Genomic DNA, 82,914 nt, shown 5'->3' on the forward strand with positions numbered 1-82,914 from the left:
CGGACGCGAAAGCCAGCCCCATCCAGTCACCCATTCCGGCGATCGATCCGAACATCGGACCCAGCGACTTGTTGATGTAGTAGTAGCCGCCACCGGCCTTCGGCATCGCCGTGCCGAGTTCGGAGACCGAGAGCGCGTTCACCATCGCGATCACTCCGCCGACGACGAAGGAGACGACGACGATGGGCCCCGCCGCGTTCGCCGCGACGCCCGGCAGAACGAAGATACCGGCCCCGATCATCGTCCCGATGCCGATCGTCATCGCCGAGACGAGACCGAGGTCCTTGGCGAGTTCGTCCTCGCTCATTCGTCGGAATCCTCGCGCGGGAGCGCGATGACGGGGCACTCCGCATCCGAGACCAATTTGATAGAGAGATCGCCCGAGAGGAACCTCGTGAGTCGGTTCCCGCCCCGAGCGCGGTACGCGATAGCGGTTGCACCCACGTCGTCGGCCACGTCGAAGATCGCGCCGACGACGTCCCGGGCGTACGCGGTGTGGTCCTCGGCGTCGGGGAAGACCGTCCGAACCGCGGCATACGATTCCCTGGCCACCTCCTCGGACTGTTCGACGGGCGTCTTGTCGGGTGCTCCATCCGCCTTCTCGACGACGTGAAGCGCCGTCACCCGATCCGGACCGTACGGTTCGAGCGCGGCCGCAGTCGCCAGCGCGTCCTCCTCGTGCGCCACCGGCAGGAGCACGTGGGCGAGCAACTCGCGTTGTTCGTCCGCTGGAGTACTATTCATAACGGCCATTACCCAGGCCTCGGTTAAAACCAGTTTGATGTCCAATACCGACGGCTTCCGGACAGCCCGGTCACCGGGACGTCCGGCGCGATCAGATCGCCGCCACCCACGCCCGGTAGTCGTCCTCGCGACCGTACACGTCGCGGAACATCCGATCGGCGAACGCCGCCAGTCGGTTGGCGTCCGAGCGCGCCGTGATCCGGACGTTCGTCGCCTCGGCCTCCTCGGGAGATTCTAACTGGTCGATCCGAAACGCGGGGAAGTCGTCGACGACGTCGTTCAGCCGATCCAGTTCGTCGTCAGTGACGTCGACGTTGAACGTGCTCTCGGCGAACTGCACCCACGGTGCGGGCGAGTCCTCGCCGTCGATTTCGGGGTCGTGTTCGGCTTCGAGGGTCAGGAAGGCGCTCGCGCGCGTCCGGTGGGCGGCGATGGCGTCCGCGAACAGCTTCTGCCGCTCACGAGGGTCGTCGGCGTCGAATCTGGTCATACCGCCCGTTTCAGCCCGCACGGGTGAAAAGTCGCCGATTGCGAGGCAGAGACCGACCCGGACACGACGAGTACGGGGAAGAGACTGACGCGGAGACGAGCGGCCGCGCGCGAACCGCGGATCCGGCGCGCGTAGACACATTTCTTCAACGTTATACGGGCGGACGCAGACTGGTGCGATATGGGCAAGCACATCCTGCTTCTGGGCCCGCCGGGCGCCGGGAAGGGAACGCAGTCGAAGCGACTCGCCGACGAGTTCGACCTCGAACACGTGACGACCGGCGACGCGCTCCGCGCCAACAAGGAGATGGACATCAGCGAGATGGACACCGAATACGACACGCCGGGCGCGTACATGGACGCCGGCGAGCTCGTCCCCGACGAGGTCGTCAACGCCATCGTCGAGGAGGCGCTCTCCAGCGCCGACGGCTACGTCCTCGACGGCTACCCGCGCAACCTCGAACAGGCCGAGGAGCTCTCCGGCATGACCGACCTCGACGCCGTCGTCTACCTCTCGGTCGACAACGACGAACTCGTCGACCGGCTGACGGGCCGCCGCGTCTGTCCCGACTGCGGCGCGAGCTACCACGTCGAGTTCGAACCGCCGGAGGAGTCCGGCGTCTGCGACGAGTGCGGGGCCGAACTCGTCCAGCGCGACGACGACACCGAGGAGACCGTCCGCGAGCGCCTCCGCGTCTACGAGGAGAACACCGCGCCGGTCGTCGAACACTACCGCGAGGAGGGGATCCTCGTCGAGGTCGACGGCGAGGGCACGCCGGACGAGGTCTTCGAGGCCATCGCCGACGTCGTCGATCAATAGCGAACCACGGAGTAGACAGCCATCGAAACGCTGGGACCGCGCTGCAAACGGCCGAATCAGGTTTTTGGCTACTGCGCCGCGTAGCCCGTGCTGCCGCGGGGAGAGTAAAAGGTTCATTACCGATGGGGGGCTACCTCGGGGTAGATGCCACGAATCGAATCGAAGGTTCGCACCCTCGTCGACGACGACGGGATGCGTGAGGCCGTCGAGACGGTCCTCGACCGGACCGACGACGGCGAGGACGAGGTCAGGTGGCTCGACGTGAAGGGCGACATCACGTCCGGCCAGTGGGGTCGCCTCATCGAGAAAGAAGTGCTCGTCGAGGGCGAGGAAGGGTTCCGCGTCGCCGACGCCGAGGCGACGCGGGCGGGCCTCGAACCCGCATCGAGCGGGGGCACCGGCGCGACGGCGACGTCGGGGAGCGTCACCGAGGTTCCCGACGACGACGAGTCCTCGTGGTCGAAGTACGACAAGGGGGCGGCGCTCGTCACCGTCGGCCTCTTCGTGGGCTACTCGTGGAAGCCGCTCCGGGACCTCATCGGGACCGTGATGGACGTCGCGCTCGGGCCGCTCGGAGAGATGCTTCCCTTCTACGCCGTCGTGATGATCCTCGCGCTCGCGACGGGGCTGTACTCGACGTTGTTGCAGGCGAACCTGATGAATATGGACAAGATGTCCGCCTACCAGGAGCGAATGAAGGACATCCAGGAGCGCCGCAAGGAGGCCAAGGAGGCCGGCGACGACGACGCCCTCGACGCGATCCAGGAAGAGCAGATGGACGCGATGGGCGACCAGCTCGGGATGTTCAAAGAGCAGTTCCGCCCGATGGTGTGGATTATGTTCCTCACCATTCCGGTGTTCCTGTGGATGTACTGGGCGATCGGAGTCGGTCAGAACGCGACCGCGCACGTCCCGCTCGACCCGCTGGTGCTCCCGCTCCGCGGCCAGGTCGGGTGGACCGATTCGGTCATCGGTCCGATCCAGGCGTGGATCGTCTGGTACTTCCTCTGCTCGATGGGGTTCACCCAGATCATCCGCAAGAGCCTGAACATCGACATCTCGCCGACGACGAGCTGATCGGCGAACCGTCCTCCAACCAGACTCCGATCCGGTCGGCGGATCGCTCTCGCCGACGGGGCGCAAAGACAACCTCTTTTACCCGCCTTCCCGCAGGGAGAGTATGTTGTTGACCGTCTCTGGCCCGCCGGGGGCCGGCAAGAGTACCACCGTGAGTGCGCTCGCGGACGCCTTCGACCTCGAACACGTCAGCGGCGGCGACATCTTCCGCGAACTCGCCGAGGAACGCGGGATGTCGGCCGTCGAGTTCAACAGGCTCGCCGAGGAGGACGACCAGATCGACCGGGACCTGGATCGACGGCTCCGGTCGGTCGCCCTCGAACGCGACGACGTTCTCTTGGAGTCCCGACTCGCCGGGTGGCTCGCGGGCGACGCCGCCGACCTCCGACTGTGGCTGGACGCGCCGATCGAGGTGCGGGCCGCACGCATCGCAGAGCGGGAGGACAAGTCCGCCGAGACCGCGCTCGAAGAGACCCGCGCCCGCGAGGAGAGCGAAGCGCTCCGGTATCGGGAGTACTACAACATCGACATCGCCGACCTCTCGATCTACGACGTCGCGCTGAATACGGCCCGCTGGAGCGAGACGGACGTCCCGGACATCCTGACAGCCGCGGTCCGCGCGTACGATCCGATCGCAGACGAGGGGAAGTACCCCGTCGAGGGCGTCAGCTACGATTTCTAACGATGACCGGACCCCCGCCGACACGGAACGGCCCGCGGACGCCGGCAGTACTCGGAGGTGCCTGACGATGCCGACGCTCCGTGCCCCGCCCGGGGAACGATCGATCGACGACCTGCTGTCGTTCGGTGTCGTCAACCTCGACAAGCCGCCGGGGCCGTCGGCCCACCAAGTGTCGGCGTGGGCCAGGGACAGAACGGGCGTCGACCGCGCCGCCCACGCGGGGACGCTCGATCCGAAGGTGACGGGCTGTCTCCCGATCCTGCTCGGCGAGGCGACCCGACTCGCCCAGGTGTTCCTCGAAGGCACGAAGGAGTACGTCGCGGTTCTCGAACTGCACGGCCCCGCTCCGGCCGATCTCGACGGCGTGCTCGCCGAGTTCGAGGGCGAGATCTATCAGAAACCGCCTCGGAAGAGTGCCGTCGCGCGTCGCCTCCGCACGCGAGAGATCCACGAACTCGACCTCCTGGAAGTCCGCGAGCGACAGGCCCTCTTGCGGATTCGCTGTGAGAGCGGGACGTATATCCGAAAGCTCTGTCACGACCTCGGACTCGCGGCGGGAACCGGTGCGCATATGGGCGACCTCCGTCGGACCGCGACCGACCCGTTCGACGACACGGATCTGGCCTCGACTGCGGATCTGACGGACGCGCTGGTTTTCGCCGAAGACGGCGACGAACGCGCGCTCCGGGAGGTCGTCTCTCCCGCCGAACGGACGCTGCGACACCTCCCGCGACTCACCGTCGCGTTCTCCGCGGCCGAACAGATCGCCGAGGGCGCACCGGTGTACGCGCCTGGCGTCGTCGACGTCGGGAACGCCGTCGAGACGGCAGACGAGAACGCGCTCGTCGCCTGTTTCACCCCCGACGGCGCGGCCGTCTGTCTCGGTCGGTTGGTCGGTGATCCGACGGCGTCGTCCGGTGAGACCGTCTCGCTCGAACGCGTCCTCGTTTGAGGAGTGCGAGCGTCCCCCGGACCAACGAACGTGTCGCGACCGATCCCTCCGGCGACAGACTGTGAGACACTATCACCCGCCGCGTAGGGAAACGAAGGACTTAACGGTCCAACTCGCATCGTCTCGAATGCACAACGGGACCGTGGGGTAGTGGTATCCTCTGCCGATGGGGTCGGTAGGACCTGAGTTCGACTCTCAGCGGTCCCACTGTAGTCTTCTCCAACAACTCTCGAGAACAGCCGGTTTAGCCGTTAGTATCGGGGGTGCGTCGACGTTGATGATCGGCGGTACACGCAGTTCCGCGGTTGCCGCGTGAAACGCATCGAGCGGCGTCATCCCGCCTTCGTAGCTGACGATCGCGAGGGAGAAATCGGTCTGACGAACGCGGTCATTCGGTCGTATCCTCGGTGTCTCGGCTGTCGGGGTCGAGATCCGCTTCGGCCTCCCGTTTCGCTTTTCGAGGGCCGACTCGCGTCGTTCCGCTATAGCTTATTTCTGACGACGAGGAGGCAACACTGCGGGGAGCCACCGCTGAGTGTGTAGGCAGCATCGAGAGTACAGTCTGTCAAAGGGAGATTTGGGATGGAAGGTTCACCCCCCTTGTGCTGTCCGAGGCACATTCCCCCGAGTAAACGCTCGTCCCCACCACGCATTAATTCCCAAATTCACCCGGAAACAGAATGTGATAAATCAAGTTAATCACTGGCCGGGACCAAATTCAGACGGAGGGGGAGTCTGAACCGCACAGGCTGGTTACTGACGCCGTGTCAAACTCGCCTGTAGTCTTCGATGTCGATGTGGCCGGTGACCGGGGTGCTGGCGACGGTCGAGCAAGGCGACGTAGCGATCGTCGTCGAGAGGCCGGTCGGAAGAGCATCGCTGGGCACGAACCTTTTACCACTGGTACCCAAGCGTCGGATATGGACATCGATCTCGGACTGGAGGGCAACGTAGTGCTGGTCACCGGGAGTGCGACCGGACTCGGCCACTCCTGTGCGGAAGCGTTCTCGCGCCAGGGGGCGAACGTCGCCCTCGCTGCGCCGAACCTGGACGACCTCGCGCACGCCAGCGACAGGCTCCACGCCCTCGGCGAGGGGGAGATTTTCGGTCTCGAGGTCGACGTGCGCAACCGTGACCACCTGGCGGCACTCGTCGAGGAGACCGTCGACCAGTACGGCGGCATCGACCATCTCGTCACGGGACCCCGACCGCTCGAACCGGCGCGGTTTCTCGACGTCTCCGACGAGGACTGGTTCCGAGGATTCGATCGGCTGTTTATGAGCGTCGTCTGGGCCATCCGCGAGTCCTACCCCCACCTCGAAGACTCCGATCAGGGGTCGGTCGTCACCGTGGCCGACCCCGTCATCCCTGCGCTCGCCGACGAACTGCCGATGGCGACCGCGTACGGGCGGGCGGTCCAGGGTCTCACCGAGAGCCAGGCCACGACGTTCGCGCCCGATGTCCGCGTGAACGCGGTCGTACCGGGCCCTCACGAGACCGAAGACCTGGAGAAGTTCCTCGCCCGACGGGTCGAAGCCGGCGAGTTCACCGACATCGCGTTGGCCTGGGAGACCCTGCTCGCGGACTGTCCCTACGAGTCGCCGGGGGATCCGCTCGACCTGGGGAAAGTGGTCACCTTCCTGTCCAGCCAGCACGCGAGTTTCGTCAACGGCGCGACCGTCCCGGTCGACGGCGGGTCCGGGCTCTGAGGGTCGGGCTCGGAATCGGATCGCGTCTGCTCACGACTCGGGCAGTTCGACCGTTGCGATCGTCGCGGTGCGTCTCTGTGACTCTCGGCGACCTCGGCGGCGTGAACCGCGGCCGCGTCGAGACTCTGAACGTGGTCGCTGACCCGCCAGTACATCCCCTCTCGCCGCGAAACGCAACGGCGACGCGCGACGGATGGCGTCGATTACGTCGATCAGGAGCGCTGCAATCAGCAGTGCGACGAGTCAAAGCCCGCGCGCATCCCTGCACGACCTCGAAGGCACTCGTCGTAAGCGATGGGGCCGTCAACGGGACGGCGATCGAAGCCTTCGACCGCGACAAGCACATTCTGTTGCGGAATGCTCGCGAGCGTCTCACCCTCGTGCAGGCGTGGTCAGAGATTTCGTGCAGAGATGGAACGCACTGTCGTGGGAGCATCCCTGACAGCTATTGTGACGGCGGCCGACATTCGGGGTATGAACGTACGAAGACAGCTTTATTTGGCGGCGATGATCGGTGGCTCGATCTCGTACATCTTCAACGTGTTAGCCTTCACTGGCGAATTCAACGTGATTCGATGGAGTGTGTTTATGATACTGTTTCTCCTCGTTTTCGTCGGGTTCGAGAAACTCATCGCGTGGACAGAACAATCAGCGTCCGAGTGAAGTCTCCGGGCTCGGTTCAGCAACTCGTTTCGGGTAGATGCGGGGAGTCCGTTCGTCTACAAGTGCAGCGGTCGCGCCGACGCGCCCATTGGCAGAGCTACCGTACGTCTGATCGTCGTGTGGGTACCTGATGAGTCCAATATACGCAACCGAGGAAAGTCGCTTTCAGGCGAACTCTGCGCGTCGTGAGGGCGTCCTCGAATCGGATTACGGGCTCTTCCGGGGCGAGGAGCCGAGATTTATGGCGTCATCTCGACGTCTTGGTCGTCTTCGTCGGTGGCTTCCTCATCCTCATCCTCATCCTCTTCCTCATCCTCGTCCCCCTCGTCAGTACCCGCCTCACCGTCTGAACCGTCGGTATTTTCCCCATCGTCGGCGTCGTCGCCATTCGCAGCGTCGTCACCGTTGTCTGCTTCGTCGCCATTCGCAGCGTCGTCGCTGTCATCGGGGGTTTCGAGCACGATCAGCGCGTTCTCACCGAAATCGGTGGAAAAGACGCTGTGGATGTACGTTCCGGGAGCTAGCGAACCGGTATCGATCTCAAATTCGACGGTAGCCGAATCTTCGCCGCTGAGATCGAGGTCTCGGGTATCCACGAGCATCCCGTCGAACCGGTATTCGATCGACTGCTCCATACCGAACGAGTTCGGGTTCGTCACGGTGGCGGTCACCGCGACCGACTCTCCGAGAGTCGCATTCGCCGGTGCGGTCAGGTTCGAAACCTCGAACGACTGGATTTCATCGACCACGAGCAACTGTGCGGCCGCGCCCTGTTCGCGAGTGTACACGCCATAGAAGGACGTCCCGGTGTCTACGCCAGTCGTGTCGACGGTCGTGTTGAATTCGGTCGACGCACCCGGGTCGAGAGAGACGTCTTCACGGACCAACACCTCGCCGTCGAACCGGAACGTCACTTCTTGGGTGTCGGCGACATCGTTGGGGTTCGTGATCGTCGCGGCGACCTCGACGGTCTCGTTGCGCTCAGCGACTTCAGGGCCCGTCAGGTTCGTCACGGTGAACGAGGCGTCGGTGGTGGGCTCCGGAACCGTGGTCGAGACGGTCACGTTCGCGCTGTCGACTACGGCACTGCCGTTCGCGAGGTAGGGCCCGTCTTCGGTGCCGTTCGTCGAGACGAAGTCGTACGTTTGGCTCTGATTCGTGTCTAGGTGCGGCATCGCGATGAGCGTCTCGTTCTCGGTCAGTTCCGACTGGTCGAACGTCGCTCCGGGCACGTCGTACAGCGTGACAGTCACGTTCTCGTGCGGTCCGGGTTCGAGGTACTCGGACACGCCGATAACACTCTCGATCACAGTCCCGTCGAGAAGGCGACTGTCGTGGATCACCACGAAGCCACCCTCCGGGACGTTCACCGCTTCCACGGTGACCGTCGTCCCGTCGGTCTGCTGATCAGCGAACGAGACTGTCGCCGTCGTTTGGTTATCCGGCGTCGTTGGCGTCTGGTTGTCCGGTGTCGTTGGTGTCGTCGGCGTCTGGTTGTCCGGTGTCGTTGGTGTCGCCGGCGTCTGGTTGTCCGGTGTCGTTGGTGTCGCCGGCGTCTGGTTGTCCGGCGTCGTCGGTGTCTCGTTGTCCGGCGTCGTTGGCGTCGTCGGCGTCTGGTTATCCGGTGTCGTTGGTGTCGTCGGTGTCTCGTTATCCGGCGTCGTCGGTGTCTCGGTTTCGCCCTCTTGGGCGCCAGCGATCCCGACCATACCCACGGCCGATACGATGAGTATCGCGGTCATCAACGTCGCAAACGACCGTTTGACTGAATTGTCCATATGGCGACACACCTTGCGTGATCACAAAAGTATGGCTTGAATGTCATTACTGTTTGATAGTCACACGTACCGATATGTGGGGTTTTCAGACGTCGTACGCGTGATATTCGAGCGTCTCCAGTTCCACCGATTCCAACACGGCCGCGTTCGTCGCCTCGAGAACGACGGGCGGGACGGTCGTCTCCGGACGGCGTTCGGTCCGCGTGACTTCGAGCGCTTCGAGCCACCGGCCGAGACAGACGCACCAGCGATCGCCCGGGTCGAGCCCGGGGAACTGGAACTCGGGTCGCGGCGTCACGAGGTCGTTGCCCCGTTCGCTGCTGAACGCCAGGAAGTCCTCGGTCATCACCGCACAGAGTTCGTGTCTCCCCCGATCGTCCGGGTGCGTCCGACAGCAACCGTCCCGCGCGAACCCGGTCTCCGGATCGGCACTACAGGTGGCGAGTTCCCCGCCGAGAACGTTCCGTTCGGACATACCGACTGATCGTGGTGTATCGACAAAAGCCCCCGTGTCAGGGATCCACGAGAGACGTTGTGGCGTTTCGTCCCAGCGTCGGTCGAGCAGGCCGGTTTGGGGTGGAAATCCGAATCCCCTGCCCGAGGACGCGATCCAGGTTACACTCCCTCGAATCCGTCTTTGAACGAGTTGTATCCGGACGGCCCGCGCTCGGCGACGCGCCGGAGCGGGTCGACGCTGCCCGTCCGGTGTCGCTCGGTCCAGAGGATCATCTCCTCTTCGAGCGAGTCGACGAGGTCGGGGCGGTCCGCCGCTAGATCCTCCTGTTCCCAGGGGTCTTCGTTCATCTCGTAGAGCTGGTACTCGGGGAGGACACCGTCCCACATCCCGGGGTGATACGTCCGGATGAGCTTCCACTCCGGCGTCCGGATCGCCCGCTGGGCGGTGTAGAGGCCGTGATCGAACACGATCGAGTCGCGTCCGTCAGCGTCCGAGGACTCGACGATCGGCCGGAGTGACGTGCCCTGCCAGCGCTCCGGCGGCGGCTCCCCGAGGTAGTCCGCGATGGTCGGCGCGAAGTCGACGTTCGTGATCAGGTGCTCGCGGGCCCCCTGCTCCATCGGCGTGTCCGCCGGCGGTTTGACGATCATCGGCACGCGCTGCGTTCCGTCGTGGGTGCTCCAGTGCTCTCGGTAGAGGCCGTGCTCGCCGAACTCCTCGCCGTGGTCGCCCGAGAGGACGATCAGCGTCTCGTCGTACTGGCCGGTCGATTTGAGATATTCGATGAGCCGGCCGACGTGCCGGTCGGTGTAACGGATCTCCGCGTCGTACGCGGAGATCATCTCGTTGAGATCCCCACGCGTCTCGATGCCTTCCTGGGTCGCACCGCGGAGCGTGTCCCACTCGCGGTGTTCCGCGAGCTGTTCCTCGGTGGGATGCGGCGGGAGCGATACGTCGCGGAAGCGGTCGATCTCGTCCTCGGAGCGATTGTACGGCGCGTGGGGATCCCAGTACTGGGCGTACAGGAAGAACGAGTCGCCGTCGACGGATTCGAGCTCCTCAATCGCGGTGTCGGTGACGGTCTCGGCCCGCGGGGTCTGAAACGAGACGTGGCCCCACTCGACGGTCATCTCCTCGTCGGGCTCCTGCGGCTGTCTGAACGTGTGCCAGACGTGGTAGAACCACGGGGCGGGGTGTCGCGGGAACGACGAGACGCCGATCGTCGGGATGCGGTTCTGGAAGAACAGTTCCGGAAGCGTCCACCAGGGCCGATTCGGCTCGTTCTCGGTCCACGACCCGGCCCAATCGGTCCGGTTCTCGGGGCGGTCGATCTGCTGGGACTGTTGGCCGTGGGTCTCGACGCCGTTGGCGATTCCGAACCGCCCGGAGGTCAGCGCCGCCCGCGACGGCATACAGGGCGAGTTCGCGACGTACCCCCGTTCGAACGCGACGGCGTCGTCGATGAGATCGTCGATGTTCGGGGTGGTCGGCCCCTCGTAGCCGTAACCGCCGACGTGATCCGCTCGGAGGGAGTCGATGTCGATGAAGAGGACGCGCATAACACGACCTGCCACTCGCCCGACGCAAATAGCCTTTCGGGAGCGTCGACGTTGGAGACGGAAATCCCGTCTGGGATACGGGGCACCGGATCGACGACGGGCGAGCGTGCTCGGCGACAGATGGACGCCGCTTCGACCGTCAGGCGACAGTATAATACCGGGTCGGGGTCGCTGTAGCCATATGGAGCGATTCGACGTAGCCATCGTCGGCGGCGGCCCCGCGGGGTCGTCGGCCGGACACGCCGCCGCGTCGGCCGGCGCGTCGGCGATCGTCCTCGAAAAGGGCGTCCCGCGGGCGGATCGGCCGGATCGACTGGGCCCGGACTCGACGGACGCCGCGGGGATCCTCGACTACTGGGTGGACATTATGGGAATCCACCCCGACGAGATGCCCGACGACGTCGTGCTCGGCGAGTTGGACAGAGCGGAGTTCATCGGCCCGACGGAGTCGCTGACGCTGCGCTCGACGGGCATCGAGTCGTCGTACGACGAGTTCGGCTTCTGCATGCACCGGGCCCGCTTCGACGACTTCCTCCGCGACCGGGCGGAGGACGCGGGCGCGACGTACCGGGTCGGCACGTCCGTTCGCGGCGTCGAGACGGATCTGGAGGCGACGGACGGGCCGCGCCATCGACTCGACCTCGCGGACGGCGAAACCGTCGGTGCCGACTACCTGATCCTGGCGGACGGCCCGCAGCGACAGGTGACGTCGGGCGTCCTCGACGAGTACCTCCCCTTTGACGTCACCGAACGGCTCTCGACGCGGGAGACGAACCACATCGCCTACCAGGAACACCGCCGCCTCCCCGAGGACGTCTTCGAGGAGGTCGCCGGCGCGATCAAGTTCTGGTGGGGCTATATGCCCGGCCACACCGCCTATCCGTGGATCTTCCCGAACGACGACAACGTCGCCCGAATCGGGCTGACGATGCCCATCGGGATGGACCTCGACGACGTCGAGAACCGCGAGGACTATCCCCTCCTCCGGCCCGACGACGAACGGATTCCTCAGGGGAAAGAGTACATCCGACGGCTCCTCGAGATGGAGTACGGCGACGAGTACGACGTCGAGACTGACTTCCCGCTCGTCGAGGACCGCGGGAAATCCCGCGGCACCGAGACGTACGCCATCTCCTCGACGCGGCCGATCGATTCCCCGACCGCCGCCGGCATCGCCGTCGTCGGCGGCGCGATGGGCGCGACGTCGGCGTTCCACGAGGGCGGCGATCACACGGCCGTTCGGACGGGAGCCATCGCGGGCGAGCTGGCCGCGTCGGGTGACCTCTCGGGGTACAACGACCGCTGGAAGGACGCCATCGGCGACGAGGTGCTCCGGAACGTTGCGATGGCCGACGTCGTCCACGACTACGACCCCGACGACTGGGACTGGGCGTTCTCGACGGCGCGGAAACTCAAGGAGAAGAGCGAGGGGTACGGCCTGTTCGACACGAGCAACGTCCGGGCCGGCTTCAGTGCCGCCCGCCTCGTCACCAGCTACAAGCGGGCGAAGTTCTCGTTCCGCAACGGCAAGTACGTCCAGTTGGCCGAGTCGGAGTACACGGTGTAACTGTCGCCGATAGCGAGTCGGAACGGCCTTGAGCGTCGGACGCGTTGTCCCGAGTGCGCACCCTTAGTCCCCGCCCGAGTTCTCCCGTCACGGGAGCGATGAATCGGCGGCGAACCCGGGTGTGCGACATCCGTGGACCGTCCGCGCCCGAAAGACGGACCGCCCGACACGAGGGTTTCCCGGCCGACGCGGCACGCAGCCCCGGGATGAGGCCGGCCGTTAGTGTCTTGGGCGATATCTTCGACCGACCGTAGATGCGTCTCCGGCGAGTCGACGGCTCGGTCAACGAACACGCCCGTGACTCGTCCTTGCCACGCGACGAGTCGTCACTCCGAGGCGTGCGATGTCAGCGTTCAAGAGTAGTGCGGCTACGTCGGTCGCTCTTTGGGAGGGAGGTAAAAATGCACCACATTACCACGTGGCTCACGCCGCTCGACCTGGAGTTCCCCCCCGAGGGACTCGATGCACCACTTCATCACGAAGAGACCGACACCGGTGCCGTGGGAGGTGCTGGTCAACTCGGTGAACTCGTCGAGGACGTCGATCTCGACGTCCGGGATCGGCGGATTCGAGTCGACTATCCGTATTTCGACCCGGCCCGTGTTCGGCGACGGACCGACGGTGACCCGGACGGCCGGCGTCGACTCCGTGCTGTGGACGACGGCGTTTTGGACCGCGTGGCGGCAGGCGTACTCGAAGGCGGCATCGACGTGGATCCACATCGCCTCGCGCTCGTGGAGGCGGATCTCGGCGTCCGGGTACTCCGCTTCGACGGCTTCGACGACGTCCCGGAGCGGTTCGACCGCTCGTCGATACGAGCGGTTCGCTTCACACCGCGTCGCGGCGTGCTGGATCTGCTTCACCGACGTGGCGATGGTTCCCAGCTCGATCGCCGTCGACAGCGCCCGTTCCGCGGCTTCGGTCGCTTCCTCGTCGTCCGCTAGGTCCCGTACCCGTTCGACGTATCCCGCGATCTTGTTCGTCTCGTTGCGGAGGTTGTGGCGGAGGATCCGCCAGAAGAGCGCCTCGCGTCGGCTGGCGACGTAGTAATCCGTGATGTCTCTGACCTCCGCGAGGACGTACTCTCGCTCGTCGTCGGGAAACCGCGAGAAGTGCACTCGAACCCAGGCGAGTTCCCCGTCCGATCGCTTGAGCCGCCAGACGAACTCCTGCGGTCCCGCTTCGACGGCGTCGCGGAGACGACCGACGAAGTCCGCCGCCGTGAACGTGTACGTGTTCGCGGTGTAGGTCTCGACGGACAGTTCGGACAGTTCTTCGGTCCGATAGCCGAATATCGACTCCAGACGGTCGTTCGCGCTCGCGACGGTCGCCTCGGTCGCGTCGTACACCGCGATCCCGACCTGAAGCGCGTCGTACGCCGGCGGCAACGCCGGATCGTTTTGTAGAGCCATCGAGATACAGGAAACTCGGCCGGATCGGGGTATGGGTCTTGCTAAGAGAGCTATATACCGCTACGTGATCCCCGCGCAGACAGCGCGCCCGCGCCGTCGGAACTCGCACAGACCCCACGGCGTTCGTCCGTCGTCGCGCGGGTGCTCCGACCGTCCCGAGTCCACCGTGACGCTCCGTGGCGTCGAACGCGGCTACCCGTAGAGGCGTTCGAGCGCCGCTGCCGCGCCTGATTCGGTCTTCAGATACCGACGGCCGCCGTCCGGCGTGCGGACCGCGTACTCGTAGGCGTCGCTCTCCGGACGGTACCAGTACCCGTCGAACCGGTCGAGGGCGTCGACGGAGGACTGGCCGTCGGTCTCTCCATCGCGCGGACCCGACTCGGCGTCGTTCGGCCCCACGTCGGATTCCCCAGCGACCGGTCGGTCCTCGGTAGCGACGTCGGCTTCGACCGCATTCGTCCCGTCGACGCCGTCTGCGGCTTCCCCGGCGGTGTCGACCCCTTCGTCGTCCCTACCCGATCCCTCGATGGTTCCGATCGATTCGTCGGTCGCGTCCGGGTTCTCACCGACGGCGCCTACGAAAATGTCGCTGTCGAAGTCGTAGTCCACGCTGGGGGTAAACCGAGGGTCCTCGTTCCGTGCAGCGTTCCGCGCCTCCTCCATCAGAACGGCCTGGGTCTCGATTACGGGCTCCCCGTCGGGCGGGTGTCGCTGCTCGTAACTGCCGTCGGCGTTCATCACCCATCGCTTTCGGTTGTCGGCGAGCAGGAGGTCGAGGTTGAACTTCAACATTCGCCGAACGTCCGGATCTTCGACCGGCGTGACGGCCTCGACGCGATGATCGAGGTTGCGGGTCATCCAGTCGGCGCTTCCGAGGTAGTACTCGGGGTGGCCGCCGTCCTGGGGGGTGTCGAACTCGGGCGAGCGTGCCGCCCGCGTCCCGTTCTCGAAGTAGAAGATTCGGGAGTGCTCGAGGAATCGCCCCACGATGGAGTGAACGGAGACGTTCTCGCTGACGCCGTCGAGTCCCGGGCGGATCCGACAGATGTCTCTGACGACGAGGTCGATGTCGACTCCCGCCATCGACGCGCGGTACAGTTCCTCGACGAGAGCCGGATCCTCGAGGCCGTTCACCTTGACGACGATTCTGGCCGGCCGTCCCGCCCGCGCGTGCGCCGCCTCCCGACGGATGCTCCGGGTGAGTTCACGCCGCATCGTCACGGGCGCGACGAGCAGTTTCCGGAACTGTTCGTCCAGTTCCGGACCGGTGAACGAGTTGAACAGCGTGACCAGGTCCTGTCCGACGTCGCGGTCGGCGGTCAGCAGGCCGAGGTCGACGTACCCCTTCGCCGTCTCGGAGTGGTAGTTTCCCGTCCCGACGTGTGAGTAGAGGTTCACTCCGCCCGCTTCCTCTCGGACCACCAGCGCCGTTTTCGTGTGCGTCTTCAGCCCGATCGTCCCGTAGGCGACGTGGATGCCGTTCTCCTCCAGTCGGTGGACCCACTCGAGGTTGTTCTGCTCGTCGAAGCGCGCCTTGAGTTCGACCATCACCGCGACCTGTTTCCCGTTCTCGGCCGCCTCGATCAGTGACTGAATCACCTGCGAGTCGCTCGCGGTGCGGTAGATGGCGGCCTTGACCGCCAAGACGTCCGGGTCGTTGGCCGCCTCGCCGAGAAATCGCTGGACGGTGTCGCCGAAGTCGTGATACGGGTGATGAAGCAGGATGTCGTCCTCGCGGATCGCCTCGAAGATCGTCTTCCCTCCCTCGGGACCGTCGTCGTCCAGGCGCGGCGAATCCAGGCTTCGCAGCCGCGGGTGGGGTTGAGGCGTCCAGGACGGCAGTTGAAGTTCTGAGCGATCGAGTTCCGTGAGCGATATGAATTTGCGATAATCGAGCGGGCCGTCGAGCTCGTATATCTCTCGCTCGTCGAGGTCGAGTTCCGTCTGCAGCGTCTCGCGGATGTGCGGATGCGCGTCCGACTCGATCTCCATCCGGACGACGCTGGCAAACCGCCGCTGTTCCAGCACTTCCTCGATCATCTCGATGAGGTCCTCCGCGACTTCCTCGTTTCTGCGGACCTCGGCGTTGCGGGTGAGTCTGAACAGTGCCGTGTCGACGATGTCGACGTTCGGCAGTAGGAGATCCAGATTGTGCTTGATGATCTCCTCGACGAGAACGAAGCGGGAGGGCTCTTCGACCAGGACCAGTCGCGGCCGGTTCGGTGGGATCTTGATCCGGGTGAACGTCAGCTCGTCGCCCGCAGTGCGCGTCAGTACCGCGAGCGACAACGAGCGGTTCGAGATGAACGGGAACGGATGGGCGGGATCGAACGCCAGCGGCGTCAGCGTCGGTAGCACCGACTCCTCGAAGTACTCGCGCATCTCGCGACGCTCCACAGACGTGAGTGCGTCGTACTCCAGAATCTCGATGTCCGCTTCGGCGAGTGCCGGACGCAGCGCCTCGTCGTAGCACTCGGCCTGTCGCTCCAGCATCGGTTCGAGTTCCGCGTGGATCTCCTCCCACTGCTCTCTGGGAGTCCGACCGTCTGCCGTCGTCTCGGTCACTCCCGCCTGTATCTGCTGTCTGAGCCCGCCAATACGCTTCATCACGAACTCGTCGATGTTCCGCGTGAAGATCGCAAGGAACCGGACGCGTTCGAGCAACGGGTTCCGGTCGTCGAGGGCCTCGTGGAGGACGCGACGCTGGAACGCCAGTTCGCTGAGCTCTCGGTTGAGATACAGGTCCGTATCGGACAGGTCCACGTCCCGCGGGTCGTACCGATGGAGGTCCGGGTCGTCCTCAGACGGCATCGCAGCTGACCGGGTCCGCCAGTCGTGGATCGACGATGCTGTCGGCGTCCCGTGAGACGTGCGTCTCTCGCGGTTCGACCGCTATCAGTCCGTCCGCCCGGTAGTCGAACGCCGTCAGCGCTCCGCCGTACACGCATCCCGTGTCGAGTCCGACCGCGTGATCGGCGACGAACGGTTCCGAGAGGACGGTGTGACCGAAGAACACCCGGGGACGTTCGCGTCTGGTCTCGAACCAGTAGGGACGGTCGTAGCTGCCGCCGGGAGCCAGAGAGCGGGTGTTCAGCAGGTCGGTCAGCGTGTGATCCTCGACCGGTTCCCGATGGTCGATCCCGCCGTGTACCACGAGGGTATCGTCCCACGAGAGTGCCACCGGCAGCGATTCGAGGAACTCGTAATCCGCTGACGATAGCGAGTCGAGCGTCTTCCGTCCGTCGATGAGTTTCTGCTCGTTGTTTCCCCGTACGCTCAGGAAGTTCGGTCGCTCGGCGACCAGTTCGACGACTCCGGCGCTGTCGGGACCTTTGCGAACGAGGTCGCCGACGAACACCACGAGGTCCTCGTCCGAGGGGTCGATCCGATCGAGCAGCCGTTCCACGGCGTCCAGGCACCCGTGGACGTCGCCGACCACGTAGATGTCGTCCCATCGGGCGCTGTCGACGCGTCGATGCAATCTCTCGAGTTTCGGACCGAATGTTGGTGTCGTTGCCATAATTCCGAGATGGATTACCGTACTGGATCTGGGCCGGGTAACGGGTACCTTTCTTTATATTTGCGATATATACCGCTATAGACGCTCCAGTACTGTCCGTAGTACGCTCAGTGAGGCCCGTGTCGTGCGGATCACCTCGGGCTTCAGACAGTGGCGGTGGCCGACGCACGGTACCAACCGCGGGGATCCCTGAGAATCCCCTCCCGACGTGTTACCGCGAGATTCGGGGCGCCGCAGGGGAGACGTCGTCTCCGGAACGCGTCGAACTGCCGTCGCACACGCCTGTCACCCGCCAGACGTTGGACCGCAGTCCCACACGAGACATCGCCAGCGAGATCGTGGTTCCCCGAGGGAGCACTGCGAGGGTCCGACGGAGTTCCGTCGACGCGTACTCGGTGAGATGGCGTGTCTCGTTCGTCTCACACACCTCCACGGTCACCGTATCGTGACTGTTCATCGGTCTGCGGACGACGATGCGGGTGCGCGAGCCTTGTGAGGACATACGGAACCCACGAGGAGTACCCGGATAAAATGTTATATTTCCAATACAAACTGCTACTGGGGACTACGTACTCTCGGTAGCGAACCCGACGTTCGGGCGGCGACGTCCGTCGTGGTACTCTGTCGGTCCGGCTCCCTCGAAAGCTCCCGGACTCACTCGGTCGACTCGGCGTCACCCGTCGGTTCTGGCCCGTTGGCGTGAGAATCGGGGGCGTCTCCATCGCCGGAGTCGCCCGTTCGTGCGTCGGCACCGGACTCCGATGCGGGTCCGACTCCATCGTCGGGAGCGCCGTTCGCGGGGGACGGCGGCTGGTACGTGTACAGGAGGTCACCCGTCACGGCGTAGAACGCACCCGACTGCGGATCTTCGACGACGCCGGTGTCGTTGTCGATCGCGAAGTCGACGAGGTCTCGGAGACTCGACGCCTCCGCTCGCGGGCGCTCGAACACCGAGTCGGGGAGCCGGATCTGCGTGATCCACTCGGCGAACTCCGAGCGGTCGTCGCGGTAGGAGAGGTAGGCCTCTTCTTCGGGCGAAAGCGCGAGTCCGTCTTCGTTGCGCGCGTACAGCAGCGCGGCAGTTCCGGCTATCCCGAAGAGCAAGAGGACCGGGCCTCCGATCGACCGGAGCGGGCCGTAACTCCGTTCGGTGGTGACCTCTTCGGTCCGCTCGGGGCCCGACGACTGGAGCCCCGGTTCCGAGACGGAGTACGTGCCGTCGCCGTGATCGACGGTCATCTCGACTGTTCGCGTGTACGACGTCGACTCGCCGTCGAACGTCCCGTTAACCGCGACGTCCGAGACGACGACCATCTCGGTCGTTCCGGGCGACGCGCCGAGTTCCTCCTCGATCGACGCCGCGGTCGCGTCGATCGCCGAACTGTTGATCACGAACGACGCCGCCACGGTCTCGCCGGATTCGACCCCCGAGAACTGCTCGCTCGCCAGCGGTTCGCGCTCGCTCCAGTAGACCACCTCGTCGTCCTCGCCCACGTTGCGGATGACGAGTTCGGACTCCACGACGACGTCGACGTCGCTGGCGGAGGCCGCAGTGTACCGCGTCTCGACGCCGACGTCGAGTTCCGGAGCGATCTGCGTGAAGTACGTGTTCCGGCCGTCCAGAACCGTCCCGGTCTCGAACACGGGGTTCGGTTCGGTCACCTCCGCGGCGTGGACGTACTCGGTTTCGACGGTGAGCGGAGAGACCGTCCGCGTCTGCGTCTCGGTCCCGGGATCGACGTGCGTCGTGTACACCAGCCCGGCACCGACCGCGGCGGCGAGGAGACACGCGACGACGATCACGGTGAACTGTGCGTGCAGTATCGCCCGAAGGCGAAGCCGGGTTTCGCTGGGTTGTGTCGTGGCGTTCATTCAGTCACCTGTAGAGTTCACGGAGGAGACGGCGGTGCAGCGAGGGTTTCGCGCGCGATTCGCGGGACCGGATTCGCGCGGGCTCGCCGCGGAAGAGGACCAACCCGAGCGCGACGATGCCGCCGCCCAGCAGTCCGTTGATCGCGAGCAGCGGCGCCCACGGGTGAACGCCGTAGAGTTCGTCGATCACGCTGAGCGGCAGGATCGCGAGATAGCGGTGCTCGGTGACGAACAGCCGGTAGTAGCCGGTCTCCTCGGGGGCCGACAGCGTCACCGTGGTCGTCGCCTCGCCGCGGCTCCCGACGGAGACCCGCTGGGGTTCGACGTCGACGCCCGGGCTCGACGGCGTGACGTACGCGTGCACCGGAACGAGCCCGGCGTTGGGGACGACGTACTCGATCTCTTGGCTCGTGCCGCGCTCGATGACCGTCGGGTTCTCCGACTCGAACTCGGCACTCACGATTCCGTACTCCTGTGTCCCCCCGGGGACGACCATCGCGGCGGTCGCCGTCGCCATCAGCACGAGCGCTAAGACGAGCACGATCGCGAACACCGACGTGCCGTCGTCGCGCGAGCGGTCGCGTTCGGGCCGATCGCGGCTCCCCTGGTCGAGGTACCAGTCGACCCCATCCGCGACCACCGAGAGGCCGAGGAGAATGTACGCGATCCCCTGCGTTCCCTGGAACGATCGAACGCCGAACGAGACCGCGAGCCACGTCTGAAGCGATTCGAGCGCGGACTGAAAGCCCATCGCGAGGGTCCCCAGATGCGGGATGACGACGACGCTCCCGCCGACGCTGAGCGCCTTCGCGACGATTTCGGCGTCCTGGACGACCGGTTCCCCGCCGTCCTGATCGGTGAACGGGTTGTTGTCGCCCTGGGTGATGTACCCGCGTTCGGTCTCCTCGACGACGCGGTGGGTCGTCAGTCCGCCGCCCTGTATCTCCTGGGCCTCGAACGTCACCACGTCGCCGGGGGCGATGTCGCCCGCGATCGCCGTCGGGATGGCGATGAACCCGTCGCCGGGGTCGAGTGTCGGTTGCATGCTTCCCGTCTCCACGAAACTGAGGAGTATCGGCTGCCCGAGGAACTGCCCGACGATCAACGAGAGGATCACGACCACCGCGATCACCTGCAGCGTCACGGAGAGGGTTCGTTTGATAGACATATCGTATCTTACCGCGTCACCGCGAGCGTCGGTCGGAACGTACGGACCGGATCTGACGACTCCGCTCCGAGAATGTCATTGATACGTTATAAATTCGTGGTTCGACGAAGTCCGCGGGTCGGTCACCGATCGGTCTCGACGACTCCCGTGAGACAGCGGTTCCCGGGTGCTCACTCGTCGATTACGTCGCTCACGAGGAGGATGAAGGTGGCGATGAAGGCGAGACAGAAGCCGAGCAGGTGGACGTACAGGTTCACGACGCTCCCGCTGCCGGTCGGATCGGTCGGGAAGCCGACGACGGGATACCCGACGAGCAGGACCGCGCCGATCACGAGCAGGTCACCGTATCCCTCCTGCGACGTTACGGTCCGGATTCGCTCACGGACTGGCCGTCGAAGCCAATTGCCGGTGCGCAGCGCGTAGGCGACTCCAGTGACCAGACCGGTAGCGGCCACCCCGAACCCCGCGAGGCCGAGGTCGTCGGTCGAAACCGGTAGTGCCAGGAGCGTGATCCAGCCCGCGAGCAGGAAGAAGACGGCGGGCAGGGACCGCGACGACACCGCCGGGAAGAACCGATCACGAGCGTAGGCCCAGAGCAGCAGCGGGAGGAGCCCGGCCAACGCCATATTGATCCCCGAGAAGCCGAATCCAACGGCATTCCGCGGCACGGCCAGGTTCAGAGCGGACAGGACGAACGGGAACGCGAGCAGAAACGTCGCCAGCGCCGTGAGGAAAAACCGCCGTTGGCCGCTCAGGACGGCGAGCGCGTAGCCGACGCTCGCGAGTAGCCCGTACCCCACCAGGTTCCCCGCGAGGTGGCCGGTCCCCAGGTGAACGTAATGCGCGGTGAAGGCGGTCCACGGCGTGGGGTCGGTGTAGGCGAACGCGAGCGACCGGCGGGTCGCCTCCGGGAGCGCGAAGACGGCCACGAGAACGGCCGGCACCGCGCAGAGGACGAACAGGTCGACCGCTCGGACGCGGGCGAGTAGCTCCTGCCGGAAGCCGTCGAGAGGAGGCTGCGCTCCCTCGTCGAGGGGGTCGCCCTCGCCGGACGGTACTGGCGTCACGACTCCACCATCTCGCGCCCGCGGCTAACACCTGTCGCTCCGGTTCTCGCGAGCGAGAATCCGCGCTCGCGCCGCGGTCGCCCGAGGCCGGACCCCGTCGCGTTCACGACCGGGGCATCCGTCGGGCGAGTGCGACAAAGGCGACGGCGATCGCGACGAACAGCACCAGCCCGCCGAGTTCCACGAGGTCGATCCCGCTGGGCTCTAAGAGTGCCCCGGCCGAGCCGGCGTTCCCCTCAACGTCCGCCGCGGTCCCGGAGAGATCGTCCGCCGCGCTCGGGTTACCGTCCGCCGCCGGCGTGCCCGTCGCGTCCGCCCCGCCGACCGCCGCCGAGTCGTCCGGCGTGCCCGGGTCATCTTCCGTCGCTTCCGAGTCGACATCCGTCGCCGGGTTCTCGACGACCAGCCTCCCCGCGGACACGCCGTCGACGGCGAGCGCGATCTCGCCGCCCGTCTCGAACCGCCCGGTGAGGTCGACGGTCGTCGAGCCGTTGGGTTCGAGCGCGACCCGCTCGGTCGCCACCGCGGCTCCGTCGGCCGTGAGCGTGATCGACCGTTCGCCGCCCGCGCCGCCGCCGTTCTGGACGGTCGCCCGGACGGTGACTGTCTCGTTCGGCGCGGCGGTCGTCGCGTCGAGCGACGCGTCGGTGACGGTCAGGTGGGGGACCTCCTCGGCCACCGCGAAGGTGGAGAAGTCGTCGGTCCGCGCCCGGAAGTGGACGCGGTCCGCGGGGAGCCCCCGCTCGCGGGCGGTCTCGTCGCCGACGACCTCGGTGGGCAGCGCCTCCCAGGCGCCCGCGTCGGTCTGTCGGTAGAGGACCACGTTCTCGGGATCGACGCCAGAGCGGTCGAAGTAGCCCGAATCGGCGCTGAACCGCAGCGTCATCCCGTCGATCTCGTCGGGGTCGAAGTCGTACCGCAGCGAGAGGTACGCCAGCGACCGGGGCTCCGTGGGGGTGTCGAGCGCGCTCGCCCCGTCGAACGGATCGGGACTGCCGGCGGCGTTCAGTTCGAGGCTCCCGCCCGGCACGCCAGTCAGTTCGAGTCGGTCCATCGTGACGTTCCCGCCGTCGAGCGCCATCCGGTCGGCGTCGAATTCGACCGACTCGCCCGATCGAGCGCCGCTCGCGACGAACCGCCGCTCGTCGACGGCCGGCGACCTGACGGTCGTCGACAGCCCGCCGCCTCCCCCGCCCCCACCGAGCGACGACGGCGACGAGTCGGACACGTCCTCGGGCTCGGCGACCTCCGCGCGGATCGAGAAGTCGTCGGCACCGAGTTGGGTGCCCGCGACCTCCCCGCGCGTGTCGATCCGCAAGCCGACCGCGACGGTCTCGTTCGGCGCGAGCGTGACGTTGTTGGCCTCGCCCTCGACGGAGTCGCCGCCGCTGACGAACGTGACGGCCTCGCCCTCGTGTTCGATCCAGACCCGCGCGTACTCGTCGGCCGTGTACGTGATCGTGAAGACGCCCTCCGCCGAGGCGAGCGTCTCGGGGTTGACGCCCCTGAAGTCGGGATCGAGGTTCGGGTTGGTGGGAGAAACGTCGACGACTATCTCGTCGTCGTCGTTCAGGTACGCGTAGTCGCCGTTCGGCCCCTCCGCCGGCTGGACCGCGAGGCGGTCCTCGGCGAAGGTGTCTGTGGGGCCGTTGACCACCGCCGCGCCTGTGGTGAAGACGAGCGATCCTGTCGCTACGAGGAGTAAGGCGAGGATCGCGGTGCGGCGGTGGGACAACATCCGTGGCTCTGGCGGAGTTTATACTGGACGGAGTTTGGTTATGGTGTGCTTGAAGTTCCTGAAGGGGTCGCTTGATAAGAGAAATCGGTCGGAAGCAGCGAATTTATCCACAATGTTTTGATTTCACATATCATTCCTGTCCGACGTTGAATGTGGATTAGTCGCTTGCCGCGACGGCGTTGATTGTGAGCGTCACATCATACTCTATTTCCTGGACAGGGACTCCGTGTGTGTCAATTTCCAGCCCGCAGGGGAGCTGATTTCCGGTCGAAAGCGGCAGTGATGGACTGTCCTCTGTGAGAGTGCTCCCCGTCTCTACATCGTACATCGTCACGTCGGGAACTCCGCTCGTTTCCGTCTGCGTGTTGTAAATCTGAACGGGTTGTGTGCCTCGATTCTCGACACTGAAGAGTCCAGACGTCCCATTTCTAGCGTCCTTGCCGAAGCGGTAGACTGAATCTGTGCCGAGGCCTTCTGGATCTGTGTGGCTGTACTCGTTTTCACTTGATCCAGGCAAATTAAAGGCCAATTTGTCGTTCTTCAAGATTGATCGACCGCCATTCCCGATTTCTTTCAATGACAGAACCGCTTCAGAATCGTTAGAAGTTTGGACGATTACTGAGCGTCTAGCACTAAGGCTGGTGAAGGCCCCTGTTCCAAATATAAACGAGGAACTGAGGACACCTCCTAGCCCGATAACGAGATTCCGGCGGTTGATCATACAGAGTTATTTCAGATTACTCAGATTCTTCAGGAACTTCCTCCCCATTGTCTTCTTCTGGGGGAAGGTGTGGATCATCGTAACCGTAAATATCAAACTTCTCATCGTTTTCCGGAACGGTATCCCCATCTTCATAGCTACTTACAGCTTCAGCGACAATCGTGATATCCATATCAAGTTCTGAAAGGTCTCCAAGGTAACCACCAAATATCGCGCCGACATCCGGCATTGTGTTACCAACATCAACCCGGATCGCAGCTGGAACTGGGTGGTTTGGCAGACCAGACTTTTCCTGAGTATTCATAAGTCCGGTTCCACCCATCTGCTCATTGTAATAATCGTTTGCGGAGCCAGCTGCAAATGAAATGCCGTTTTCGTTGCCACTTCCGAGTTCTTTAGTTCCATCTCCATCAGGATCTTGCAACATATAAACAAATACGTCCTGAGTTCCTCGATTCGTAATATTGAATAATTCACCAATTACAGTTTGTGCATCAACATTAAGCCCTCCAACGTTGCCAGAGTAAACCTCACTCATACTTTCGGCATGAGACCCATCAAATTGGAGCGACAAGGCATTACCCTCAGTGTTCACATACTTCGAATTTGGACTGTTAGTCGGTTCAAGCGAGAGGAAAGCTGAGGCGTCGCCAGCAACATCAACATTAATCCCACGATTCGCACTCACACTCGTAAACGCGCCCGTACCCATTGCAGCTGCACTACCCGTAGCCAATGCACCCAGACCGGCGATGAACTTGCGTCGACTTGTCATAGTTGGTCTACCTCGTGTACCGCACGCGACCCGCGGCCGCCGACGCGGAGACGTCCCGCGTCACCCCGGGTCGCTCTACTTCACCCATTGGCCCATACCCATATCGTAATGATTCGCCAGAAGTGATTCCGGGCGGGGCTGAAGATTTTCCGTCGCCGTTCTGCCCCGGTCTGAACCCCTCGACAGGCGCTTCAAGCCCGGCCTGAATCCGCTCAGAAGCGTTCACGGGCGGCTCGATGTGCGAATCGTCGCTGAAATCTTACGGAACCTGGTACGAATTTGCGGTTCGCCGGCTGAGAGCCTCGTGACGACGACCGCGGTTGCGTCCACCGGACTGCTGTATGCCGGATCTCGGGCGCAAATACCCGTCTAAAGTCGTGATTTTCACGGTTTAGAACCTCTCATATCGGTATCACGATCGCGGGATTTATGTTGATTGACTCATACTTGTCTGACACGAATGGCGTCGGCACAACAGGTGGACGGGGGTGGTGAACCGGCGACAGAGCTCTCCGAGGACGAACTGTTCGACGTGCTCTCCAATCGACGGCGGCGCTTCGCGGTGCATCTGCTGAAGCACGAGGAGGAGACGATGGAGATCGGCGACATGGCCGAGCAGATCGCGGCGTGGGAGAACGGCATCGACACGGCGGAGATCACCGGCGACGAGCGCAAGCGGGTGTACACGGCGCTCCAGCAGTCGCATCTACCGATGATGGACCGCGCGGGCGTCGTGGAGTTCAACAAGAGCCGCGGCGTCATCGAGCCGACGCCCGCCCTGGAGGACGTCGACCTCTACCTCGACGTCGTCGAGGGCCGGGAGGTTCCCTGGAGCGAGTACTACCTGGGCCTCTCGGCGGTCTCGGCGGCGCTCGTCGCGGCCGTGTGGATGGGCGCGTGGCCGTTCGTGCTGCTCCCCGATCTGGCGTGGACGCTGGCGATCGTCGTGGCCTTCGCGTTCTCGGCGGTCACGCACAAGTACTACACCGCCGAGATGAAGGTCGGCGAGCCCGAAGCGCCGCCGGAACTGCAGTGAATCGCACGACTGGAACGGGACTATGCCACCGACCGACGGCCGTTCAGGCCCTCCGATACGGTCTTCAAGGAGTGCCAGACGGTGATTCCAACGGAGCATAACCATATGCGTTCGCGGCGTACGGTCTGACAGTGCGGGGCGGGTTCGGAGACTTCCATTGAGATGAAACGACGACACTTCATCCTACTGCTCGGTGGGGCGAGCTCGGGGGCGCTGGGCGTCGGAACCGGCGCGTTCAGCAGCGTCGACGCCGAACGCGGCGTGGAAGTGAACGTCGTCGAGGACGAGAATGCGTATCTGGGGCTACGAAACCTGAAAAAAACAGAAGCCGGGGATGACGAGGTTGTCCCTGAGAAAACGAGAACGAAAGTGGCGAGAATCACGAATCAGTTCGCTCAGCCGCTGGAACTCACGGTAACGGAAGTCTCTCGGGACGAGGTTGTTCAAGACATCGAAATAGAAGATCCGCTTGAAATCAGTGAAGACAGCGCAAACACGCTCGGAGTCGGAGAAGACGCACTCGTGTTCGTCAAGTGCGAGACTGACGAAACAAAACAGACTGAGTTCACGCTCTCTTTCGACGGTGACTCGGGCGGAGCTACAGTCAGTAAACAACGGACGTTCGAGTTCACCTGCGGGAGCACCGACACCACCTGCGAGACCTGCGAGAGTGGTGGTACAGAACTCACGGTCACTGATGTGGAGTTCCTCAACAACGGGCACGTGGAGATTCAAGCGGACGAAAGTGGTGAAGTCTGCGCGAAGGCCTCCATCAGTCAGGGTGAAGGCGGTGAATCCCAGTGGACCTCGTACACTTCTGTACCCGTCGGCGAGGAACTCAAATCAAAACAGTTCTGCTGGGGCAATAATGGAGGCAAGATCCACGAGGTCGAAATCGAGGACGGAGATACCTTCACAAGAGACGACAGCTGAACTTCCGGGTCTTGGCCAGAATCGGTGAATTCTTAATAAATAATTCGTTGTGCGTTTCGAGCGCGGTAAAACTTCTTCGAGCCCTACTCACCCCATCAGCAACCGCACGTTGTAGACCGTCGTGAACGTCCCCATCACCGTCAGCACGGCCGGCGGCAGGTAGTAAAAGATCGGGTCCTCGCGCTGGGCGGCGTCGACGCTCACGAGGATGAACGTCAGAAACACCGCCAGCTTGAGCCCGACGAGTCCCGCGTTGCCGAGGGTTTCAACGGCGGCTCGGACCAGCGGGTTCGCCTCCCGAACGCGCTCGCTGAAGCCGATCAGCGCGATGGTCGTGACGATGTCCCCGACGCCGTACGTCGCCGTGGCGACGAACCAGAGCCGCGAGAACTCCCGACCGTCGAACGGCGTCCCCTCCAGACGAAGTCCCGATGGCAGTTTCACGCTGGGTGAATTTACTGCACGTTGATAAATAATAGTCGACTCTCCGACGTACCGGCGGAGAGACGTGGCTGGGTTGTTGTCGTCGTTCCGAACGGGGTCGACCGCCCATCCCGACAGCCTTTACCGGGCGGTAAACCAACGGTGGGTATGTCCTCGAACGAGTCGAACGCGGCGGGGCGGGTGCGTGCCGGACAGCGCGTCCGACACGGGACGGGCGTGCACTCGAACCGGGCGTTTCCGACGGACGCGTATCCCTCGAACCTGGACCCGTTCGTCCTCTTCGAACGGTTCTACATCGACCCCGACCAGGGGTTCCCGATGCATCCCCACCGCGGGTTCGAGATCGTCTCGTACATGCTCGACGGCGGGATGGAACACGAGGACTCCCTGGGCGTCGCGAACACCGCGGAGGCGGGCGAAGCGATGCGGATCACCGCGGGCGAGGGGATCCGCCACTCGGAGTTTCCGGCTGGCGGAGCGGCCTGCACGGGCCTCCAGCTGTGGGTGAACCTCCCGCGGGAGACCAAGGCCATCGAGCCCGACTACGCGGACGCGAGCGCCGCGGAGCTGCCGACCGAGCGCCTCGTCGGCGCGACCGTGACGACCGTCGTCGGCGAGGGTTCGCCGATCACCCTTCAGACGCCGATGGAGTATCTGGACGTCGAGGTCGCGGGCGCGGGTGCAGACGCGTGGACGTGGACCCGACCCGACGGGTGGTCGGGGTTCCTCTACGGCGTCTCCGGCTCGGGAACGGTCGACGGCGCGGGGTTCGATTCGGCGGAACCGCTCGTCGAGGGCGACGTATTGCCGATCACCGACGACGAACCGATCGGACTCTACGACGGCGACGGGAACGACGGCGACTGGCGAGTGGTCGCCGTCGCGGGGGAACCGCACGGCGAGCCGATCCGGCAGCGCGGTCCGTTCGTGTTGTAATCGAGCGTGAGGATCTGTTTTACCAAATGGTAAAACGTATTTACCCGCGGTGAGTGCACCGATATATGGTAGACGTAGCTGTCGTCGGCGGTGGACCCGCCGGCCTGAGCGCTGCACTGTACGCCGCGAAGAACGGCCTCGAAACCGTCGTCTTCGACACCGACGAATCCTGGATGCACAAGGCGCACCTGTTCAACTACCCCGCCGTGCGGAGCATCGGCGGCGACGAGTTCCTCACGGTCACCCGCGGGCAGGCCCGCGACCGCGGGGCGACGCTCGTCGACGAGGCGGTCACGGACGTCGAAGCGATCGACGGCGGGTTCGCTGTCTCGACGGCCGAAGACGAGTACGACGCCACGTACATCGTGCTCGCGACTGGCGGCGACCGGAGCCTCGCGGAGGACCTCGGCTGCGACTTCACCGACGAGGACGTCGTCGACGTGACCCTCGATATGGAGACGTCAGTCGAGGACGTGTACGCGACCGGGGCGATGGGTCGCGCCGAGAAGTGGCAGGCCGTCATCGCCGCCGGCGACGGCGCGGCCGCCGTCCTCGACATCCTCTCGAAGGAGAAGGGCGAGTACTACCACGACTTCGATATGCCGTCGGACGTCCCCGAACTCTAGAGAGAAGAACCGACCCTGTCAGGAATCGAAAACACGACTGGCCGGGACCGAACCGATCGGTCTGTTACGATTCTTCGGTCGTGTCGGGCGCGTCGACCTTGTCGGGCGCGTCGGACTCGCCTGACCCGTCGTACAGGGAGTCGAGGACGAACTCGTCGATCGCGCGCCGGGCCTCCGCCGGGGCGTCGTCGTGACCGAGCGCCAGCCGTCGCTCCCTCGCGACGTGGATCGTGTCGGTGAGGTGCTGTCCCATCAGATCGGCGTCGACGTCGCGAAACGCGCCCCGTTCGATCCCGCGCTGGATGACGTCGACGATCCCCGCCTTGAGCCGGTCGTAGTGTTCGACGAACAGTTCGCGGTGCGCCTCGTCGTGCTGCGCGGAGGCGTACAGTTCGTGGTACACCTCCATCCGCTCCCAGTGGGAGAACTCCGCGAGCTCCGGCCCGAACAGACAGCGATCGATGCGCATCTCGAGTTCCTCGCGGGGAGTCGTCTCCTCGTCGACCTCGACGCTCCCCTCGTACTGCTCGATGACGTATTCCAGGAACGACGACAGCAGGTCGTACTTGCCGTCGAAGTGGTAGTGGATCACCTGCCGCGAGAGGTCCATCTCGGCCCCGATGTCGCGGACGCGAAGGTCGCTGTACCCGTGCTTTCGCAGCGCCCGGAAGGTGGCCTCCATAATGACCTCCCGGGTGTCCTGGGTCTCGACCGACCCGTCCGATTCGCTCATAGGGTACCGTTGCGCTGCGGGTTACATATCGGTTTCCTCGTGCGACCCAACGGTTCAGGCAGCCGTCGGAAATCGTCTCACTCGACGCGAGTCGTCTCACCCGTCGACGACTGTCCCGACCGACCGCCCCGCGAGAAAGCCCGCCAGCGCGTCGGGGCCGAACACGGACGCCGGCGCGCCGAGTTCGAGCAGAGCGCGGACCTTCGCGGCCATCCCGCCGGTCACGTCCGTCGCCTCGGATTCGCCGAGCGCGTCCGCGACGTCCGCGAACTCGGTGATCTCGGGGATCACGTCGCCGTGGGCGTCGTAGACGCCGTCGACGGTCGAACAGAGCCCGACGCGGTCGGCGTCGAGGCCGCGGGCGAGGTGGGCGACGATCTCGTCGCCGCTGATTATCGTCGCACCGGCGCCCGCCTGGGCGATCACGTCGCCGTGGAGGACGGGAACGAAACCCTCCGCGAGCATCGTCGCCGTGGAATCGAGCGCGAGCGAGAGCGTCGATTCGGCGTCCCGCGCGCCCACCGAGAGCGGGTGGACCGGGAGCGCCGGCACGCCCGCGGCCTGGAGCCGACCGACCACCTCGTCGTTGAGCCGACGCATCGAGTCGTGGATCGCCCAGACGCCCTCGGCGTCGTGGCTCCCCTCGGTTGGTGTGACACCGTGCTTCTCGGCGTGGTGGTGCCCGAAGCTCCCCGCGCCGTGAACGAGCGCCAGCGACGACACGTCCGCGTCGGCGATCGTCCCGACGGCTCGATCGAGGGCGTCGTCGTCGACAGTCTCGGGCGTCTCCTTGTCGGTGATGACGCTCCCGCCGAGTTTGAGGACGACCGTCACGTCACTCCGCCCCCGCGTCCGGCCTCGGGTCTCCGGTCGACTCGCCGTTCGTCGCCCCGTCCGTCGCGCCCTCAGCGCGGACGCCTTCCCGATCCAGTTCCGCGCGGAAGGCGTCGCGACACTCCGCCGTGTAGCGCAGTGCCGTCCGCGTTTCCGGCGTCTCGTCGAGCGCGACGATGCAGCCGCCGCCGCCCGCGCCGGTGAGTTTCGCGCCGTGGGCGCCGGCCTCGCGGGCGGCCCAGACCATATTGTCGAGCGTGCGCGAGGAGACGCCGAGCGCTTCGAGCAGGCCGTGATCGAAGTCCATCAGCCGACCGAGTTCGGCCAGGAGTTCCGGCCCTGGATCGGAGTCGGGGTCGGCGGCCGCGAGCAGCGACTCCCCCTCCCTGACGATGTCGCCGATGCTCTCGACGGTGTCGGCCGCGAAGCCGTACTCCTCCCGCAGCGAGCGGACGCCGGCGACGAGTTCCCCGGTGTCGCCCGCGCCGCCGTCGAAGCCGACGACGAAGGGGAGGTTCGGCGCGTCGATCCGGCGGCAGTCGTCGCCCTCGACCCTGACCGCGCCGCCCATCGCCGAGCAGAACGTGTCCGCGCGCGAGGCCTGCCCGTCCTGGACGTCGTACTCGGCACGGTAGGCCCGGTCGGCCAATTCCTCGGGCGCGAGTTCGACGCCGAGTTCCCGCGTCGCGGCGTCGATGCCGGCGACGACGACGGCGGCCGAGGAACCGAGGCCCGCTCCCAGGGGAATCTCGCTCTCGACGCTGATGTCGAAGCCGGTGTCGGGCGCGTCGGCCGCGTCGCGGGCCTGTTCGACCGCGGCGTCGATGTAGCCTACCCCGGCGTCGACGAGTCCGGCCGGGACGTCGACGTCCGGACGGTCATCGATGTCGCCGGCGTACTCGACGGTGAAGCCGTCGAGGCTCAGGTCCCGGGCCTCGACCCTGATGTGGTCGTCCTCGCGGGCGTCGACGGCGACCGTGGCCCGCCGCTCGATGGCGCAGGGGACCGCCGGCTCGCCGTAGACGACCGCGTGCTCCCCGAAGAGATATACCTTTCCGGGGGCGCTTGAGACGGTCATACGGGAGGCATACCGTGGATGGCGCTTAAGCTATCCGACTGAACGCGACAGTCGGGTGCTCGACGGCGTCGGCCCGGGCAGTCCGGCAGGCGTCGGATCGGGGAGTGCCGCGAGCGCCGGCTCCGACGGTCCCCGCTGGTTCGATCGCGCTATTCTTCGGCGAAGTCGTCGAGTTCCGTCAGTTCGAGGTCGTCGTCTCCGCGGAGGTACTTCGCCGCGGCGGCCAGGGCGACGAGGAGCACGAGCGCGACGAGCGCTCCGATCCGGAGCCGTCTCGAATCCCCGCCGGTCTCCGAATCGGCTTCGTCGCCCTCGCCGTTTCCAAAGTCGTCCTCGGACGACTCGTCGCCGCCGGACCCGCCGATCGCCGGGGCGGTGTTCGTCGCGCTGAAGCTGAGGCCGTCGTGGAGGTGGATCTCGAAGAACGTGAACTCGGTCATCACACTTCTCGGTACGCCGACAGAAATCATAACCGTTGCGGAGACCGATCGGTCGAACCACCGACGAATGTCTATCGTCTGTCAGTCGGTGCTTTCAGGTACCGGGCAGTCCGAGCGGTCGTATGGACGACGACAGACGCGCGTTTCTGACGGACCTCCTGACGACGCCCAGCCCCTCGGGGTTCGAGGCCGTCGGTCAGCGAGTGTGGCTCGACTACGTTCGCGACTTCGCCGACGACGTGTGGACGGACGACTACGGCAACGCGGTCGCGGTCCACGAGGGAAGCGCGGACGTCTCGATCGCGTTCACCGGCCACGCCGACGAGATCGGGTTCATCGTCCGCGACATAACTGAGGAGGGCTTCCTGCGGATCGCCCCGATCGGCGGTGCGGACCGGACGGTCTCGAAGGGCCAACACGTGACAGTCCACGCGGCGACCCCGGTCGCGGGCGTCGTCGGCCAGACGGCGATCCACCTGCGTGACCGCGAAGAGGAGTCCTACGACGACATCGAAGAGCAGTTCGTCGACGTCGGCGTCGAGGGCCGTGAGGAGGCCGAAGGCCTCGTCGAGGTCGGCGATCCGGTGACCGTCGAGACGCGCGTGCGGCCGCTGCACGGAACCCGACTGGCCGCCCGAGGGATGGACAACCGCGTGGGGGTCTGGTCGGCCGCCGAGGGGCTTCGGGCTGCAGTCGAGGCCGACGTCGACGCCACCGTGTACGCGGTCAGTACGGTCCAGGAGGAGGTCGGCGTGCAGGGCGCGAAGATGATCGGCTTCGACCTCGACCCCGACGCGGCCGTCGCCGTCGACGTGACCCACGCGACCGACAATCCCGACGTCCCGGGCAAGCGAACCGGTCCCGTCGAACTCGGGGGCGGCCCGGTCGTCTCCCGCGGCAGCGCGAACCACCCCTCGCTGGTCGAACTCGCACGCGATTCCGCCGACGCGGCCGACGTCGACGTGCAGTTGCAGGCGACCGGCACGCGGACCGGAACCGACGCCGACGCGTTCTACACCGCCCGCAGCGGCATCCCCGCGCTGAACCTCGGCATTCCGAACCGGTATATGCACACGCCGGTCGAGGTGATCGACACGACCGACCTCGACGCCGCCGCCGACCTGCTCGGCTCGGTCGCGGCTCGCGCCGGCGACGCCGCGCCGTTCGGCCTGGACCTCTGAGGTTGTCTGCGGCCGTCCCTTCTGAGTCGCCGTCGGGAATCGCCTCGAAGGACACGTCGAGGACTGTCTCGAAAGGCGTCCCGAAGACAGTCTCGAACGCCGCGCCGAGAACCGTGCCGCTCCCTGACACGGCCGTTCGACCGAAAGAAAACCGTTAAAAGTCGCCGCAGGGTGTTGTGAGGTATGGCTGGAACTATCGAAGTACTCGTTCCCGGCGGGGAGGCGAACCCCGGTCCGCCGCTCGGTCCGGAACTCGGACCGACTCCCGTGAACGTGCAGGACGTCGTGCAGCAGATCAACGACGAGACCGCCGCGTTCGACGGGATGGAAGTCCCCGTGACCGTCGAGTACGACGACGACGGCTCCTTCTCGATCTCCGTCGGCGTCCCGCCGACGGCCGAACTCGTCAAGGACGAGGCCGGCTTCGAGACCGGATCGGGCGAACCCCAGAAGAACTTCGTCGCCGATCTGACCGTCGAGCAGGTGAAGAAGATCGCAGAGCAGAAGTCCTCGGACCTGCTCTCGTACGACTCGTTCAACGCCGCGAAGGAGGTCGTCGGTACCTGCACCTCCCTGGGCGTCACGATCGAGGGCAACAACCCGCGCGAGTTCAAAGAGCGGATGGACGACGGCGAGTACGACGACGTCTTCGCGGAGTAAGCGGACCGCCGCGCTATCTGCGGCGACCGACGACCCCCGTTCTCTTTGTGGTTCTCCCGGGACCCGATTCGACACAGGACACCCGCGAGCGCCGCGTGTCGAGATCCGGCGGGTGGGATGTCGGGCAGCCTCACTCGCTGTCGATCACCACTCCGCCAGCCGTGATCACGGCGGCGACCTCCTCTCTCTCGCTCGGGCCGACGGAGGTAGTAACCCGCGCGAAGGGCGGTACCCTGACACAAAACTCGGCGCTAACGTTCGTAGCGGCGATTGAACCGTCAAGAGGATAAAATATCGACCGTCTGTATTTGAATGATTACATAGTCAAGGGTAATCGGCTTGCGTCGCGAGGGGCAAATCTCCAGCAATGAGCGTATCTAACCGAACGGAGGCACTCTCGGCGAATACATACCAATACGAACGGGAGCGGGATGAACTACCCAGCGAGGCGGTCGTGGCTGCAGTAAGCGAAGTTTCGAATCGCCCGGTCGTCACACCGGCCTTCGGCGGCGACGAACGCCACGCGGACGCCCTGTCACCGCTCCACGATTACGTCGATCCCGACGCGCTCGACGCGCTCGTGACGGCACAGAGTGGAACAGACTCGAAATGTTCGGTGACGTTCACGTACGGGAAGTATACGGTGACCGTCGAGAAGTGGATGGTCACCGTCACCCGTTCCACGTGAACGGGTGCGACCACGGGACGCCGCGGGAGTCTCTCGGTGAGCGGTCGACGTCTATTATCGGCATTCGGCTGTGAACTTGATACGGATCTCTCGGCTCGCTCCGTACCGTGGCGACGGTTCCCACGGATCGGGCGTCTCGGCCCCGAAATCGGCCGGTACGGGGAGATTGCTTCGACGGACTTAAGGCCGCCATCCCCGTTCGATTCGACGAGACAGGCAGACGCCTGTTTCACTGACCCGTAGGAGCAATCCTGCGTACTACGGAGGTGAATAATGGCAGATACGATAGTTGACGCAGTCGCTCGCGCACTCGACGAGGCGCCGCCGCGGAACTTCCGCGAGACGGTCGACCTCGCCGTGAATCTGCGCGATCTCGACCTAAACGATCCATCGAAACGTGTCGACGAGTCTGTCGTCCTGCCGGCCGGTACCGGGCAGGAGACACAGATCGTCGTCTTCGCGAGCGGTGAGACCGCGCTCCGAGCAGAGGAGGCCGCCGACCAGGTTCTGGACGGCGACGACCTCGAAGACCTCGGAGACGACACCGACGCGGCAAAAGACCTCGCCGACGAGACCGACTTCTTCGTGGCCGAAGCCAGCATGATGCAGGACATCGGCCGCTTCCTGGGGACGGTTCTCGGTCCGCGCGGTAAGATGCCGACGCCGCTCCAGCCGGACGACGACGTCGTCGAGACAGTGAACAGAATGAAGAACACGGTGCAACTCCGCTCCCGCGATCGCCGGACGTTCCACACCCGCGTGGGTGCCCAGGACATGGACCCCGACGAGATCGCGGACAACGTCGACGTCATCGTCCGTCGTCTCGAGGCGAACCTGGAGAAGGGTCCCCTCAACATCGACTCGATGTACGTGAAGACGACGATGGGCCCGTCCGTGGAGGTACCCGCATGAGCGAGAGCGCCGCCGCGCGACGAACGGAGACGATCCCCGAGTGGAAGCGCGAGGAGGTCGCCGAACTCGTCGAGTTCCTCGAAGGCTACGACTCGATCGGCGTCGTCGACGTCGCCGGCATCCCGAGCCGCCAGCTACAGAGCATGCGGCGAGAACTCCACGGGAGCGCGGAGCTGCGGATGAGCCGCAACACGCTCACCGTCCGCGCCCTCGAGGAGGTCGACGACGGCCTCGAAGACCTGACCGAGTACGTCTCGGGACAGGTCGCCCTCGTCGGCACCAACGACAACCCCTTCGGGCTGTTCAAGCAGCTCGAAGCCTCGAAGACGCCCGCGCCGATCAGCGCCGGCGAAGTCGCGCCCAACGACATCGTCATCCCCGAGGGTGACACGGGCGTCGACCCCGGCCCGTTCGTGGGCGAACTCCAGCAGGTCGGCGCCGCCGCGCGCATCATGGACGGCTCGATCCAGGTCACCGAGGACTCGAAGGTCCTCGAGGCCGGCGAGCCGGTCTCCGAAGAGCTCGAAGGCGTCCTCGGCGAGCTCGGCATCGAGCCGAAGGAGGTCGGTCTCGACCTGCGCGGCGTCTTCTCCGAAGGCGTCCGCTTCGAGCCCGACGAACTCGCGATCGACGTCGACGAGTACCGCGCGGACATCCAGTCCGCCGCCGCGGCAGCCCGGAACCTCTCGGTCAACGCGAGCTACCCGACGGCGCAGACCGCGCCGACGCTGCTCGCGAAGGCCGCCGGCGACGCGAAGGCCCTCGGGCTCTTCGCCGCCATCGAGGACCCGGACGTGCTGCCCGACCTCGTCGCGAAGGCCGACGCGCAGGTTCGCGCGCTCGCCGCCCAGATCGACGACGAGGAGGCGCTCCCGGAGGAACTCCGCGGCGTCGAAGCGCCCGCGCCGGCCGCCGAGGAGGCGGACGACGCGGACGACGCAGATGAATCGGCCGACGAAGACGACACCGAAGACGAAGCCGACGCCGACGACACCGACGACGATGACGACGACGGTGCCGAGGGCCTCGGCGCGATGTTCGGATAACTACACAGGAACACGACAATGGAATACGTTTACGCAGCTCTCACCCTGAACGAATCGGGCGCAGAGATCAACGAAGAGAACATCACGGCGGTCCTCGAGGCCGCCGGGGTCGACGTCGAAGAGTCCCGAGTGAAGGCGCTCGTCGCCGCGCTCGAGGACGTCGACATCGACGAGGCCGTCGAGACGGCCGCCGCCGCTCCCGCGCCCGCCGCGGGCGGCGACGCCGGCGCCGTCGAAGCGGCCGACGAGGAAGCGGAAGCGGAAGAAGAAGCCGACGAGGCCGACGAGGCCGAGGAAGCCGGCGACGACGACGAGGACGAGGAGGCCTCCGGCGAGGGTCTCGGCAACCTCTTCGGCTGAATTCCGGAGACGAACACGCCGAGCGTCCGATCCGGACGTCGCGCCGACCCGTCTTTCGATTCGATTTCTTTCGACGCTCCGCGGCTAGCGGTGGCACTGTGACGACGTAGACCGCCCAGCCCGGGCGAGAGTACCTCGCTACGAACGTTCAAATACGAGAGCGGGGCCACTGCGTCGCGATGGCGTCGCCGTCGATCACACTCGCGTACGCGCTCCTCGGCGTGAGTCTCGGAACGCTCACCGGGCTGATTCCGGGTCTGCACGTCAACAGCGTCGCGTTCGTTCTCGTCGGGATCGCGCCGAGCGTCGACGGTCCGCCGGTGGCGGTCGGCGCGGCGATCCTCGCGGCCGGCGTGGTGCACACCTTCCTCTCGATCGTGCCCGGACTCGTCCTCGGCGTTCCCGACGCCGCGACCGCGCCGGGGGCTCTCCCGGGCCACCGCCTCGTCCTCGCGGGTCGCGGTCGGGAGGCGATCCGACTCTCCGCGGTGGGGAGCGGCGTCGCCCTCGCCGGGGCCGTCGCGGTCGCGTTGCCGCTGTCGCGCGCCGTCGCCGCCGGTCGTGAGGTGCTGCTCGCCGCGCTGCCGGTCCTGCTGGCGCTCGTGGCCGCGCTGCTCGTCCTCGCCGAACCGACCCGGCGCGCCCGCCTCGGCGGCCTCCTCTGTCTCGGGGTCGCGACCGGCCTGGGGGTCCTGACGCTCGATCTACCGGCGACTGGGATATTAACGCCCGAGGGGACGACCTCGATGCTCGCGCCGATCTTCGGCGGCCTGTTCGGCGCGCCGATCCTCCTCGACGCGCTCGACGCCCGCGGACGGATCCCGCCGCAGGAGGGGACGACGCTCGGTCTGTCACGCGCCGAGGCGCTTCGAGCCGCGCTGGCCGGCGTCGGCGGGGGCGCGCTCGTCGGCTATCTACCGGGCGTCTCCGCGGGCGTCGCGGCAGTCCTCGCGCTCGGCGGGGCGGGCGGCAGCGGGCCCGCGGGACGCGGCTCCGACCGCGCCTACGTCGTCGCGACCAGCGGTGCCGACACGGCGACGGCGGTGTTCGCGGTGGCGTCGCTCGCGGTGCTCGGCGCGCCACGCAGCGGCGTGACTGTCGCCCTCTCGTCGCTCGTCGGGGGGAGCGGAGACGACTTCGCGGGCGCGCCGATCGACCTCCTGGGAATGCTCCTGGTGATCGTGCTCGCCGCCGGTCTGGGAATCGCGATCCTGTTGACGCTCGGCGAGCGCTACCTCGAACTCGTTCGTCTCCTCCCGCGCCGCCCGCTGCTCGTGGTCGTACTGGCGCTCCTGTTCGCGCTCGCGATCGGCTTCGCGGGTGTCCTCGGCGGGGCGGTCTTCTGTCTCGCGTCGCTCGTCGGATTGCTGCCACCCCGCGTCGGCGCGCGGCGGGTCCATCTGATGGGGGTGCTCTTCGGGCCGATCGCGCTGGGGTGAGCCGGGACGGCACGGCCGACAGGCCTGCCGGCGAATCGGGAAAGACAACCGTTAAAAGTCGCGGCCGGGTCCTGTAGTGTATGAGCCAGTCCGAACAGCGACACGCCCGACAGTGCGTGTCCTGTGGCATCAACATCTCCGGCATGAGCGCGGCGACGTTCAACTGTCCGGACTGTGGCCACGAGATCTCGCGGTGTGCGAAGTGCCGAAAGCAGAGCAACCTCTATGAGTGCCCCGACTGCGGGTTCATGGGACCCTGAACGATGGGAAAGGTAGCTGCCAAGATCAAGGTCATGCCGAACAGCCCCGAAATCGACCTCGACGACCTCCAGGAGCGACTCGAACAGTCGCTGCCGGAGGGCGCGAAGATCAACGGCTTCGAGCGCGACGACGTCGCGTTCGGCCTGGTCGCGCTGTTGCCGACCGTGATCGTCCCCGACGACGCGGGCGGCACCGAAGCGGTCGAAGAGTCCTTCCACGGCGTCGACGGCGTCGAGAGCGTCTCCGTCGAGAACGTCGGCCGTATCTGAGGCCGTAGCCGACGGTTCTTCTCGACCGGCCGATCGCGGCCGGTGATCGATACAACGCCGATAGCGGTCGCCGCGTGCTCCGCCCGGGCGGCTTCTCGTCCGAAGGCCCGACCGCGTTGCCGCGACCGTCGCGCGCTCGTCACTCCCCGCGCTGAAGGAACAGCAGACCGACGAGCGGCGAGAGGATGAAACCGATACCGAGCGCGATCAAGAGCGGCAGTCCACCGGCGTCGAGCGCGGTCGCGGCCGCGACGCCCACGATCGCACCGAGGAGGATGCTCGCGGAGACGCCGACGCCGAACTGTTCGAGTCGGGAACTGGAGTCGTGGTCCACCGGTCCCCCACCGTCGGTGACGCGGTCGATCTCGTCGGGGAGCTGCCCGCCGGACGCGTGTTGCTGTGCCATACCCGGCCGTACGACACCCGGTGGTTTAGATTTTGTCGAGACGAGTCGGTGTCGGGGGCTCGAAACCGTCTATTCGGGACGACCGGAATCGAGACGCGGCCTCGCACCCATTGCCGCCTTGCTCTCGCCACGACACCTGACGGGACGGGAACGTGCGTTTTATAACCGCGTCGGAAGTACTGCCTCCAACGACTATGCCGAGTTCCAACGGTCCACTTCACGGTACGCGAGGAAAGCTCTCGAACAAGCCGCGCGAGCGCGGGACGTCGCCGCCGCAGCGCGCGATCGCGGAGTACGACGAGGGCCAGAAGGTCCACCTGAAAATCGACCCGAGCGTTCGCGACGGTCGGTTCCACCCCCGATTCAACGGGCACACCGGCGAGGTCGTCGGCGAACAGGGCCGCGCGTTCAAGGTCCGAATCGTCGACGGCGGTAAAGAGAAGACGCTCATCGCTCGCCCCGCCCACCTGCGCGCTCAGGAGTAACATCGACGCCGATGACCATCTTCAAAGAGAAGGTAGACGAGGAGTACTTGACCGTCTCGGAGGTCAAGACCCTCCTGGAGGACGTCGAGGCCGAGCGCGCCGCAGACGAGGAGCGAGAGCTCCGCTACGAACTGGCTCGCGCCATCGAACACGTGAACCGGTTCGCCCATCTCGACCCCGAGGAGTCGCGTGAGCTCGTCGAGGAGCTTCTCGAACTGGAGAAGGTCGACGCGACGACCGCGATCAAGATCGCGGACCTCCTCCCGCAGAGCCGAGACGAACTCCGCGCGGTGTACGCACAGGAGCGTTACGCACTCAGCGGCGACGAACTCGACGACGTGCTGAACGTCGTCGCGAAGTACGTCTAGAGCGGACTCCGCCGTTGGCCGTCGACCGACGCGTCGGCCAACTATTTAAATAGACCCTCGCCGTACGACACCACATGACCACGACCGAGAGCGGAGACGCCGACGGCTCGGCCGGCTCGGCAGGCGACGACGCCGACGAGACGGCGAGCGAACGCGAATCCGACCCCGAGGACGTGCGCTACGCGGTCATTTTAGACCACCTCCCGCACGGGCGCGCCGACGACGATCGGCCCCGACACCGGAAGTCCCCGCTCGCGTACGCGCTCGGAGAGCGAGACTTTCGCCTCTTCGAGGTCACGCTCGCTGACGACGCGGACGTCTCGATCGGCGACCGCATCGTGATCGGCCCGACGGAGGCCCGCGACGCCGTCTCGGGGTTCAAACAGGTCACCTACGACGATCTCTCGAACACTGCGAACGCCGAGCTCGAGTACGCGATCGAGGAGATCGTCGACGCGAACGAGCGCCGCTTCGTCGATTTCTACAACGACGCGCAGCCGATCACTCTCCGGCTGCATCAGCTGAACCTCCTCCCTGGCATCGGGAAGAAGCTCCGGAACAACATCCTGGATCAGCGCAAGCGCGGCCCCTTCGAGAGCTTCGAGGACGTCGAAGAGCGCGTCTCGGGGCTCCACCGACCGAAGGAGGTCCTGATCGAGCGGATCCTCGAGGAGTTGCGCGACGACGACTTGAAGTACAAGACCTTCGTCGGACGCGAGTCATAACGTCGGTGTCGCGCGCTGACGGCCGGCGCTCGTTGACTCCGAGGTCTCGGTTGCGGCCGGGACAGACACGCGACCCGAGACGTTTACACTCTCCCACCCGCAACGGGGGACAATGACAGATACGACGCCCGATGGGATCTCAGAGCCCCGAGATCCCGACGACTTACGCCGTCGGGCGGGCGTGCGCGGCGACCCGGACCGGGATCAACACTTCCTGATCGACGACCGGGTGCTCGATCGGATCCCGACGTACCTCCCCGACGACGCCGACGCGACGCACCTCCTCGAGATCGGGGGCGGAACGGGCGCGCTCACCGATCGACTGCTCCGCGTCGCAGACGAAGTGACCGTCGTCGAGCGTGATCGCTCGCTCGCAGCCTTCCTCCGCGAGGAGTTCGCTACGGCGATCGATGGCGGGCGATTACGGGTCGTGGAGGGCGACGCCCTCGAAGTCGACCTCCCCGACTTCTCGGCGTCCGTCTCGAACCTTCCGTACGGGATCTCCTCGGAGATCGTCTTCCGGCTGCTTCCGGCGAACCGCCCGCTCGTGTTGATGTTCCAGCGGGAGTTCGGCGAGCGGATGGCGGCCGACCCCGGCACCGACGCCTACGGCCGGCTGTCGGTCACGGCGCAGCACTACGCCGACGTCGAGGTCGTCGAGATCGTGCCGCCGACGGCGTTCGATCCCGCGCCGGCGGTCGAGAGCGCGATCGTCCGCCTCCGGCCGAGAGAGCCGAACTACGCCGTCGACGACGAGTCGTTCTTCTTCGATTTCGTGAAGGCCCTCTTCACCCAGCGCCGCAAGACGATCCGGAACGGCATCCGGAACACCGCCCACATCTCGGGACTCACGGACCCCGACGCGGTCGTCGACGCGGTCGAGGAGCGAAACGGGGATCTCTTGCGTGCGCGGGCGGGATCGCTCGCACCCGAAGCGTTTGCGGAACTGACCGCCGTCGCGGACGAACACGGCCGCTGATTCATCGATCTATGCTCGGAACACTCCAGATGTCGCCCGGCGGTCTCGGGGGAGTCGGGGGCGCACTGGGCGCCCTCTCCGAGTTGGTTCCGACGTTCACGGGCCGCATCGCGGTCACCTTCGCGATCGGTCTCGCCACGATGGCGCTGCTCGCCCGCACGGACCGGATTCACGCCGCGGCCCCGGATCGACTGCCGTCGACGGTGTGGCACCTGCTGGTCACGCTGGGGACGATGTTCGTCGCCGCGACCGCCGGCGTGACGATCGTCGGGCTCTGGGGGCTCTCAGACGAGTTGCTCGGAGTCTTCGGGCAGAACTACGGCCCCGAGACGCTCGTGCGGACCGGCATTTCTCTGCTGTTCCTGATCGGCGCGTACACGATGACGGGGCTGGTCCGACAGCTCGCCGAGGAACTCGCGGAGACGCGCTCGTCGATCGGTGAGCACGAGGGCGAGATCGCCTTTCGGGTCGGCCAGGTGACGCTGTATCTCCTCGCACTCACGATCATCCTCGCGCTGTGGAACGTGAACGTCGGTGGGATTCTCGTCGGCGCGGGCTTTCTCGGGATCGTCGTCGGTATGGCGGCCAGACAGACGCTCGGGGCGATGCTGGCGGGGTTCGTCCTGATGTTCTCCCGGCCGTTCGAGATCAGCGACTGGATTCAGGTGGGCGAGTACGAGGGAATCGTCACCGACATCACGATCGTCAACACTCGGATCCAGACGTTCGACGGCGAGTACGTGATGATCCCGAACGACGTGGTCTCCTCGGAGAGCCTCGTCAACCGGAGCCGGAAGGGCCGCCTCCGCATCGAGGTCGAGGTCGGAGTCGACTACGACGCCGACCCCGAGCACGCCGCACAGGTCGCAAAGCGCGCCGTCTCGAAGCTCGACGACCCGATGAACGTTCCGACGCCGCAGGTGGTGCTCAAGCGGCTCGACGACTCCGCAGTCGTCCTCGGCGTGCGCTACTGGATCGACAACCCGAGCGCCCGGCGGAAGTGGCGCTCGAAGACGGCGGTCATCGGCGCGGTCAAGGAGGCGCTGGAGGCGGAGGACATCAAGATCCCGTTCCCGCAGCGGGAGCTGATGGGCCGCGCCGAGGAAGGGGGCTTCGTCCTCGCGGGTGAAGAGCGATCCGCAGAGCCGCAGGTGGAGCCGACGCCTGACGGGGGCGACTCGTGACCGATCGAACCGGAGGGGCCGATGGGACCAAACGGGACCTCGCTGCGAGTCGCGGGATCGAGACGGACGTGTATCAGCCGGCGGAGGACTCGGGCCTCCTCGCGTCCGCGGTCGAGAAACGGGGCCGGGGACGGCTGCTGGAAGTCGGAACCGGATCGGGCTGGGTCGCCGCGCGGGCGGCCCGGGAGGCCCCCGAGGTGACCTCGGTCGTCGCGAGCGACCTGAGTCCGCACGCCTGCCGCGCGGCGCGCCGGCGGGCGATGGGCGCGGGCGGCGACGACCGGACCCGAAACGAGGCGGGCGGGCAGGGGCCGACGGGCGACGACGCAGGTGGTGACGATCGGCCAAACGGTGGTGCGACTGTCGACGTCGCCGACGGCTCACCGCTCTTCGACGTCGTACGCGCGGACCTCGTTGCGCCGTTCGCCGACGACGCGTTCGACACGGTCGCGTTCAACCCGCCGTATCTCCCCACCGACCCCGAGAACGAGTGGGACGACTGGATGGAGCGGGCGCTCTCGGGCGGAGAGTCCGGCCGGGAATTGATCGATCCGTTCCTCGAAACTGTCGGTCGAGTGCTCGCCCCCGACGGCGTCGCGTTGCTGCTCGTGAGTTCGCTCACCGGATACGGCGCGGTGCTCGACGCCGTCCGGGAGTGCGGATTCGACCACGAGGTCGTCGTCGAGGAGTCGTACCCGTTCGAGACCCTCTCGGTGCTCGCGCTGACTCACGGGAGCGAGACCTGATCGGCACCGATCGCGCGTTTGATGCCCAAAAGTAATAAAACACTTTAGCAAATATTAAGCAGCGGCATTTCGTATCGGTCGTCGATGACTGAACTCGTCGCGACGACACCGGGGCTGTTTCCGCTTCCGGACTGGGCGAAGTCGGAGCTCTCGGAACTCAAGGGCCGACAGAAGGTCGATCTCATCTCCGGCGACGAGTCCGATCAGGTCGTCTCGGCGTACGGGCGGGCCCGCGCGGAAGTCGTCGACGACCAGTTCGACGCCGGCCTCGACCGGATCGTCGAGGGACAACTCCGCTGGGACGATATGATCGCTCACCCGCTGGCGGTACACGACAACGTCGAGACCGGGCGGATCAGCCGCTACTACGACAACAACAACTTCTATCGGAACCCCCGCGTCGTGGGCGAGCTGACGCCCTCCGGCGACGTCGCGGCCGACCTCTCGGCGGCGCTAGAACTCTTCGACGACGCCGCGCCCCTGCAGGCGGTCCTCCCCGGCCCGTACTCGCTCACAGACCTCGCGACGGACGAACACTACGGCGACGACCGCGGGTTCCTCTCCGCCGTCGCGGACTTCCTGGCCGACGAGGTCGAGTCGTTCCCGAGCCACGAGACGCTGTTCCTCCTCGAACCGTCGCTCGTCGCGAACCCGCCGAACGACGACCTCGCGGCGGCCGTCCCGGAGGCCGTCGACGTCGTGGCGGGAGCCACCGATGCCGACGTCGTCGTCCACACGTACTTCGGCGCGCTCGACGAGAAGACCTACGCCCACCTGATGGACGCCGAGGTCGCCGCGTTCGGCCTGGATCTCGTCGCCGACGATCGAGAGCAGACCGTCTACAACGCCGTCGAGTACGGCGTCACCGGCGACGTCGCGCTCGGCGTCGCCGACGGCCAGAACACGCTCGTCGAATCCGCGGAGACGCTGCGGGAGCGCGCCGAGTGGTTCACCGAGCAGGTCCCCGCGGCCGACTTCGGGACCGTCTACCTCAGCACGAACACGGAGACGTTCTACCTCCCGGTCAACAGACACCGGGCGAAGCTCTCGGCGCTCGCGACGGCGGCCGGTCTCGACAGAGAGGTGGTCGCCTGATGGTTCGGAACCCCTCGAACCGGACGCAGTTCCGTCCCGACGACCACGACGCGGAACACTTCCTCCTGACGACCGTCGTCGGAAGCTACCCGAAGCCGACGTGGCTCAGTACAGTCAAGGAGCTCTCGGAGGACTCCGGCGCGGCGTTCGACGACGCGGCCCTGGCGGAGGCATACGACGACGCCGCGCGCGTGATCACGCACGAGCACGAGCGCGCCGGCCTCGATACGGTGGTCGACGGCGAGATGCGCCGCGAGGAGATGGTCGAGTACTTCGCCCACCGGATCCCCGGCTACGAGTTCAACGGCCCCGTGAAGGTCTGGGGACACAACTACTTCGACAAGCCCTCGGTCGTCTCCGAAGTGGACTACGACGAACCGTGGCTGCTCGACGAGTTCGAGTTCACCGCGAGCGTGGCGAGGAAGCCGGTGAAAGTCCCGATCACCGGACCCTACACGCTCGCGCGGTGGTCGTTCAACGAAGCCTACGACGACACGGAATCGCTCGCCTACGACCTCGCAGACCTCGTCAACGAAGAGGTAAAGGGCCTCGTCGACGCCGGCGCGCGCTACGTGCAGATCGACGAACCCGCGCTCGCGACGACGCCGGACGACCACCACATCGTCGGCGAGTCGATGGAGCGTATCGTCGACGGGATCTCCGAGAACGTCCGGATCTGCCTGCACGTCTGTTACGGCGACTACTCTCGCATCTACCCGGAGATCAACGACTTCCCGATCGACGAGTTCGACGTCGAACTCTGCAACGACGGCTACGAGCAGATCGACGTGTTCCGGAACCCGGAGTTCGAACCGGACCTCGCTCTCGGCGTCGTCGACGTCCACGACGCCGAAGTCGAGTCGGTCGCGGAGATCAAACGCAACATCCAGCAGGGGCTGAAGGTCGTCTCGCCGGACCGGCTCACCGTCTCGCCGGACTGCGGGGTGAAGTTGCTCCCGCGCGAGGTGGCGTATCAGAAGATCGCGAATATGGCGCAGGCCGCCCGCGAGGTCGAGGCCGAACTGGACGCCGGCGAGATCGAGGTCGCTGCACCGCAGCGCTAGTCGACCCCGACCTCGCGTTCTGCTACCGGCCTACGCTTCGCGTTCGCTGTCGTCGCTCCCGCACCCGCGCCCGTATTCGAGCGCGAGCACGACGGCGCCGGCCAGCGCGGTCAGCGCGGACTGGAGACGGGTGGCCGAAACGTACCAGTCGGCGGGTTCGAGATCCTCCGGGTTCTCATAGCCCGCGAGTAGGAATCGCCCCGCAGTGTCGAGGACGCGGTCGGGAAACAGCGCGCCGGCGACTCCCCAGACCATCGTCGATGCGGCCAGCAGTTTCGTGCAGGACTCTTTCATACCCTGTCCTTGTCGTCGCGACCAATGAGGGCAGCGGCCGTTCCCGTGGGTCGGGAGCGGGCGTGAGCGTAATCAGTCCTCGAACCCCGGCGGTGGCCCTCTCGGTCTCGTCGGATAGGCGGGGGGACCCCGCATAACGGGGAAAACGGCACCGCGAACGTACTACTCGTACAGCCAGGCGGCGTCGATCCGCTCGTAGTCGAGCAGTTCGTCCTCGTCGAAGAAGAGGTCGATCTCGCGCTCGTTGGCGCCCTCGTCCTCGTGGTCGGAGGCGTGGATGACGTTGCGGCCGAGATCGAGGCCGAAGTCGCCGCGGATCGTGCCCGGGGCGGACTCGGCGGGATCGGTCTCGCCGACCATCGAACGGACCTGTCGGGTCGCGTCCGCGCCCTCCCAGACCATCGCGAAGACCGGTCCGGAGGTGATGAACTCGACGAGGCCGTCGAAGAACGGCTTGTCCTCGTGTTCGCCGTAGTGCTCGTGGGCGAGGTCGTCGTCGATCTGCATGAACTTCCCGCCGACGAGCTTCAGCCCGCGATCCTCGAACCGGGAGACGATCTCGCCGATGAGGCCGCGCTGGACGCCGTCGGGCTTGACCATCACGAAGGTGCGCTCGTCGTCGCTCATTCGTTGCCGCCCTCGTTGCGGCCCGCTTCAGTCCACTCCAGATCGCGGGGCTCGCGGCCGAGCCGGTAGTTCTTCTCGGCCTTCGAGTCCTTGAAGTGGAGGATCGTTCCGTCCTTTTTGACGAGCATCGTGCCCGTGCCGGGTTCGATCTCCTCGCCGGTGTAATCGCACGTGCGCGTTTCGACCATTGGTTATCGACCTCCGATGGAGTCGGCGTCCCGCTGCGTCTCGCGAAGCTGCAGGATGTCGCCCTCGCGGACGGGGCCCAGGACGTTTCGCGTGATGATGCGGCCCTGGTTCGACCCCTCTCGGATGCGGCACTTGACCTGCATGGCCTCGCCGTGCATCCCTGTCTTGCCAACGATCTCGATGACCTCCGCGGACGTCGAGTCGCTGGCGGTCTCTTCTGCGCTCATCGTCGCTTACCGCAGTTCCTCGAGCTTCGCCGCGATGTCTTCGACGTCACCCTCCGAATCGCCGGCGTCGACGATGGCGGCGGCGGCCGAGCCGACTTCGAGGCCGGCGGCCTGGCCGACTTCGTCCTGCGTCTCGATGAAGACGTAGGGGATTCCCTTCTCGTCGGCGAGTTCGGGCAGGTGCATCACGATCTCTTCGGGCGAGACGTCCTCGGCGACGAAGACGAGCTCGGCGGTGCCGCGCTCGACGGCCTTGGTCGTCTCGTTGGTTCCTTTCTTTACCGTTCCTGTGTCTCGGGCGACCTCGAGTGCCTCGAGGGCGTCCTCTGCGAGGTCGGCCGGGACGTCGAATTCTACGTAGACTGGCATTGGTTGTTCACCTCTCCTGCTCGCGGGCTCGACTGCCCCGCCGGAAATACCGGTTTCCCTGACGGCGGGGAGTATCATCAACCCCGGGCAGGCTGTACACTTCGGTTGCTCCGGATCGCATAAAAGCGCTTTCAATGGCGCCGTGCCGTGGCACGCCGACACACGCGCCTTCGCCGTCGGACACGCGCCGGTGTCGCCCGCGACCGCTCGCGACGCGCGAGCGAACGCAACCTCCTTACACGGCCGCGACGATGCCGGGATATGAACGTCGCCGCCCTCGCGGCGGACCTCCGCGCGGCGGCCCGTCGGGCGGATCACCGACGCCTGCTCGTCCTCGCGGGTGAGCGAGACGCCGGTGTCGATGCCGCCTTCGACGCCGTCGAGGGGGCCGGGATCCCCGACGACGAGACGACGATCGTCACGGCGGCAGAGGGGTTCCGGTTCGAGCGCGTCGATCCGACGCACGCCCGGGAACTGCTCGGTACCACCCGAACGGCGGTGATCTACGACGCCCACGAGGACTTCTCGCCGAACGCCCTGGGTCGGCTCGTCGGGACGGTCGACGGCGGCGGGCTGTTCGTCCTCCTCGTCCCTCCGCTCGACGACTGGCCCGACCGGCCGGGTTCGTTCGAGTCTTCGCTGGCGGTGCCGCCCCACGGCGTCGACGACGTCGGTGGGCGGTTCCGAAAGCGACTCGTCGAGACGCTCCGGGATCACCCGGGAGTGGCGATCGTCGACCTCGACGCCGGGACCGTCGAGCGGCGTGGCGAGACCGACGCGTCGGCCCCGGTCCGTTCGACGCCCTCGACGCCGCCTGCTGGAACGCGACGCTTCCCGGCGGCGGCGTACGAGGCCTGCCTGACCGCCGACCAGTCCCGGGCGCTGCACTCGCTGGAGGCGCTCGGTGACGGGAGCGGTGGGACCGACGCGGATCGGCGGGACACGGAGGGCGAGGCCGACGAGGAGCGACGGCGCGCCGTCGTCGTTGAGGCCGACCGCGGCCGCGGGAAGTCGAGCGCTGCCGGCCTCGCCGCCGGGTCGCTCGCGGCGGCCGGACGCGACGTCCTCGTCACCGCGCCGGACCGACGGAACGCGAGTGATCTGTTCGCGCGCGCCAGGGAGTTGTTGTCGGCGCTCGACGCGCTCGACGGCGAGCGCGCGGGACAGACCGCGGCTGCTGCGGGAGGCGACACGCTGCGGACGAGAAGCGGCGGCCGGATCCGCTTCGCGTCGCCGGCGGCGGCCGCGGACCTGCCAGAGGACCCCGACGTGGTGCTCGTCGACGAGGCGGCGGCGCTCCCCGTTCGGCTGCTCTCGTCGTTCCTCGACGCGCCGGCGATCGCCTTTTTCACCACCGTCCACGGGTACGAGGGGGCCGGCCGCGGGTTCTCCGTCCGGTTCAGGGGTGAGTTGGCCGACTCCGGCCACGACGTGAGCGAGGTGACGCTCTCGGAACCGATCCGGTTCGCGCCCGCCGATCCGGTCGAATCGTGGGCGTTTCGCGCGCTGCTGCTCGACGCTCGACCGCCGGTGGACGCCCTCGTCGCCGACGCGTCGCCGTCGTCGGTGACCTACCGCGCGCTCTCGCCCGACGAACTCGCGGGCGACGAGCACCTGCTCAGGGAGGTGTTCGGGCTGCTCGTGCTGGCGCACTACCGGACGGAGCCGGACGACCTCGCCCGCCTCCTCGACGCGCCGAACCTCCGGGTTCGGGTGCTGGAACACGCCGGCCACGTCGTCAGCGTCGCGCTGTTGGCTCGGGAAGGCGGCCTCGACGCCGAGACGCGCCGGTCGATGTACGAGGGCGCGCGGGTCCGCGGCAATATGCTTCCGGACGTGTTCACGAGCCAACTGCGCGACGAGGAAGCCGGAGTTCCCGTCGGCTACCGTGTGGTACGCATCGCGACGCATCACGCCGCTCGATCCCGCGGGCTGGGGTCGGCGCTCCTCTCGGAGGTCCGCGCGGAGTTCGACGGCGAGGCCGACTACCTCGGCGTCGGGTACGGCGCGACGCCGGAACTGCTCTCCTTCTGGGAATCGAACGGCTACGAGACGGTCCACGTCTCGACGACGCGGAACGAGTCCAGCGGCGAGTACTCCGCGCTGATGCTGGACCCGCTCTCGGAGACGGGACGGGCCCTTTGCGACCGCCACGCCCGCTGGTTCCGCGACCGGGTCGGGGACTTACTCGGGGAACACCTCCGCGACGCCGACCCCGACGTGGTCCGCGGCGCGCTGTCGGCCTGCGAAACGCCCGTCTCACTCGATCTCTCCGACTACGAGTGGCGCGTCGTCGTCGGCGTCGCGCTCGGTCCGGGACAGTACGCGACGGCCCCGCAGGCGTTCCGTCGCCTCGCGCTCGCCGCGCTCGTCGGTGCGGGCGGTGAACGGGGCGATTCGGTCGCCGCCGGGACTGACTCGGTGACAGAGATCCGGCTGACCGACCGCGAGGAGCGTCTGCTGGTCAGGAAGGTGTTGCAGACGCACCCGGCCGACGCCGTCGCCGACGAACTCGGATACGAGTCTCCGCGGCAGTGTCTCCGTGCGCTCGGCGACGCGTACGGGTCGCTCGTCGATCGCTACGGCGCGGGCAACGAGGTCGTCGAAGCCGAGCGAGAACGGTTCGACGGCTGACCGCACGGGCCTCGACGGTCCGATCGAGGAGAGCCTTCATCACCGTCGGCGTCGACGTCCCCGTATGGAACCGCTCACTTGGGTCGCGCTCGGCCTCGTCGCCCTCGCAGTCGTGGGGTCGGCGTTACCGCTGGTCCCCGGCGGCGGTCTCTCCGTCGTCGGTGTCCTCGGCTACTGGTGGTCGACGGGCTATGCGGAGCCCTCGACGCTGCTCGTCGCCGTCCTCGTCGGCGTCGGTATCCTCACGATGGTCGTCGACTACTTCGGCGGAGCCATCGCCGCCCGGGCCGGCGGGGCCTCGCTGGTCACGACCGCCGTCGCGGTGCTCGTCGGTCTCGTCCTGCTCTTCGTCGCCGGACCGGTCGGTTTCATCCTCGGCATCGCGGCGACCGTCTTCGCCGTGGAGTTCGCCCAGCACGCCGACGCAGAGGCGGGGCTCCGCGTCGCACTGTGGGCTACGGTGGGCGTGCTCGCCTCGACTGTCGTGCAGGTGGTTCTGACGGGATCGATCTTGGCCGTGCTCCTGTTCGTCGCCTTCGTTTGAGACGGGCGCGGTCGTCGCCCCGCCATGTCGGGGCAGAGGTGGTACCGGTGCCGAAGCCGGAGGATCGGACGGACCGGCAGATTTGCGAGCCGACGGAGGAATTATATCGTCCGTGGTCTTATCGAACCCTGTGAGCGTCAACGTCGAGACGCGGGTGGACGCCCCCGGTTCCGCCGAGTTCGTCGAGAGCACGTGGGACCTCAAAGAGCGAATTCGAGAGCGAGAGGGAGTCCTCAAGCAGCGTCGGGCGTTCTTCGTGGACGCGTACCGACGGGCGAGCGATCACTTGCTCTTCGAGGACGACGAACTCGTCGGGTTCGCGTCGGTCCGACGGGACGGCTACATTCTCTTTCTGGCGGTCGCCCCGGAACGACGCGGCGAGGGGTACGGCAAGCGACTCGTCGCCGCCGCGCTACAGGACCACGACACGATTTCGTGTCACGCGCGGGCGACGAACGAGGAGGCGATCTCCTTCTACGAGCACCTCGGTTTCGAGATCCAGCGGCGGATCACCGGATACTACGAAGACGGCGGCGACGCGTACTACCTCCGCCTGGGCGACGGCACGTCGCTGCGGGAGAAGTTCGCGGAGTTCTTTCGGCGGTCGGTCGTCGGCGAGTGAGCGGCCTCGCGTCAGTTAGAGGTTCTCGACGCCGTTGTCGGTGATCACCTCGTCGATCAGTTCGACGGGCGTCGCGTCGTAGGCGGGGTTTTCGATCACGACGTCCTCGATCGGCTCCAGGGACACCTCAGCGGGCGAGCGGAGTTCGTTCTCGAAGACGAAGCCGTCGTCGACGATCTTCGCCGCCGACCCGACGACCGTGACCGGCACGTCGAGGTAGTTCGCCGTGGCGACGATGGGAAACGTCCCGACGCGGTTGTAGAGGGTCCCCTCGACGATGCAGTCCATCCCGACGACGACCCGGTCGCATTCGTCCAAGAACGTGCCCGACGCGCTGTCGACCATCAGATGCGGTTCGACGCGGTCGATGCCGGCGAGCCGACGCGCCGTCTTCCGACCGAGGTACCGGGGTCGGGCCTCGGTGACGTACGCCGTCAGGTACGTGCCGCCCGTCGCCGCTTGCTCTACGGCCTCGAGGACAGTCGAGGAGAAGTCGTGCATCAGGAACGTCTCCCCGTCCTCGAAGGTCGGGGCCGCGTTCCTCGCCGCCCGGGACTTCCCCTGCTGGACGTCCTCGACGACCCGTTCGACCACCTCGTCGAGGAGCGATTTCGCCTCCTCGACGGTGTCCTTCCGGTCGACGACGTTCACCAGCACGGTCTGCATCGCGTTGAACAGCGACGCGTGCGAGGGGTTCGCCCGCTTGAGCGCGCTCGCGTTCCGTTCGAGATCGCGCTCGAACTCCTCGACCGTGGCGTGATCGCGCTCTAACAGGTCCGAGAGCGCCCGTGTCGCCTTGACGGCGACGACCGACGAACTGTGCGTCTGCATCTCTCGGATCTCCGCGATCGTCTCGTCGATCATAATCGAACGTCGGTGACTCGGGTGAAAGAGTTTCCGACGGCGGAGGGTTTCGCGTCCTGATGGACCGCGTCCGACGGCGGAAAACGCCGTTCCTCACTCGCCGTCGAGGGTCGCAGGCGTCCGGCCCCGTCAGCGAACGTACAGGATCAGTCGGACTCGTCGCCGCCGTCGATCTTGTCGGGGTCACTGCCGCCGTCACCGGCGTCGAACCGCCGGGCGTACAGATAGACCCCGAGCGCGACCAGGACCCAGACGACGGCCCCCACGCGGATCGCGAATTCGACGCGAGCCCCCCAGGTCGGCAGCGTGGCGCGGAGCGAGAGCGCGGTGACCACCGGCGCGCCGACCACGATGGTGAGGACGAACGTCGTCTGCATCACCCACCCGTAGTCGACGCCGTCGGGATCGGAGGTCTCGACCGGTTGCACGTCTACGCCTTCGAGGGTGCGCGCAAAGACGTGCCGATTTCGGGCGAGACGTCGGGTGCGGCGCGAACGTCCCCACGGAACGCGACGAACGACCTTCGCGGCCCCGATACGTGACGCGTTCAGTCGGACACTCGGGCGTCGAGAAAGTCCGAGACGGCATCGTTGAACGCGCCGGGGCGTTCCAGCATCGCGAGGTGGGCGGCGTCGTCGAGGACGGTCAGTTCGCAGTCGGGAAGCTCCTCGCACAGTTCCTCGTGGAAGTGCGGTGGTGTCAGCCGATCGTACTCACCGACGAGCGCGAGCGTGGGTACGTCGACGTCGGCGAGGTCCCCGCGGACATCGAACGCGTGGGCCGTCCGGAAGTCCCGTTCGAGTATCGCCCGTCCGGTCGATCGCAGCGCCGACTGGGAGACTGCGAGCGTGTCTTCGTCGGCGTCGTGAAAGAGGTGGTCCGGTTCGTGGAAGAACTCGACGACCCGCTCGAAGTCTTCTTCGACCCACCGGAGCAGGTCGTCCAGCACCGGGAGCCGCGGCCCCGCCCCGGCCAGGACGGCTCCGTCGACGGTGAGTTCCCGCTCTGCGAGCGCCGTGAGGACGACCGCGCCGCCGAGAGAGTTTCCCAGAAGGACGTCGGCGTCGACCGCGTCCGCGACGGCGACGACGTCGTCGACGTACGCCGAGAGGGTCTCGTAGCCGGGCTCGGCGGCGACGTCGTCGCTCTCGCCGTGACCGCTCAGATCGAGCGCGACGAAGGGGTACTCTGCACCGAGTTTCGACTGGGCGCTCCAGACCCGGTGGGTGCCCCCGCTGCCGTGGATCGCGAGTATCGTCGGCTCGCTTCCCCCCCGGTCGAACGTCCGGTAGGCGGTCTCCCGCCCGTGGTGTGAAACCGTCTCCATATGGAACGGTTCGATCGGCCCCGACATAAACCCCCGAGCGCGGTGAGGTGGTCGTCGACCGTGCGTGGCGGGACCGAGAGCGAACCGCCGAACCGCAATTCAACCGGGAGCGACAGCTATTCTTCGCAGTGGTGCGATTAGCCCGCGACAGATTTAAATAGTTAAGCGACTAACCTGGAGTTAGGAATAACGATGAGCATCAATCAATTAGCCGGTGGAGACGAACGGATCGTCCGCCGGTACGAGTACGACGGCAGTTGGGTTCTCGCAGCAGACATCGGTCTCACCTCCGAGGAGGTCGACGTCGACGTCGTCGGCACGACCGCGATCGTCGTCGCCGAGAGCGGAAACGACGTTTCCGAGGCCGAATTCGAACTGCCCGGACCCGACGCGTCGGTCGCGACGAACAACGGCGTGCTAATCATCACTGTCGAGAAATGAAGCTCACTGTCAAACCACTCAAGCAGAAGGACGCCGGGCGCGGGCTCGCGGCCATCGACCGCCAGGCGGCCGAGGAGCTCGATCTGGAGGGCGGCGATTACATCCGGATCGACGGCAACGGCGGCACCGCCATCGCTCGCGTCTGGCCGGGATACCCCGAGGACAGCGGCACGGGCGTCATCCGGATCGACGGCCGCCTCCGTCAGCAGGCGAACGTCGGCATCGACGACCGCGTCGAGGTCGAGAAGGCCGACATCAAGCCCGCGAAGCACGTCTCGGTCGCGCTCCCGCAGAACCTCCGCATCAGCGGTAACATCGGGACGCACCTGCGGGACAAGCTCGCGGGCCAGCCCGTCACGCAGGGACAGAACATCCGCGTCCCCTTCGGCTTCGGCTTCATGTCCTCGTCGAATCAGCCGATCCCGCTGAAGGTGGCCTCGACGGAGCCGAGCGGCACGGTCGTCGTCACGGACTCGACCGAGGTGACGATCAGCCAGACGCCCGCCGAGGAGATCCAGTCGACCGAGGAGGACGAGGCCGACACGCCCTCGGTCACCTACGAGGACATCGGCGGCCTCGACCGGGAGCTCGAACAGGTGCGGGAGATGATCGAGCTGCCGATGCGGCACCCCGAGCTGTTCCAGCGCCTCGGCATCGAGCCGCCGAAGGGCGTGCTGCTGCACGGCCCGCCGGGCACCGGGAAGACCCTGATCGCGAAGGCCGTCGCCAACGAGATCGACGCCTCCTTCCACACGATCTCGGGCCCCGAGATCATGTCGAAGTACTACGGGGAATCCGAAGAGCAACTCCGCGAGATCTTCGAGGAGGCCGAAGAGGAGGCTCCCGCGATCGTCTTCATCGACGAGATCGACTCGATCGCCCCGAAGCGCGGCGAGGCCGGCGGCGACGTCGAACGCCGCGTCGTCGCGCAACTGCTCTCGCTGATGGACGGCCTCGACGAGCGCGGCGAGGTCGTCGTCATCGGCGCGACGAACCGCGTCGACGCGATCGATCCGGCGCTTCGCCGCGGCGGTCGCTTCGACCGCGAGATCGAGATCGGTGTCCCAGACCGCGAGGGACGGAAGGAGATCCTCCAGGTCCACACGCGGAACATGCCGATCTCGGACGCCGTCGATCTCGACGAGTACGCCGACAACACCCACGGCTTCGTCGGCGCGGACATCGCGAGCCTCGCGAAGGAGGCCGCGATGAACGCCCTGCGGCGCATCCGGCCGGAACTCGATCTGGAGTCCGACGAGATCGACGCCGAGGTGCTGGAGTCGCTGTCGGTCACCTCGAAGGACTTCAAGGAGGCCATCAAGGGCATCGAGCCCTCGGCGCTCCGTGAGGTGTTCGTCGAGGTCCCCGACGTCACGTGGGAGCACGTCGGCGGCCTCGAAGACACGAAGGAGCGCCTCCGCGAGACGATCCAGTGGCCGCTCGAGTACCCCGAGGTGTTCGAGGCGATGGACATGCAGTCCGCGAAGGGCATCCTGATGTACGGACCGCCCGGGACCGGAAAGACGATGCTCGCGAAGGCCGTCGCCAACGAGTCCGAGTCGAACTTCATCTCGGTGAAGGGGCCGGAACTGCTCGACAAGTACGTCGGCGAGTCCGAGAAGGGCGTCCGCGAGATCTTCAAGAAGGCCCGCGAGAACGCCCCGACGATCGTGTTCTTCGACGAGATCGACTCGATCGCGACCGAGCGCGGCAGCAACACCGGCGACTCGGGCGTCTCCGAGCGCGTCGTCTCCCAGTTGCTCACGGAGCTCGACGGGCTCGAAACCCTCGAAGACGTCGTCGTCGTCGCGACGACGAACCGGCCGGACCTCATCGACTCGGCGCTGCTGCGGCCGGGGCGGCTGGACCGCCACGTCCACGTGCCGGTCCCCGACGAGGAGGGACGCCGTGCCATCTTCGGGGTCCACACCGAGGACAAGCCGCTGGCCGACGACGTCGACCTCGACGAACTCGCCTCGAAGACCGAGGGATACGTCGGGGCCGACATCGAGGCGGTCGCACGCGAGGCGTCGATGGCCGCGAGCCGAGAGTTCATCAACAGCGTCTCCCGCGAGGAAGTCGCCGAATCGGTCGGCAACGTCCGCGTGACGATGGAGCACTTCGAGCACGCGCTCGACGAGGTCGGGCCGAGCGTCACCCCCGAGACGCGCCAGCGCTACGAGGAGATCGAACAGCGCTTCCAGACCAGCGAGGTCGAGCGCGAACCGCAGGCCGACGTCAGTCGGACGTTCCAGTAGCGCGGGAGCGCGTTTCCGACGCGTCCCGGCGGCCCCCCATCGACGGGCTTTTAGTTTCGATCGCCCGAGGACGGAGTACGGAATCTCACGACGTCTCGACTGACAACCGGATCGTCAGATGCGTCGGGCGGATCAGAAGTTACCGAAGAAACACATTTACAGTTTATTTCATCAGAAGTGTGGTGTCGGTCCCGCTCGAAAGACGGAATCTATACTGCCCGAGAGTGCCGTCGATACCCTCCGAGGGCGTTATCGATGCTATCCCGGTACGACAGTTGGTTTCTTCCGATAGAGGTCTCGAACCGACGCTTTTTCGACCGTCCCGGGTCAGGCGTCCGAGAGGTCCCCGATATCGTCTAGGATCTCCGTGGCGTGGCCTTCCGGTGAGACGTCCTCGTACGCGAGGACGACGTCTCCCTCCGGCCCGATCACGTACGTGTTGCGGAAGACGCCGTCGAACGTGTTGCCGAACATCTTCTTCTCGCCGTAGGAGTCGTAGGCGGTCGCGACCGACCCGTCCTCGTCCGAGAGGAGGGCGAAGGGGAGGTCGTACTCCGCCGCGAACGGTTCCAGGTCGTCGACGGGGTCGTCGCTGATCCCGAGGACAGTCACGCCGCGCTCTTCGAACGCCCCGTAGGAGTCGCGGAAGCCGCACGCCTCGGTCGTACAACCGGGTGTGTCCGCTCGCGGATAGAAGTACACGACGACGTACTCCCCGCGGAACTCGGAGAGCGACACTGTCTGTCCGTTCTGGTCGGGCAACTCGAAGTCGGGGGCGGCTTCGCCGGTGTCGAGCATCGTCCGTACGTTCGGGGAGAGGCGCTTCAACGTACCGTTCGGGATCGGACACGAGGGGCGGTTGTCGTGTTCTGGCTATCGCGGTCGCGACACCGACTCAATCCAGCCGCTCGGCGGCGTTCCGCTCCAAGAGCGGCCCCGCGTTCGTCGTCGGGAGCGTCACCACGTCCTCGGATTCGAGGTCGTACTCGCGCTCGTCGACGCCGAGGATCGCGCCGACGTCCTCCGTGATTCGGAGCGTCACGCGGTCGGTCGACGGCCGATCGGCGGCCCCGCCGGTCCCACCAGACGCCCCGTTCTCGACGCGTCCGGGCGCGCCGTCGGTTCGCGGCTCCCCGCGTCCGTCGGTGTCGAAACCGCTGTCGCCGTCGGAACCGCCCTCGCCGATGACGGGCGTCTCCGGCGTCGTCGCGTCGGGCGGCGCGTCCGGCGGAACGTCCGAGGGGTCGTCTCCCGCGGCGTCAGCGGCCGACGTTTCGGGAGTCGATCCGGCCGGCGGGTTTGTCGCGTCCGAAGGAGACGCCTCGGTCGCCGACGCCTCGCTCGTCTCGCTCGGAGACGAATCGGCCGCGGGCGCGTCGTCTCCGCCCATCGCGTCCGCCAGCACGTCGTCCGGCGAGATCGGGTCCGGATCCGTCCGGTCTCCCGCCGGCGACTCCGGGGCTTCGCCCGTCGCCGTCGGTGAGTCACGCGCCGTCGAGGCTGCGGTCGTCCCCGCCGGCGACTCGCCGCCCGTCGACGGCTCGTCCGCCGTCCCGTCGCCGCCCTCGCCCGCGAGGACGTCGAGGACGTTCCGTCGGTTCTGCTTGATCCGAGCGACGAGGCCCTCGAAGAGCTCTCGCTCCTCGGCGGTGAGGCCGTTGGTGTCGGCGCTCATGTCCGCGGCCGCGAACGACGCCAGTTTGACGACCTTGCCGACGCGGCGCTCGTAGATGGCCTCGACGACCTCCTCGGCGGTCTCGATCTCGTCTGTCAGCTGGCCGACCTCCGGGTCCGCGAACGGGTCCTCGGCCGCGTCGGCCGCGCGTTGGCGCTCGGCCTTCCGCTCGGCGATGTAGGCGGCGACGTCCTCGTAGAACGAGTCGCGGAGATGCTGGAGGCTGTCCTTCTGCCGCTCGGTCCGACGGACGCTCCGCAACTCGTCCAAATTCATTCTTTGATCTTCTCAGCGCGCCCCCGGGTCATCAAGAATATCCCGAGGCACTCTTCTACGGACTGCTCTCCCTCCGGGATAGTAAACGTGTCGCCGTCGAACGTCGTCGGCCCCGGCTGCGTCACGTCGACCCTGATCTCCCGGCCGCGAAAGCGCTCGGGAATCGCGTCTTCGAGCGGCCGGAAGTCTTCGAGTTCCGTCCGCGAGAGCGGCGTCACAGCCAGTCCCGACCCGCCGTGGAGGCTCCCCGGCAGGCGGATGAGCCGCTTCGTGTCGGTCGTCACCGGTTCGTCGATCGGGGCGGTCTCCTCCTCGATCGCCTCCGCGGCGAGCGCGTCGACGAGGATACGCGTGCCGGGGCCGCCGGCCTCGACGTTGCCCTCGCGGATCGCCTCGAAGTTGTTCCGAACCTGCCCGAGGATCGTGGTCGCGCGTCCCTCGCCGATCCCGTCGAGCTCCTGGAGTCGGGCGAGCGCGTCGTCCTCGTCCATCTCCCGGAGTCGCTCCGCGAGGTCGACGAGCCGTTGGTGAACGCGCGCCCCCCAGCCGCCCCGCCGACGGAGAACTCGGCGGGTGGTGCCGCGGTTCGACTCAGTCCCGATCAATCCGTCGACGTCGAGATCGATCGCGCGGACGTAGTCGACGATCTCGCGGCGGGCCTCGCTGTCGAGTTCCCGGATCCCGGCGTCGCGGACGTGGACGTGGTAACCTCGGCCGCCGGAGAAGACGACCGCGGTCTCCTCGAAGGCGAAGTCGTCGTCGATAAAGGAGAGTAAATTCAGTAGCTCCTCCTTGCACGCGGCGAGCATCTCGGCGTAAGTCGTCTCCGCGGGATCGACGCCCGGGAGGTGGTCGGCGTCGAGGTCGAAGACGAGATCCGCCGACTGCCAGCCCTTCTCGTCCATCGAACTCGCGCCGGGATCCGAGAACCGAGCCGACGAGAAGTACACGTGCCGGGGCGCGGTGCGGTGCAGGAAGTCCGAGAGGTCGCCGACGTCGAGCAGCGACTGATGGCGGATCATCGTGGTCGATCCGGCGCTCCAGGGGATGTGTCCCCACTCGCGGCGCTCGGCCGCGGGCGGGAGGGAGACGTCGCTGCGGCGGTAGTAGTCGCCGAACCGCCCTTCCAGATAGGTCCGCGTGCGCGCCTCCATCGGTCGACGAGGATTGCGAAGGGAGGGGTAAAGCCGTTGCGCCTCGGGGGCGGATCGCTCTCGGCCGTCACCGTTCGCGCTCGATTCTCACCCTCCGATGGATACGGGCAACGCCTCAGGCGAACTGTTCGCGGTCCGGCACGCTGTCGCGGCCGAGGATGATCTCCTGCGCCTCGACGTCTTCGAGCGCGGCGACGAGGCCGCCGACGTCGAGCACGCCGTCGTCGGTCTCCAGTTTGAGCGAGGCCACCTCCTCGGAGGCTTCGATCGTCGCCGTCTGGACCTTCCCCTCGACGACGACCGGGTCGCCGGTCTCGATGTCGCGACCGGTGATCGAGGCGTAAAACGGCCCTTCGAGTTCGCGGACGTCCTTCACGGCGCGGCGGATCGACGCGTAGCGCCGGGGGAACGGCCGCCGCTTGCCGTCGGTCGCGATGGTCTCGGCGGTCGACCACAGGACCGTCCCGAAGAAGCCCGAGACGAGGAAGCCGAGCGCCGAGCGGTTGAAGATGACGCCGTAGCGCTCGCGGTCGTCCCTGAGCGCGTCCTGCGTCGCGTAGACGGAGTAGTTGCCGTCGGCGACCGCCAGGATCGGAGTGGTGATCCCGCGTCGAGCGCGCGCGACGGTCGCGACCTCCAGATAGTCGAAGTCGTCGGGGTCCGGCGCTCGCGACAGCGGCGTGACGAGCAGGTCGATGCTCACGCCGTCGTCGATGGCGGCCGCGAGGTCCTCGCGGAAGCGACGGAGGAGATCCGGCGTGAGCGAGAGGATCAACTCGTACTCGGCGCTCTCGATGATCTCCTCGACGTAGCGGAGGATCGTCGAGCGCGACTTGACGAGCGAGACCGCCTCGGTGTCCCGCGCCGGAGCGGTGTAGCGCGCTTCCAACTCCGACACCAGTTCGTCGAGCGACTGCTGGACGTTGCCGAAGGCGTCCTCGGGCGCGACGGCGACGATCTTCATCGGCCGCGACTCCCGCAGTTCGACGAGGCCCCGGTCCGAGAGGCTCCGGACGGTGTCGTACACCCGGGGTTGGGGGATTTCCGTGCGGTCGGCGATCTCGGAGGCGGTGAGTTCCCCGTGTTCGAGGACGGCCAGGTACGCCTCGATCTCGTACTCCCCGAGATTGAAGCGATCGCCGACGCGTTCGAGCGTCGTTCGGAGTTCGTCTGCCATACCAGTGGTTCTCTCCCCGGGATACTTACTGTTTACTATGCTTCGAGTAGCACGGCGTTTCGGAATGCGGTGAACCGGAACGGAAACTCGCTGCCGGAGGACTGCCCCGTCGTCGAAGGTGGCTCCCGCCGTCGACGAGAAACCCCCTCGCGGAGAGTGTCGCCCGTCCGACCAAAGCCGTCGCGCCCTCCGTTCCGCGGAAGACAGATATAAGATTCGCCGGACGGTACCGAATCACAATGGGCGAGCACGGAGGAGCAGACGAACCGACCGGGGTCTACGGTCGAGTCGAGGAACTGACCGAGGCCGGCGAGACGGTCGCGCTCGCAACCGTGACAGGTGTGGACGGATCGGCCCCGCAGGACCCCGGTGCGGCGATGCTGGTCCGTGCGGACGGGCGGACCGAGGGGACCGTGGGCGGCGGCACGGTGGAGGAACGGACGCGAAGGGCCGCAGCGGATCGATACTACATATACATCCGGTCTTCCGGAAGCTCGTCGTCTCGTTCCTGCATCCGCTCTGCGAGCTCCGCGTAGTACTGTTCGACCTCCGCCGCGAACGCCTCCAGCGGTCCAGCATCGATCCCGATTCCGTAGACGTCCTCGACGGTCTCCACCAACCGTATCGACGCCTGAATGTCTGGAACCTGCGCGTGGACGGGCGTGACGAACGTACAGACTCCCAGGGACGAGTCGAGGCCGCGCTCGATGAGCGCCGCGTTGGTGCCGTCGAGAAACCCGCGCCCCATCGCCGGCACCGACTCGTCTGTGAGTCGGCTCTCCCGGTAGTCGTCGGTGGCAATGTAGAACGTTCGGTGTTCCTCGGGACCGTGTGGAATCGGGACGCCCGAGAGGATCGCGATCTCGCGCATTCCGTTCGACTCGGTCCAGTCGAGGACCGCGTCGGCGAACGTCCGGCCGACGCCGACGGGGACGAACAGTTCGCCGACCAGCACGGTCACGTCGAGGTCGTCGCGGGAGAACAGTCGCGTGTGGTGTCTCGGGCGACCGTCCTCGAACGGCGTGACAGTCGGGAGCCCTTCGACGGAGAGATGGCCCCGCTCTTCGAGTTCGAGGTGGTCGACGATGTAGTCCGCCGCGGTGAGGCCGGCGAGTCCGAACGAGGAAAAGCCGGCCAGAAGCGTCTCGCTCGGTTCGCTCTCGTGGGTGATCGTGAAATCGGGGGTGGACTGGGAGCCTGACGTAGCCATTGGCTCCCTTTTCGTCGACTGCCGCCTTAGTGTTTCCTCATTGAATAGTTCAGGGTGAAGGTGACGGCCGAATCGACACCGGCGAGGGAGGAACGCTTTTTGTCCGGGCCTCTCGTGGACGGAGGTATGCAGTCGGCGACGACACCCACGGCCACGCCGTCCGCCGCACCCGGCGGCGGTCAGACGCTCGCCTCCGTCCTCCCCGAGTGGCTCCTGTTTCCGGGCTGGCGGTGGGTCTTCGCCGCCCTGATCGTCGCCTTCGGCGTGTTCGTCTCCCGGTACGTCGTCCGACTCGTCGGACGGCCGGTCGCGAGACGGTTTCAGCGACAGAGCGTCGCACAGATGGCGCTCCGACTCGTGCGACTCGGCGTCGTCCTCGTCACGCTCGGCATCGCCGCCAGCGTTCTCGGACTCCGATTCGGCGACATCGTCCTCTCGGTGACGGTCTTCTCCGCCGTTCTCGGTATCGTCCTCGCGCCGATCGTCGGCAGCACGATCAACGGTCTGTTCCTGCTCGCCGACCAACCCTACGAAATCGGCGATATGATCGAGTTGGACGACGGGAGACGCGGGTTCGTCGACGACATCACGATCCGGTACACGAAGATGTTCACGCTCAACAATACGTTCCTCGTCATACCGAACTCCGAGATCCGCGAGCACCTGGTGACGAACTACTCGGCGGAGGACGAGCGCGTGCGACTCAGTCTCGACGTGGTCGTCACCTACGAGTCGGACATCGACCAGGCCCGGCGGCTGCTGAGTCGGGCCGCCGCCGCGGACGAGGCGGTGATCGAGGGCGGGCCGGACATCCGCATCGGTAGCGCGCGATACCCCGCCCGACCAACGGTGCTGAAATCCGACTTCGGCGACGACGGCGTCGTGCTCACACTACGGTTCTGGGCCAAAATACCCTACAAGATCCCCTCCGTGGAGTCGCGGGTCAGGAAGCGAATCTGGGACGCGTTCGCCGAGACCGACGCCGACATCGAGTTCGCGTACCCGCATCGCCACCTCGTCTTCGACGACACCAGCGGGACGCTCGACGCGACCGTCGAAAATCGAGACGGCGGAAGAGCGAGAGCCGACGACGATTCAGTTCAGACGGCCTTCACAGAGACTGATAGCGAGGACGCCGGAACCGGGTCGTCCGGGATCGAAACCCCCGGAACTGAAGCATCCGGACTCGAGGGCGAGCATTCCACCGATTCCGACGTCGCCGGTGACGACAGCGAGCGTTCCGCCGACTCAGACGCTGATACCGACGACGGCAGCTTCGACCTTCGGCTTCGGCGTCCCGACGAGGAGTGAGGTCATACTGTCGGACAGAGGTGTACGAACCGCATCGCCACTCCGTGGGTGCCGTCCCGTTCCGCCGACTCCAGTCGGGCAGTATCACTCCTCGACGCGAGCGGTGACGACCGTGCAGTCCAGTTTCTCGCGAAGGTACGTCTCGATATCGGGATCGTCGAGGAAGCGACGCAGCATCTTCCGCCACCGGCTGGCCTGCTTCGACCCGAGGACGACGACGTCGGCCTCGTCTGCGGCCACTTCCTCCAAGATCGTCTCCTCGACGAGGAAGCCCCGCCGCACGACGTATCGAGTCCGCTCCAGCGGACCGAACTCGGACTCGACGGCCCGCTTCAGCTCCGCCCGGGTCACGCCGTGGCTCTCCTGATAGAGGTCGACGTGGAGCACGGTCAGTTCGGCTCCGCGTTCCTCGGCGATACGGACAGCCTCCGAGAGCGTCGCCCGGGAGTGCTTCGATAGCGGATACCGGACGGGGACCACGACGCGAGTCATTATCGAAGCGGAGGATGCGACGGTCCCTGAACGTTTCCACTCGATCCGTCGGTTGGGACTTAGCGATTCGGCGGACGGCGGTCCGTCCGCCGGAGAAGACAGCTCAGTCCTCGGACGTCCGAGTCGCCGTTCCCGTCGCCGACACACGTCGGACGCGTCCCTCGATATCCGCGTCGATCCCGAATTCCCGCGCGTACGCGGCGAGCACCTCGAACTGGATGTCGCCCTCGCCGATCCGATGTCGCTCCCGGAGCGTCGGGAACTCGTGCTCGGTGTGGAGCAGATACGCCGAGGTCGCGACCGTGTACCGGCGCTCGGGATCGACGGGTTCGCCGCCCACCCGGGCGTCCAGCAGTTCGTTCGCGTCGTCGTCCCAGTGGATCTCGGCGCCCGAGAAGTGGCCGTGCCACCAGCCCGGTTCGCCGAAGTCGACGACGGCGGCCGCCGACTCGCGGAACACCGACAGCAGTTCCGCACCGGAGAGTTCAGCCCGAACCACGTGCTCCTCGAACGGGATGACGCTCACGAGGTCGGCGACGGTCACCGCGCCCGACAGCGGCGGTCCGTCCCGAATCCCGCCGCTGTTTTGAACCCCCACGTCGGCGTCGAGCGACCACCGGTAGGCGTCGGCCACGAAGTTCCCGATCCGGCACTCGCCGCCGACCACCGTCGACTCGCTCCGGTCGAGCGGTCCCTCCACGCGGGCGACCACCTCGTCGAGCCCCGCGGCGTCGACGCGCCCCTGCAGCGCCGACACGACGTCGTCGGCGACCGGCGCGTCGGCGGTGGCGTGCCGCTCGACGTCGATCGGGCCGTCCCGCTCGACGGTCACCTCGAAGATCGTCCGCCCGTTCGCACCGGGACGGAGTAAGAGCGTCCCGTCGATCCGCTCGCACCGCTCCGCGTGGAGGTGACCGCCGAGGACGGCGTCGACGTCGACCCGGCGCGCCAGCTCGTCGTCGCCGGAACCGAGGTGCGAGAGCGCGACGACGCGATCTACCCCCGCCGCGCGGAGTTCGTCGACGGCCGCCTCGGCGGCGTCGTAGGGATCCGTGAAACGGAGTTCGCCGGCCATCGGGTTCAGCGACGGCGTCGCGGGATCGGTGACGCCGAAGAGGCCGATCCGCACGCCGTCGACCGTCTCGACCGTGTGCGGGACGACGTCGGGGGCGGCGAAGCGCTCTCCCTCCGCGCCGAAGACGTTCGCCGATACCCACGTCTGGGGCGCGGCGACGACGATCGATCGCGCCGCGTCGGGCCCGAAGTCGAAGTCGTGGTTGCCGAAGGTCTCGACGTCGGCGTCGACGGCACGGAAGAGATCCAGGGCCTGCCGGCCGCGTTCGATCAGCGCGAGGACGCCCGGCGAGGTGTTGTCACCGGTCCCGCAGACGAGGGCGTCGTCCCCGTTTCGCGATCGGAGCGCCCCGGCGAGACGGCCGACGCGGACCGGATCGTCGTAGACGTTCTCGACGTCGGAGTAGTGGAGGAGGCGCGGCATTCACGCTCTCTGGTGGTGCAATAAAAAAGAAGCCGTCGGTGTGTGCCGGCCGCCGATTACTCGCCGTCTCGGAGCTGGAAGGCGACGGTGACCTCCGCCTGGTACTCCCGGCCCTCGACCGACGCGACTTCGACGCCGAGTTCCTCCACCTCGATCCAGTGGACGTTGTCGAGCGTCTCCTCGGCGCGGTCGATCGCGTCCTCGACTGCCTCGTCGAAACTCTCTTCACTCCGACCGATCAGGGTTACTTTCTTGAATACCATCGTCGTGTGGCGATACAGCACGGAGCAGGATAAGTTTCGGGGGCCGGGTGGGGAACACCCTCGTAGGCCCCGCCCTCCCGTCGGTTGTGATCGTACCGCTGTGAGCCACGGTTTCACTGTCGTGCATCACGGTCTCACACCCCTGGCGACGCTCACGGACGCGTCTCCGCCAGTCGCTCGGTGAGCGCGTCGACGACCTCTCCGAGTTGAGTGCTGCCGTAGATCGCGACGACGATCGCGCCGACGGTGTCGAAGACGAGATCCAGCATCGAGTCTTCGAGGCCGTACTGGGTGAGAACCCCCGGCGTTCCGGTGTAGGCCGCGGCGAGGCCGATTCCGAACTCGATCACCTCCCAGAGGACGCCGAACGCCAGGACGAACAGGAGAATGAAGACGAACTGAAAGCGCGGCGGCAGCGACACCGAGTCGGAGTGGATGTCGACCGCGCGGGTCGTCGCGTAGCCCACGCCGGCGACGAGACTGGCCGAGAGCGTGTGGGTGACGTGGTCCCACCACCAGACGTTGGCGTACGGTTTGCCGACCCCCGGGATCGTGATCGTTCCGACCGCGTGCAGGAACACCGCCGCGGAGATCCACAGCGTCAGCCCCGCGTCCATCGGGATGCCGGCGTCGCGTTCGAGGATTCCGGGAAGGAACGTCACGAAGAGCCCGATCGAGGCGTTGATGATCACGCCGGCGTTACGCAGGAGGAGTCCCGCCACCAGCATCGAAGCCAGGAACAACTGCATCCCGCGGGCGGCCTGTCGCTGACGGCGCTCGGAGATGTGGAGAAGGTCGCGGACCCTCACCGATCGCTCACCTCGCCGTCCTCCGACGCTCGCTCGGCACCCGATTCGACGTCCGGATATCCGGCGGGGTCGCTGTCGGGGATCCGACGCGCGAGCCGCGCGCGGCGGCGGAAGTAGTACTCGAAGAGGACGCCCGCGAACACGCCGGCGAACGTCGCGGCGACGAAGTCCCACATCAGCGCCTCCTCGATGACGTGTTCGGGACGACCGTCGTAGAGGAAGCGCGTGCCGAGGATGACGTCCGAGAGCCATCGGCTGACCGCCCAGATTCCCGAGGCGGCCATCGTCGTTACGACGACGAAGACGACCGCGAACCGGTGGTTCATCTTCACGGACGTGAACACGTCGAGTTCGACGGCGATCAGGAGTGCGACGGCGGCGACGGCGACGAAGGCTACGATCCGCCCGGAGAACGTCATCCCGGCAACGCGCTGGCCTGCGAGAAGCGCCCGCGAGACGGTGGGGAGCGCGGCGAGTAACACGACCTCCCAGGGCAACATCGCGGTCGGATTCCGCCGGGCGACCGGTGGCACCAGCGCGACTGCGAGCACGGCGAGCGTGAAACCCGCCCACTCGAGATCACCGGAGAGGACCTGCGCGACCGCCGCAATCGCCAGAAAGAGGAGGATCACGGCGGCCAGGGCGGCGTTGAGCCGACGGCTCTCGACGACGCTCGACAGGCCGGTGTGCGACATACCTTCGGGTAGGTCGCGCCCGATACAAAACGGTTCGTCCGACCGCGGTTCCGCGGGACAGTCCCAGGGATCACGGTCGAGTAGCGCTGCTCGCGCGGACGGGCCGTCGGCGACGATCTCGTCGATAGCGGGTGAGCCTCACGTGGCCGTCGAACGACTCTGCGGGACGACGGCTCTCGCCTCAGCTGGCGTCCGGGAGGTGGACGTCGTACTCCCCGTCGTCGTCGACGCCGATCACGGCCCACTCGTAGGCGGGATCGACGCTCGCGAGTCGGTTCTGTACGTCCCCTGTCGCCTCTTTGGGCGCGACGAAGCATCGGAATCGATACGTGTCCGACGGTTCGCCACCGTCCGCGAGAACGCGGCGTCCGTTCAGGTCGTCGCCGTCCGAAAGCGCCGTAACGCGGACCGTACGCCACTTCCGCTCGGCGACGAAGTCCGGTCCGTCGCCCGAGACACTGTAGCCCAGCCGACTGAAGATCGCCCGGGCGTCCTCCGAGGGAGGCATGCTGACAGGGGGCATGTACCTAAGCCTTCTCCAGCCGATAGCATAAATCTTGCCACCAGTTACCATACGCTGGGATCGAGCACGAACAGTCGGCACTCAGGGCACTCGATCGGCCGGTTTCGTTCTCGACGTCTCGAAAGACGGCCTCACTCGTGGGCGGCGTCCCACTCGTCGGGCTTTCTGATGTTGCCGCAGACGTTGCACTCGATGCGCCCCATCGTGTCCATCGCGTTGTCGGTGGACTCGCAGTTCGCACAGAAGAATCCCCACCGCTCCGCGCGGTCGGGCGTCGCGTACACGACGAAGAAGGCCCCCTTCGCACCCTTTTCGGCGTCAGATCGGTCGACGTACACCGTCTCGCCGTCGGGCGTCTCGACGGCGTCGAGTTCTACGGCCATACGCGAAGACGACACCCCACGGAGAAAGAGTTCACGTTCGGAAGGACTCGCCACAGCCGCACTCGCTGACGACGTTGGGGTTCTCGACGTGGAATCCCGCCCCCTGGAGGCCGCCCTCGTAGCGGAGCGTCGACCCGCCGACGTAGTTCTGGCTCGCCGGATCCACGAAGATGCGGAGGCCGTGCTGCTCGACGATCGCGTCGTCGGGCTCGGGTTCGTTATCGAATCGCATTCCGTACGAGAGGCCCGCACAGCCGCCCTGCTGGACGAACACCCGGAGTCCCGCCTCGTCGGTGTCGAGCCCCTCGGACTCGATGAGCCGAATCGCCTCCGCCGCGGCGTCCTGTGTGACGGTCACGGCGTCGTCGCCGTCGCCGCCACCGTCTGCGGTCTCGGTACTCATATGCGGAGAGATAACGTGCGCAAGGTGTTAATCCTGACGCACGGGGTTACGGGAACCGGTTACGTGTCTCGGCGGTCGACGCGAGGACAGTCCATCGCAGTCGACGACTACCACCACCCTCGACGACCACCCGGGACCCTCGGTATTCGGGGGACACGGCGCGGGGTATATACCGCCACCTCCTGAACCGGTTCGTATGTACGAGACGATCCTCGTTCCGACCGACGGCAGCGATCAGGCCGACGCGGCGATAGACCACGCGGTCTCGCTCGCACGAGCGCACGACGCGACCGTCCACCTCCTCTACGTCGCCGACAGCAACCGCGACAGCGTCACGACGCTCGGCGGCGAAGTCGTCGACGCGCTCGAAGGAGAGGGAGAGCGGATCCTCGCGGAGGCGACAGAACGCCTCGATCCCGGCGTGGACGTCGTCGACGCCGTCGAGACGGGCGGGCCCGTCGAAACCATCCTCGACTACGCCGACCTCGTCGACGCCGACGTGATCGTGATGGGAACGCACGGCCGTCGCGGCATCGACCGGTATCTACTCGGGAGCACGACCGAACGGATCGTCCGGCTGTCGTCGATCCCGGTCCTGACCATCCGCGGGGAGTGACGGGTTTTCGTGACAGCGGGGAGGTACGGACGGAGAAGTGACGCGGCGGCAACGACCGAAGCGTGACGGACGCCCGGCAGCCCGACCGCCCGCGTTTCACTCGTGTCGGTCGCGGTACTCGGTCAGGTAGCCGCTCGCGCTCTCGGCGAGGAACGACAGATCGGGCCCCATCGCGAGAAAGTCGACGCCCCACTCGTCCCGCGTGGCGACTTCGCCCCGACTCGTCGCGAGCGTGCCGACCGGGCAGTCTGCCGCGTTCGCCGCGCTCACGATCCGGTCGACGGCGCTCCGAACCGGTTCGGCGTCGTACTCGCCGAAGGCGTCCAGGGAGGCCGAGAGATCGGCCGGGCCGATAAACAGGGCGTCGACGCCGTCGACGGCGGCGATGTCCGCGACGTTCTCCACTCCGGCCGCGGACTCGACCTGGACGATCGTGAGGATCTCCTCGCTCGCGGACTCGACGTACGACTGGAGGTTCGCGCCGTAGTCGGCGGCGCGGTACCCCGCCACGCCCCGCCGTCCGTGGGGACGATAGGTACAGGCGTCGACGGCCCGTTCGGCCTCCGCGGCGGTCTCGACGGCCGGGACCATCACGCCAGCGGGTCCCAAATCGAGGACCCGCTTCACTTCGATCGGATCGTTCGACGCCACCCGGACGATCGGAACGGTGTCGGTGCCCGCGGCCTCGACGGCCCGGAGCACCGCCCCCAGCGCTTCGAGGGTCATCTCCGTGTGTTCGCCGTCCAGGACGGCGAAGTCGAACCCGACCCCGGCGAGGAGTTCGGCGCTCGCCGGATGCCCGATCGAGAGCCAACAGCCGGCGACCGGCTCGCGGCGACGGAGTCTCGATGGAACGTCCTCGGTCATAGTATCAATCGGCTCACTGGTCGCTTGAAACTTCGGATCGCTCGAACCTTGGGTCGTCTGCTTGGTCGAGACGGGTGCCCCCAGACTCGCTTCCCGATTGCACGGCGCGACCAGTCACCTACCCGTCCAACTCGGCCGTCGGGACGCCGGTCTCGACCGGACGCACTCCTCGGCCGACGACGAGCCCCGCCAAGTCGCTCTCGCCCGAGACCAGCACCGACTCGAACCCGGCCGTCCGGAGCGCACCCGTGAGGCCGTCGGCCGTCGTCGTCTGGACGGGCCGACGGTCGGTCACCACCGCGCTGTCTCCGGTCTGTCTGTCCGTGACCCGGTAGTCGACGACGAGCTCGTGGCCGGTGTCACCGGACTGTCTTCGAGCGGCTTCCGAGCGCCGCTCGGCGACGATGTCGACGGCCCGTTCGAGTCGATACCGCGATCCGCTGTAGGTTGCGACCCCGGGTTCTGCCACCGCGGCCGGATCGGTCGGGGCAGCGACGACGGCGATCCCACCGGGGCGGAGCGACCGGAAGGCCGACACGCAGAGGTCGACGGCGGAAGCTCGCCCGACGGCGTCCTCGACGGCGACCGCCGCGTCGAAGACGGACCTGACGGGGGGGCGGGTCGGCGCTCCCTGGACCGAATCCGTGCCGCGCGCCTGCGAAAACCGGAGGTGCGCACGTCGCTCGTCGACGCCGACCGCTTCGTACTGACCGCTCAGGCGGCGGAGTAGTGCGCCGACGCCGCTGCCGAGTTCGAGGATCCCGTCGACGTCCGCTGGTAACCGGGAGACGACGAGCCGTGCGCGGCGCTCGGCCCATCCCTCGGGGATCGATCGAACCCGAACGGGAGCGAGCGTCGTGTCCTCCGAATGGCTCGCCGCCGGGTCCGCGAGCACGGCCTCGCAGGCGTCGGCGAACGTCGGCGGGCGGCGCGTACCGTCCGTCATCCCGCGATCACGCGGCGTCCTCGTCGCCGGTATCGGTCCGATCTGACGAGTCCGAAGGTGCCGCTGAATCGAACCTGGCCCGAACGCTCTCGGCGTGAGCCTCCAGCCCCTCCGCCTCCGCGAGCGTCGTCACCGTTTCGGCGAGCGCGTCGAGGCCATCCCGGTCGAGGCGTTGGACGGTCGTCGAGCGGAGGAAGGTGTCCACCGAGAGCCCGCCGTACCGCTTCGCGCCGCCGGAGGTGGGGAGGACGTGGTTCGTCCCGGAGGCGTAATCGCCCGCCGCAACGGGCGTGTACGGCCCCAGGAAGACGCTGCCCGCGTTAGTGATCCGATCGAGCAGCGCCTCGTCGTCGTCGGCCTGGATCGAGAGGTGTTCGGCGGCGTACTCCTCGGCGAACAGGACGGCCTCCGACATCGAGCGCGCGCGGAGGACGCCCGAAGCGTCGTTCTCGAGGGCGTCCCGGATCACACTCTCGCGCTCGCGTTCGGCCGTCCGTGACTCGACGGCGGCGACGACGTCTGCCGCGAGGCCCTCGTCGTCGGTGACGGCCACGACCGAGGAGTTCGGGTCGTGTTCGGCCTGCGCGAGGAGGTCGGCGGCGATCAGTTCGGGATCGGCTGTCGCGTCCGCGAGCACCAGGATCTCGGAGGGCCCGGCGAGGAAATCGATGTCGACGTCGCCGCGCACCGCGGCCTTCGCCGCCGTGACCCACCTGTTTCCGGGGCCGACGATCTTCTGGACGGCTTTCACGGTCTCGGTCCCGTACGCCAGCGCGCCGACGGCCTGCGCGCCGCCGACGCTGTAGACGACGTCCGCGCCGGCGACGTGGGCGGCCGCGAGCGTCACCGGGTTCATCTCCTCGGCGGGCGGCGTCGCGAGCGCGACGTGCTCGACGCCCGCGACCTTCGCGGGCACGACGCCCATCAGCACGCTGGAGGGGTACGCGGCCGTACCGCCCGGCGCGTAGACGCCGACGCGTTCGAGCGGCCGGAAGCGACGCCCGAGTTCGCGGCGGCCCGCTCCGACACCCTCGTCCGCGCCGCCGCCGCCGGTGCCGAACGATTCCCGCCAGTCGTCGGGGACCTGTCGCTCGTGGAACTCGCGGACGTTCGCCGCGGCCGTCTCGATGGCCTCGCGCACGTCGTCGTCGATCTCGTCGTACGCGCGCTCTGCGGCGTCGGTCACGTCGAGGTTGCCGACCTCGACGCCGTCGAACTCGCGGCAGAACTCCCTGACGGCGACGTCGCCCTCGGTCCGAACCCGACCGACGATCTCCTCGACGTCGGCGCGGGCCTCGTCGATTCCGGCGTCGCGGTCGAAGAGGGCCGCCCGCTCGTCGGGCGAGAGCTCGGAGATCTCCCGGACTTGCAGCGTCATACCGCGCGGTTCGGCGCGGGCGGGTAAGGACGTTCCGGATCGGGGGCTCTTCGAGTGCGGTGGCCCGGTCTCGTCCTCCTAGAGCACCTGTCGCTCCTCGGTGAACGTGACCGTTTGATCCGCCGTCTCGACGGTCGTCTGGATCGTGATCCAGCCGTCCTCGTTCTGCACTGCCAGTCCCTCCTGGAACGACAGTTCGACCTCGCGCGTCGTCGTGTACGACTCGCCGGGGCCGAGTGTCCCGACCGGCTCCTCGCCGCGCCAGATCTGGTCGTCCTCATCGACGCCCTGTCCGGCGAAGATCCGACTGTGGACCGTGATCTCCTCGGCAGTCGTGTCCTGCTGGTTCGTCAGCGTCGAGGTGACGTTCCGGCAGGTCGTCCCGCACTCCTCGATGTTCTCGATGACGAAGCCGAACGGCGGCGTCGGCGTCGACGCGGCCGCCGTGTCGGTCGTCCCCGCCGGTTCACTGTCCGCACTGGTCTGTGTCGTCTCCCCCGGCGTCGACGTCGCGGTCGGGAACGGGTCGGAGTCGGCTCCGTCGCTGCCGGGCAGGGCGTCCCCGCCGATGACGACGGCCCCCGCGACGACGGCGACGAGGAGTGCGAGCACGACGATGGGTTTTCCGTTCATAATCGGTGTTGTCAGTGTGTTCGATGTGGCCGCCCCTCGAGGGCGACGGCCACGGGCTGGTCGTCGGTGAGGGCGGGTCCCGGATAGGGGTACCGGTGTCAGCGGGGAGACTTCGTTAGTCGGGGCGGTTCCGGAGTCCGCTCGGGTCCGGTGCGTTTTCGTCGTCCGTTCAGCTCTCGGCGTCAGTGGACTCGCCGCCGGCATCGATTCCCTCGTCGCCGGCGTCCTCACCGTTACCGGCCACGTCGCTCACCGACGGGCCGAGCGAGTCCAGCGATCCGTCGAGGAACCCGTTCACGCGGTCGTGGATGTCCGAGACGAAGTCCGGAACGGCGCTCGGGAGGTCGTCCGGCGGTCCGGCCTGCTCGGCGGCGCTCGATCCGGCGGACTCGGCTGCGTCGGCCGCGCCGGCCGCGCCGCCGTTATCTGTCGCGGGTGTGCTTCCCGGTGTCGCGGCCGCCGCGCCCGTTGCGACGATGAGCGCAGCGACCGCGACGGCGAGTAGTTTCGTTCGGTTCATTGTCGATCTACACTCCGGTCGTGTGGGTAGACGGACGTAAACCATCGACTCGCTGAACCGGATTTTCGACCGTTTTCGCGGGTTTCACTCCGAATTTGGCGGGATTGAATCGGATTTAATTCGGCGCAACCGCCGGCGCGGATCCACGGGTTCCGGTCGCCTCGATCACGCTCGTGCGCGGAGCACCGGCGGTTTGTACGCGCACCCACGCCGGTGTGTCCACCGCGGACCGCGTGCGGGTTGCTACCGCGGACCGCGTGCGGTCGACGGATCGCACGAGAGAAACGGGTCGCGTGCGGCCGACGGGTCGCACGAGAGAAACGGGTCGCGTGCGGTCGACGGGTCGCGCGAAATGACCGGCCGCGTGAGGTTCACGGATCGGCGGCTTCCCGATACCGGGCCGGTCCGGGTGTCAGATCAGGGATGCGTCCAGTAGACGACCGACTCCTCGGACCCGTGTTCGTCGACGCGCGCGAAGCCGACCCGCTCGAACTGGACGACGTCGTCGACGGTCGTCTCGGCGAAGTCGGGTTCGGCGACGCCGGTCACGTCGCCGTCGGGCGTTCGCATTTGGACATCAATATTGTCCTCGGCGGGCGCCCAGTGGACGACGTCGACGTCGCCGTCGCGGACCACGTCGATGTCGTCGTCGGTGGCGACGAGCGTCTCGGAATCCGCGCCGATCGCACTCGCTCCGTCGCGCTCGCGGCGGACGCACGCGTAGCCCTTCAGCCAGACACGTTCGCCCGCGGCAGGAACGTCCCCGGGTTCGAGGACGACGCCGCCGGCCGCGGGGATCGTGCGCTCGCCGCGGTCCTCGTGATCGGGGTGGATCGGCGGGTGGCCGGCGTCGGGACCGCCCTCGACGTCGAAGCGCTCGCCGTCGCGGACGAGGAAGTAGCGCTCGGCGTCGTCGTCGACGAGTTCCCGGTTCGCCGCGTAGATCGAACTCATCGAGAGATCGACGTTCGAGGTCGACGTCCCGAGGCCGATCAGCGCCTCGACGACGGCCTCGCCGCGGATGCCCCGCCGCCGGAGGCTCTTCAGGGTCGGCGCGCGGGGGTCGTCCCAGCCGTCGAGGTCGCCCGCCTCGATCTTCTCTTTCAGCGTCGACGTCGAGAGTTTCACGTCGTAGGCGTCGACCTGGACGTGGCCCCAGTGGATCACCTCCGGGTACTCCCAGTCGAAGTAGTCGTAGACGAACCGCTGGCGCTTCGCCGAGTCCTGGAGGTCGATGCCGCGGATGATGTGCGTGACGCCCGTGAGGTGGTCGTCGACGCCCGACTGGAAGTCGAGCATCGGCCAGCACCGGTACTCGGCGGCCTCCTCGCGCGGGTGCGGCGTGTCGATCATCCGGAAGGCGACCCAGTCGCGGAGGGCGGGGTTCTTGTGTTCGATGTCGGTCCGCACGCGGAGCACCATCTCCCCGGAGTCGTACTCGCCGTCGACCATCGCCTCGAACTCCTCGCGGATCGTTTCGGGGTCCTTCTCGCGGTGCGGGCACGCCTCGCCGCTGTTCTTCAGCTCCGAGAAGGTCTCGCCCGAACACGAGCAGGTGTACGCGCCGCCGGCGTCGATCAGGTCGCGGGCGTGCTCGTAGTACGTCTCCAACCGGTCGGAGGCGACGATGACGTCGTCCGGTTCGAAGCCGAGGTAGTCGATGTCGTCGAGGATGGCGTCGTACGCGTCGAGATCCGGCCGCTTCGTCTCGGGGTCGGTGTCGTCGAAGCGGACCACGAACGACCCGTCGTAGCGCTCCTTGTACGTGCCGATGACCGCGGGCATCCGCGCGTGGCCGATGTGCCACGGGCCGTTGGGGTTCGGCGCGGCGCGCATCCGCACCTCGTCGTAGTCGTCGACGTTCGGCAGGTCCGGGAGGTCGTGCTCGTCTTCCTCGTCCTCGGCCTCGATCTCGGCGAGTTCCTCGGGCGCGAGGTCTTCGAGTCGGTCGCGCTTCGCCTCGGTCGAGAGGTCGTTGACGCGGGCGACCACGCCGCCGACGACGCCCGGGATCTCGTCGCCGTGCGGGCGGAAGTCGGGGTTCTCGCCCATCAGCGGGCCCATCACGGCCCCGACGTCGGCGTCGCTCTCGTACTTGACCGCGTTGAGCAGCGCGTGCTTCTCGGCCTCGCGCTCGACGCGTTCGCGTAACTCGTCGTCCATTACGCGTCGGTGCGTCCTCCCCGGTAAAAAGGGGGTCGGATTGGGGGTGGGGCGGAGCCCCGACGTCCCGGGTAAAACCGCCGCCGCGGCGACCCGTTTTAATACCCGCGCGTGATCAGGTAGTCCGCGATATCGCCGAGCAGCGCGCGCGCCTCGTTGTCCGGGAGGACCTCGAGGTGGTTCTTCGCGTTCGCGGTGAGTTCCTCGGCCTTCGCCTCGGCGTACTCGATCGATCCGGCGGCCTCGAGTTCGGCGACGGCCTCCTCGACCTCCGCCTCCGAGACGGAGTCGACGTCGTCGGTCTCGACCAGCGCGTCGACGTCGACGCCCTGCTGGCGCGCGTGCAGCGTGATGAGCGTCTCCTTGTTCTCGACGAGATCGGAGCCGCGCTGTTTGCCCAGCTTTTCCGATGGGACCGTCAGATCGAGGACGTCGTCCTGGATCTGGAACGCCCGCCCGGAGTCGATCCCGTAGCGGTACAGCGCCTCGACGGTCTCGTCGTCGGCGTCCATCAGGGTCGCCGCCGTCGCTGCCGCGGTGCCGTAGAGGACCGCGGTCTTCAGTTCGATCATTTCGAGGTACTCCTCGGGGAGCACCTCGGTCCGCTTCTCGAACTCGATGTCGAGCGCCTGGCCCTCGCAGATCTGCGTACAGGTCGTCGCGAGCCGTCGGACGGCATCCAGGCCGTTCGCGGGGTCCGCGCCCGTCTCCGAGAGCAGCTCGAAGGCCTTCGCGTACAGGGTGTCGCCCGCGAGGATGGCCGTCTCGGTGTCGTACTCCTTGTGGACGGCGGGCACGCCGCGACGGAGGTCGTCGTCGTCCATGATGTCGTCGTGGATCAGCGTGAACGACTGGATGACCTCGATGCTCGTCGCGGCCGACATCACGTCGATCTCCGAGCCGTCGAGCGCCGGGAACGCGTGGTAGTCCACCGACAGCGGTTCGACGTCCGCCAGCGCCTCCGCGGTCAGGAGCGCGACGGTCGGACGCAGCCGCTTGCCGCCGGCCTTCAGCAGGTAGCGGGTGGCCTCGTAGAGTCGCTCGGGCGACTTCATCGGCACGTCCTCGTCGAGCGCGTCGTTGACGAGTTCGCGCCGCTCCGCGATGGCCTCGAGCACCCGCTTCTCCGCCGCGTCCGAGCTCATCTCACTCCACCAGCTGGATCATATTCCCGTTCCGCGTGACGTGCAGGTCCCGACCCAGCGCGTAGCCCTGCGACTCCGCGAGGTCGACGTACGGCGAGAAGCCCTGCAGGTCCTGGTGGGCGGGGATGACGTGCTGCGGCTGGAGGGCGTCGAGCATCTGGTAGTGGCCCTCCTCGCGCAGGTGCCCCGAGACGTGGATCTCGTCGTAGATCCGCGCGCCCTGCATTCGCAGGAGACGCTCGGACTGGTAGCGCTGACCCTCGTTCGTCGGCTCGGGGATGACCCGCGCACTGAAGATGACCTTGTCGCCGTCCTCGATTTCGTAGGGCGTCTCGCCGCGGCCCATCCGGGTGAGCATCGCGCGCGGCTCGCCCTGGTGACCCGTGACGACGGGGAGGAAGTTCTCCTTTCCTTCCTTCATGATCCGCTTGAACGTCCGGTCGACGGATTTGCGGTGGCCGTACATCCCGACGTCGTCGGGGAAGTCGACGAATCCGAGTCGCTCTGCGGTGCCGGAGTACTTCTCCATCGAGCGCCCGAGCAACACGGGCTGACGACCGATGTCCTTCGCGAACTCGACGATCGAGGAGACCCGGGAGACGTGCGAGGAGAACGTCGTGGCGACGATCCCGCCGTCGTAGTCCTCGATCGATCGGATCGTGTCTTCGAGGTGGTTACGCGCGTGGGACTCCGAGGGCGTCCGGCCCTTCCGCCCCGCGTTCGTGCAGTCCTCGATGTAACAGAGGACGCCGTTGCCCTCGCGGCCGATCTCGCGGAAGCGCTCCATGTCGATCGGGTCTTCGAGGACCGGCGAGTGGTCCATCCGCTTGTCGAGGCCGTAGACGATCGCGCCCTCCGGGGTGTGCAGCACCGGGTTGATCGCGTCGATAATCGAGTGCGTCACGTGGACGAACTCCATCTCGACGTTCCCGGAGTCGCCGATCGACATCGTCTCGCCGGCCTCCATCTTCACGAAGTCGTTGTCGAAGCTCCCACTGAACTTCGTCTCGTCTTCGACCTGCTGTTTCGCTAACTCGATCGTGAACGGAGCGGCGACGATCGGCGCGTCGTACCGATGTGCGAGTTTCGGAATCGCGCCGATGTGATCGAGGTGACCGTGCGTCGGCACGATGGCCTTCACGTCGCCCTCGAGGTCGGACATCACCCGGTCGTCCGGGATCGCGCCCATATCGATCAAGTCGAGACTGTGCATCTTTTCGGTCTCCACGTTGTCGTGGATGAGGACCTGACTGAGGTTCAGGCCCATGTCGAAGATGACGACGTCGTCGCCCGCGCGAACGGCCGTCATCTGTCGACCGACCTCTTCGTAACCGCCGATTGTCGCAATTTCGATTTCCATTGTTGGATCCGAGCATCGAAAGCCACTGGTAGGGACGGGCGTCGCCCGTCTCGGAATCACGCCCGGAAGGCCGCAATTGCCGGAAACGGCTACAACGCCCGTCTGTCGTGGCGAGGGTGCTCACTCAAACGTCCCGTCGTGTGGGACGGCCGCCCGTCGGAGGGCGACGCGTCTCGGGACCGATCGGCCCCGGCGTCTTACAGCGCGTCGGTCGTCGGCCCCGCGTGCTCCGGCCGATCCGAAGCACTTGCCCGCGGGAGTTCTGGTACTGGGTGATTCTCGACCGGGGACTAAAAACTATCCGGGTCGGCGCTGCGTCCGATCGCACAGCCACAGACCGTTATCGGACCCGATGTTCGGTGGGAAACGTTGACCGTGGCTCCGAGCCGACTCGCGGGAAAACCGTGCGCCAGAGCCGTTCGGTGGAACCCCGGTTTGAGCGGGGGTGGAGGACTCTGGCTGGTTCGGCTCGTCGTCCGACGGCTCGGTAGACAGGTCTCCGCACGCCACCGAGACGGCGGCGGGAGCGTCGTCCGGATGCATCTGCCGCTCGAAGCGGCTTCGTGAGTGCGGGACGAAAACCGAACCGAACGCCGAAAAGTACGCTCGGAGGTCGCAGACCGGCACGCGCCGTCGGGCTTCGGCGCCGCAGTATGTCCGGCACATTTAATACCGAAACGGGCGGCGCTTGGGGTATGAGCGGACGACCCCTCGACGTTCTCGAAGCCGCACTCGAAGACGTCGTCACGGTCACGTTGAAGGACGGCACCGCATACTACGGCACGCTCGCCGGCTACGACCAACACATGAACGCCGTCCTTGAGCCACCGGTGGACGTCGAGGACGTCGCAGTCGGCGAACTGGAGGTCACAGCGGTCGAAGACACAACGATTATACGCGGCGACAACGTCGTGACGATACAAACATGACGGGCGCAGGAACCCCCAGTCAAGGAAAGAAGAACAAGACGACGCACGTCAAGTGTCGCCGCTGCGGCGAGAAGTCCTACCACGTGAAAAAGAAGGTCTGCTCCTCGTGCGGCTTCGGCAAGTCGGCGAAGCGGCGTGACTACGAGTGGCAGTCGAAGTCCGGCGACAACTGATCTCGACGGTCTCTCTTCCCCGTACCCCTCTCACTCGAACCACTTCGATTCCCCGATACCGTCGCTTCTCGTGTGTTAGGAGTTCACATCTATCGGTCGAGATGAGGGACACCTTTGCCGATGGAGCCACCGCTCTGTACTATGAGCGAGGACCACCACAGCGAGGAAGAGGCACGCGACCACGACGAGACAGGCAGCCACGGCCACGGGGAACCGCACAGTCACGACGGCCACGATCGCGATGGCCATACCCAGGCGCACGACCACGAGCATCACGACGACGGGAATCACGCACACGACGACCACGAGCATCACGCGCACGACGTTAGCTCCCTCAGCGCCGCCGTCGTTACGGTCTCCACGTCGCGGACGCTCGACGACGACCCCGCCGGCGACGCCATCACGGCCGCGTTCGAGTCCGCCGGACACGACGTCGCCGTCAGGGAGGTCGTCGGCGACGACTTCGATACGCTCCAGTCGACGGTCGACCGGCTCGTCGACCGCGACGACGTCGACGCGGTCGTCACTACCGGCGGGACAGGGGTCACCCCAGACGACGTGACCATCGAGGCGATCAGCGCCCTCTTCGAGAAGGAACTGCCGGGCTTCGGCGAGCTGTTCCGCCGCTACTCCGAGGACGAGATCGGAACGCGCGTGGTGGGAACGCGGGCGACGGGGGGGACGGTCGAGGGCGCTCCCGTGTTCTGTCTGCCCGGCAGCGAGAACGCCGCCCGGCTCGGCAGCGAGGAGATCATCGTCCCCGAAGCGCCCCACCTCGTGGGACTGGCGACGCGCCCGGAGGAGTGATGCTATCGGACTAGCATCACGTGATAGTCGGCCGGCCACGGTCGGATAGACGCCGGTTAGAGTGGAGAGCCGCGGCTGTTTGACCCGTATTGGCGAACAGTCGACACCCGTTCGGGCGATGATCGCCCGTCTCCACGTCGACGTGTCGAGCGACCGCGGCCCGACGCGGAGTGATCCTCAGATCACACCGCGGTTGGCCTCCCGTTCGTATATAAACGCTCGTCGGCCCCCGACACCGGGTTTCCGAGCCGTCTGGCCAGCCAGACTGAGCTCGGATTCCGCTCGACGGAGTTCGAGGCGTGTAGCGGTGAGAAGGCTGAAAACCGGGGGGCGTGCCAACGGGAAACGGTATGCGTGGCCTTTTAATGCCACTGCGACCACGCTCTGTGTATGAGCAAGCAGGAACCACCCGAACGCGAGGACGGCGCGGACGAGGAGCCGTTCTCGACCGGCAAGGACCCGGACCTCCCTAGTACGGACGTCACGGAGGGACCGGACAAAGCGCCCCACCGCGCGATGTTCCGCGCGATGGGCTTCGACGACGAGGACCTCGGTTCCCCGATGGTCGGCGTCGCCAATCCCGCCGCGGACATCACCCCGTGTAACGTCCACCTCGACGACGTCGCCGACGCGGCCATCGAGGGCATCGAAGACGCCGGCGGGATGCCCATCGAGTTCGGGACGATCACCATCTCCGACGCCATCTCGATGGGCACCGAGGGGATGAAGGCCTCGCTCATCTCCAGAGAGGTCATCGCCGACTCCGTCGAACTGGTCGCCTTCGGCGAGCGGATGGACGCCCTGGTCACCGTCGCCGGTTGCGACAAGAACCTGCCGGGGATGATGATGGCCTCGATCCGAACGGATCTCCCCTCGGTGTTCCTCTACGGCGGGTCGATCATGCCCGGCCAGCACGACGGCCGCGACGTGACGATTCAGAACGTCTTCGAGGGCGTCGGGACCTACGCCGAGGGCGAGATGGACGCCGACGAACTCGACGACCTCGAACGCCACGCCTGCCCCGGAGCCGGCTCCTGCGGCGGGATGTTCACCGCGAACACGATGGCCTCCATCTCGGAGGCCCTGGGGATGGCCCCGCTCGGCACCGCCGACCAGCCCGCCGAGTCACCCGAGCGCTACGAGGTCGCGCGGCGCTCCGGCGAGGCCGTCCTCAACGCCGTCGCGAACGACATCCGCCCCTCCGACGTCCTCTCGAAGAAGTCCTTCGAGAACGCCATCGCCCTGCAGGTCGCGATCGGCGGGTCGACCAACGCCGTGCTCCACCTGCTCGCGCTCGCCGCGGAGGCGGGAATCGACCTCTCGATCGAGGAGTTCGACGAGATTTCGCGGAAGACGCCGAAGATCGCGAACCTCCAGCCCGGCGGAACGAAGACGATGAACGACCTCCACGAGGAGGGCGGCGTCCCGGTCGTGATCCGCCGCCTCCTCGACGCGGGGCTGTTCCACGGCGACGCGATGACCGTCACCGGCCGAACCATCGAGGAGGAGCTCGAGGAACTCGACCTGCCCGAGGACGACGAGATCACCGGCGACTTCATCTACACCGTCGACGACCCCTACCAGGAGGAGGGGGCGATCAAGATCCTGACCGGGAACCTCGCGCCCGACGGCGCGGTACTGAAGGTGACCGGCGACGACAAGTTCCACCACCAGGGCCCCGCACGCGTCTTCGAGGGCGAAGAGGAGGCGATGCGGTACGTCCAGGAGGGCCACATCGAGTCCGGCGACGTCCTCGTCATCCGAAACGAGGGGCCGCAGGGCGGCCCCGGGATGCGCGAGATGCTCGGCGTCACCGCCGCGGTCGTCGGCCAGGGTCACGAGGACGACGTCGCGCTCCTGACCGACGGCCGCTTCTCCGGCGCGACCCGCGGCCCGATGGTCGGCCACGTCGCGCCCGAGGCCGCGGTCGGCGGGGCGATCGGCCTCCTCGAAGACGGCGACGAGGTCACCGTCGATATCCCCGAGCGCGAACTCTCCGTCGACCTTTCAGAAGCTCAACTCGACGCCCGACGCGAGGAGTGGGAGCCGCGTGAACCGGCCTACACGTCCGGTGTGCTCGCGAAGTACGGGAACGACTTCGGGTCAGCCGCGAACGGCGCGGTGACGAACCCCGGCGCGAAGGAGTAGCTGTTCGGCCGGTTTCGTCGGCAGCACTACGATTTCTGACAGACGTTCAGCAGATCTTTTTGCGACTGGCGACGTCGTGCCACCCGTACCGATGATCGTACTCCACGCGACCTTCCCGATCAAGCCCGAGAAGCGTTCCGAGGCGCTGAATCTCGTCGAGAACCTCGTCGAGCAGTCGAACCGAGAGCCGGGGATGATCGACTATCAGGCGGCGACGGACGTCCGAGACGAGAACGTGATCCGATTCTTCGAGCAGTACGAGGACGCCGAGGCGTTCGAGTCGCACACGGGGACCGATCACTTCCAGGAGTTCGAGGCCGCGCTCGACGACCTGCTGGCGGGCGAGCCCGAGGTCGTCAGGTTCGACGTGGCGTCGGCCGCCGAACTCGAACTGTAGGAGTCGGTCTCGCCACTTCCGGTTTCAGGCCGCTCGCACTTCGTCGAGCAGTTCCTCGTAGTTCGGCTCGTTCGTCGGATCGTCGGCGATCCAAGAGTAGGCCACGTCGCCGTCGTTATCGATGACGAACACGGCGCGGTTCGCGACGCCCACCAGACCCAGTGCTTCGATGTCGATCTCGAGGCCGTAGGCACCGATCGCCTCCCTGCCCATATCGCTGATGAGGTCGAACTCGAGGCCGTGTTCCTCACGGAAGGCGTTCTGCGACAACGCGGAGTCGGCGCTGACGCCGTATAAGGTCGCGTCGGCGTCCTCGAAGTCGTCCAAGTACTCCTGGAGGGCGACCATCTCGCTCGTACACGGCGGCGTGAACGCGCCGGGGAAGAACGCGAGGACGACGGGGCCCTCGCCCAGCGAGTTGTCGAGGTCGAAGGCCGATACGTCGCCGTCGGCGAGCGTGGCTGTGAACGTCGGTGCGGCGTCGCCTCTCGTCGGTGATTTCGTCATTGCACTAGTAGGTTTCGACCGCCACGGACCAAAAGGTAGTGGGTGTAGCGCTAACGTGACGCACAGCTTCGATTACCGGTAACTGGACGTCGCCAGCGAACGCGACGAGATCGGTTTCGGAACGGCCGAAGATTCCTGCACGGTCTGGGGTGGATCAGGTCCCGCGGTGATCCGCAACGCTGCCCTTCACGAGGAATAGTTCCGCGAGGCGAGCCGGGCGGGACCTTCGGTCCCGCTGGAAGCCGGCGCGTAGCGCCGGCGACGAATGCGAGCCTCGCGGCTTTTTCCCACCACCGTGAGACGCTACGCGTCTCACGAGCCTTGCTTCGCTTCGCTCAGCAAGACAGGTTTTTGCACGGTGG

Annotated in this window: 94 protein-coding genes and 1 tRNA gene (1 of these 95 cut by a window edge); 43 read left to right on the forward strand and 52 right to left on the reverse strand. The window is 66.6% G+C overall.

Features of this window, described 5'->3' with window-relative positions:
• From NO876_RS04620 to NO876_RS04630, 3 genes are all read right to left on the reverse strand, one after another.
• A protein-coding gene (locus tag NO876_RS04620) for an amino acid permease (protein WP_256420501.1) crosses the window boundary here: on the reverse strand, positions 1–307 show its start. Its footprint begins 1,961 nt before the window's first position; 307 of the gene's 2,268 nt are visible here — the first part of the coding sequence; its start codon is at positions 305–307; its stop codon lies beyond the left edge, outside the window.
• Positions 304–753 carry a universal stress protein gene (locus tag NO876_RS04625; protein ID WP_256420502.1) on the reverse strand — a complete coding sequence of 150 codons (450 nt, stop codon included), beginning with the start codon at positions 751–753 and terminating at the stop codon, positions 304–306. The genes NO876_RS04620 and NO876_RS04625 overlap by 4 nt, the downstream gene beginning before the upstream one ends.
• Before the next feature lie 82 nt (positions 754–835).
• Positions 836–1,234, reverse strand: coding sequence for a DUF7975 family protein (locus NO876_RS04630; protein WP_256420503.1), 399 nt, complete (start codon positions 1,232–1,234; stop codon positions 836–838).
• Between the two features lie 180 nt (positions 1,235–1,414).
• Between NO876_RS04630 and NO876_RS04635 the strand changes: the two genes are divergently transcribed.
• The 7 genes from NO876_RS04635 to NO876_RS04665 all read left to right on the forward strand — a co-directional run bounded on the left by NO876_RS04635 (position 1,415) and on the right by NO876_RS04665 (position 7,136).
• The gene (locus tag NO876_RS04635; protein ID WP_256420504.1) at positions 1,415–2,053 is read left to right on the forward strand and encodes an adenylate kinase; all 639 of its coding nucleotides are present in this window, start codon (positions 1,415–1,417) and stop codon (positions 2,051–2,053) included.
• A 144-nt stretch (positions 2,054–2,197) separates the two neighbouring features.
• Positions 2,198–3,130, forward strand: a complete 933-nt coding sequence (locus tag NO876_RS04640; protein WP_256420505.1) for a DUF106 domain-containing protein — start codon at positions 2,198–2,200, stop codon at positions 3,128–3,130.
• A 103-nt stretch (positions 3,131–3,233) separates the two neighbouring features.
• Entirely contained in the window at positions 3,234–3,812 is a 579-nt protein-coding gene (cmk, locus tag NO876_RS04645; RefSeq protein WP_256420506.1) for a (d)CMP kinase, read from the forward strand.
• A 67-nt stretch (positions 3,813–3,879) separates the two neighbouring features.
• Positions 3,880–4,764: an RNA-guided pseudouridylation complex pseudouridine synthase subunit Cbf5 gene (locus tag NO876_RS04650; RefSeq protein WP_256420507.1), complete on the forward strand. Its 885-nt coding sequence runs from the start codon at positions 3,880–3,882 to the stop codon at positions 4,762–4,764.
• Between the two features lie 136 nt (positions 4,765–4,900).
• A tRNA-Pro gene (locus tag NO876_RS04655) sits at positions 4,901–4,971 on the forward strand.
• 713 nt (positions 4,972–5,684) lie between these two features.
• Positions 5,685–6,473: an SDR family NAD(P)-dependent oxidoreductase gene (locus tag NO876_RS04660; protein ID WP_256420508.1), complete on the forward strand. Its 789-nt coding sequence runs from the start codon at positions 5,685–5,687 to the stop codon at positions 6,471–6,473.
• A gap of 411 nt (positions 6,474–6,884) precedes the next feature.
• Entirely contained in the window at positions 6,885–7,136 is a 252-nt protein-coding gene (locus NO876_RS04665) for a hypothetical protein (RefSeq protein WP_256420509.1), read from the forward strand.
• Between the two features lie 239 nt (positions 7,137–7,375).
• Here NO876_RS04665 and NO876_RS04670 read toward each other — a convergent pair whose 3' ends face one another.
• The 3 genes from NO876_RS04670 to NO876_RS04680 form a co-directional block, all read right to left on the reverse strand.
• Complete coding sequence (locus NO876_RS04670; protein ID WP_256420510.1) at positions 7,376–8,914, reverse strand: DUF7282 domain-containing protein; 1,539 nt, start codon at positions 8,912–8,914, stop codon at positions 7,376–7,378.
• Positions 8,915–8,999: 85 nt separating this feature from the next.
• Complete coding sequence (locus NO876_RS04675) at positions 9,000–9,389, reverse strand: DUF2237 family protein (RefSeq protein WP_256420511.1); 390 nt, start codon at positions 9,387–9,389, stop codon at positions 9,000–9,002.
• A 140-nt stretch (positions 9,390–9,529) separates the two neighbouring features.
• Positions 9,530–10,930: a sulfatase family protein gene (locus NO876_RS04680; RefSeq protein WP_256420512.1), complete on the reverse strand. Its 1,401-nt coding sequence runs from the start codon at positions 10,928–10,930 to the stop codon at positions 9,530–9,532.
• Positions 10,931–11,111: 181 nt separating this feature from the next.
• On the opposite strand from NO876_RS04680, the gene NO876_RS04685 reads away from it, so the two are divergent.
• Positions 11,112–12,497 (forward strand): NAD(P)/FAD-dependent oxidoreductase, encoded by a 1,386-nt coding sequence (locus NO876_RS04685; RefSeq protein ID WP_256420513.1) that lies wholly within the window; start codon positions 11,112–11,114, stop codon positions 12,495–12,497.
• A gap of 368 nt (positions 12,498–12,865) precedes the next feature.
• Here NO876_RS04685 and NO876_RS04690 read toward each other — a convergent pair whose 3' ends face one another.
• From NO876_RS04690 to NO876_RS04735, 10 genes are all read right to left on the reverse strand, one after another.
• Complete coding sequence (locus NO876_RS04690) at positions 12,866–13,909, reverse strand: ATP-binding protein (protein WP_256420514.1); 1,044 nt, start codon at positions 13,907–13,909, stop codon at positions 12,866–12,868.
• A 192-nt stretch (positions 13,910–14,101) separates the two neighbouring features.
• A complete protein-coding gene (gene ppk1 / locus NO876_RS04695) occupies positions 14,102–16,720 on the reverse strand; it encodes a polyphosphate kinase 1 (protein WP_256420515.1) in 2,619 nt (872 codons plus the stop codon).
• Entirely contained in the window at positions 16,710–17,429 is a 720-nt protein-coding gene (locus NO876_RS04700) for a metallophosphoesterase family protein (protein WP_256420516.1), read from the reverse strand. The genes ppk1 and NO876_RS04700 overlap by 11 nt, the downstream gene beginning before the upstream one ends.
• 211 nt (positions 17,430–17,640) lie before the next feature.
• The gene (locus NO876_RS04705) at positions 17,641–17,931 is read right to left on the reverse strand and encodes a DUF7999 family protein (protein ID WP_256420517.1); all 291 of its coding nucleotides are present in this window, start codon (positions 17,929–17,931) and stop codon (positions 17,641–17,643) included.
• A gap of 152 nt (positions 17,932–18,083) precedes the next feature.
• The gene (locus NO876_RS04710; RefSeq protein ID WP_256420518.1) at positions 18,084–19,301 is read right to left on the reverse strand and encodes a DUF5305 domain-containing protein; all 1,218 of its coding nucleotides are present in this window, start codon (positions 19,299–19,301) and stop codon (positions 18,084–18,086) included.
• A 4-nt stretch (positions 19,302–19,305) separates the two neighbouring features.
• On the reverse strand, positions 19,306–20,469 hold the full coding sequence (locus NO876_RS04715) for a signal peptidase I (RefSeq protein WP_256420519.1): 1,164 nt from the start codon (positions 20,467–20,469) through the stop codon (positions 19,306–19,308).
• A 170-nt stretch (positions 20,470–20,639) separates the two neighbouring features.
• Positions 20,640–21,536 carry a hypothetical protein gene (locus NO876_RS04720; RefSeq protein WP_256420520.1) on the reverse strand — a complete coding sequence of 299 codons (897 nt, stop codon included), beginning with the start codon at positions 21,534–21,536 and terminating at the stop codon, positions 20,640–20,642.
• 103 nt (positions 21,537–21,639) lie between these two features.
• On the reverse strand, positions 21,640–23,274 hold the full coding sequence (locus tag NO876_RS04725; RefSeq protein ID WP_256420521.1) for a PGF-pre-PGF domain-containing protein: 1,635 nt from the start codon (positions 23,272–23,274) through the stop codon (positions 21,640–21,642).
• 157 nt (positions 23,275–23,431) lie between these two features.
• Positions 23,432–23,818 carry a hypothetical protein gene (locus NO876_RS04730; protein WP_256420522.1) on the reverse strand — a complete coding sequence of 129 codons (387 nt, stop codon included), beginning with the start codon at positions 23,816–23,818 and terminating at the stop codon, positions 23,432–23,434.
• A 193-nt stretch (positions 23,819–24,011) separates the two neighbouring features.
• The gene (locus NO876_RS04735) at positions 24,012–24,770 is read right to left on the reverse strand and encodes a hypothetical protein (RefSeq protein ID WP_256420523.1); all 759 of its coding nucleotides are present in this window, start codon (positions 24,768–24,770) and stop codon (positions 24,012–24,014) included.
• A 460-nt stretch (positions 24,771–25,230) separates the two neighbouring features.
• On the opposite strand from NO876_RS04735, the gene NO876_RS04740 reads away from it, so the two are divergent.
• A complete protein-coding gene (locus NO876_RS04740) occupies positions 25,231–25,806 on the forward strand; it encodes a DUF7344 domain-containing protein (RefSeq protein WP_256420524.1) in 576 nt (191 codons plus the stop codon).
• 162 nt (positions 25,807–25,968) lie between these two features.
• Positions 25,969–26,739, forward strand: a complete 771-nt coding sequence (locus NO876_RS04745) for a hypothetical protein (protein ID WP_256420525.1) — start codon at positions 25,969–25,971, stop codon at positions 26,737–26,739.
• A gap of 87 nt (positions 26,740–26,826) precedes the next feature.
• Here NO876_RS04745 and NO876_RS04750 read toward each other — a convergent pair whose 3' ends face one another.
• The gene (locus NO876_RS04750; RefSeq protein ID WP_256420526.1) at positions 26,827–27,183 is read right to left on the reverse strand and encodes a DUF5658 family protein; all 357 of its coding nucleotides are present in this window, start codon (positions 27,181–27,183) and stop codon (positions 26,827–26,829) included.
• Between the two features lie 147 nt (positions 27,184–27,330).
• On the opposite strand from NO876_RS04750, the gene NO876_RS04755 reads away from it, so the two are divergent.
• Positions 27,331–28,119: a pirin family protein gene (locus NO876_RS04755; RefSeq protein ID WP_256420527.1), complete on the forward strand. Its 789-nt coding sequence runs from the start codon at positions 27,331–27,333 to the stop codon at positions 28,117–28,119.
• Between the two features lie 65 nt (positions 28,120–28,184).
• Positions 28,185–28,745: an NAD(P)/FAD-dependent oxidoreductase gene (locus tag NO876_RS04760; RefSeq protein ID WP_256420528.1), complete on the forward strand. Its 561-nt coding sequence runs from the start codon at positions 28,185–28,187 to the stop codon at positions 28,743–28,745.
• A 64-nt stretch (positions 28,746–28,809) separates the two neighbouring features.
• Here NO876_RS04760 and NO876_RS04765 read toward each other — a convergent pair whose 3' ends face one another.
• From NO876_RS04765 to NO876_RS04780, 4 genes are all read right to left on the reverse strand, one after another.
• The gene (locus NO876_RS04765; RefSeq protein ID WP_256420529.1) at positions 28,810–29,478 is read right to left on the reverse strand and encodes a TetR/AcrR family transcriptional regulator; all 669 of its coding nucleotides are present in this window, start codon (positions 29,476–29,478) and stop codon (positions 28,810–28,812) included.
• A gap of 96 nt (positions 29,479–29,574) precedes the next feature.
• A complete protein-coding gene (locus tag NO876_RS04770; RefSeq protein ID WP_256420530.1) occupies positions 29,575–30,312 on the reverse strand; it encodes an isopentenyl phosphate kinase in 738 nt (245 codons plus the stop codon).
• A gap of 1 nt (position 30,313) precedes the next feature.
• A complete protein-coding gene (mvk, locus tag NO876_RS04775; protein ID WP_256420531.1) occupies positions 30,314–31,390 on the reverse strand; it encodes a mevalonate kinase in 1,077 nt (358 codons plus the stop codon).
• A gap of 149 nt (positions 31,391–31,539) precedes the next feature.
• Positions 31,540–31,830: a hypothetical protein gene (locus NO876_RS04780; RefSeq protein ID WP_256420532.1), complete on the reverse strand. Its 291-nt coding sequence runs from the start codon at positions 31,828–31,830 to the stop codon at positions 31,540–31,542.
• A 122-nt stretch (positions 31,831–31,952) separates the two neighbouring features.
• Between NO876_RS04780 and NO876_RS04785 the strand changes: the two genes are divergently transcribed.
• The 9 genes from NO876_RS04785 (at position 31,953) to NO876_RS04825 (ending at position 38,646) form a co-directional block, all read left to right on the forward strand.
• Positions 31,953–33,011, forward strand: a complete 1,059-nt coding sequence (locus NO876_RS04785) for a zinc-binding metallopeptidase family protein (protein WP_256420533.1) — start codon at positions 31,953–31,955, stop codon at positions 33,009–33,011.
• Between the two features lie 183 nt (positions 33,012–33,194).
• Positions 33,195–33,671: a 50S ribosomal protein L11 gene (locus NO876_RS04790; RefSeq protein WP_256420534.1), complete on the forward strand. Its 477-nt coding sequence runs from the start codon at positions 33,195–33,197 to the stop codon at positions 33,669–33,671.
• Positions 33,672–34,038: 367 nt separating this feature from the next.
• Positions 34,039–34,359, forward strand: coding sequence for a HalOD1 output domain-containing protein (locus NO876_RS04795; RefSeq protein WP_256420535.1), 321 nt, complete (start codon positions 34,039–34,041; stop codon positions 34,357–34,359).
• Positions 34,360–34,632: 273 nt separating this feature from the next.
• Entirely contained in the window at positions 34,633–35,271 is a 639-nt protein-coding gene (locus NO876_RS04800; protein ID WP_256420536.1) for a 50S ribosomal protein L1, read from the forward strand.
• Positions 35,268–36,317 (forward strand): 50S ribosomal protein L10, encoded by a 1,050-nt coding sequence (locus NO876_RS04805; protein ID WP_256420537.1) that lies wholly within the window; start codon positions 35,268–35,270, stop codon positions 36,315–36,317. Before NO876_RS04800 ends, NO876_RS04805 begins: the two co-directional genes overlap by 4 nt.
• A gap of 18 nt (positions 36,318–36,335) precedes the next feature.
• The gene (gene rpl12p, locus NO876_RS04810; protein WP_256420538.1) at positions 36,336–36,677 is read left to right on the forward strand and encodes a 50S ribosomal protein P1; all 342 of its coding nucleotides are present in this window, start codon (positions 36,336–36,338) and stop codon (positions 36,675–36,677) included.
• Between the two features lie 179 nt (positions 36,678–36,856).
• Positions 36,857–38,116 (forward strand): tripartite tricarboxylate transporter permease, encoded by a 1,260-nt coding sequence (locus NO876_RS04815; RefSeq protein WP_256420539.1) that lies wholly within the window; start codon positions 36,857–36,859, stop codon positions 38,114–38,116.
• 80 nt (positions 38,117–38,196) lie between these two features.
• Entirely contained in the window at positions 38,197–38,376 is a 180-nt protein-coding gene (locus NO876_RS04820) for an HVO_2753 family zinc finger protein (RefSeq protein ID WP_081927459.1), read from the forward strand.
• A gap of 3 nt (positions 38,377–38,379) precedes the next feature.
• Positions 38,380–38,646, forward strand: a complete 267-nt coding sequence (locus tag NO876_RS04825; protein WP_256420540.1) for an elongation factor 1-beta — start codon at positions 38,380–38,382, stop codon at positions 38,644–38,646.
• Positions 38,647–38,785: 139 nt separating this feature from the next.
• Here NO876_RS04825 and NO876_RS04830 read toward each other — a convergent pair whose 3' ends face one another.
• Positions 38,786–39,052, reverse strand: a complete 267-nt coding sequence (locus NO876_RS04830) for a glycine zipper domain-containing protein (protein WP_256420541.1) — start codon at positions 39,050–39,052, stop codon at positions 38,786–38,788.
• A 194-nt stretch (positions 39,053–39,246) separates the two neighbouring features.
• Here NO876_RS04830 and NO876_RS04835 point away from each other — a divergent pair, with 194 nt between their 5' ends.
• The 8 genes from NO876_RS04835 to NO876_RS04870 all read left to right on the forward strand — a co-directional run bounded on the left by NO876_RS04835 (position 39,247) and on the right by NO876_RS04870 (position 45,698).
• A complete protein-coding gene (locus NO876_RS04835) occupies positions 39,247–39,537 on the forward strand; it encodes a 50S ribosomal protein L21e (protein WP_256420542.1) in 291 nt (96 codons plus the stop codon).
• Between the two features lie 11 nt (positions 39,538–39,548).
• Positions 39,549–39,905 (forward strand): RNA polymerase Rpb4 family protein, encoded by a 357-nt coding sequence (locus tag NO876_RS04840; RefSeq protein ID WP_256420543.1) that lies wholly within the window; start codon positions 39,549–39,551, stop codon positions 39,903–39,905.
• A gap of 74 nt (positions 39,906–39,979) precedes the next feature.
• On the forward strand, positions 39,980–40,630 hold the full coding sequence (locus NO876_RS04845) for a DUF655 domain-containing protein (RefSeq protein WP_256420544.1): 651 nt from the start codon (positions 39,980–39,982) through the stop codon (positions 40,628–40,630).
• A gap of 112 nt (positions 40,631–40,742) precedes the next feature.
• Positions 40,743–41,609, forward strand: a complete 867-nt coding sequence (locus NO876_RS04850) for a 16S ribosomal RNA methyltransferase A (RefSeq protein WP_256420545.1) — start codon at positions 40,743–40,745, stop codon at positions 41,607–41,609.
• 11 nt (positions 41,610–41,620) lie between these two features.
• Positions 41,621–42,793, forward strand: coding sequence for a mechanosensitive ion channel family protein (locus NO876_RS04855; protein ID WP_256420546.1), 1,173 nt, complete (start codon positions 41,621–41,623; stop codon positions 42,791–42,793).
• Positions 42,790–43,539 carry a HemK2/MTQ2 family protein methyltransferase gene (locus NO876_RS04860; RefSeq protein WP_256420547.1) on the forward strand — a complete coding sequence of 250 codons (750 nt, stop codon included), beginning with the start codon at positions 42,790–42,792 and terminating at the stop codon, positions 43,537–43,539. The genes NO876_RS04855 and NO876_RS04860 overlap by 4 nt, the downstream gene beginning before the upstream one ends.
• Positions 43,540–43,623: 84 nt before the next feature.
• Entirely contained in the window at positions 43,624–44,634 is a 1,011-nt protein-coding gene (locus NO876_RS04865; protein ID WP_256420548.1) for a 5-methyltetrahydropteroyltriglutamate--homocysteine methyltransferase, read from the forward strand.
• Positions 44,634–45,698 carry a methionine synthase gene (locus NO876_RS04870; protein WP_256420549.1) on the forward strand — a complete coding sequence of 355 codons (1,065 nt, stop codon included), beginning with the start codon at positions 44,634–44,636 and terminating at the stop codon, positions 45,696–45,698. The genes NO876_RS04865 and NO876_RS04870 overlap by 1 nt, the downstream gene beginning before the upstream one ends.
• 30 nt (positions 45,699–45,728) lie before the next feature.
• Here NO876_RS04870 and NO876_RS04875 read toward each other — a convergent pair whose 3' ends face one another.
• The 5 genes from NO876_RS04875 to rpl7ae all read right to left on the reverse strand — a co-directional run bounded on the left by NO876_RS04875 (position 45,729) and on the right by rpl7ae (position 47,404).
• On the reverse strand, positions 45,729–45,992 hold the full coding sequence (locus NO876_RS04875; RefSeq protein WP_256420550.1) for a DUF6199 family natural product biosynthesis protein: 264 nt from the start codon (positions 45,990–45,992) through the stop codon (positions 45,729–45,731).
• A gap of 162 nt (positions 45,993–46,154) precedes the next feature.
• The gene (ndk, locus tag NO876_RS04880; protein ID WP_256420551.1) at positions 46,155–46,619 is read right to left on the reverse strand and encodes a nucleoside-diphosphate kinase; all 465 of its coding nucleotides are present in this window, start codon (positions 46,617–46,619) and stop codon (positions 46,155–46,157) included.
• Entirely contained in the window at positions 46,616–46,807 is a 192-nt protein-coding gene (locus tag NO876_RS04885; RefSeq protein WP_256305658.1) for a 50S ribosomal protein L24e, read from the reverse strand. The genes ndk and NO876_RS04885 overlap by 4 nt, the downstream gene beginning before the upstream one ends.
• 3 nt (positions 46,808–46,810) lie before the next feature.
• Positions 46,811–47,035 (reverse strand): 30S ribosomal protein S28e, encoded by a 225-nt coding sequence (locus tag NO876_RS04890; protein WP_049986948.1) that lies wholly within the window; start codon positions 47,033–47,035, stop codon positions 46,811–46,813.
• Between the two features lie 6 nt (positions 47,036–47,041).
• Complete coding sequence (gene rpl7ae, locus NO876_RS04895; protein ID WP_103990237.1) at positions 47,042–47,404, reverse strand: 50S ribosomal protein L7Ae; 363 nt, start codon at positions 47,402–47,404, stop codon at positions 47,042–47,044.
• Positions 47,405–47,665: 261 nt separating this feature from the next.
• Between rpl7ae and tmcA the strand changes: the two genes are divergently transcribed.
• From tmcA to NO876_RS04910, 3 genes are all read left to right on the forward strand, one after another.
• Complete coding sequence (tmcA, locus tag NO876_RS04900) at positions 47,666–50,038, forward strand: tRNA(Met) cytidine acetyltransferase TmcA (protein ID WP_256420552.1); 2,373 nt, start codon at positions 47,666–47,668, stop codon at positions 50,036–50,038.
• A 64-nt stretch (positions 50,039–50,102) separates the two neighbouring features.
• Positions 50,103–50,582, forward strand: coding sequence for a DUF456 family protein (locus tag NO876_RS04905; protein WP_256420553.1), 480 nt, complete (start codon positions 50,103–50,105; stop codon positions 50,580–50,582).
• A gap of 130 nt (positions 50,583–50,712) precedes the next feature.
• A complete protein-coding gene (locus NO876_RS04910) occupies positions 50,713–51,204 on the forward strand; it encodes a GNAT family N-acetyltransferase (RefSeq protein ID WP_256420554.1) in 492 nt (163 codons plus the stop codon).
• A 15-nt stretch (positions 51,205–51,219) separates the two neighbouring features.
• On the opposite strand, the gene NO876_RS04915 is transcribed toward NO876_RS04910, so the two are convergent.
• The 3 genes from NO876_RS04915 to NO876_RS04925 form a co-directional block, all read right to left on the reverse strand.
• Complete coding sequence (locus tag NO876_RS04915) at positions 51,220–52,068, reverse strand: eIF2B alpha/beta/delta subunit family protein (RefSeq protein ID WP_256420555.1); 849 nt, start codon at positions 52,066–52,068, stop codon at positions 51,220–51,222.
• 146 nt (positions 52,069–52,214) lie between these two features.
• A complete protein-coding gene (locus NO876_RS04920; RefSeq protein ID WP_256420556.1) occupies positions 52,215–52,496 on the reverse strand; it encodes a DUF5822 domain-containing protein in 282 nt (93 codons plus the stop codon).
• 119 nt (positions 52,497–52,615) lie between these two features.
• Positions 52,616–53,395 carry an alpha/beta fold hydrolase gene (locus tag NO876_RS04925; protein WP_256420557.1) on the reverse strand — a complete coding sequence of 260 codons (780 nt, stop codon included), beginning with the start codon at positions 53,393–53,395 and terminating at the stop codon, positions 52,616–52,618.
• A gap of 192 nt (positions 53,396–53,587) precedes the next feature.
• Between NO876_RS04925 and NO876_RS04930 the strand changes: the two genes are divergently transcribed.
• Both NO876_RS04930 and NO876_RS04935 read left to right on the forward strand, forming a co-directional pair.
• Positions 53,588–53,836 carry an Hsp20/alpha crystallin family protein gene (locus NO876_RS04930; protein ID WP_256420558.1) on the forward strand — a complete coding sequence of 83 codons (249 nt, stop codon included), beginning with the start codon at positions 53,588–53,590 and terminating at the stop codon, positions 53,834–53,836.
• The gene (locus tag NO876_RS04935; RefSeq protein ID WP_256420559.1) at positions 53,833–56,094 is read left to right on the forward strand and encodes a CDC48 family AAA ATPase; all 2,262 of its coding nucleotides are present in this window, start codon (positions 53,833–53,835) and stop codon (positions 56,092–56,094) included. The genes NO876_RS04930 and NO876_RS04935 overlap by 4 nt, the downstream gene beginning before the upstream one ends.
• A 327-nt stretch (positions 56,095–56,421) precedes the next feature.
• On the opposite strand, the gene bcp is transcribed toward NO876_RS04935, so the two are convergent.
• The 4 genes from bcp to trmB all read right to left on the reverse strand — a co-directional run bounded on the left by bcp (position 56,422) and on the right by trmB (position 60,376).
• Positions 56,422–56,892: a thioredoxin-dependent thiol peroxidase gene (bcp, locus tag NO876_RS04940; protein WP_256420560.1), complete on the reverse strand. Its 471-nt coding sequence runs from the start codon at positions 56,890–56,892 to the stop codon at positions 56,422–56,424.
• A 97-nt stretch (positions 56,893–56,989) separates the two neighbouring features.
• A complete protein-coding gene (locus NO876_RS04945; RefSeq protein WP_256420561.1) occupies positions 56,990–58,045 on the reverse strand; it encodes a DNA replication complex subunit Gins51 in 1,056 nt (351 codons plus the stop codon).
• Positions 58,042–59,199 (reverse strand): DNA primase small subunit PriS, encoded by a 1,158-nt coding sequence (gene priS, locus NO876_RS04950; protein WP_256420562.1) that lies wholly within the window; start codon positions 59,197–59,199, stop codon positions 58,042–58,044. The genes NO876_RS04945 and priS overlap by 4 nt, the downstream gene beginning before the upstream one ends.
• Before the next feature lie 115 nt (positions 59,200–59,314).
• Complete coding sequence (gene trmB, locus NO876_RS04955) at positions 59,315–60,376, reverse strand: HTH-type sugar sensing transcriptional regulator TrmB (RefSeq protein WP_256420563.1); 1,062 nt, start codon at positions 60,374–60,376, stop codon at positions 59,315–59,317.
• Positions 60,377–60,615: 239 nt separating this feature from the next.
• Here trmB and NO876_RS18000 point away from each other — a divergent pair, with 239 nt between their 5' ends.
• Complete coding sequence (locus NO876_RS18000) at positions 60,616–60,912, forward strand: XdhC family protein (RefSeq protein WP_345780729.1); 297 nt, start codon at positions 60,616–60,618, stop codon at positions 60,910–60,912.
• Here the strand turns inward: NO876_RS18000 and NO876_RS04960 are convergent.
• On the reverse strand, positions 60,843–61,586 hold the full coding sequence (locus NO876_RS04960; RefSeq protein WP_256420564.1) for a proteasome assembly chaperone family protein: 744 nt from the start codon (positions 61,584–61,586) through the stop codon (positions 60,843–60,845). The genes NO876_RS18000 and NO876_RS04960 overlap by 70 nt on opposite strands.
• 126 nt (positions 61,587–61,712) lie before the next feature.
• Here NO876_RS04960 and NO876_RS04965 point away from each other — a divergent pair, with 126 nt between their 5' ends.
• Complete coding sequence (locus tag NO876_RS04965) at positions 61,713–62,897, forward strand: mechanosensitive ion channel family protein (protein ID WP_256420565.1); 1,185 nt, start codon at positions 61,713–61,715, stop codon at positions 62,895–62,897.
• An 84-nt stretch (positions 62,898–62,981) separates the two neighbouring features.
• On the opposite strand, the gene NO876_RS04970 is transcribed toward NO876_RS04965, so the two are convergent.
• The 8 genes from NO876_RS04970 to NO876_RS05005 all read right to left on the reverse strand — a co-directional run bounded on the left by NO876_RS04970 (position 62,982) and on the right by NO876_RS05005 (position 67,963).
• Positions 62,982–63,389: a universal stress protein gene (locus tag NO876_RS04970; protein ID WP_256420566.1), complete on the reverse strand. Its 408-nt coding sequence runs from the start codon at positions 63,387–63,389 to the stop codon at positions 62,982–62,984.
• 103 nt (positions 63,390–63,492) lie between these two features.
• The gene (locus tag NO876_RS04975) at positions 63,493–64,887 is read right to left on the reverse strand and encodes a bifunctional metallophosphatase/5'-nucleotidase (RefSeq protein WP_256420567.1); all 1,395 of its coding nucleotides are present in this window, start codon (positions 64,885–64,887) and stop codon (positions 63,493–63,495) included.
• 56 nt (positions 64,888–64,943) lie between these two features.
• The gene (locus NO876_RS04980; RefSeq protein WP_256420568.1) at positions 64,944–65,150 is read right to left on the reverse strand and encodes a dodecin; all 207 of its coding nucleotides are present in this window, start codon (positions 65,148–65,150) and stop codon (positions 64,944–64,946) included.
• Positions 65,151–65,302: 152 nt separating this feature from the next.
• The gene (locus tag NO876_RS04985; RefSeq protein ID WP_256420569.1) at positions 65,303–65,959 is read right to left on the reverse strand and encodes a DUF2238 domain-containing protein; all 657 of its coding nucleotides are present in this window, start codon (positions 65,957–65,959) and stop codon (positions 65,303–65,305) included.
• A complete protein-coding gene (locus NO876_RS04990) occupies positions 65,956–66,654 on the reverse strand; it encodes a hypothetical protein (RefSeq protein WP_256420570.1) in 699 nt (232 codons plus the stop codon). The genes NO876_RS04985 and NO876_RS04990 overlap by 4 nt, the downstream gene beginning before the upstream one ends.
• A 181-nt stretch (positions 66,655–66,835) precedes the next feature.
• On the reverse strand, positions 66,836–67,177 hold the full coding sequence (locus tag NO876_RS04995; RefSeq protein WP_256420571.1) for a DUF7116 family protein: 342 nt from the start codon (positions 67,175–67,177) through the stop codon (positions 66,836–66,838).
• 131 nt (positions 67,178–67,308) lie between these two features.
• Positions 67,309–67,560, reverse strand: coding sequence for a DUF5816 domain-containing protein (locus NO876_RS05000; protein WP_256420572.1), 252 nt, complete (start codon positions 67,558–67,560; stop codon positions 67,309–67,311).
• Positions 67,561–67,591: 31 nt separating this feature from the next.
• Entirely contained in the window at positions 67,592–67,963 is a 372-nt protein-coding gene (locus NO876_RS05005) for a HesB/IscA family protein (protein ID WP_256420573.1), read from the reverse strand.
• Positions 67,964–68,159: 196 nt separating this feature from the next.
• Here NO876_RS05005 and NO876_RS05010 point away from each other — a divergent pair, with 196 nt between their 5' ends.
• Positions 68,160–68,579: a universal stress protein gene (locus NO876_RS05010; RefSeq protein ID WP_256420574.1), complete on the forward strand. Its 420-nt coding sequence runs from the start codon at positions 68,160–68,162 to the stop codon at positions 68,577–68,579.
• Positions 68,580–68,675: 96 nt separating this feature from the next.
• On the opposite strand, the gene NO876_RS05015 is transcribed toward NO876_RS05010, so the two are convergent.
• The 8 genes from NO876_RS05015 to NO876_RS05050 form a co-directional block, all read right to left on the reverse strand.
• Positions 68,676–69,446 (reverse strand): HpcH/HpaI aldolase family protein, encoded by a 771-nt coding sequence (locus NO876_RS05015; RefSeq protein WP_256420575.1) that lies wholly within the window; start codon positions 69,444–69,446, stop codon positions 68,676–68,678.
• Between the two features lie 118 nt (positions 69,447–69,564).
• Positions 69,565–70,392, reverse strand: coding sequence for an SAM-dependent methyltransferase (locus NO876_RS05020; RefSeq protein ID WP_256420576.1), 828 nt, complete (start codon positions 70,390–70,392; stop codon positions 69,565–69,567).
• 7 nt (positions 70,393–70,399) lie between these two features.
• Positions 70,400–71,770: a histidinol dehydrogenase gene (gene hisD / locus NO876_RS05025; protein ID WP_256420577.1), complete on the reverse strand. Its 1,371-nt coding sequence runs from the start codon at positions 71,768–71,770 to the stop codon at positions 70,400–70,402.
• Positions 71,771–71,848: 78 nt separating this feature from the next.
• A complete protein-coding gene (locus NO876_RS05030; RefSeq protein WP_256420578.1) occupies positions 71,849–72,403 on the reverse strand; it encodes a hypothetical protein in 555 nt (184 codons plus the stop codon).
• Between the two features lie 169 nt (positions 72,404–72,572).
• Positions 72,573–72,923 carry a hypothetical protein gene (locus NO876_RS05035; protein WP_256420579.1) on the reverse strand — a complete coding sequence of 117 codons (351 nt, stop codon included), beginning with the start codon at positions 72,921–72,923 and terminating at the stop codon, positions 72,573–72,575.
• A 417-nt stretch (positions 72,924–73,340) separates the two neighbouring features.
• A complete protein-coding gene (locus tag NO876_RS05040; RefSeq protein WP_256420580.1) occupies positions 73,341–75,086 on the reverse strand; it encodes a glutamate--tRNA ligase in 1,746 nt (581 codons plus the stop codon).
• 98 nt (positions 75,087–75,184) lie between these two features.
• A complete protein-coding gene (gene idsA3, locus NO876_RS05045; protein WP_256420581.1) occupies positions 75,185–76,231 on the reverse strand; it encodes a geranylfarnesyl diphosphate synthase in 1,047 nt (348 codons plus the stop codon).
• Between the two features lies 1 nt (position 76,232).
• A complete protein-coding gene (locus NO876_RS05050) occupies positions 76,233–77,591 on the reverse strand; it encodes a ribonuclease J (RefSeq protein ID WP_256420582.1) in 1,359 nt (452 codons plus the stop codon).
• A gap of 435 nt (positions 77,592–78,026) precedes the next feature.
• Between NO876_RS05050 and NO876_RS05055 the strand changes: the two genes are divergently transcribed.
• The 6 genes from NO876_RS05055 to NO876_RS05080 all read left to right on the forward strand — a co-directional run bounded on the left by NO876_RS05055 (position 78,027) and on the right by NO876_RS05080 (position 82,045).
• Positions 78,027–78,158, forward strand: a complete 132-nt coding sequence (locus NO876_RS05055) for an ATP-binding protein (RefSeq protein ID WP_256420583.1) — start codon at positions 78,027–78,029, stop codon at positions 78,156–78,158.
• A 128-nt stretch (positions 78,159–78,286) separates the two neighbouring features.
• Positions 78,287–78,520: an LSM domain-containing protein gene (locus NO876_RS05060; protein WP_256420584.1), complete on the forward strand. Its 234-nt coding sequence runs from the start codon at positions 78,287–78,289 to the stop codon at positions 78,518–78,520.
• Positions 78,517–78,693 (forward strand): 50S ribosomal protein L37e, encoded by a 177-nt coding sequence (locus NO876_RS05065; protein ID WP_103990282.1) that lies wholly within the window; start codon positions 78,517–78,519, stop codon positions 78,691–78,693. Before NO876_RS05060 ends, NO876_RS05065 begins: the two co-directional genes overlap by 4 nt.
• Positions 78,694–78,834: 141 nt before the next feature.
• A complete protein-coding gene (locus NO876_RS05070) occupies positions 78,835–79,500 on the forward strand; it encodes a MogA/MoaB family molybdenum cofactor biosynthesis protein (RefSeq protein WP_256420585.1) in 666 nt (221 codons plus the stop codon).
• A 390-nt stretch (positions 79,501–79,890) separates the two neighbouring features.
• Positions 79,891–81,648: a dihydroxy-acid dehydratase gene (gene ilvD / locus NO876_RS05075; RefSeq protein ID WP_256420586.1), complete on the forward strand. Its 1,758-nt coding sequence runs from the start codon at positions 79,891–79,893 to the stop codon at positions 81,646–81,648.
• A 91-nt stretch (positions 81,649–81,739) separates the two neighbouring features.
• Entirely contained in the window at positions 81,740–82,045 is a 306-nt protein-coding gene (locus NO876_RS05080) for a putative quinol monooxygenase (protein ID WP_256420587.1), read from the forward strand.
• 24 nt (positions 82,046–82,069) lie between these two features.
• Here the strand turns inward: NO876_RS05080 and NO876_RS05085 are convergent, their stop codons facing one another.
• Complete coding sequence (locus NO876_RS05085; protein ID WP_256420588.1) at positions 82,070–82,552, reverse strand: redoxin domain-containing protein; 483 nt, start codon at positions 82,550–82,552, stop codon at positions 82,070–82,072.
• Positions 82,553–82,914 lie beyond the last annotated feature (362 nt).

The sequence above is a fragment of the Halobellus rarus genome (assembly GCF_024494595.1).
In the GTDB taxonomy this organism is placed as follows: Archaea; Halobacteriota; Halobacteria; order Halobacteriales; family Haloferacaceae; genus Haloquadratum; species Haloquadratum rarum.

Excerpts from the sequence above, each read along its gene's own strand:
- NO876_RS05050 (WP_256420582.1), bottom strand. The coding sequence starts at position 77,591 with ATGGAAATCGAAATTGCGACAATCGGCGGTTACGAAGAGGTCGGTCGA.
- NO876_RS05080 (WP_256420587.1), top strand. The coding sequence starts at position 81,740 with ATGATCGTACTCCACGCGACCTTCCCGATCAAGCCCGAGAAGCGTTCC.
- ilvD (WP_256420586.1), top strand. The coding sequence starts at position 79,891 with ATGAGCAAGCAGGAACCACCCGAACGCGAGGACGGCGCGGACGAGGAG.
- NO876_RS04760 (WP_256420528.1), top strand. The coding sequence starts at position 28,185 with ATGGTAGACGTAGCTGTCGTCGGCGGTGGACCCGCCGGCCTGAGCGCT.
- bcp (WP_256420560.1), bottom strand. The coding sequence starts at position 56,892 with ATGCTCGACACCGGCGAAGCCGCCCCCGACTTCGAGTTGCCCGACCAG.
- NO876_RS04790 (WP_256420534.1), top strand. The coding sequence starts at position 33,195 with ATGGCTGGAACTATCGAAGTACTCGTTCCCGGCGGGGAGGCGAACCCC.
- NO876_RS04935 (WP_256420559.1), top strand. The coding sequence starts at position 53,833 with ATGAAGCTCACTGTCAAACCACTCAAGCAGAAGGACGCCGGGCGCGGG.
- NO876_RS04875 (WP_256420550.1), bottom strand. The coding sequence starts at position 45,992 with ATGAAAGAGTCCTGCACGAAACTGCTGGCCGCATCGACGATGGTCTGG.
- NO876_RS04725 (WP_256420521.1), bottom strand. The coding sequence starts at position 23,274 with ATGTTGTCCCACCGCCGCACCGCGATCCTCGCCTTACTCCTCGTAGCG.
- mvk (WP_256420531.1), bottom strand. The coding sequence starts at position 31,390 with ATGACCGTCTCAAGCGCCCCCGGAAAGGTATATCTCTTCGGGGAGCAC.
- NO876_RS04995 (WP_256420571.1), bottom strand. The coding sequence starts at position 67,177 with ATGCCCCCTGTCAGCATGCCTCCCTCGGAGGACGCCCGGGCGATCTTC.
- NO876_RS04640 (WP_256420505.1), top strand. The coding sequence starts at position 2,198 with ATGCCACGAATCGAATCGAAGGTTCGCACCCTCGTCGACGACGACGGG.
- NO876_RS04745 (WP_256420525.1), top strand. The coding sequence starts at position 25,969 with ATGAAACGACGACACTTCATCCTACTGCTCGGTGGGGCGAGCTCGGGG.
- NO876_RS04700 (WP_256420516.1), bottom strand. The coding sequence starts at position 17,429 with ATGGCAACGACACCAACATTCGGTCCGAAACTCGAGAGATTGCATCGA.
- tmcA (WP_256420552.1), top strand. The coding sequence starts at position 47,666 with ATGAACGTCGCCGCCCTCGCGGCGGACCTCCGCGCGGCGGCCCGTCGG.
- NO876_RS04905 (WP_256420553.1), top strand. The coding sequence starts at position 50,103 with ATGGAACCGCTCACTTGGGTCGCGCTCGGCCTCGTCGCCCTCGCAGTC.
- NO876_RS04715 (WP_256420519.1), bottom strand. The coding sequence starts at position 20,469 with ATGTCTATCAAACGAACCCTCTCCGTGACGCTGCAGGTGATCGCGGTG.
- NO876_RS04965 (WP_256420565.1), top strand. The coding sequence starts at position 61,713 with ATGCAGTCGGCGACGACACCCACGGCCACGCCGTCCGCCGCACCCGGC.
- NO876_RS04625 (WP_256420502.1), bottom strand. The coding sequence starts at position 753 with ATGGCCGTTATGAATAGTACTCCAGCGGACGAACAACGCGAGTTGCTC.
- NO876_RS04705 (WP_256420517.1), bottom strand. The coding sequence starts at position 17,931 with ATGTCCTCACAAGGCTCGCGCACCCGCATCGTCGTCCGCAGACCGATG.
- NO876_RS05060 (WP_256420584.1), top strand. The coding sequence starts at position 78,287 with ATGAGCGGACGACCCCTCGACGTTCTCGAAGCCGCACTCGAAGACGTC.
- trmB (WP_256420563.1), bottom strand. The coding sequence starts at position 60,376 with ATGGCAGACGAACTCCGAACGACGCTCGAACGCGTCGGCGATCGCTTC.
- NO876_RS04850 (WP_256420545.1), top strand. The coding sequence starts at position 40,743 with ATGACAGATACGACGCCCGATGGGATCTCAGAGCCCCGAGATCCCGAC.
- rpl12p (WP_256420538.1), top strand. The coding sequence starts at position 36,336 with ATGGAATACGTTTACGCAGCTCTCACCCTGAACGAATCGGGCGCAGAG.
- NO876_RS04800 (WP_256420536.1), top strand. The coding sequence starts at position 34,633 with ATGGCAGATACGATAGTTGACGCAGTCGCTCGCGCACTCGACGAGGCG.
- NO876_RS04780 (WP_256420532.1), bottom strand. The coding sequence starts at position 31,830 with ATGACCGAGTTCACGTTCTTCGAGATCCACCTCCACGACGGCCTCAGC.
- NO876_RS04735 (WP_256420523.1), bottom strand. The coding sequence starts at position 24,770 with ATGACAAGTCGACGCAAGTTCATCGCCGGTCTGGGTGCATTGGCTACG.
- NO876_RS04835 (WP_256420542.1), top strand. The coding sequence starts at position 39,247 with ATGCCGAGTTCCAACGGTCCACTTCACGGTACGCGAGGAAAGCTCTCG.
- NO876_RS04660 (WP_256420508.1), top strand. The coding sequence starts at position 5,685 with ATGGACATCGATCTCGGACTGGAGGGCAACGTAGTGCTGGTCACCGGG.
- NO876_RS05040 (WP_256420580.1), bottom strand. The coding sequence starts at position 75,086 with ATGGACGACGAGTTACGCGAACGCGTCGAGCGCGAGGCCGAGAAGCAC.
- NO876_RS04805 (WP_256420537.1), top strand. The coding sequence starts at position 35,268 with ATGAGCGAGAGCGCCGCCGCGCGACGAACGGAGACGATCCCCGAGTGG.
- NO876_RS04670 (WP_256420510.1), bottom strand. The coding sequence starts at position 8,914 with ATGGACAATTCAGTCAAACGGTCGTTTGCGACGTTGATGACCGCGATA.
- NO876_RS04665 (WP_256420509.1), top strand. The coding sequence starts at position 6,885 with ATGGAACGCACTGTCGTGGGAGCATCCCTGACAGCTATTGTGACGGCG.
- ndk (WP_256420551.1), bottom strand. The coding sequence starts at position 46,619 with ATGAGCGACGACGAGCGCACCTTCGTGATGGTCAAGCCCGACGGCGTC.
- NO876_RS05070 (WP_256420585.1), top strand. The coding sequence starts at position 78,835 with ATGAGCGAGGACCACCACAGCGAGGAAGAGGCACGCGACCACGACGAG.
- idsA3 (WP_256420581.1), bottom strand. The coding sequence starts at position 76,231 with ATGAGCTCGGACGCGGCGGAGAAGCGGGTGCTCGAGGCCATCGCGGAG.
- NO876_RS04855 (WP_256420546.1), top strand. The coding sequence starts at position 41,621 with ATGCTCGGAACACTCCAGATGTCGCCCGGCGGTCTCGGGGGAGTCGGG.
- NO876_RS04680 (WP_256420512.1), bottom strand. The coding sequence starts at position 10,930 with ATGCGCGTCCTCTTCATCGACATCGACTCCCTCCGAGCGGATCACGTC.
- NO876_RS04825 (WP_256420540.1), top strand. The coding sequence starts at position 38,380 with ATGGGAAAGGTAGCTGCCAAGATCAAGGTCATGCCGAACAGCCCCGAA.
- NO876_RS05035 (WP_256420579.1), bottom strand. The coding sequence starts at position 72,923 with ATGAACCGAACGAAACTACTCGCCGTCGCGGTCGCTGCGCTCATCGTC.
- NO876_RS05010 (WP_256420574.1), top strand. The coding sequence starts at position 68,160 with ATGTACGAGACGATCCTCGTTCCGACCGACGGCAGCGATCAGGCCGAC.
- NO876_RS04890 (WP_049986948.1), bottom strand. The coding sequence starts at position 47,035 with ATGAGCGCAGAAGAGACCGCCAGCGACTCGACGTCCGCGGAGGTCATC.
- NO876_RS04740 (WP_256420524.1), top strand. The coding sequence starts at position 25,231 with ATGGCGTCGGCACAACAGGTGGACGGGGGTGGTGAACCGGCGACAGAG.
- NO876_RS04795 (WP_256420535.1), top strand. The coding sequence starts at position 34,039 with ATGAGCGTATCTAACCGAACGGAGGCACTCTCGGCGAATACATACCAA.
- priS (WP_256420562.1), bottom strand. The coding sequence starts at position 59,199 with ATGGAGGCGCGCACGCGGACCTATCTGGAAGGGCGGTTCGGCGACTAC.
- NO876_RS04870 (WP_256420549.1), top strand. The coding sequence starts at position 44,634 with ATGGTTCGGAACCCCTCGAACCGGACGCAGTTCCGTCCCGACGACCAC.
- NO876_RS04930 (WP_256420558.1), top strand. The coding sequence starts at position 53,588 with ATGAGCATCAATCAATTAGCCGGTGGAGACGAACGGATCGTCCGCCGG.
- NO876_RS05085 (WP_256420588.1), bottom strand. The coding sequence starts at position 82,552 with ATGACGAAATCACCGACGAGAGGCGACGCCGCACCGACGTTCACAGCC.
- NO876_RS04755 (WP_256420527.1), top strand. The coding sequence starts at position 27,331 with ATGTCCTCGAACGAGTCGAACGCGGCGGGGCGGGTGCGTGCCGGACAG.
- NO876_RS04650 (WP_256420507.1), top strand. The coding sequence starts at position 3,880 with ATGCCGACGCTCCGTGCCCCGCCCGGGGAACGATCGATCGACGACCTG.
- NO876_RS04960 (WP_256420564.1), bottom strand. The coding sequence starts at position 61,586 with ATGGCTACGTCAGGCTCCCAGTCCACCCCCGATTTCACGATCACCCAC.
- NO876_RS05000 (WP_256420572.1), bottom strand. The coding sequence starts at position 67,560 with ATGGCCGTAGAACTCGACGCCGTCGAGACGCCCGACGGCGAGACGGTG.
- NO876_RS04675 (WP_256420511.1), bottom strand. The coding sequence starts at position 9,389 with ATGTCCGAACGGAACGTTCTCGGCGGGGAACTCGCCACCTGTAGTGCC.
- NO876_RS04630 (WP_256420503.1), bottom strand. The coding sequence starts at position 1,234 with ATGACCAGATTCGACGCCGACGACCCTCGTGAGCGGCAGAAGCTGTTC.
- NO876_RS04815 (WP_256420539.1), top strand. The coding sequence starts at position 36,857 with ATGGCGTCGCCGTCGATCACACTCGCGTACGCGCTCCTCGGCGTGAGT.
- NO876_RS04710 (WP_256420518.1), bottom strand. The coding sequence starts at position 19,301 with ATGAACGCCACGACACAACCCAGCGAAACCCGGCTTCGCCTTCGGGCG.
- rpl7ae (WP_103990237.1), bottom strand. The coding sequence starts at position 47,404 with ATGCCAGTCTACGTAGAATTCGACGTCCCGGCCGACCTCGCAGAGGAC.
- NO876_RS04785 (WP_256420533.1), top strand. The coding sequence starts at position 31,953 with ATGGACGACGACAGACGCGCGTTTCTGACGGACCTCCTGACGACGCCC.
- ppk1 (WP_256420515.1), bottom strand. The coding sequence starts at position 16,720 with ATGCCGTCTGAGGACGACCCGGACCTCCATCGGTACGACCCGCGGGAC.
- NO876_RS04885 (WP_256305658.1), bottom strand. The coding sequence starts at position 46,807 with ATGGTCGAAACGCGCACGTGCGATTACACCGGCGAGGAGATCGAACCC.
- NO876_RS04980 (WP_256420568.1), bottom strand. The coding sequence starts at position 65,150 with ATGGTATTCAAGAAAGTAACCCTGATCGGTCGGAGTGAAGAGAGTTTC.
- NO876_RS04915 (WP_256420555.1), bottom strand. The coding sequence starts at position 52,068 with ATGATCGACGAGACGATCGCGGAGATCCGAGAGATGCAGACGCACAGT.
- NO876_RS04820 (WP_081927459.1), top strand. The coding sequence starts at position 38,197 with ATGAGCCAGTCCGAACAGCGACACGCCCGACAGTGCGTGTCCTGTGGC.
- NO876_RS04690 (WP_256420514.1), bottom strand. The coding sequence starts at position 13,909 with ATGGCTCTACAAAACGATCCGGCGTTGCCGCCGGCGTACGACGCGCTT.
- NO876_RS04865 (WP_256420548.1), top strand. The coding sequence starts at position 43,624 with ATGACTGAACTCGTCGCGACGACACCGGGGCTGTTTCCGCTTCCGGAC.
- NO876_RS04840 (WP_256420543.1), top strand. The coding sequence starts at position 39,549 with ATGACCATCTTCAAAGAGAAGGTAGACGAGGAGTACTTGACCGTCTCG.
- NO876_RS04945 (WP_256420561.1), bottom strand. The coding sequence starts at position 58,045 with ATGAATTTGGACGAGTTGCGGAGCGTCCGTCGGACCGAGCGGCAGAAG.
- cmk (WP_256420506.1), top strand. The coding sequence starts at position 3,234 with ATGTTGTTGACCGTCTCTGGCCCGCCGGGGGCCGGCAAGAGTACCACC.
- NO876_RS05065 (WP_103990282.1), top strand. The coding sequence starts at position 78,517 with ATGACGGGCGCAGGAACCCCCAGTCAAGGAAAGAAGAACAAGACGACG.
- NO876_RS04765 (WP_256420529.1), bottom strand. The coding sequence starts at position 29,478 with ATGAGCGAATCGGACGGGTCGGTCGAGACCCAGGACACCCGGGAGGTC.
- NO876_RS04685 (WP_256420513.1), top strand. The coding sequence starts at position 11,112 with ATGGAGCGATTCGACGTAGCCATCGTCGGCGGCGGCCCCGCGGGGTCG.
- NO876_RS04635 (WP_256420504.1), top strand. The coding sequence starts at position 1,415 with ATGGGCAAGCACATCCTGCTTCTGGGCCCGCCGGGCGCCGGGAAGGGA.
- NO876_RS05020 (WP_256420576.1), bottom strand. The coding sequence starts at position 70,392 with ATGACGGACGGTACGCGCCGCCCGCCGACGTTCGCCGACGCCTGCGAG.
- NO876_RS05005 (WP_256420573.1), bottom strand. The coding sequence starts at position 67,963 with ATGAGTACCGAGACCGCAGACGGTGGCGGCGACGGCGACGACGCCGTG.
- NO876_RS05015 (WP_256420575.1), bottom strand. The coding sequence starts at position 69,446 with ATGACCGAGGACGTTCCATCGAGACTCCGTCGCCGCGAGCCGGTCGCC.
- NO876_RS04845 (WP_256420544.1), top strand. The coding sequence starts at position 39,980 with ATGACCACGACCGAGAGCGGAGACGCCGACGGCTCGGCCGGCTCGGCA.
- hisD (WP_256420577.1), bottom strand. The coding sequence starts at position 71,770 with ATGACGCTGCAAGTCCGGGAGATCTCCGAGCTCTCGCCCGACGAGCGG.
- NO876_RS04925 (WP_256420557.1), bottom strand. The coding sequence starts at position 53,395 with ATGGAGACGGTTTCACACCACGGGCGGGAGACCGCCTACCGGACGTTC.
- NO876_RS04970 (WP_256420566.1), bottom strand. The coding sequence starts at position 63,389 with ATGACTCGCGTCGTGGTCCCCGTCCGGTATCCGCTATCGAAGCACTCC.
- NO876_RS18000 (WP_345780729.1), top strand. The coding sequence starts at position 60,616 with ATGGGCGAGCACGGAGGAGCAGACGAACCGACCGGGGTCTACGGTCGA.
- NO876_RS05030 (WP_256420578.1), bottom strand. The coding sequence starts at position 72,403 with ATGAACGGAAAACCCATCGTCGTGCTCGCACTCCTCGTCGCCGTCGTC.
- NO876_RS04990 (WP_256420570.1), bottom strand. The coding sequence starts at position 66,654 with ATGTCGCACACCGGCCTGTCGAGCGTCGTCGAGAGCCGTCGGCTCAAC.
- NO876_RS04975 (WP_256420567.1), bottom strand. The coding sequence starts at position 64,887 with ATGCCGCGCCTCCTCCACTACTCCGACGTCGAGAACGTCTACGACGAT.
- NO876_RS04830 (WP_256420541.1), bottom strand. The coding sequence starts at position 39,052 with ATGGCACAGCAACACGCGTCCGGCGGGCAGCTCCCCGACGAGATCGAC.